Here is a 111,304-nt window from a genome sequence, read left to right as displayed (position 1 = left end):
CGGGCCTGCCGGTGCGCATTCCCGTGATCGAGATGGTCGAGATCGGCGCCGGCGGCGGCTCGATCGCGCGGGTCGACGCCCTGAAGCGCGTCACGGTCGGGCCCGAGAGCGCGTCATCCGAGCCGGGGCCGGCCTGCTACGGCCGCGGCGGTCAACGACCCGCTGTGACGGATGCGGATGTCGCGCTCGGCAAGATCGATCCTGACGCATTTGCAGGCGGGACGATCAAGCTTAGCCCCGAACTGTCTAAACGGGCCTTGTTGCGCGACATTGGTGAACCACTGGGACTGTCGGCGGAAACTTCGGCCTACGCCGTGCATGAGGTCGTGTGCGAGAATATGGCGAGTGCTGCCCGCGTGCATGCAGTCGAGCGCGGCGCCGTCGTCGGCCAGCACACCCTGATCGCTTTCGGCGGCGCCGCGCCGCTGCATGCGGCCCGTGTCGCCGAGAAGATCGGCGTCTCGCGCGTGATCGTACCGTCCAATGCCGGCGTTGGTTCGGCCGTCGGATTTCTTGCCGCGCCCATCGCCTACGAGTTGGTGCGCAGCCGTCATGCCAGGCTCGATGCGTTCGATGTCGCAGCTGTGTCCGACCTGCTGGATGAGATGGCGACCGAGGCGCGCGCTTTGGTCGAGCCCGGCGCTGCCGGTGCGCCGGTGCGCGAACGACGCGCCGCCTTCATGCGGTATGTCGGACAGGGACACGAGATCACGGTCGATCTGCCGAACCGGCGGTTGACGGCCGCGGATCTCGCAGGTCTGCGCCAGGTCTTCGAGACCGATTATGCGGCCTTGTTCGAGCGGCCGATCCCGGGCGCTGCGATCGAGGTACTGAGCTGGTCGGTGCTCGCGACCACCGAGCCGCGCAATCCGTCGCGCGTTGCCGAGGTGACGCGCGAGCCGGCCGGAAAAGCCGCGGGCAGCCGCAAGTTTTTCGATGGCCGGGCGGGGAAGATCGTCGAGATTCCGCTGTACCACCGTGACCAGATGGCGCCGGGGGCGACCATCGCGGGACCGGCTGTGATCGCGGAAGATGAGACATCGACATTCGTCTCGACGAGCTTCGACGCCCATATCGACGGTGCCGGCAGCATCGTCATGGAACGGAAGGCGGCATGACCATGAATGAGTCAAGCGGGGCGAGCCTGATCGATCTGCAGATCATGTGGCACCGGCTGATCGCCGTGGTCGAAGAGCAGGCGCAGGTGCTGCTGCGCACGGCATTCAGCCCCATCGTGCGCGAATGTGGCGACCTCTCGGCCGGCGTGTTCGACCTCAAGGGGCGTATGTTGGCGCAGGCGGTGACGGGTACGCCGGGCCACGTCAATTCCATGGCCGAGTCGGTCAAACATTTCATCGCGCATTTCCCGATCGAGACGATGAAGCCGGGCGACGCCTACATCACCAACGACCCCTGGATGGGGACCGGACATCTCAACGACTTCGTCGTCACCACGCCCTGCTTCAAGGACGGTAAGGCGGTCGCGCTGTTTTCCTGCACCAGCCATTTGATGGATATCGGCGGTATCGGTTTCGGGCCTGATGCCACCGACGTCTTCATGGAGGGGCTCTATATCCCGATGCTGAGGCTGATCGATCAGGGCGCCGTCAATGAAACGCTGATGGCGATGATCCGCAGCAACACGCGTCTGCCGATCGACACCGAGGGCGACACCTATTCGCTGGCCGGATGCAACGATGTCGGCTGCCAGCGCCTTGTCGAGATGATGCGCGAATTCGAGATCGAGTCGCTCGATACGCTCGGTGATTTCATCTGTGACCGCTCGCGGGAGGCAGTGCTCGCTGAGATCGCCAAGCTGCCGAAGGGCGTCTGGCGCAACAGCATGGTCGTCGATGGCTATGATGCGCCGGTTACGCTCGCGGCGACGCTGACTATCTCGGAAGAGGGCATTCACGTCGACTTCGACGGTACCTCGGGCGCCTCGAAGTTCGGCATCAATGTGCCGCTCTCCTACACCACGGCTTATACCGTGTTCGGCCTCGGCTGCGTGGTCGCCTCGCAGATCCCGAACAATGCGGGGTCGCTCTCGCTGCTGACTGTCGCAGCGCCCGCGGGCTCGATCCTTAATGCGCCGAAACCGGCGCCGGTGGCGTCGCGCCATGTCATCGGCCAGATGCTGCCCGACGTGGTGTTCGGCTGCCTGCGTCAGATCATTCCCGAGCGGGTTCCGGCCGAAGGCACGTCCTGCCTGTGGAATCTCAATGTGCGCGGACAGACGCGCAGCGGCGCCGGTGGCAATTACGGATTCTCGATGGCGGTGACGAGCAACGGCGGCACCGGCGCGCGTTTTGCCAAGGATGGATTGTCGGCCACGGCCTATCCCAGCGGCGTACGCGGCACGCCGGTCGAGATCGCGGAGACGCAGACGCCGTTGATCTTCTGGCGCAAGGAGCTGCGTCCGGATTCGGGCGGCGCCGGCCGCACCCGCGGTGGTCTCGGCCAGATCATCGAAGTCGGCAGCGGCGTCGATGCTCCGTTCGATATTCTGGCAGCCTTCGACCGCATAGATCATCCACCCCGCGGCCGTGATGGCGGCTGTGACGGCGAAGCCGGCTATGTCGGACTGAAGTCGGGACGGAAGCTGCGCGGCAAGGGCTTTCAGACCGTGCCGCCGGACGATCGGCTGGTGGTGATGACGCCCGGCGGCGCCGGGATCGGCGACCCGAGGCAGCGCGCACCGTCAAGCGTTCGCGACGACGTCGAAAGCGGCCTGGTGTCGAGCGCGAATGCGGTTGCGGTTTACGGTTTCGCGGGCTGACGCGTCTGGCGTCGCGCTTGCAGCCTGATCAAGTTCGGAAACGACACGTCACACATGCTTCAGCAAGAGGAGAGGGGTTCATGAAGACAACCAGGCGCACATTCATCGCAACCGGAGCCGCAGCAGCGGGTTTTCTGGCGGCTCCGCACATCGCGCGGGCGCAAAGCACGATCAAGTTGGACCTCTCGACGGTTTGGCCGGAGGGCAATTTCCATACAAAGAATGCAAAACTCTTCGCAGCCGAGGTCGGCAAGACAACCGGCGGCGCGATCGAGATCGTGGTCCACGCAGGGGGCTCGCTCGGCTACAAGGGCCCTGAGCATCTCAATGCCGTGCGCGACGGACTGGTGCCGATGGCCGACATCCTGAACATCCAGCAGGTCGGCGAAGCGCCGTTGCTCGGCATCGAGGGTGTGCCCTTTCTGGTCTCATCCCCGGATGAATTGAAGGTTCTGCAAAAGTATTCGCGACCTGAGTTCGACAAGATAGCGACCAAGTACAATCAGACGATCCTCTACACCGTGCCATGGCCAACGCAGTACCTCCACAGCAAGGTGAAGACCGACAACCTGGAGGGTCTCAAGGGCTTGAAGATTCGGGTGCCGGACCGCCAGGCCGGCGACATGGTGAATGCGCTCGGCATGGTGGGCGTGCAGATCCCCTGGGGCGAGACGGTACCGGCGCTCGCGTCGGGCGCGGTGGTGGGGGTGACCACCTCTTCCGTCTCGGGCGTGGACGGCAAGTTCTGGGAGTTCCTGAAGTACTTCTACCGAACCAACCATGTGTGGAGCTCGCAGATCGTCACCATCAACAACGACAGTTGGAAGAAGATCTCGCCAGCGCACCAGAAGGCTATCATGGACCTCGTCGCCAAGCTCGAGCCTGAGTTCTGGAGCGTGTCGATCGAGGCCGATAAGGCCAGCAGCAAGCGCCTGATCGAGGGCGGCATGGAACTGGTCGAAGTGCCTGCGACCCTGCTGAAGGAGATGCGCGAGAAGACGGCAAGTCTTGAGCAGGCCTTCATCGGTCGTGCGGGGGCCATCGCCGGCGATATCATCAGCAAATACAGGAAGGATATCGGCCGTGCATGATGTCGCTGCCGGCGCGGCCGCGGCTGATACGTCAGACGGCGAGACGGACGAGCAGGCGGGCCTTAGGCCAGCCTCGGATGCTGTAGCGCGCGTCCTGGACGGCGTCGATCGCCTGTCGGAATGGGGGGCGTGGGCGTCCGCCCTGTGCATCCTTGGCATTCTGATGCTGATTGTCGCGGAAGTCGTCGCCCGCAACATTTTCAACAAGAGCATCGATTTCGCCTGGGAGTTCAGTGCCTTCCTCATGGGCGCGGCGTTCATGCTGGGCGCCGCCTATTCACTGCGGACGGGCTCGCAGGTACGGGTGAAGGTGCTGCTCGACAACCTGTCGCCGCCCGGCCAGCGCGCTCTCGATCTGTTCGCGACGGCGCTGTGCGTGATCGTCGCCGCTTACCTGACCTTTGCGCTCGGGCATTTGACCTGGCTCTCCTGGATGCGCGAATCGCGCTCCGACAAGGCGAGTGAACTTCCGCTCTGGATCGCCCAGTTTCCGTTGGCCTTGGGCGCGTTGCTGTTCACGCTGCAATCGCTGACGCGCTTCGTGCGCGTGCTGCGCGGTGAGCCCGGCGAAGATGAGACGTTGCGCGTCGGTCAGGATGCGAAAGCGGAGGCGTCATGACCATCGTTCTCTTGACCCTGCTGGGACTGCTCTCGGCCACACTGCTTGTCGGCATCTGGATCGGACCGGCGTTGATCGGTATCGGCATCGTGATGCTCGACGTGTTCACTTCGCGCCCGACCATGCGCCAGATCGGACTGTGGTCGTTCAACGTGCTTACCTCGTCCGAGGTCGTTTCGCTTCCGCTGTTCATCCTGATGGGTGAATTGCTGTTCCGCACGCGCCTGTCGCAGTCGCTGTTCACCGGGATCGCCCCATGGGTCGGCTTTCTGCCAGGCCGGCTCCTGCACACCACTATTTTGGGCTGCTCGCTGTTCTCGGCGATCTCCGGATCGTCGGCCGCCACCACGCAGGTGGTGGGCCGCATCACGCTGACGGAGCTGCTGCGGCGCGGCTACAACAAGGACATCGCTGTGGGCAGTCTTGCCGGCGGAGGCATGCTCGGCTTTCTGATCCCGCCCTCGATCCCGATGATCATCTATGCGGTTTTGGCGGAGGAATCGCTGTTGCGGCTGCTGACCGCGAGCTTCCTGCCGGGCTTCATCGTCGCCGGCAGCTTCATGACCTATATCGCCATACGCGCTCTGATGCGGCCTGACATCGTACCTGAGCACGACCGGCGGATTTCGGAATGGAGCTGGTCAGATAAGCTGAAAAGCCTCGTCGAGTTGGGACCGGTCGCGTTCCTGATATTCACCGTGCTCGGCACGATGTATCTCGGTATCGCAAGCCCATCAGAAGCGGCGGCGATTGGCGTCGTGGGGGCGCTGCTGGTAGCGCTCCTGCAGCGGGCGCTCACATGGGAGTCGCTGAAGGAATCCTGCCTCGGCACCGTGCAGACCACCTGCATGATTGGCTTGATCGTCCTCGGAGCCTTCATCGTCGGCACCGTGCTGGCGAACCTGCGACTGCCGCAATTTATTTCCGGGGCGATCTCGTCCTGGAATCTGGCACCGTTCGTTCTGATCATGTTGCTGATGGTCTTCTACATCGTGCTTGGTACCGTGCTTGAAGGCTTCTCCATGATCGTGCTCACTCTGCCGATCGTACTGCCGGTGGTTCTGGCGGCCGGATTCGACAAAGTCTGGTTCGGCGTCTTCCTGATCCTGACGATCGAGATGGCGCAGGTGAGTCCGCCAGTCGCCTTCAATCTGTTTGTGATCCAGAATCTGACCGGCGATTCACAGACCTATGTGGCGTGGAAAGTGCTGCCGTTCTTCCTCATCATGTGCGGCTTCGGGATATTGATCACACTCGTCCCCGGCATCGTCACGTGGCCAGCCGATTTCCTGCTGGGTAAGTAGATGTGCGGGCAGGCCACTCCGCATCGCTCAGCATCAGTCCCCGGTTGATCTGCTCTGCGTGTGCCTTAATGCTCTTTTCTCTGGCTTAGTGAGGCTGAACGGCCATCTGTCGATCCGAACTCCGATCTTGGCTAAGGATTCGGCCCCTATAGCTGCGGCGATGATGAGGTGATGCGCTCGATCGTTGCTTCTGCCAATATATTCCCGGAATGAATACGTCGTGGTTTCCGTGTTCCCGCGAAGAGCCGAGCAGTTGAAGCGAATGTTCACGGATCTGGAGTAATAGAAGGGTATCCCGAGTATGCACGGCGCTTCGAAAATCAAACCGTCGCTTCGCGCATTCTGCATTGTCGCGCCCATGTTGAATTGGAACGAGAGTTTAATTCGTTCAATTAGTTAGAGGGCGGCTTACGTTCAGTGGGCTCGCGACGTCATCGCTGGATTGCGCGGCACGTCGCTGTGGCTGGAAAAGCAGTTTGATGAAGCGGCCGCACGTGCCGAAGCGTCCCTAGGGTAGGAACTATCGCCGTCGGGACAGCTTGGTATCCAACAGAAAGGATATCTTGTGTCCACAAAGATGCCGAACGCAGAAGCCGATGCGGGCCAGCACGACGCCGGTAGCGGCGCGAACGAAACTACCGATGGATTGGATGCAACCACCGAAGCGTTGCGCCATGCTGCGGAAGACACGCCATCGGGTGCCTTGCCAGAGGATGTTGAGATTGTCCCGGTATTTGACCGCGCCGACCTCGCACCGAAAATTTAATCATGGCGAAGAAAAAGCACGGCGTCATTATCGAAACGCCCATGGAGGCGCGTCAAGCCGAGCCCGGCCCCTCGATTCTATTGCTGCTTATCATCAGCGTAAGTGTCGCGGTGATCGCTATGGGCTTTGTCTGGTTGGTGTTCTTCCGTACCTAGTTTCGGGTTGCTTTTAGCTCGGATGAGTTTACGGCCCGTCATGTGGACAAATTGTCACGCCGGACCGCATTGATCGCGAGCCAGGGCAATCCCATGTCCATCCTACCGGAGGACATCATGAAGCAATCGCAGCATTTCTTAGAAAATGCCGAGAACTGCGCGCAACTTGCCGAGCGCGCTGCCGACGAGCCAACTTACAACCGATACAAGCGCATGGAAGCCGCATGGCGGGCTTTGGCCGTTGAGCAAGACTGGCTGAATGGTGAGATTGTTCAGAACGCCAAGCCAGTTAAAGCGAGCGAGTCTGTCGGCTAATTGCTGCCGCGACTATCGTCTATGGAACTTAGCTTTGGCTTCTTTTCCGCTTGATCACGCAACGTGGTCAAACCGTCGTAATTATTCGCAAGACGCAAAAGCCTTCTTTTGATAAGCGGGTCTGCTTCGTTCGCAAGCTCCCGAAGGACGCGCGCTCTATCCCTATAAAATCGTTCGTCCATGTACTTCCCTCTCAATAGGAGTACATGCCCGTTTTCTTCGACCGATGATAGTAATCTAGATCACACGTCCGACCTTCACGTAGCGAAGCTTACGTTCACATTTTCGCAATGGAAGTTTGTTCTTAGATCGCTATTGAGGCGGCCATGATAGAAGCCCGGATGTCCCAATACGATTCGGAAGAAGAATGGCAAAAGCTAAGAAAGTAGTTCGCCGCGCGTGGTCAAGAGACGATGTTCGAACAATGAAGACAATGGCCAAAGCAAAGTTAGGCGTCACTAAGATCGCAAAAGCGTTGAAGCGGACTCCCGGTGCCACCACTGTTATGGCTACGAAGCTGGGTGTTTCCCTATCAACGCGCGCCTAAATGAAACAGCGACAGGCCGTAGTACCGCCTGTCGCCATTTCCACACATTTTCAGCGAACGATTTCTCTAGGTCACGCTGCGCGCGGATTGACCACGGTGTATCCACGCAGTGAGCGCGCATGAATTCTCGTTGAGCGCCCGCCTGAGTTCGCATCATATGCCATCCAAATGTCGCCTTCGACGTGCTGTTCTAGAACGAAGACGTGCCCGCGGCGCGCGGCAACCATTCCCGGTGCCGGCGAAGTTCGTGGGAAGCGCAGCCAGTTGGCCGCCAGATTCAATCCCGGTACGATATGGCCGAACACGCGTATGGATGCGCCGCAACCACAGAAAGAACGCGGGCAACCGGCCGGGCGACCGCCGACGACCTGACCACGACCGCCACTCACTTCGGCCACTGCGTTGCGATGTGAAATCTCGCGCTGCTGAAAGCCACGCTGTTCTCGCGGATGTGACGCAGGTCCCCCGCGACGAAATTGGAAGACAGACAAGTCGCAGGGCATTGTGACGTTGCATTCGGACGCGGCGACGGAAGGTCGGGAAGGACGAGCATCCGATGCGCTCGATGAGAGAACAACAAAAAATGACGCAAGAAGTACCATACTGCTACGCATGCAGGACTCCGATCTGGCGAAGCCTGCCCCGACGCAGAAGCCAATAAATTTTGGGCAAAAATGCGATAGCCGGTGCTATGCAGGAACTTCATGGGCTGATTTGCATTAGCGTTTTGCTCGATTGTGTAACAAGCGCGGCTGCATCTAATGCCGACACCGGAGCCGCCGACTGGCCCTATCTATTGGCACAAAGCGCTTCGTTACCGAGGAGCTTTATCGTAGTTCGACGCCTCCCGCCGACGATCACGTCGCACTGGAGGTCAGTCATTGCTGCCCACCTCGTTTGACTTGTTGTTCTGCTTGCGGGTCGAGCGCTTTCGTGTCCGGCCAACCCGCAGGAGGTGCCCCAGGCGGCTTTTGAACTGCGCAATGAGATCGTCGTTGTATTGTTCCGAGCTTGTGTCGCTGTCTTGCTTCTCTGACTCGGGATCTCGGACCTCAGGTAGCTTTTGCATCGAGGCTGGCTCCTGCGTGGGAGGCCGATGCGTGTGAGTTCACGGTCGAGATTTGCGGTTCTCCAACCAATGGAAACTCCGACGGAGCCAGCGTGGAGAGCTCATGCGCAGGCAGCGTAGTCTCGGCTTTATCGTCAGAGGTTCGTATTCCGCACTCTACGGCAGACAATTCGATCTGCGCGAGCATGAGAACGGCGGTCTTAAAGGAAACATTGATAGCCCGGCTGAGCTGAAATGGCTTGATAGGTTCCGTGCCGCACGCGGTCAGGAAGAGAGCCTTCAGCCATTTATGAAATGGGACGTGACTGCACTCGAACATTGTGCCCGTTCGCACCGAGAACAGCTTGCGGCACCCATAACACTTGTGAGTGCCGGTCTTGGTACTCGATCCTCTCAGGAGACTAGTCCGGCGATTTTCGCCGCAATGGGGACACACGACCCCGTTCGGCCAGAGGCAGGCCTCGATGAGTTCGAGCGCCGCACATTCATCTTTGAAGCAGAGAGAGAGATCGGTACACATACGGGGCCTCGTTTGCTTCCAAAACGTCGCCGAGATGTTTCACTCCCCTTCGATTTCATTCTCTGAAATCTTTACGCGTGCTTATCCCATGCGAGAACCGTACCAGTTCTTGAATGGAACATAAGCGCGGATTGCAAAGGATTGCTGACAAGGCTCAGGTCAGTTCCTAGCCGACTTGGATCGGTTTCTCTGGAAATGAGAACTTCGATAGGACATGCGCGTGATCACCCTGCGCTCTTGACCAGTTCCCGAGCGTGAGTTCGAAAGCGGCGCGTGCACACCGAGCGATCAGCATGCACAACTATAGCGCATCAGGCACCACGCATCACGCGTTCGTGGGTTAGAATAATCAGGTTGCGGTGCACCAATAGTTACGCACTAATTAACGAGGATAGTTACGCATTAATTAACGACACGGCCTGACCGAGGGAGAGTTGTTCCCGAGCACTGCCGACTAAGCGACACATAGTGAGATCCAGTCGTGACCGCGGCGCGAGCTGCGGAATGGGGACGGCTTGCATAACGGTCCCTTATTGGAGCTTAAGCCAATGCAGTTGTTTCAGTTGCCGAAGAGTGCGACCACGGAAGTTGGACTGCTTATCGACAGGCGTATCAAGCAGAGATCGGCGAGGTATCCGATCGGGGGCGTACCGAAACGGCTGCTCGATATTCTCGTTTCTTCGTCAGCGCTACTGGCCTTTGCACCGCTCTTTCTCCTCGTTGCATTGCTTCTAAAGATCACGGATCGAGGTGCCATTCTTTATCGGCAACCACGCGTCGGCTTTCGCTCTTCCAGCTTCGGGTGTCTGAAGTTCAGGACAATGGTGATGGATGGCGACGCGGTCCTGGCGCGATACCTTCGCGATAATCCCGAGGCTGCGAGGGAGTGGGCCGAAACACGCAAGCTAAAGCGAGATCCACGTGTGACTGCGGTCGGCCAGGTGTTGCGTCAAACCAGCCTGGATGAATTGCCGCAGCTCTGGAATATTCTTCGTGGCGACATGAGCATCGTCGGTCCGCGGCCGGTAGTCGCCGAAGAGATCACAATGTACGGACCGAGCGCGGGGCACTATCTGCTGACGCGTCCCGGTCTGACCGGCGCGTGGCAGGTCAGCGGCCGCAACGATGTTTCCTACGAGCGCCGCGTTTCCCTCGATCGAGACTATGTCGAGAACTGGTCGTTCTGGAATGACATTAAGATCATCGCGAAGACAGTGCCGGTGCTGATTACGGCCAAGGGCACATACTGATGCGGGTCGCAATAGTCCACTATTGGCTTGTCGGCATGCGCGGCGGCGAGAAGGTTCTCGAAGCCATCTGCGAACTCTACCCATCGGCCGACATCTTCACGCATGTGGTGGCGCCGGAGTCCATCTCCCCGGCGATTGCCAACCATCGAATCATGACGTCGTTTATCGCCAGGCTGCCGCGCGCAAAGGTCTGGTACAAGAAGTATCTGCCGCTAATGCCACTTGCGCTCGAGCAGTTCGACCTTCGCGGCTACGACCTGATCATCAGCAGCGAATCCGGTCCCGCGAAGGGGATCATTCCTCCCGCGCATGCGGTCCATGTCTGCTATTGCCACTCCCCGATGCGGTACATCTGGAACATGTACCACGACTATAGGTTCGCGTCCGGCGTGCTGACGCGCGTCGCGATGACGCTGTTCTCCCACTACCTGCGCAACTGGGATCAGGGGTCATCCGCTCGGGTCGACTTGTTCGTCGCCAACTCCAACAATGTGTCATCACGTATCCGCAAATACTTTCGCCGCGAATCCGATGTTGTCTTTCCACCAGTCGATGTCGACGCCTTCGAACAGGTGGCGGCTTCTGATGTCGGCGACTACTATCTGATGGTGGGGGAACTTGTTGCCTATAAGCGGCCCGACCTGGTCGTTGACGCCTTCAACGCGTCTGGCAAGAGACTCATCGTCATAGGCGGCGGTGAGATGCTGGAGACTCTGAAACGGCGCGCGCGGCCCAACGTCATGATTATGGGGCCGCAGGCATTTGCAGTCCTTCGGCATCATTATGCGCGTTGTCTGGCTCTGATTTTCCCCGGTGAAGAAGACTTTGGTATCGTTCCGGTCGAAGCGATGGCGAGCGGCCGGCCCGTCATCGCGTTCGGCCGCGGCGGAGCCACCGAAACAGTCGTCGACGGTGTTACTGGTGTGCTGTTCGCGGAGCAGACCACGGAAGCGCTCGGGAATGCGATTGCGCGCTCCGAGACGATCAGCTTCTCTGTCACCGACATCGTTCGGCATGCAGCCGGCTTCAGTAAGGAGCGCTTTAAGCACCAGATGAGACGTTCGGTCGAGCGGGCATTGCGCGAAAACGCGACAGTTGCTGCCGGCTACCAGAATCAGAATCCGTCTAGCACCAGAGCGCGAGTCGTCCATGCGAGCAAGGTCTAGGGCGGATGAACTCTCAGTCTCTCACGGTGTCGAGTGGTAGTATCATGAAGGTTGTCACCTTCAACGTTAAGTACAGCCCGAACCTCGGTGATGGGGTGATTGCCGAATGCCTCGAAGCCGAGCTTGGGCGGCGGCTACCCGATGTCAGCATTGAAGCTCTAGATCTTGCCGGACGCACCGATCGCGACAGTCCGGCGAGGTCCGGCCGTCGTGTCCTTGCCTTGAAAGCATTGCAGATGACGCCCGCGATCCTGCGCGACGTGTTGGTCGAGGCAATCCTTCGCCTTCAGATGAGGAGGAAATGCCGACCGGTCTGGCGCGAAGCGCTCTGCGATGCCGATCTCGCGATTGTCGGTGGTGGCCAACTGATCCAGGACGGTGACCTTAACTTCCCGGTCAAGCTGTCGATTGTAGCGGCTGAGTGCAAGCGCAACAATGTTCCGATCGCCTTGTTTGGGCTAGGTGTCGCCGAAAGCCGGTCTAGACGAGGTGCAGGACTGATCTCGTCACTGCTACATGCTGACCAACTGGTGTTCGCAGGTGTGCGCGACGGGGACTCTGCGAAACGGCTACGCCAGCGTCGCGTGAAGGGCGTCGTCGTGACGCCGGATCCCGGCCTGATGGCATCTCAGGTGTGGCCATCAATTGTGCGGCGACAGCGCAAACGCCCTGTCATTGGCGTCGGGATAACCCATCCGGTTATTTTGCAGCATCACGGGGAGGGAAAGTCCGATGATACGATCATTATGGGGCTCTATCGAAGCCTGATAAGGCGACTGCTGGCTTCAGGATACGACGTAACCTGTTTCTCGAACGGAGCTCGGGAAGACGGGATTTGCCTGGACCGTGTCGTTGATTCATTCCGTGATGACGATGGGCTGACGCGCGCGCCGGACTGTAGGAGCCCCCGGGAACTCGCGGAACTGGTCGGAAGCTTCGATGCAGTTATCGCGCACCGGCTGCACGCGTGCATCCTTGCTTACTCCTACCGCGTGGCGCACGTCGGCTTGAGTTGGGACTCAAAGCTAGCAGCGTTCTTTGCAAATGTCGGGCGGAGCCGGTACCTGGTGGAGTTCAGCGCTGACGCTGTGCAGATAATGCCGGAGCTCTTGGCCGCTGCGAGGGCCGAGACGATCTGTGATGTCCAACATAAGCGTGTGCTCGCATTAACGGGGGCATCGATCGATAGTTTGGTGCGGCTGCTCAAGGGGGAGACGCGGCCAAAGCTGATCGAGCATTCCGAACGGGCCTTGAATGCAATGCCTCTCAGCAAGGTTCGCGCATGACCGTCGAATTGATCGGCATTGGGACTGTTTTGGTGGGCCTCTGGGTGTTGCGGCAGGGCCCGATCGCCGCATTCTGGGTGATGGCCCTGGCTACCCTGCTGGGGGCGGCGGCAGCCTTCAAGGTTCCGGCGCTGGGCGACGCAAGCGTCCCACCGGTTCTGGTAGTCGCCATCTTTCTTGCGATAACGGTCGCACTGCGACCACACCTGCGTACTGCAGCGCTCGAGAGCCTTGCGCCGCCGGGTCCCGGTTTCTGGATCCTGTTGTTCACGACCTACGCCGTTGCAACCGCATTCTTTATGCCCCGGCTGTTTCAGGGCCTGACCTACGCCTACTCGCTCGCGCGAAACGACGCCGACGTTGGGATCGTCAGTCTGCCCTTGAAACCTCGAGCCGCCAATGCGACGCAGGCCTTCTATCTCATCGCGGATCTCGGCTGCTTCATGAGCACCTGGGCGCTTATGGTCCGGGATCAGGCCAAGGACATCACAAACGCGTTGATCGTGTGTGCGGTGGTTTTGCTCGCGTCGGCCGTAGCCGACGTCGCCACACATTATACCGACACGGGATTCCTGCTCTCCTGGCTCCGCAATGCCAACTACCGGATGCTCGAGTCCGGTGAAATCGGCGGATTCAAACGCATCGTCGGCACATTCACCGAAGCCGGCGCCTTCGGCTACGCGGCGCTCGGCTTCCACGCATTTACCCTGAGCCTCTGGCTGTACGGGTTCCGCACTCGCATCACCGGATCGCTCGCGCTGCTTCTCGCGCTATCGCTGTTGTTATCGACTTCGACGACGGCCTATGGATCCTTGGCCATGTTCTCGTCGCTCATGGTGATCGGTGCGCTTGTGAAGCTCGCCAATGGACAGGCCACCGGCAGGGACTGCAGTTATCTTTTTATCGTCTCGATGATCCCGTTCTTGCTTTTAGTGGTCATCTTGTTCGTGCCTTCGGTCTGGTCGGCTGTTACGGGCCTGTACGAGTCCGCCGTTTCCAACAAGCTGGCAAGTCAGTCCGGGATTGAGCGCATGCGCTGGAATTACTTCGCGCTGCAGAATTTTTGGGACACTTCGGGTTTCGGCGCCGGGCTCGGGAGTGTCCGGGCGTCGAGCTTTGTGGTTGCGTTGCTCGCCAATACTGGCGTACTCGGCCTGCTCCTGTTCGTCGTGACCCTGGCGTCGGTGTTCGCGATGGGAAAGGTGATCTCTTTTGAGGATGTTGTCGCGCGTGCAGGCCTGAACGCATGCGTCGCTCTCATTGGCTCAGCCTGCATATCGGCCGGTAGCGTCGACCTTGGGTTTCTCTTTTTCATCTTCTTTGCGCTTGCCGCCGGCGGGCGACAATTGCGTGAGCGTGCGGCTGCGGCTTTGGGGAAAAGCAATCCGTTGGTGGGCGCGCGTCATCTCACGCTGCAGGGACGTAGTTCATGATACAGCCACACTATCCGGAATCGAATGACAAAGTGTTCGGCGTCTGGGACATTGCCGCCTTTCTCCTAGAGAACCGCAAGACGATTGCTTTTTTCATCGCAGGGACCGTCTCTGCCGCCGTGGTCTATCTTCTGCTGGCGACGCCGATTTTCGTGGCAACGACCAGCGTCCTCATCGACCCCAATCGGGGGGCGGAACTATTCAATGCAGCGCCGATGCCTGCGACGATGACGTCGGATCAGTCGCGCGTTGAGAGCCAGATGGAAGTAATCAAGTCCGACCGGGTCGCCAATTCGGTTATCTCACGGCTGAAACTTGACCAGCGGCAGGAGTTCGCGACCGGACCTTCGCTCGTTCAAACCCTCTTAGCGCGGATTACTCCGACTTCGACGGCGTCCGCAGCAGGGGAGGCGGGTCCCCCAGATACGACGGAGTTTCGTGAAGTTGCGTCGCGCTTTGCTGGCAAACTGTCAACGAAACGAATCGGGCAGTCTTTAGTCATAGAGATTGCCTTCTCGTCCGCCGATCCAAACTCGTCTGCAGAGATCGCCAATGAAATCGCTGAGTCTTTCATCAGAACGATAGTCGAGGCCAAGTCCAAGCTCGCGGAGGAGCAGGGCAAGTGGCTCTCGGGGCGATTGGAGACCCTGCAGCAGCAGGCGTTCGAGGCGGCGCGCAGGGTTAACCGCTTCCGCTCTGTCGGCGACTCCCTTTCCAGCCAGGACGCTCGAGCAAAGCTCGAGGAACTCGAGAGCATCGCGACCAGCTATCGCAGGATGTACGATGATTTCCAGCGCCAATACAACGAGACGCTGCAGCGCATCAGCTATCCGGACGCTGACGTGAGAATCATTTCCCGGGCGTCGGCCCCGCTGGGCAAGAGCAGCCCGCGCACCACGCTCGTTCTTGCATTCGCGGTTATTCTGGGAGGATTGAGCGGAACGGCGTTTGCGGCGGTACGCCTCACTAGCGATCGCACCGTTCGCTCCCTAACGCAGCTCAGCACGAATGTCGGAGTGACCCCCCTTGGCGCGATCAATGATCTTTCAGAGGCGAACGTCTGGCGGGAGGGGAAGCTGCGGTGGTTCAGCAGGAGCGCGACGGCCCGAAGCGCTGCGGGCACCCTAAGCAGGATTGCGGCCGGCCGCCTCAGCGCTTCGGTGAAGACCGATCTTCGAAGGATAAGAACAACTATCGCGTCGCTAACGGCGAATCCGAATGTCTTATGCATCGGTGTGATCGCGTGTTGCGAAGGAGAGGGGTCGACGACGGTTGCAACATGCCTGGCCAATGAATACGAGCGCAGCGGCGCACGAACCATTCTGGTCGATAGCTGCGCCGACAGCCGGACACTGAGTCAGGAACTGGGTGCCAGAAGGACGACAAAAGCGCAGCCGGATGGACAACAGGAGTCCGAACAAGCGGTTGAGCCTGGCGCTCTTACATTGGCATTGTTGCCGTCTGCCGAAAGTTACCTCCAGCCGGGCGAAACCAATCGGCTCCTGACAGAACGGACGACGGAAGTACTCTCGGAATCCCGGCTGGAGTTCGAACGGATCATCGTCGATCTGCCAGCGCTGCTGTCGTCGGATCATTGGAAGCTGCTCATTCCCTACGTCGACCAGGTGATTATCGTGGTCGACTTCGGGAAAACGACAGTTGACCAGACAAGAGACGGCCTGATCGAACTCAATCTTGCAGGCGGCAAGGTGCTTGGCGCCGTTCTCAACCGCGTGCCCGCAATTGCTCGGAAGACCTGGTCATGACGATTGCCGGGCAGAGAGAGGTAGTGATGACCATTAGCGCATTTGCCGAACCTTCAGCAACTCCTGTGTTGTCGGCCATTCGAAGTCGTCCCCGGCTCAAGGCGGTGATGAAAAGGTACCTCGAAGCGATTGGCTATGACACGACTGACTGGGTGCGTGTGGCAATGTATCGACATGCGTTCGAGTTTATCGCGCGGCTGGGGCCGGAGCGTCTTCGTGTTTTGGAGGTGTCGGCCGGCTCGCAATGGAAAAGCAGGTTTGCCTTCGAGTCGTTTACGGGCACGAGCTATCCGGCGTTCGATATCTGCAAGGATGCCCTACCGGATCAGTTTGATCTGGTGATCGCCGATCAGGTCTTTGAGCATTTGAAGTGGCCGGCGCGTGCTGCCCGCAATGTACATGCGATGGTGCGGCCAGGCGGCCACTTCCTCATCGCGACGCCGTTTCTGGTTCGCTATCACCCATCGCCGATCGATTGTAACCGGTGGACGTCCGAGGGGCTTTCCTGCCTCTTGCAGGAAGCAGGATTTCCCGAAGCTGGGATCCAGACCTTCGCCTGGGGCAATCGTTCGTGCCTTAAGGCGAACCTGTCCGCATGGCGCAAGCGCGGCTTCTTCGGCTCACTGCGCAACGAGCCGGATGTTCCCATCATGGTGTGGGCATACGCCAGGAAGCCGCTCGGACCTGCGGAGGTAGCCGGATGAATGGCACAGGCGCCAATTGGTCGGAAGAACGCGTGCAGCATTCGCCGCTCAGGATTGTCGTGGGTATTGCAACGTCGGGTCGCCCGCTCATTCTTTCGCGCCTGCTGGAACGCTTGCGCGTGCAGACGCGTAGCGCCGACGCGGTCATTGTTTGTGGCCCGTCTCCAGCCGACGTATCAGGGATCGATTCAGGACATCCGGGACTTCGCTGCATCACGAGTGATCGGGGACTGACGATACAGCGTAATGCGATCCTCAGGGCGGGCGCGGCCTTTGACGTCGTCGTCTTCCTCGACGACGATTTCGTGCCTTGTCCCGGCTATCTTCAGGCTGTCGAACGGATCTTTATGAGCAGGCCCGATGTCGTCGTCGGCACCGGACATGTTGTCGCCGACGGCATTCTTGGTCCCGGGCTTGCCTTCGAGGATGCGCTTAAGACGCTGCAGCAAGACGGTCAGGCGGAGCCGACGCAGGAGATTGAGGACGTTTACAACGCTTACGGCTGCAACATGGCGATACGCATCGACGTGGTGCGCGCGAGGGGGTTGGAGTTTGATGAGACCCTGCCACTCTACGGCTGGCTGGAGGATGTCGACTTCAGCCGTCGCATGGCGGCATATGGCCGGATTGTGAAGATCAGTGCTGCGCGCGGCGTCCATCTCGGCGTGAAGTCCAGCCGTCAATCGGGTCGCCGGCTTGGCTACTCGCAGGTTTCAAACCCGCTCTATCTGGTTCGCAAGGGCACCTGCTCGAGCAGCAAGGCGCTGAAGCTCATGAGCCGCAACGTCGTGGCCAACGTTGCCAAGACGTTTCGCCCGGAGCCCTACATCGATCGCGCTGGTCGACTGAAAGGAAACATTCGTGCGCTGCTCGACCTGATGGCCGGCCGGCTGTCGCCGAAACGCGTTTTGAGTTTGTGAGATTCACGCATGTTGCAGGTGATTGACCACTTTCGTCAGGCATCCGGGTCGCGAAATGCGCGGCCAGTGCCGGATCGTGTCGTCATCATCAACGATGTATCCCAAGTGCGTGGAGGCGCCACGAATGTGGCGTTGCATTCCGCGGAATTGCTGGATGGCAGCGGCATTCCGGTTACTTACTTCACTGGCGACGATGGCTTGCACTCCGAGCCCCGGCTGCGCAATGCAGAGGTCGTGGCTGTTGGCGGTGAGCATATCCTCCGAAAGGCATTGCCGCGTGCGGCACTGGACGGGCTGTACAACGTTTCGGCGGAACAAAAGTTGGCCGCCTGGATTGCCGCCAACGATACGCCGGGCACGATCTATCATCTGCATGGCTGGTCGAAGATACTATCACCTTCGGTCTTCCATGCGCTGCGTCCAGTCGCGAAGCGCCTGATCGTCAATGCTCATGACTTCTTTTTGGTTTGTCCGAACGGCGGCTATTTCAACTTCCGCAGCGAAAGTCCCTGCGCGCTGCGGCCGATGAGCGCGTTGTGCCTGCTCAGCTCGTGCGACCGGCGCAATTATGCCCACAAGCTCTGGCGATCGGTCCGTCAGGAAATTCGTCGCGCAGTCTTCGATTTAGCGTCGGGCGCCAAAGTTCTGGCGGTACATGAAGGCATGCTGCCGCATCTCGAACGCGGTGGAATTCCGCGGGCGAGGCTTGCGACGCTGCGCAACCCGGTTACGCCGTGGCACCCGCGACGCATCGAAGCCGAACGAAACAAGGTGTTCCTGTTCGTTGGCAGGCTCGAGGAGGACAAGGGTGTCGACCTTCTTCTTGCGGCAGCTCGCGACGCGAACGTGCCCGTCCGGGTGATAGGTAGCGGTCCGCTCGAGGGCAGGCTTGCCGGGATCTATCCCGACGTGGAGTTCACCGGATGGAAGGGCGCAAATGACATTCCCGCACTCGTCCGCGATGCCAGGGCCCTGGTCATGCCGAGCCGCTACCGTGAACCGTTCGGCCTGGTGGCATTCGAGGCGCTATCGAGTGGCCTGCCGGTCGTCGTTTCCAGTTTTGCGATGATCGCCGACGAGCTATCGCAGGTCGGAGCTGGCATATCCTGCGATCCTTACGATCGGGGTGCTTTCAGCAAAGTCTTGTCGATCCTGGCATCCAACGACGAACTGACTGCTTCGATGAGCGGTCTGGCGTACGCCAACGCCGCGCGCTTCTCGCTGAGCCCGAGCGAGTGGGCGCAACGACTTGTTTCGCACTATAGCGACGCCTTGCAGGAGGCCGTAGCGCGATGAACAAGCTTGCTGCGATCCAGATCCTGCGTGCCGTTGCGGCGGTCCTGGTCCTTGTTTCTCATGCGATCTTGCGGCAAGCCCAATGGGCCCCGACCGATCCGTTGACCAGTCAGATCGCGATTCACATCGGCATCCTTGGTGTCTGGATATTCTTCATCATCAGCGGCTTCATCATGTCGTACACGTACTACGACGACTTTGCTCGTCCCGGCGCCGCGGGGCAGTTCATCGCCAGCCGCATCATCCGGATTGTTCCGATCTATTGGCTGGCCACCGCGCTTGAAGTTGCGTTGCGCCTTCATCACGGCGCCGGGCTCGACGTCCACAAGCTGATCTGCTCGCTGTTCTTCATTCCGGTTGCGGTCGAGCCAGTTCCGATGACGGCGATGCGTCCGACGCTCGGCGTAGGCTGGACATTGAACTACGAGATGATGTTCTACGCGGCTTTTGCGTCGGTGCTGTTGCTGTCGCGCAGGAAGGGACTAACGGTGCTGATTGCTCTGATGGCAGGAGTTGTCTTGACCGGAACGTTCTTCAAGCCGATTGCCGATACGCGCGCCCCGACAAGCCTGATCACGTTCTATTCCGATCCTATCATCCTGCTGTTCGGTGTCGGCGTCTTGATCGGAGTAGCCGCTCGCTGGCTCAAGATCGCGCATACCGCTCGCAGTCACGCGGCCCTCTTGATCGTGCTGGCCGCGTTTCTCGCTGTTGATGTCACGTTGTTTGCAGCCTTCGTTGGCACTTATCCTGGTGACGTTGAGTGGATCGCTGCCTTCTGGGTCATCAGTGCGATTTGTGTCGTCCTTTGTGTCACGGTTCGGATAGACGGCACGCGATGGCTCACCCAAAGACTCGTGCAGTTGGGGGACGCATCCTACAGCCTCTATCTGTTCCATTTCTTTGCGATCATTGCCGCGGAGAAGCTTTGGTGGTGGTTCTTTGGGAAAAGCGAATCATGGATGTTCGTTCCCGCGTCTGCCGTCGCGGCCGTCCTGGCCGCCATCGCGATCCATATTTTCGTCGAGCTGCCGATCGGCAGGCGATTGCGACGCATCAGTGCATTGTTCAGTCCGCGTCGATTTGTTCGACCCGAAACCGTCCGAACTCCGATTAACGGAATGCCTGGTGAAGTAACTGTAGCCTGGAGCGGAGTTGCATTGCCTTTGGAGCCATCGCGTCCAGACGTGTCATCCGGCACGCCCTTCCGCGCCCACATGGTCCACAGAAGGAGACGCTAGTCATGCAGCACGCAACGTGGAACGCGATCGAATCCTCCTCTGTCGCGATGAGCGTCTACCGCTACTATCGGAGGCTGCTTCCGTCATCAGCCCGGGCCCTGCTTCGCTGGCTTGCGATGCCCCGCTGGAATGCGGCCGCGGCCCTGGTCCGTCGTCGCGCTGCCAACACAGTACTGTCCGGCCCGTTTACGGGAATGCACCTGAGCTTGACCCCGGTCTCCAGCCGGAATCTGCTCGGCTATCTTCTCGGCACGCAGGAGATCGAGCTGCATGATGTGGTGCTTCGGGTGATTGCGCGTGGCTATCCGCGCATCATCAATGTCGGTGCGGCTGATGGTTACTACGCAATCGGATTCTTGCGGCAGATGCCAGGGACGAAGGTTACAGCCTTCGAAGGTGCCCTGGAGCATCACGCAGGCCTGCTGCGGGCGGCCGTTCTGAACGACGTTGCCGCCCGGTTTACGCTCAAGGGCTTCTGCGGTCCGGATGACCTCGGGGCCGAACTCGCCGACCGCTCCGGTCCGACCCTGGTCCTTGCCGATATCGAAGGCGGAGAGCTTGATATGCTCGACCTTAGCAAGGTCCCACGCCTGTCCTGCGCCGACATCCTGGTAGAAACGCATGACGCCTTCGTGCCCAACTGTACCGAAGAGTTGAAGGCGCGATTTGCGGGAACGCACAATGTTGAGCAGATTGTAGCGCGGCCGCGTTCCCTTGCAGACTTCCCCGCGGCGATTATTCCCGAACTTTCGAAGTTGATGCCGCGCACCGCCGTCGAACTCATGAACGAGCGGCGGACTGGAACGCAGATGTGGCTCTATCTCACCGCAAAACGGCAGCCGGAAGTCGAGGCTGTGGGAGCTGTGGAGAATTCAGACTCGGACAGAGGCAGCTTGTGAGTATTCTACTCGCCAGTGGCACGTCATACCTTCCCCACGTCGTCGGTGGTCTGGAAGTCAATACGCATGAGCTCGCGCTCGAACTGAACCGCCGCGGAGTCAAGACCTCCGTGTTGTCGCGGTTGCCGCTACGGCGCGTGGATGGAGCATTGCGAGCTGCCGTCAACTTTCTTCGCGGGACTGACGTGTCCGTGGACCGGCAGCTTGGCTACGATGTCTACCGATCGCGCAAGCCGTGGGACAGTCTTGACGGGCTGCCTCTACCTCGTCTGGTCGTGGTTCAGAACGGGAAGATGGTTGAGATCGCGAGGGCGTTCGCCCGCCGGGGCGTGCCGGCGATTGCCTATCTGCACGGGCTGGAGTTTGAAATGGGCCGCAGACGATGGACCGGCTCCAGCGGAGGTCTTCCTTTTCGCGCCTATATTGCCAACTCGGAGTTTACTGCGGGACGGTTCCGCGAACGATTCGGAATTCATGCCTGCGTCATTCCGCCTGTGTTTCGGGCCGAGCGCTATCGCCTGGCTGGTGATCGCCGTTACGTCACTTTCATCAATCCCGTGGCCGAGAAGGGCGTCGATGTCGCCCTCGCGATTGCCGAGCAGTGTCCGGACATTCCATTCCGCTTCGTGAAGGGGTGGCCCCTGGGAATGCGCCAGGCCGCGCTGCTCAAGGGCCGGATCCACAGGCTGGCCAATGTCGAACTTGTTGAGCGCAGCGACGACATGTCGCCGATCTATGCCTCGACACGTGTATTGCTGGTGCCGAGCCAATGGGAGGCGGAGACCTGGGGCCGCGTCGCCTCAGAGGCACAGTTCAGCGGAATTCCCGTGCTGGCGAGTGATCGCGGCGCATTGCCGGAGACGGTCGGTGCAGGCGGAGCCATCATCAAGTATGACGCGCCTGCCTGCACCTGGGCCACCGAGTTGAGGCGGATGTGGTCCGACGATCTGTACTACCAGCAGCTACAGCAGGCAGCGCTGGCGCATTCGCGCCGCCCGGAACTCGACTTCAAGCAGCAGATTGATGCCTTTCTGGCAGTTGCCACGAGGATTGCGGCATGACTGCCTCAGCGCTTCTGCCACGCTCGGACATAGTCGACATACATGTAGGACGGGCTTGGTGCCTCGTCGATGGGCCATCCGGCGCCAAGCCCGAGATCGATCAGCATGTACATCGGCTGATGATGTTCGGCAGGCGTCGGCACGCTCCCCACCTCACGACGATCGAAATAGAAACGCGTCCACTCGCCGTCGATCTTTACACCATAGGTGTGGAAGTCTGCGTAAAGGGAATTCGGCGGCACCGCGACGAACTTGTGCGTCGTGCGGGAGTTTTTCGGCACCTTGCGATCCCACACGTGAACCGAAGCGGTGTAACGCGCGGGCATATGGCCGTAGTGCTCGACCACGTCGACCTCGGACGTATGAGTAGAGCGATCGAGGCCGATCAGCCAGAAGGCCGGCCAAAGGCCCTTGCCCGCTGGAAACCTGGCCCGCATTTCGAAGTATCCGAACTGCTGCGCAAAGCCTTTGCCCTCCCGATCGACAGACGCCAGAAGCCCGCCGCGCCACTTACCATCCACACCCTTGGCGGCTTCGATGCGGAGCTGGCCGTCCTGCGTAGTGAATGGAAAGCCCGGCTTCGGATCGGCGAAGGCCGCGCTCCCAAAGTCGCCGTTCCACGGCGTGTGGGCGATCCAGCGCGTTCCGGGTCCCCACGCGGACACGTCCAACGCGTCAAAATCCTCGCTGAAGGTTTGTATGAGATCCGAAAGATCGAGTTCGTCGCCGGTGTCAGCGCGCCCGGGCGTTGGAAGTCCAGCCAGTACAAGAAGCAGCAAAAGAACTCGCGTAACCATGTCAACGCCCCGTACCCTGAAGGGGAAGGCCTCCGACCCGAAAGAACCATAGCGATGCATGATGGCGATGTCATGCATGGCAAAAATCCGAGGCCCGACAGGTCTGGACCTATTATGCAGCGGGCCGTCGACATGCAGGCTGGAAATCGAAAAGGGCGCACGGCATGTCCAGGTTCGTGAAGAACTCGATGCTTGGCGCGCTGGCGGGAGGTGCGATTGCGCTTGCGAGCTTCTTCAGTAGCATTGCCGTGGCTCGTACGCTTGGCGTGAACGAGACAGGATCGGTTGCCTATGTCATCTGGCTTGTTTGGATGGTCGCGCCCTTCGTCGATCTGGGTCTATCGTCCGCTGTTGGACGGTTCCTGCCGTTCCTGCACGGGAGCGGACAGTCCAGCGTGGCGGCACATCTGGACAGAAACCTTTCGCGACGGCTCGCGATTGCGGCGCTTATCGCGGCCATCTGTGCCGGCATGATGGTGTGGCTGTATGGTCACCAATCCCTTGCAGAGTTTCTTGGCGGTGGTGCGGCGAAGGGCGCATCAATGCCGCTGGTCGTCCTCATGATCTTGCTTGTCGTTGGCCAGGCGCTGACCACTTACACCTATGCTCGTTTGAGGGGACGGCAGGAATTCTTTTTGGCCGCGCGCATCGCAGGCGTTTCACTATTGCTGCAGGTCTCCGCCGTGATCGGCGGTTCACTGTTGTTCGGGATCACGGGCGCATTGGCTGGTTACGCTGCGGGCATGGTGGTTCCTTCAGTCGTGTGTCTGTCAACGATGTTCGGGCCGGCGTCAATCGATCGCACGCTGAGGCGGCGCGTGACCTCGTTTGCCCTCTTCTGCTGGGGAGCCAACGTCACCAGCGCCATTGTCTGGTCGCGGATCGAGCTGTTCTTCCTCGAGCGCTACTGGGGAATGGATTCGGTGGCGATGTTCGCAGTTGCGCTGGCGCTGACCCAGCTCGCCATTCAGGGCCCCATGTTGCTGACAAGCGCAGTGCTGGCATCGCTTGCCGAGAAACGCGGGCGTGACGATCTGGATGGCATGAGAGAGCAGTTCGCTGCCGCGGTTCGGCTTCTGGCGGCACTCGCATTTCCGATATGTTTTGGCACCGCTGCCATTATTCCAGAGCTGTTGCCGGCTCTCTATGGTGACAAGTTCGTCGCCGCCGTGCCGGCGGCCATGGTCCTTGTTTCCGTTGCAGCGCTGAGCGTGTTGTCGACAGTCGCCACCAGCCTGGTGCAGGCGCTTGAGCGAAGTGACTTCGTATTTGCGAGCTCCCTCTGTGGTGCCGCATGTGCGCTGGCCGCTGGCTCCCTGCTGATCCCCGAATTCGGCGTGATGGGCGCCGCTTCCGCGCGGGTAGCAATTCAGGTGCTGATGATCGGCCTGGGTTGCTGGTTCGTAGTGCAGCGGCTCGGGTTCACCATTCCGGTGGTCGCGGTGCTGAAGCTCTGTGCCGCTGCGCTCGCCAGCGCTGCGGCGGCATCCGTTTGCATCAGGATTGTCGGCCATCCGTCAAGCATACCGTTGGCGATTGCCGCAGGGGCGGCGGTGTACGTAGTTGGGCTGCGCGTAGTGAACGCGGTTGAGCCTGGCGATGCAGCTTTCCTGACTAATCTTACGCGATCGCTGCCGCCGACTCTTGCGGAGATTGCTGCTCGTCTTGCAGCTTTCGTCAGCGCAACGAAGCGGAATGAAAGAATGCTGCCGCCATGAGATCAGAAGAGGACCACCACATGCCGCGTAACTCGATGGAGACTTGGAATACGGCTTCGATTTGGAGCCATCGCGTCGCGCCACTGAGGATCGGCGCATCGCTGGCGGCTCTTTGCCTGCTTCAACTTCTCGCCGCACCGGCTTTCAGCGCTGAATATCTTCTCGGTCCTCAGGACAAACTGCGCCTGAAGGTCGTCGAATGGCGTGCCGGCAAGGCCGAATACTACGAGTGGACGCCGTTCGGCGCGGAATACACCGTAAATCCCGCCGGTCGCGTGTCCTTGCCAATGATCGGCGAAATCGCCGCGGAAGGGCGGACCAGCGACCAACTTGCTCGTGCGATCACGGCAGAACTGTACAAGCGCACCGGCTTTATGGGTGCGCAGGAAGCGGCGGTCGAGATAGTTCAGTATCGCCCGTTCTACGTGCTCGGCGACGTGGAGCGCCCTGGAGAATTCAACTTTCGTCCCGGCTTAAGCGTCTTGCAGGCAGTGGGCGTAGCCGGCGGCTTGCATCGGCCAAGCGAAGCCGGGATGCGGGAGCAGATCAACGCGGCAGGAAACGTCGAGGCTGCACGTCTGGAGCTGTGGCGTACCTACATCAGACGCGCTCGGCTCGAAGCTGAACTTGCCGAGCAGAACACAATCACACTACCGCCTGAGCTCGCCAACAAGAAGGATATCGGAAGTCTCCTGGCAGAGGAGGCAACGATCTTGATAACCCGGCGCGACGTGCTGCAGTCGCAGCTCGCGGCCTTGTCGGAACTGCGATCGCTGTATGAGAAGGAGATTGCCTCGCTGCAGAGCAAGCTCGTGACACAGGAGAAGCAGGTCGCTCTGGCCCAGCGCGAGCTGAATACCGTCGGCGCTCTTGTCGATAAGGGGCTTGCAGTCACATCGCGGCAGTTCGCGCTGGAGCGCACGACCGCAGATCTGCAAAGCGGAATGCTCGATGTGCAAACGGCGTTAGTCCGGGCTCAGCAGGAAGTGCGGAAGACGGAGCGCGATGCGACCGACCTGGTCAAGGACGGCAAGGCGAAAGCCTCGTCCGAGCTGCGGGAGGCCAAGGCCAGCATCGAGCAGCTGATCAATCGGATGAATACGTCTGAAACGCTTGTCGCCGAAGCAACGACGTCTCCGCGGACGGCTCAAAATGAGAGCGGCGGGAAGTCGCTTTCCTACTGGATACAGCGGCGCAAGGATGGCGCGATGGCGACATTTCCGACTGATGACGGAACGCTCGTGGAACCTGGCGACGTTGTTCGCGTCGAGGTTATTCGTGCGCCGGGTGCTGCAGGTTCAGTCTCGCGCAAGGGTGTCGCGACAACGGCATTCAACGCGGGGAACTACGCCGCCACAATCGTCTCGCAATCGGGTGAGCAGTAGAGCGGAGCATGCAACCAACCGGGCTTCAGCTTGTGGAATGGTCGGTCTTGCTCGCGCGCGCGACGTGCAGACTCGCATGCAGCCGGGCAAATCCGGGCGAACGAGCCTTCAGCTTTATGAGAAATATTCGCGCGACGACGGCTCCTACGTATCCGACCTGCAGAAAAAGCAGCGCCAACAGCAACTCGATCGCCAGCACCTTCCAGGAGGTGCTGGCCAAGCCGAGCAACAGTGCGTATCCGGCAATGAGTGCCGCGACGCCGATTGCAAAAGCGCCGAGTCGAAAAATGACGCCGCAGGCAAAGCCTGCGGCCATGAACAACATGCCCGCGAGCATTCTGAGCTACCTTTGCGATCGAGCGCGTCGGCGATCCAATCGGAACGCGCTCCGATCTCTGTCGATAAGCTGCGTCCTGTCCGACAAATATTAGCGTCAAAATGCATGAACAAACCAATAAGTCGTGCCCAAAAAATTGGCAGGAAACCACCTTCGAGAGCTCGAGGAACAGAATGGGATCCAGCGGAGGAGCAGAACGATTGCCGGTTCCACCGGGAAACGAAGAGGTCGTAATGAAGATCGCAAGAGACTTTGCATGCGACACGTGCGGCTCTGCCTCTATCGCGCCTCCGCCAAGGCTGGGCGACAGCGACGTGGTCAGGTGCCAGCACTGCAAGAAAGTTCTGATGACCTGGAAAGTCTATAGGCTCCTTGGCGTCGACGATGCAGGCGAAATCGCCATCGGCCCTGCTTGTTGGGAAGATTGAAGACCAATTCTGCTCAGGAAGGGCAGAGCGGCGCGTGACCGCCTGTTTCATGGTCGCGGCCTAGGACTAGGACGGACAGAAGGTGAATTATGATGCAGGACTTCCGGGCAACGCGATTGACGAATGGCAGCAGCGTGTTAGTCACGGGCGGAGCCGGCTATATTGGAAGCCACGCGGTCCTGGCCCTGCTGGATGCTGGCGAGCGAGCCGTAGTAATCGACGATCTATCCACGGGTCTGCGGGCCGCCGTTCCGGAAGGCGTGCCCTTCTATCGTGCAAACTGCGGCGACGCGGCGATGGTCGGCAAGATCCTGCAGAACCACGCTATTGATACGATCATGCATTTTGCCGGCAGCATATCAGTCGCCGAGTCCGTTCGTGATCCCGCAAAATACTATTTGAACAATACCGTGAACACACATGCGCTGATCTCTCAAGCTGAGCGCGCTGGCGTTTCACACTTCATATTCTCGTCGACGGCCGCTGTTTACGGAGAGCCGCGAACGATCCCGATTGAGGAGGAAAACGCGACGCTCCCAATCAACCCATACGGCCGCTCGAAGCTCGCCATCGAATGGATGCTACGGGATGCAGCAGCATCAACCCCGCTCAGGTATTGCGCGCTGCGCTACTTCAATGTCGCAGTGGCCGATCCGACGGGTCGTTCGGGGCAGTCTACGCGAGAGGCAATTCATCTCATCCAGGTCGCAGTGCAGGCGGCGCTGGGTCGGCGGCGGGGCATGGAAGTGTTTGGCAGCGATTATCCAACAGCGGATGGATCCTGCATCCGCGACTACGTGCACGTCACCGATCTCGCGCAGGCGCACGTCGATGCGCTGACGCATCTGCGAAGCGGGGGAGAGTCGCTGACCTGCAATGTGGGATATGGCCATGGCTACTCGGTCCTGGATGTGATCGATGTCGTCAAGCGCGTGTGCCGCGTCGATTTCGACGTGAGGATGCGCGAACGCAGGCCCGGAGATCCGGCTATTCTTGTGGCATCCAACGCAAAAGCGAAGTCCGTCCTGCGTTGGAGATCATGTCACGACCATCTCGAGCAGATCGTGCAGCACGCACTGAGCTGGGAGCGGCAGCTGAAGCTCGGCGTTCCGGCATGATCAAGATTACTGACAGTGTTGGCGCCCGACTCGACATTGTCGTTTCAATTCTCAGGCGAGGGGAACCGAACCGGCAAGGCCATGCCCGGCATCCTGGGATAAGGCGCTGGGGGACATCTTAAGACACATCACGGAGGACCGCCGAGGTCCGGACGGAAAAAGGGGTTTACTTGATGCGCGCGTCCTATCTGTTCACCAGCGAGTCGGTTTCCGAGGGTCATCCGGACAAGGTTTGCGACCGTATCTCTGATGAGATCGTCGATCTGTTTTACCGCGAAGGCCCGAAGGCAGGCATCGATCCTTGGGCGATCCGTGCCGCCTGTGAAACGCTCGCCACCACCAACAAGGTGGTGATTGCAGGCGAAACCCGCGGTCCGACGTCCGTCACCAAAGAGCAGATAGAAGGCGTGGTGCGCGGCGCCATCAAGGACATTGGTTACGAGCAAGAAGGCTTCCACTGGGAAACCTGCGATATCGAGATCCTGCTGCATCCGCAGTCCGCCGATATTGCGCAGGGCGTCGACGCGCTGCAGCCCGGCAACCAGGAAGAAGGCGCGGGCGACCAGGGCATCATGTTCGGCTACGCCTGCAACGAGACGCCCGACCTGATGCCGGCGCCGATCTTCTACGCCCACAAAATTTTGCGGTTGATCTCAGAAGCCCGCCACTCGGGCCGCGAGAAGGTGCTGGGTCCGGACTCCAAGAGCCAGGTCACCGTGCAATATGAGAACGGCAAACCGGTCGGCGTGCGCGAGATCGTGGTCTCGCATCAGCATATCGTTGAGAACATGACCTCGGAACAGGTCCGCGAACGCGTCGAGCCCTACGTGCGCGAGGCGTTGCCCAAGGACTGGATCAACGGCAAGACCATCTGGCATATCAACCCGACCGGCAAATTCTACATCGGCGGACCCGACGGCGACTCCGGCCTCACCGGCCGCAAGATCATCGTCGACACTTATGGCGGCGCGGCCCCGCATGGCGGCGGCGCATTCTCCGGCAAGGATCCGACCAAGGTCGATCGTTCCGCCGCTTATGCCGCACGCTATGTCGCCAAAAACATCGTTGCCGCCGGTCTTGCCGATCGTTGCACGCTGCAGCTCGCTTATGCCATCGGCGTGGCGCGGCCGCTTTCGATCTACATAGACACGCACGGCACCGGAAAAGTGCCGGAGGACCAGCTCGAGAAGGCGGTGGCCCAGGCCATGGATCTGACGCCGCGCGGCATTCGCACCCACCTCGATCTCAACCGCCCGATCTACGCGCGCACCGCGGCCTATGGCCATTTCGGCCGTATGTCGGACAATGAAGGCGGCTTCTCCTGGGAGAAGACCGATCTGGTCGAGTCGCTGAAGCGCGCCGTCTGAACCGCCGGTTCTGTCGCGTAGAAGCATGACCCAAATGGACGAAGGCGGCTCCAGAACGCGGCAACGCAAGGACCTGCCTACCTCAGAAGGCGATGATCAGCGAATGTCGGGAGGCCCCACAACCATCCAGAGCGCAATGGGTCGGTTGGGCCCCCTTGACGCCCTGGACCAGCACGCGAGAAATGCTGACGAGAGTGATTCCCGACCCTTCTCCCGCCTGGTCCGCTGACCGCACTGTCTTCGGCAAGGTAGTTTGGGGGATGATGCTGAAGCATCATGAAGATCAATGAGGCACATTTTCCCTCAAACTTCTCAGTAACACGTTGAAAGCGTTGGATTCGCGGACTTCCCTAGGGAGCGCCCGCTTCGCAAATTGTCCGTCTGACATTGCGCTTTAGGCTACTGCCTCAAAAAGCAATTTGAGATGGTTGCGTGTCTGAAGCTGTGGCGCACAGCGGGCCTGCTCAACTGGACGAGCGGGCATCCTAGGTCCGTCGGAACATCACCCAATGTCCTCAAACCCGGGCGCAAGGCCACCAAATGTTGCGGTGCGATCGCGCAAATAGCTTCCGGAGAGGACCAGCATTTTGAATGACCGGCCGCGACGCCGATCGCGCCGTGGGACGGGGCGATCTCTCGAAAACGCCACTGGACAAGCCGCTCCTTGGCGGCCTTTCTGAAAGGTACTCTTAGACTTGCAATGTACCTTATGGTTTGACAAACCTTGGCAACTCATTGATATCGCAATAAATGCGACCGCCCTCCGAGCGCACCATGCGTCTACTTATTGAAATATATTTGCTTTTGAGGGTTACCTGAAAAGCTCTTTTGCGCTGGCGTTCATTTCGAACGATAGAACAGCGCGCGTCCGGTTGGAATGAGTTGGAGTAGAATATCGTAGTCGCCGACATTCGCAGTCAGGACAACGAGGCCAAGCTTTTGCGCATGAAGGAACAGCACGCAGTCCTGAAGCGCGCGCAGCTTGCCGTCCTTTTCGTAGCCTTGGAGGCGGCAGAGTATCCCCGACAGAAGCGCAGCACGTCCTAGAACGTCGGTGTCCGGCGCGAAGATACGATGTGGTGGCATCGCTCTGATTTGCCTGCCGATCACGTCGATGACCGTGGCGGTTCGCGCGTCAGACGGATTCAATACGCCTACCGTGTGCATCAGTTCCTGTATCGCGACAGTCGAATGATTGACCTGTCGCTCCGCGATCAGGTCGTCCAAGATCTGAGGCGAACGATCTTGCATCTGGTCAATGTAAACGGAGGTATCAAGCAGAAGTCCTTGTCCGCCGATTGAGCTCGGATTGACAAACGGCAGTTCATTGTCACTTCGTCGTGCCAGCGTTCTTTGCGGATCGAAGCGCGCCCACCGCCGGGCAGCGCCGAAATCGAACTCCGCCACCTCAAAAACCGAGCTTCAGCTTCGGGTCGACCTTGCCGCGAGACTCCTTGAACACGTCTGCGAAGTTATCCTCAAGCGCGACCGTCGCCAGGGCAAACTCGATCAAGTCCGTATCTGTCTCGATGCCTGTCTGCCGTTTGGCCTGCCTGACCAATGCCGGGCTCACCCTGCCGCCAATACGGCCGCCTTTTTCGTTCAGGAGACCCGACTGTTCCGCTGCCCGCATAACCGCTTCGAACCGCGCCTTGCTCACGACAAACTGGCCGGCCGCAGGCTCGCGGTGAGCGGCTTTTATCTGCCCCCAGCTACCTTTGGTCGTGCTTGCTGCCTGCTTGCCCCGGCGCGGTGGGGATTTGCTTGCTGGTGCCTTTGCCATGGCATTTGCCTACGTTAGACAGAATTGAATTTTGTCTAACGTAGCGTTTCAGCGCCAGAACTTCAAGGCGTGTGCCGAGGCGTAGAGGCGAGCGCGCCGGGAACCCACGGTTCGCATCGAAGCGGCTAAGCGCTGTTCGCCAATACTATCGAATATTTGGCTGCGAGAGTTTTCGCGACCAGTTTCCTCATGTGCGCTGGTGCTACCTTCCTGCGGTTCATTTGGATGTCGAACGGCACCTAAAGGTGCGATTGGCATGGGCACCTTTGGTTTGGTGTACTCACGTAGATTATTGAAATCGCTGCCAGTAACGCCGACCACCTCAAAAATCAGCTTTGTTTTTGTTGGGCTTTTGGCTCCGCGGCCTGCGTTTGGTCACAGGGGGCGGATTCTCCGAGAGGCAAATCCGTCACGGCTTGGCCGGGCTCGATCGAGCTGAGAGCGGGACTTGAAAGATCCTGAATCGCGGGAGTTCAGGAAAGCTATCGGCGGCGCTGGCAGAGACGAGCCCGACGATCGCGGCCGCAACTTCCTTGCCGACCAGCCGATTGATCGCAGTGGTTTGACCTTTGCTCAGTTGGACTTCGAGCGCGCCCGCCGCCGCCATCGCGGTCCTGACGCGGTTGATCGACTGCTCGGAATATCTATCGTCGATCGCAATTGTCTTACCAGCCAGGTCGGAGACCGACTTGACGTCGGGACCCGCCACGAGGACGGCCACGAGCGCGTCCAGCGACGTATCCAACGTCGGGACCGACATTCCCTCCGCGACCGCTGCGGCGGCCGCCACCTGCTCCTCCGTCGTTCGGGGCTGCGGAACGTCGGTCGTGGCCTGCGGATCGGCGGTGATTGTGCGTGTCGCTTGGGAAGCGCGAGTCGCTTCGGAAGCGCGAGCAGCTTGGGAAGCAACGGCATTGCCCGTCGTCTGCTGGTTCGCTTGCGGAGAAGGAATCGGTATGGGAACGGTAGCCGCGGCTTTTGCCGCGACCTTGATTGGCTTGGGTGCTCGATGAACGGCGTGTTTCGCGTGAGATCGGGGCGGGCTGTCGCCGCGCCAGGCGACGATGGATAATGGTTTCGCTGCGGCGGATTCGCTGTCGTGCGATTCAGGTTCAATCGGCACATGAACCGCGGTCAGGCAGGCCAATGGGTTCAGGCCAACGCATGATGGCTGTGTTGATTGTTGGCTGCTGCAACCGACCAGGGTAGTACCCAGCACGCAAATAAGAAGCGTCGTCCTCAATCGATCCTCCTGAAGAGGTTGAGTGCGGCCCGCAATTCTTGCGGCTTGAAAGATGTTGCGCTGGTCCTCCACGAGTGAAGCAAAATTGTTAAATGCGCATTAAGCCTAGGCCAACAGCGGCTTGATGCTCCGGCATGGTTAATGCCGGGCCCGTGCAGCTTCGCTCGAATGGAAGCGCCTCGGTGCCATCCCACGGCGCTTGTATTCACACGCTCGCCTTCTCGTTGCTTCCTTCGATGCAGGATTCCGCCACGAATCGGTCGCTATGTTCGCGCTGGGGGTTGTTCATCGAGTGATGGAGAATGGCCTATGGCGAGTATCGAACGACTTCACAGAACTCCGCCGCTGGATTTAGCCAAGCTTGAAGAAGACGTCGTCGGGAGCCTTCCCGTGGTCAGGGCGGCTCCATCGGGACTGATGCCAGACTACGTGGAGCATGAAGAGGGCGTTACGCGCGTCGGCGCGCTGACTGCCGAGGCCGTGGTACGCGACTATGAAGCCGCCGCCAGGGAAATCGAAGCCATGGGCGCAGAGCTGATCAGCGCGGCGAAGAAATGCGAGGCGATGACCGCCGAAGTGCACAATGCCATTGCCTTCATGCGCGATACCGCGGCCTCGTATCGCGAGGAAGCCAAAAAGATCTTCAAGCGCATCGAGGAATGCGCGATCTTTACCGAGCAGGTTCGGAAGACCTGCGAGACCGTCAAACTCAAGATGATCGAAGGCAAAGTATAGCCGCCGTGAGATATCCAGAATATCGATCAGGTCTGTTTTTCGAATAGCGTGTGTGAATTGCGGTACACGCTGGTGCCGCGAATCAGCTTAGTTTGTAGTCTTCTCCCTAGACTCGCCCCCGCCGCAAATGGCGGGGCCTCTTTGCGGTATCCGACGAGTCAGAATAGTCGTGCGGCTGATCAGGCAGGTCCGCACCCGTTGGTTGCAGCTTCAGATACTTGGTTGATCCGATACCCTCCGAGCGCACCACAACGTGGCAGTTTTGGCCTAGTACAATCGGTTCTGCGGGGTGTTCGCGTGTCCGCAATGCCACGGCGCGCGAATCGTTTGGCGTGGCGTGTGGGTTGTTGCCCCTACAGTCGCACCGTTCGCGTAAACTGAATGCGCCGGCCGGCCGTTGATTCCCGCCGGCTCTGCCGCCGTTCGGCGCTTCCAGGAAGTTCGACACCTGCCAAGACCACCCGGAGCATCTTCATGCTGTTTCTGAGCTACGCCTATCGTTTCCTCTCCAACTTCGTGTTCCTGGCGCTGGTCTATTTCGCTCTGAATTTCCTCGAAAAGTATCAGCACCGCGTGCTCGTCGCGGTTCTCGTGCTGGTCTATGCGGGCATGCACGCGGCGTCGGCGCTGCGGTCATTTCACTTCTTCCAGCGCATCGAACGGCTGGAGCTTGAGGCACGCCGCCTGGTGGCGGCGCTGGGCGAGGGACCGAATTCGACGTCGACGCGCAAGCAGGTCATCACCGAAGTCGGCACGCTGCGCCATGCCGGCGAGATCAAGGCCTATATCGACCTGCTGTTCCTCGCCATCGTTATCCTGCTCTGCATCGCCAAGATAGTGACGAATTGAGCCCCTGTCCTGATGGCGGGCTCAGGACAGTGCATCAAAACAAATGATTAGGGGAGCAGTCCTGATCCATTCGATCAGAACCGGCCGATCAGCGCTTCTTCAACCCGGCGACCCGAACCGACCGCCCATTCCGTTTGGCTTGTGCCGCCGGCTTGGGCGCGGTCGCACCGGCGCTTTGCGGCGACTGCTCGGCGTGTCCGGCGGGTGCCGGCGGCTGGGCCGCGGTTGTGTGGCCGTGGCGGCGGGATTTGCCGGTGAGCTTTGCGGAGGAGACTTCCTTTGAACGCGCTTGCGCAGTCGATGCCGCCCGGCTCGCGAACGAGGCCAGCAGGGTCATGCCCGCCGGTTCCGGAGTTTTGAAAATGCTCCGGGCCGGAACCGGCAGCGCGGCCAGCGTGCCGGCCGGCGGCAACATCGTTTGCCGCGACCACGGCGCGACCAGTGGCAGTGGAACGCTGCGCCCGCGCCGCGAGGCACGCGCGCCAAGATTGCTCGTGTGCCAATCGAGATCGGACAAAGCCGGGACGGGGAGTGCCGCAGGCCCGGCAGAAGCGAATTTCGGAACCTTCGGCCAGCGCGAAGTCGCCACCATCTCCGGTGCCGGATGCAACTGCCATTGCTTCGGCTCGGTCGGCGTTACCGGCCGATCGGGCGTCGCCGGCACCACATGGACGATGCGATAGCCGCGCGCCTTCATTTCGCGCAAAATCCTCGGCAGCGCGGTGACCGTGCGCGGCTGAATGTCGTGCAGCAACAGGATGCCTTTGCCCTTTCGCTCCAGCCGCTGCATCGCGAGCTCATAGACGCGATTGGCGGAGACGTCGCGCCAGTCGTCGGCCGGGAAATCGGCGCTCCAGAGCTGAAGCCCCTTGGACGCGGCGAACTCCTCGATCTCGTCGGTGCGTCGAAGACCGGGAATGCGCAGGAACGGCGCCGGCGCGGAGCCATCGCCGAGCGCTGCGGTCACCGACGCGATGCCCCGTTCGATCTCCTCTTTGGAGCGGTCGAACGGCAGGCGATCCATGCCGCCCGGATGATTTTGGGTGTGGGTGGCCACCGTGTGGCCGGCATCGCGCACCTTGCGCACGCCTTCCGGATTGGCGCGGGCCTGGCTTCCGACCAGGAAGAAGGTCGCCTTGGCGCAATGCGCGGCGAGAATGTCGAGGATCTCGTTGCTGTATTTCGGCAGCGGACCGTCGTCGAAGGTCAGCACCACCTCACGATCTGCAAGCGGCAGCGTCTTGCCATATTGCATGGTGCCGATGACAGGATGGGCGCGCGGGTCGACAACTATCGTGCGCGACGTTCCGATGGCGTCGGGATGACCTGGGCAATTGGCGGCCGACGCAGCCTGCGCGGCAACTGAGGTTAGTATGCCCACGCACAAGGCGGTCCAGGACCGCCGCCGAAGCCCCCCAAATACGCTAGCGATCATTGAACCCCGGCTTCATTCCAAGAGCACGCAACGGCTTACATCTGGCGTCATGAATGCCGCCTTAATCACCTGATTTCTACACCTAATTTTGGTTTCGGGGTGTGAACCAGGCCACAGAACCGCGTCAGCCAAAAAGATCGTGATCTAATGTGCTTTGCCGGACACGGTTTTGGCACCTGCCGGCACCAGATGGACCACGCGGTAATGGTTGTCGCGGAGGTAGCGCAGGAAGGCCGGGAGCATGGCAGCGGTCTGCGCCTTGGGATCGTGCAGCAGGATGATGCCCTTGCGGGCGATTTGCAGCCGCTCGGTAAGTAGCTTCAACTGCTGTGCCGGCGTCATCGGTATCCAGTCGCCGGCCCAGAGGTCGGCGCCGAACACGGCGATGCCGCGCTTTTGCAAGGCGTCCAGCGTCGCGGGCGTCATGTCAAAAAAAGGAAAGCGAAAGAACGGCGTGCTCGGGGTCGCGGTGGCTTTTCCGTGAAGCGCCGTTTCGACCGCTGCGATGCCCTTGTCGATCTCGCCGATGGCCGCTTCCGGCTTCATGTATTTCAGATTGTGGTGGGTCCAGCTGTGATGCGCGATGGTATGGCCCTGCGCCGCTATTCTCCTCACCAGTTCGGGATGTTCGGAGGCCAGCTTTCCGATCAGGAAGAAGGTGGCGCGTACGCATTCATGCGCCAGCGCCGCCAGTATCTTCTGGTCCGTCGCAGGCCCCGGTCCGTCGTCGAAGGTCAGCACCACTTCGTGGTCTTCCAGCGGAAGCGTCTGCGGAAAGCTCTTGAGGCCCACGCGCGGGTAGGTAGCGGCATCCACCGCGAGAACGCGTGAGGTGCCGAGCGCGTCGTTGCGGCTGCATTCGGCGGCCGGCGCCGCCGCAATGAAGGCCATCAATGCTGCGACCGCCGAGCACAGCGCCGCGCTTAAATTTCGGGTCATTTGCCGTTGGTGATATTTGGCGGTGATATTTGGCATTGCGCTTGGCGCAGCCGATTGGGTAATGCGTGCAGCTATAGCTCAGACAAGTTCTCTCATTCTGTCAAACCGGCGAGGCGCGGCATGGCCGAGAATATCGACGTTGCCAAGGCCGCAGACGCGCTGTCAGCGCAGGGCTCAGTACTCGACCATCTGCCGATGCGGGACGAAGAGAACCAGCTCCGCCGCGAGTTTGTCGAGGAGATCACGCGCGCCATCCACGCCGCCGACCGGCCGCTGTTGTGCGAGGTGGTGGCGGAACTTCACGAGGCCGATCTCGGTGATTTGATCGGGGCGCTTGAAGCCGAGGACCGCGTCACCCTCGTCGAGATCACCGGCGCCGATTTCGACTTCTCGGCGCTGAACGAGGTTGATGATGCCGTCCGCGAGGAAATCCTCGAGGAACTCGAACCGGAGACGGTCGCGGAGGGCGTTCGCGAACTGGAATCCGACGACGCCGTCCAACTGCTCGAAGGGCTCGACCAGGAGGACAAGGAGGAGATCCTCGAAAAGCTGCCGCCCTCCGAGCGCGTCGCGCTGGAGCGCAGCCTGCTTTATCCGGAAAATTCCGCAGGCCGGCGGATGCAATCCGAGTTCATCGCGGTGCCGCCGGACTGGACCGTCGGCCAGGCGATCGACTACATGCGCGACACTCCCGATCTGCCGGACCGGTTCTACGAGATCTACGCGGTGGATTCCGAAAAGCACTGGCAGGGCGCGGTTTCGCTCGACACGCTGTTGCGGGCGCGCCGGCCGGTGCCGATCGCCGATCTGATCGACGAAGACCGCCGCCGCGTCTCGGTGCTGGACGACCAGGAAGAGGTCGCGCGGATGTTCGGCAAGTATAATCTGGTCGCGGCTCCCGTGGTCGACACCACCAACCGGCTGGTCGGCGTCATCACCATCGACGACGTGGTCGACGTCATCGAGGAGGAGGCCGACGAGGATCTGAAGGCGCTCGGCGGCGTCACCAGCGACGAAGAATTGTCCGACAATGTCTGGACCATCGCGCGCGCCCGCTTCAACTGGCTCCTGGTCAATCTGGCGACGGCGTTTCTGGCGTCCTCCGTGCTCGGCCTGTTCGAGGGTCAGCTCGAGAAGATGGTGGCGCTCGCTGTGCTGGCGCCGATCGTGGCGAGCCAGGGCGGCAACGCCGCTACCCAGACCATGACGGTGGCGGTGCGGGCGCTGGCCACCCGCGAACTCGGCTCCAACAATGCCTTCCGTGTGGTGATGCGCGAGGCGATGGTCGGCCTCGTCAACGGGCTCGCCTTTGCCGTGATCACGGGCATCGCCGCGGTGGCCTGGTTCAAGATCCCGGGGCTCGGCATCGTGATCGGGCTGGCCATCATCTGCAACCTGGTGGCCGGCGCGCTCGGCGGCATCCTGATCCCGATGGTGCTGGACCGGGTGCGTGCCGACCCGGCGGTAGCGTCGGGGACCTTCGTCACCACAATCACCGACGTGGTCGGCTTCTTCTCGTTTCTCGGCATCGCCACGCTGTGGTTCGGGCTGAAGTAGCTGCGCCTTTGGCCTTTTTATCGTTAATCGGGCCTTAACGCGCTTGGCCGATGATGTTGGCTCACGAGGTCAACATGCAGCGCTTGCGGCTGAAAGCGGACGGACGGATCGTCGAACTGCGGGACGGGCAGGAGTTCCCGCTGGCGCCGACGATGCCCGGGCTCGCGCCAGCGATGCCCGGGCTCGCGCCTGCGATGCCTACCGCCTCACCCACAGCGCCGGACGTTACACCCGGCGAAACCCCGGCCTTGCCGGCAGTGCGCGACCTGCGCCGTCGTGCGCAGCTGACGCAACTCGAATTCGCGGCCAGGCTCGGCGTGCCCGTCGAAACCATCCGAAACTGGGAGCAGGGCAAGCGTGCACCGCGCGGACCGGCGCGGGCGCTGCTCGCCGTGATCGCCCATTCGCCGGAAACCGTCTTCGAAGCTCTCGCCACAGAACCGTCGTCCGCCTAGTTGTTTGGCGCGTTTTCTTCAAGCGGACCGGTGTCCACCCCGGATCAAGTCCGGGCATGCTTCGCTCGAAAACGCTATCTGTTGGCAGGACTGTTTCCGCAGCCCATAATGGGGCCGGTCCGTGGATACAACCTATGCTGTTTGTCGAAGCCAATGGCGCAAAAATCCCCGCGATCGGGTTGGGCACCTGGGAGCTACGCGGACGCATCTGTGCGCGGCTCGTCGAGCAGGCGATCCGGCTCGGCTATCGCCACATCGACACCGCGCAGATGTACGAGAACGAACGCGAGGTCGGCGAGGGCCTGCGTGCCTCGGGCGTGAAGCGCGATCAGGTCTTCCTCACCACCAAGATCTGGCCCTCGCATTTCGCTCCCCACGATCTGGAGCGTTCGGCCAAGGAAAGCCTGGTGCGACTGCGCCTGACCGAGGTCGACCTGTTGCTGCTGCACTGGCCGAATCCGCAGGTGCCGCTGGTGGAGACACTGGGCGCGCTGGCGCGGGTCAGGCAGCAGGGGCTCGCCCGCCATATCGGCGTGTCCAATTTCACGGTGGCCCTGATCGAGGAGGCGGTGGCGGCGTGCCCCGAACCTTTGGCGTGCGACCAGGTCGAATTCCATCCCTATCTCGACCAGACCAAGGTCAGGGAAGCCTGCGCGCGCCACGGCATGGCCCGGTCGCCAAGGGCCGCATCAAGAACGATCGCGCGCTGCTGCGGATCGGCGACCGCTATCGCAAGACGGCGGCGCAAATCTGCCTGCGCTGGCTGGTGCAGCAGGGCGTGGCGGCTATCCCGCGAACGTCGAAACTCGAGCGGCTCTCGGAGAACATCGAGATCTTCGATTTCGAGCTGTCGGAAGCGGATATGCAGCAGATTTCCGGCATGGGCAGCGCCAGCGGCCGGCTCACGGATTTCGGTTTCGCGCCGAAATGGGATTGAGGCGTTGCGCCGCCGGACGCTATGCTGGTGGGCAGGGAACGTACCGAACATCATCCTGATGCGATGGACCTGCGGCGGATCATACCCACTGACATCACGGCGTCGGCGATCGCACATGCGTCGCTGCTGACTCTGCTGCTGCTGTTTTCCGAGGTTCACCCGTTCGGTGCGGTGACGGCTGAGCAGATCCCGGTCGAAATCGTGACCCAGCAAGACCTTGCCGAAAAGCAAGCGGCTCCCGACGAGTCGCCTACCGAAAACCAGCCGGAACCGGCGCAAACGGCGGAGCCCGATTTCTCACTGCTGGACAAGCCGGCGGCCGCCGGTGCGCCTCCGCCAACGGTACAGCCAGCGCCTGCCGCGCAGCCGCAGAAGCAGGCGGCGCTCGCCACGCCGCGCGCGGCCCAGCCGCAGCCGGTGGCACAGCCGCCGTCGCAACCGGCGGCGCCGGCCTACAAGCCGCCCGAGCCGGATGTCTCGATCAAGTATCAGGTGCTGCTGGGCTTGCCGCCCGACCTCTCGCCCACGCTGCCGCTCGTTCCCTCGCAAGCCCGAAACAAGGGTGACGACAATTTCGACGCGCCGGCGATCGAGGCGGCCGATGTCGCGAGCACGCTGGTGGCGGAGTTCCGCCGCCACCTCAGAACCTGCTCGAAACTGCCGGGCTCGCTGTCGAGCACCGACGACGTCAAGGTCAAGCTGCGCGTGTTGATGACCCCGGACGGCAGGCTCGCAGGCGAGCCGATCCTGATCGAGGCCAGCGCCTCGATGAAGGGGCCGTTGCTGATGCAGGGCGCCATCCGCGCGCTGTCGGCCTGTCAGCCCTACGCCATGCTGCCGGCGGATCGCTACGGCGAATGGAAGGTGCTCGATCTCAACTTTACGCCGCAGGATTTCGGCGCTTCCTAGCGCGTGATCTCACGACCGCTCGATCATCCCGGCATCAAAAGAGGAGAGGCGAGGGTCGCTCTCTTACGGCCAGATGGAACTACGGTAGGCGAAACGGAAGCGTCGGCCGGACGTTGAAAGATAATCGACCAAGAGACGTCGAGCCCTCGGCCGGCGGCAAGCTCGCGGCCCATTCACTGGCGGGAGACGGAGCATGACACTCATCTGGCTTGGTGTGCTTCTTGTTTTCGGCGGGGTGTTGCAGATGGCCTTTCAGCCAATCTGGCGTGGCCGACTGAGCGGTAGAAGGCGGCTTCGCGCCGGACAACCCGGCGACACCCTGGAACCTGAAAGACCGGCGGGCGGTTTTGGGTTCAAATCGAACTGGCCTGGTCTTGTGCTGCTCGCGCTCGGCGCCGCTTTCTTGCTCGTCGGGGCCACCATCTGAATTTGAAGCCGTTTCTAGCTTCCCATCGCCCGCCACGCGTTCGATGCGAACTGACGCCGCCAGGTCACGATCACGACCAGCGCGGTCGTCAGCAGCAATACCCAGGGGCTGACGAACCAGCCGAGATAGCCGAGCGCGAAGAAGAACGCACGCTGGCCGCGGTTGAAATGCCGCCCCGCCGCCTCGAACAGACGCGTCGTGCGCATCACGTGGGCTTCGGCTTCCGCGGTGTCGCGCTGAGACGACGGTGGCATCGCGCCGAGCAGGATCGCGACATAGTTGAACAGGCGGTACGACCAGGCGAATTTGAAGAAGGCGTAGATGAAGATCAGGATCAGGCCGACGCACTTGATTTCCCACAATGCGGGCGAGGGGGTGAGATCGACCGGCAGCTCACGCAGCACGGCGAGTGCATCGTTGGTCGCCCGCAGCAGCGCCAGCCCGCCGCCGATCGCGATCAGGCTGGTGGAGGCGAAGAAGGCGGTGCCGTTCTGCAGCGAGGCCATGATCTGCATGTCGACCATGCGCGCTTCGCGGTCGAGCATGTTTCGCACCCAGACCTCGCGATAGCGGTTCATGCGCGCCGACAGGCTGTCGCGGCCATAGGCCGTGTGTTCGAGCGTAAGGCCGTAGACCAGCCATTCCACGACAAAGAACGCGACGGCGGCGATATCGACCCAATAGGCGCCCATATGGCGAGATCCCCGATGATGGCTTGGCAATCGTGATGTACAGGTTGAACGCGTGCGGTGCACTATGGCAAGATCACGCCTCCAACAGGATTTCCCCGCAAATGTTGAAACTGGTCATCGGCAACAAAAACTATTCGTCATGGTCGATGCGGCCATGGCTGGCGCTGCGCGCCAACGACATTCCGTTCGAGGAAGTGTTCGTCCCGCTCTACACCGACGACAAGGCGGACAAGGACCGGATCCTGAGCTTTTCGCGCGCAGGCAAGGTGCCGGCGCTGATCGATGGCGACGTCACGGTGTGGGATTCGCTTTCGATCATCGAATATCTTGCCGAGAAATACCCGCAAGCGAGGCTGTGGCCGGAGGACCGCGCGCGCCGGGCGCATGCGCGCTCGATTTCGGCGGAAATGCATTCGGGCTTCATGCCGCTGCGCAACGAATGCGGCATGAACCTGCACCGTCCGGTCGGCGCGGTCGACCTGTCGGATGACGCGCGTGCCAATGTGGCGCGCGTTCAGGAGATCTGGGCCGATTGCGCCAGCCGTTACGGCAAGGAAGGACCGTTCCTGTTCGGCGCGTTCGGCGGTGCGGACGCGATGTTTGCGCCGGTAGTGCATCGCTTTCGCACCTATGCGATCGAGGTGAGGGGCGAGGCGCGGCATTATTTCGATGCGATGATGTCCTTGCCGGCATTCCAGGAATGGACCCGCGCCGGCCTTGCTGAAACGCTCATCATCGAACGGTTCGAGACGGTCTGATTTCGGGCGCGGGGCCGGTGGCCGGGCGGGGGTACCAGGGCTCCCCGCAACCCGCGGCATTCTGTCCTATATTGGGAAAAACGGCCTCAATATTAGGCAGGCGGGTTCCCGGGAACCGCAGAAATTACCGCTTATCGCCCTGAAAAACATGCAGAATTTGCGCATTTGCCATGTCTCGATGCTGCTGGCTTTTGGGAGGTCGGCTGTGCTAGGTTGCCGCAGGGTTCTCAAGTCGGCCGAAAGCTAGCGGGACCGTGAGCGCGGCCGGCGTTCTTGCGTAATGGAGAGGGCGTTGAAGCATAAGTACTCCGTTGGAGAGACTGTCTATTTTACTGCCAGCAACGTCGCCCGTCCGGCCGCCACCGGCACCTATGAGGTGATCCGGCTGCTGCCAACAGATGGCGACGACTGTCAGTATCGCATCAAAAGCTCGACCGAAGCTTTCGAACGGGTCGCCAAGGAAAGCCAGCTCGCGATTTCCTGAATCAGTTGTGTGCAAGCAGCCGGCTGACGAGGTTCCACTTCGACTGCCGTCAAAAGGCCCCGTTCGCAGAACCAATCTGCCGAAAAGCGAATGCGACAAAGACGCATTCGTCTTTCGATCGCGTTTGATGCTGCGTTAAGGGACACCGCGCATGAACTGGGCTGCTTCGCTGGATCAGATCTGGAGCTCGCCGAACCTTTCGTTATACCTGACGCTGGCCATGGCCGGATTTGTCGGGATCATCGTTCTGATCACGCTGCTGCGCTCGGAGAGATCCATGGCCAACGGCGTGCTGGCGCTCATCACGCTGCTCGCGATCGGGGTCGCAGGGGCCGTGACCTTCCGCGGCTTCGGCACGGCAAACGTGGTTCAGTCCACGGAGGCGCCGCGTTCGGTTCAGACGGCTACCGCGCCGTTGCCGCAGCTTTCCTGTATTGACGAACTGGCCGGCGATGCAGTCCTCGCCGCGTGCGAGAAGGTGCTGTTCGGTTCGGCCGAGTCGGTGGCTGCGGCGGTGGCCTACGCCGCCTCGCAGATCACGCTCCTGACCTCGCTCGGAGATGTCGCCACCGCGAACAAGGGGGCCGGCTCCGACTTGCTGGCGCTGCGTCGCGCCGTCGAGCGCGACCGTTACGGGTTAATGGCCTATGTGCTGATGGCGCGAGACCGTTGCACGCCATCGGCCTGCCGCGCGTTCCGCTCGCTGACCGAGACGCGCCAGATTGCGGCCAACATGGAAGAGCGCGTCTATGAAAACCTGATCATGCGCTACGCGGCGTCCTGGAACGCGCCGGCGCAGGCCGCGACGGGCCTGATCGCGGCGCTGCCGCCGTCGCTCCCCACGGGCAAGCCCACCAACGCCGAATTCCCGACCTCGGCCTCCACCCCGCCGGTCAGCATCATGACGCCCGAGCCGCCGCCCGGGGCAGCGCCGAAGCCGTCGTCTGCAACTGCGGCTGCGCCGGCATCGCCCGCCGCGCCGCGTCCGGCCGCGGCGACACCGCCGGCATCGCCGCCGGCGCAGACCGCCGCCAAGAAGTCGCCGCCGGCGCCGAAGCGGCCGTCCAACGGCGCGCCGGTCCAACTCGCGCCGACGGCTGGGGCGCCCACAGCTGATAACAACGAGTGATCTTTTCAAAGCGCGCACGGACCGCTACATCGGCGGGATCATGCCGCTTCATCTCATCAAGCTTGCCGTCGGCTGCGAGTCAGTCAAGGAACTCAAGGGGTGGGTCGCCGAACGCATGGCAACCGCCAAGAAAAAGGGCCTGCCGCTTCGCCACGTCCACATCACGCGGATGACGCCGAAGCGCGACGCGGAAATCCTCGCCGGCGGTTCACTCTACTGGGTGATCAAGGGCGAAATCGCCGCGCGCGAAAAGATCATTGCGCTCGAGCCGTTCCGCGACAAGGACGGTATCGGGCGGTGCCGTCTGGTGATGCAGCCCAAGGTGTTCGCCGTCTCGCCGCGGCCGATGCGTCCGTTCCAGGGCTGGCGCTACCTCGCCGAGGACGCCGCGCCGGCTGACCTCACCAAATCCTCAGCCGCCAGCGTGGCCGCGATGCCGGAACCGATGCGGCGCGAATTGCGCGATCTGGGGCTGCTCTGACCGAGGTCCCACGGCTAGAGCATTTATCCGTTCCGATGGAATCGGAACGGGCTCCAGATTTTTGATCTGACGCGTTTTCTTGACGCGAACCGGTTTCCACTTCGCTGGAAAACGCTCTAAACCCCGATATTGTCGATCAAGCGCGTCGTGCCGAGCTTTGCGGCAACCAGGATCCGCACCGGCCCGTCCTTCATCGAGGTAACCGGCGCCAGCGTCTCGGCGTGCCGGGCCTCGAAATAGTCCAGCGCGAAGCCGGCGGCGCTGATCAGTTCGCGGCCGGCTTCGATCGCGGCCGCCAAATCCTCGCCGGCCTTCAGCCGCTTGGCGCTTTCCTTCATGGCGCGGTACAGCGTCGGCGCCGTCAGCCGTTCCTCCGGCGAGAGGTAGACATTGCGCGAGGACATCGCGAGCCCGTCGCGTTCCCGCACGGTGCGCGAGCCGATCACCTTGACGCCGAGGTCGAGATCGGCGGCCATCTGCGTCACCACCCGCAATTGCTGAAAATCCTTCTCGCCGAAGATTGCCACGTCCGCCCGGACTTGCGTGAACAGCTTGCCGACCACGGTGGCAACGCCGCCGAAGAAATGCGGCCGGAAACGATCCTCGAGGCCGGCGGTGGCCGGACCTTCCGGCACGATACGGGTGGCGAAGCCGTCCGGGTACATCGCCTTGACGTCGGGATTCCAGATCAGGTCGACTTTCTCGGCGGCGAGTTTGGCAACGTCGGCTTTCCAGGTGCGCGGGTACGAACCGAAATCCTCCGTCGGGGCGAACTGCGTCGGGTTGACGAAGATCGATACGACCACTTTCTGTGCGCGGCGCTTGGCGAGCCGCACCAGCGACACATGTCCGTCATGGAGCGCTCCCATGGTCGGCACCAGCGCGACGGCGGCCTTTCGGGCGCGCAAGGCCTCGACGGCGCGGCGCAAGGCGGGAACGGTACGGACGACCATGGGACTTCGCGACATCTGGCCTCGATCTCTTGCAGTTTCTGATGGGGTGAGGGGCCGACGGCCCCGCGCCTTTCGGCGGGCGCGCCGACCTTATAAGGCCAGAGCATTGCCGCCAAGTTTGCTTGGGAGTGGCAAGGCTGTGGCCAGCTAAACGCAAAAGCCAGATGCGCGTCCGGCTGGTTGAAAAGTCCGCGGGCTGATCGCGGCAACGGAACGAAATCTGCACCGTCGGGATTCATCATTAAAGACACGCTGCGAGCGAATTGAATGCGTCGTCGCGCATTTCACTTGACGTGCAGCCGCGCGTGATTTGAAGATATCGAGTGGGGGTTGAATCATGTTGGTTCAGGCGAGTCAGGGTCAGTTCGGTTCGGCGCACGTTGTCGTGCTCGGCAATGAGAAGGGCGGCTCGGGAAAATCCACCTCTGCCCTGCATATCGCCGTTGCCCTGCTGAAGGCCGGACAGCGTGTCGCCACCATCGATCTCGACTGCCGCCAGCAGAGTTTTACCCGCTACATCGCCAACCGGAGCGCGTGGGCGCGCCGCACCGGTCTCGACCTCGAAATTCCCGTGCACTACTGCGTCAAGCTCGGCGAGACGATGCAGATCGCCGACAATGAAAATTCCGAGTTCCAGCAGTTCATGGAGGCGGTGAGCGCAATCGAGCGCGCCTTCGATTTCATCGTGATCGATACGCCGGGTTCCGACTCCTACCTGATGCGTCTGGCGCATTCGATGGCCGACACGCTGGTGACCCCGATCAACGACAGTTTCCTCGATTTCGACGTGCTCGGCACCGTCGATCCCGCGACCTATTCCGTGACCGGCGAGAGCCATTATGCGGAGATGGTGCGCGACGTCAGGCGCAAGCGCCGCCAGATCGACGGCGCCACCACCGACTGGATCGTGGTGCGCAACCGCCTGTCGATGATCGGCTCGCGCAACAAGCAGCTCGTCGCCGACAGCCTGAAGGACCTTTCGCTGCGGCTCGGCTTCCGTTCGATCGACGGATTTGCCGAGCGGGTGGTCTACCGCGAGTTCTTCCCGCGCGGGCTGACGGCGCTGGACGACATCGACGAGGCCACCCTCGGCACGCGACCCAGCATGGGCCACGTCACGGCGCGCGAGGAAGTGACCAGCCTGTTGCGTCAGTTGAAACTGCCGCTCGACGAACGCGGCCGCCGCCGGGCCGCCAACCGTGCCGAATGGTTCACCCAGGTCGACAAGCCGCTCGAAGTCCACGACATTATCGGCGACATCATCAGCGCCTGACCTCCAACAAGCTGCCGGTCTGCCGGCATTGTCGCGGCTGGATCACCGTCATTCTGAAGGGACTGCTGTGGCCGGAGGCATGCGCCACGGCCTCATTGGCGCGGTCGAGATCGAAGGCCGTGATCTCGAAATGATCGAGGTTGGAGTATGCGAGCTTCCAGGCCAATGACGACCCGGCGCACTGAAGCTCGTCATTTACACGACAGTCTAAGTTTTCGAAGGCGCCGGTATTGTCGCACCGGGCCGGGTTGGGTTCCCGGGAACCAACGAGACATTACTCCGTTTTCATTAGACTTTTATCTAGCCCTCGAACCAAAGGTTGATTGGAGGCGTCGTAAGGAAAAGACGGGTCAAATTTGTGGGGATTGAGCGGCTGCACAATATACAAGTGCACCGCACAATGATCAGGCGGTCAATACACAACATTTGGCCTTTATGTCACGCCACCGTGACATATATCATCAAGAAGGGACCGAAAGAGTCTCAAACAGGGATAGCCCTTAACGGGGCGCGAGGACGAAGACGAACATGAAACGTGGAATTCTCGTTCTGCTTTCACTCTCCGTGCTGGTCGCTGTCGCGTATTTCACCGCGAGTAAGTGGGCGATCCGGCATGAGACGATCGCCTTCCACGATCCCGATCGCGACAATCGCCTAGTGGCGGTCAACGTTGCGGTTCGCCGTGACAAGGAAATGCAGGCCAATACCGGCTTGATCAAGCTGCCGGTTGCAATCCTCAATCACGGCAACACCGTCAAGCACACCGAGTACTCGTTTCTTGCAAACGTCTTCGCTTGGCGCGGTTATCTTGCGATCAGCCCACAGCACGATCTGCCGACCGACCCGCCGATGGTGACCAAGGTCGGCGAGCTCTATGTCGGCCGTCTGCCGCAGATTCAGCGCGGCGTCGCCAACATCCATTTCGCCATCCACGAGATGAAGAAGGTCCAGCCCAACGCCGACTATGAGAAAGTGACGATGGTCGGCCACTCGATGGGCGGCGACATCACGATGTATTTCGCCAAGGAGTTTCCCGACGAGATCAAGAAGGTCGTGACGCTGGACAATCTGCGCGTGCCGTTCCTGACCGACGGCAAGTTCAAGATCCTGTCGTTCCGTTCCAAGGATACGAACTTCAAGGCCGATCCTGGCGTGGTGCCCGACGACGAGCAGTGCGAGCAGTCCGGGATCACGGTCGTGAACACTGGCTTCCAGCATAACGACATGCGGGACACCGGGCCTGACGCTGCCAAATCCTCGATCCAGTCGATGCTCGACAGGTTCCTCGACGAGTCCGACAAGAGCGGCGTATTGAAGCCCGTGCCGACCAAGGTGCCTGATGTTCTGACCGCCAGCCCGGGACCGGTGCCGCTGTCCGTCCCGTTGGCCAGCAATCCGACGCCCAACAAGCCGGTTACGAACTAGGCGGCCGGCGGTCGTCCTGGGTTTGCGGCTGTGTCACCGTCCGGTGCATTGACCGGCGAAGGGCTTCGTCCCACATAGAGCTTGCTGCTTACAAGCGAGCGCTCATGACCGGCGAACCTACCAAACCGAAATCGGCAGGCGATGTTGCGTCGGCAAAGGCCGAGGCGCGTAAAGGCGGTCCGCTGCCGGAGACCAAGCCGTCGGCGTCGGACGACATCGCAGCCTTCGTCGCGAAAGCGCGCGCAATGTCGCCGCACCGAGCGGGCGCCAGGGGAAGGCTGGTCTTTGCGCTCGACGCCACCATGAGCCGGCAGCCGACATGGGATATGGCCTGCGCGCTGCAGGCCGACATGTTTCGCGAGGCGGCTTCGCTCGGCAGCCTCGATATACGGCTGGTCTATTACCGCGGCTTCAACGAATGCCGCGCCACGGGCTGGATCTCCGATTCCGCGCAACTGGCAAGATTGATGGGCAAGATCGATTGCCAGGGCGGCAACACCCAGATCGGCAAGGTGCTGTCGGAGGCGCGCCGCGAGGCGGTGGCGTCCGGCGTGCGCGCCATGGTGTTCGTCGGCGACGCCATGGAGGAGGCGGTCGACGATCTCTGCGCCAGGGCCGGGGAACTCGGCCTGCTCAAGGTGCCGGTGTTCATGTTTCAGGAAGGCCACGACGCCGCAGCCGAACAGGCCTTCCGCGAGATTGCGCGGCTCACCGGCGGCGCATGGTGCAGGTTCGATCCCGGCGCCGCTGCACAGTTGCGCGAGCTCCTGCGCGCCGCCGCAGCGTATGCCGCTGGCGGGCGCGAAGCGCTGCTGGCGCTGTCGAAAACCGCAAGCGGCGCGGCCGCGCTGATCGGCCAGATGAAGTGATTACGACTTTGGTTGCCAGCGAGACGAGCGCCATGCTTTTCGGCGCCGATGCCGCTATATTAGAGCCATGCCAACCCTGATTGCCGGCGTCGTCGCCGTTGTCCTTCTCTACTTGCTGCTGCAGATGTTTCGTGCTGCCAATCCGGTCGTGCTCGCGCGCGGCATCAAGATCGTGGGCGGCGTCGTCGCGCTGGCGGTCGCGGCCTTTACCGGCCTGCGCGGCGAACTTGCGGTGGCGATTCCGCTCGGTATCTTCGGCGCCGGGCTGCTCGGCTGGTCGCCGTTCGGGTCGGGCGGCTTCAGCAATATCGGGGGGCTCTTCGGCGGAGCGCAGCGCTCGACGGGACAGGCCTCGCGCGTGCGTTCGCAGTTTCTCGACATGCGCCTCGATCACGACAGTGGCGAACTGTCGGGCCAGATCGTGGACGGACCGAATGCCGGGCGCTCGCTCGACGCGTTCGACCTGCCGCAGTTGATCGCGATGATACCGGCTTTCGACGCCGAGAGTGTCGCCTTACTTGAAAGCTATCTTGACCGCCGGTTTCCCGCTTGGCGTCAGAACGCGCAAGGCGACCCGGCAGGGGGGCAGCGCCGCGCGGCGGCGAGTGGAAAAATGACGGACGAGGAGGCCTATCAGATCCTTGGCCTGCAGCCGGGCGCGGGGCGTGACGACATCAGCCGGGCGCACCGCGCCCTGATGAAGAAACTGCATCCCGATCAGGGGGGCTCGACGTACCTCGCTGCCCGTGTAAACGAGGCCAAGGATACCCTTCTTCGCACGCATCTTTAGCTAACTCCGGCTCACGCCACCGACGCTACAAACCGAGAGCTGCTTCCGTGCCATTCTCTGATTGACGCCCCACATCGCCCGCCGTTGTCCGGCGTGGTCGATCGTCCATTGCAGGGAAACTTAACCGTAAATTCTTGACGAGAAGTTTTCGCCGGCCGCATCGGACGTGATTGTGCGAGAGCCGCGCCGACTGTGTTTAGAAAACAACAAAGCCGGCGCTTGCGGCGCCGGCTTTGCCAATTTTAACGAGAAGTCCGGTCAGTTGCGAACGGTCATGCAGGAAATGTCGGCGCGCTTGAGCGCGCGGCACACCGCTTCGGCAGAATCGCGATCGAGACCGGCGAAGCGGGCGCGGTATAGCGTGCGGTTGTCCTTTGAGACGACCGGCTCGGTGAAGGGATCGGCCTTGCCGAGCAGGCCGCTGGCCTTGGTGCGGGCGAGATCGATCCGCTGCTTGGCTTCGCTTTCGCTTTCGAGGGCGCCGACCTGGACGATCCAGCCGGTGCGGACCACCGCCGGCGCGGCCGTCTTGACGGCGTCGTTCTGTTGCACGGTCTGCGGCTGGGCACGAGACGCCGGATCGGCATAGGCGAGCGTCTGCGCGTGTGGGGCTTGCGAGGGCGCATGTGCCAGGCTGGAAGCGGGCAGCACGCCGAGCACGCCGTTTCCGGTACCGTGACCAGCCGGCTGCTGCGGCATGGCCGCCCTGAGGGCTTCCCTGGCGGCTTCGGCCTTGGCCTCGGCGGTGTTTGCGACAACGGCGCTGGAGGTCTCGGCGACTTCCGAGCGGGCCGGGATGGCGTTGGTGACCGGCGGTGCTACCGGCTGCGAGCCGCCGGCGGACGCCAGTTTCATTGGGCCGGCCTTGACCTGAACCGTCTTGACCTTCACCGGCTTCATCGGCTCAGCCGAGCCCGGAATAGCTGAGATCGCCTGAGACTGGATGACGCCGCTGGTCAATGGTGCGGGTTCGGGCTTGGCTTGCGGCTCGAATTTGTTCTGCTCGACCTTGGCGGGCGGCGAGGGCAGGGCAGCGGCGGCCGCCGCCATCAGCGACGGCTTTGCCGGCGCGATCGAGCGGGTCGTTTGCATGGCCGCGAGCCCAGGTTCGGCGGCGGCGAGAGCGCTGCCGGACTGAGCCACCTCCGCCGGACGCGAAGCGGTCTCGGCTTCGGCCACATCGACGGTGCCGTCGGCGGGATTTCGCTCGGTGATCGCGGCCACTGTACGCTTGGTCGCGCCCTTCTCCAGGTTTTCGGCCAGCAGGTTGCGCATGGTGGCGTCGCGCGAACCGCCGCTGCGGCCACCCAGCACCACGCCGACGAGGTGGCGGTTGCCCCGGCGCATCGAGCTCACGAGGTTGAAGCCGGAGGCGCGGGTGTAGCCGGTCTTGATGCCATCGACGCCTTCGACATTGCCGAGCAGGCGATTGTGGTTGCGGATCGACTGGCCGCGATAGGCAAACACGGAGGTCGAGAAGTAACGATAGTAACGCGGGAAGCGGTCCTGGATCGCGCGGCCGAGCGTGGCCTGATCGCGCGCCGTGGTGAGCTGTTCGTCGTTGGGCAGGCCGGACGCGTTGCGATAGGTGGTCTTGCTCATGCCGAGCGCGCGCGCCTTGCGCGTCATCAGCCTGGCGAAATCGGCCTCGCTGCCGGCAATGGCCTCCGCGATCACGACGGAGGCGTCGTTGGCGGAGCGCGTCACCAGGCCCTTGATGGCGTCCTCGACCTTGATGGTCTGGCCGGGCCGCAGGCCGAGCTTGGTCGGCGCCTGTTCGGAAGCGAACTCCGACACGTCCATTTCGGTATCGAGCTTCATCTTGCCGGATTCGAGGCGCTCGAACAGCAGATAGAGTGTCATGATCTTGGTCAGCGAAGCCGGGCGCCGGACGCCGTCGGGATTGTTCGAGGAGAGCACCGCGCCGGTATTGCCGTCGACGATGATCGAGGAGAATTGCGGGCTGTAGCTTTCGCGGACGATGTGATGGCGACGATGCTTGGAGCGGCGCGCTTCGGCGCTCTCGCTGCTGATCAGTATCGCGGTCGTGAATGTAATGAGCCCGAGGGCGCACACGCGCAACGCGCGCGAGGAAGCCAAGGTTGTACGAAGCATTTACTTCCCCGTCCCAATTTCTGTCTTGATCACCGGCTCGTGAGGCAAAATTGTGCTCACCAACCACTGCCGTTTCCCTGTTCGGACTACCGATCCGGCCATTACGCGCGGCCCGGTTGGCCAATCAGATCGCTTTTCTAGATAAGCTACTGTTTACAAACAGCTTTTAGGCTGCGTGTCGGAAGGCGAACAAGTCCAGGAAGCAGGTTAGGCGGGGCGGGTTTCCAAAAGATTAATTAACCGTTGCGTAAGATCCCGGATTTTTGCGCTAATCGGCCACATTTGTGCGTCGCACAATATTTCTTGACTTTATTGTGCGGTGCACATATATGGGTGGTGGTCAGGGGGCCGGGACCTCCCGGCAATCGGTTTACACCTGCAGTCTGGGAAAGGACTCCATGATGGTCAAGGTTGAAGACATTCAGAACTACGGCAAAGAGCATCTCGAATCGGTTGCCGCTTCCGCGAGCAACCTGCAGAGCGGCGTTCAGGCGATCGCGACTGCCTATGGCGATTACGCCAAGAAGTCGTTCGAAGACACCAAGTCGTACGTTGAAAAGCTCTCCGGCGTGAAGTCGCTGGACAAGGCGATCGAAGCGCAGACCGAATTCGCACGCTCTTCCTACGAGACCTTCGTCGCGGAATCGCAGAAGATCGCGGGTCTCTACACCGATCTCGCCAAGCAGACCTTCAAGCCCTACGAAGGCCTGGTCTCCAAGTTCAACCCGGCTTCGCACTAATTCGTTCGCGATCTGATACTTCGACAATAAAAAAGCCCGGCCGTTGTGGCCGGGCTTTTTCTTGTTCGAATTCTTGGCGCCTCGACGAGGCAGTTATTTGTAGACGCGCAGCTTGGCCAGCGACTGGCCGATCGAATTGAACACCGATGCGGTCTGGTCGGGATCGGTGATGTGGTAGAACTTGTCTGGGCCGCTGGCGCATCCCTTGAGCACGACAGACTCCGGATCTCCGCCGGTGTTGACGTGGACGGTGTAGATATCGATGTTGTGCGGCGCCGCCTTCGCGTTTGCGCACAGGATCTTCTGGCGGGCATCGATCTGCGACGCGTTCGAATACCAGCGATTCTGCGTGTTCAGGCCGTCCGACAGCAGGACGATGGCATCCTTGTAGGTATAGTTCGCCGTGTCCTTGGGCGGGGCATTGAACGGCGGTACGCCTACGCCGAGCGTCAGCCAGGCCCATGCCATGCCGATGCCTTGGTTGGTATTACCGGTGGGCTGCAAGTTGCCGATCAACGTTTTGAGCGCCGTCCAGTCGTAGCTCAGCGGCATGATCGGTGGCATATAGGCACTGGCGCCTGTCTTGCAGTATCGTATGGTGTTCCCCCACCGATCCTTTCCAGTATATTCTTCGGCGACAACCATCGTCGGCGCGTTCGTCGAACTCGGCGCGTCGTTCTTGGTATCGTAAGCCTGCGTGCGGTCGGTGACGCAGCCGGTCCACTTGGTCTTGTCCGGCGTCCAGACCCTGCTGGCCTTGGTCAGGCAGTCACTCTTGGTCTTCTTTTTGGTGTTGCTGCACGTCCCCCATTCCGGGTTCTGATCGGTCCACACATCCCAGTCGATCCAGCTCTCATCCTTGAAGCTGGTGCCGAGGTTGACGTCCTTGGCGAAGGGAATAATCGAAATGTAGATGTCGCCGTCATTCTTCGCGAGCTTGCTCAACTGATCGACCAGGGCTTTGGCGGCCTTCTGCATCGCAGGCATCTTGCCGTCGTCCGCCATCGATCCCGTTACGTCGAGCGCCATCGCGACCCGCATGCGCACGTTACCCCAGGCCGAGGTGGATCTGGCCTTGAAATCCATGGTCGGGAAGCCGACGACCCGCATGAAACCGGTGTCGATGGCGCCGGAACCCTCGACCAGAATGGTCGACCCGTTGCCGGAGGTCTGCGTGTAGCTCGCGGTGACTGGGTCCGACTTGGCTTCCGGGTTGGTGTAGAGGGCCTTGAAATACTCGTCTGCCTTCTTGGAGATTTCCGAGGTACTGATGGTGCCCTCGGTCAGGTCCTTCGCCAGCATCAGGGCGGTGGAGTCGAGGGCGGCCTGCATCGAGGATCGGGCGTTGACGGCGCGGGTGTAGTCGACCGCCGCCCCGACGAAAGTGATGATCGGGATGATCGCGATCCCAAAGAGGATCGCGATATTGCCGTCGTTGGCGCCGGCGAACCGGCGGGCGGCCGCACGAAGGCGACGGAAAACGACTGTATCGAGCATGGCTCTCACCGCAAATGTGATTTCTGTGGCCATTTCCGCCCGGGCCGCTAAACAGGCGGTAAACCGGTTCCACCAAAAACGGGTCAAACCCTGTGCATCGCCAAACCGGCCGCCAAAAGCACCTGCTATCGTCAACGGCGGCTAAACGGGCGGCGCTGTCCTTTGTCAAATCCGGCAGAAACGATTAACCTTGGTCCGGATAGCCGAGCCGGGAATCGGGCCGGTCCGGGATCGTGTCAGCCAGCGTCAATGCGCTTGCGGCGGTCCGGCGGCAGACCCATATTCCAGGTGCCGACCCGGCCAACGGGTCGGACCGGGAGCGGCGATCTGGAAAAAAGCGTTGCTGGGTGCTTGCGGTGGCTCACGCCAGAGCCGATCGCGAGTGGGCCAGGATGCGCTCCGGTCACCCCTTTTTGGAATTTCAAACGCCTGAGCCATGTTGCAGCCAACCTTCAAAGCTTGTCCGTCCGTGCCGGTAACGTCATCTGCTTCTGCTCCCCGAATGAGCAATGACGAGAACCGCAATACCGGAACCAGTGGGCCGTCGACGTCGGTCATCACCAAGGTCAAGCCGAAGACCAAGCGCCCGAACCTGTATCGCGTCCTGATTCTGAACGACGACTACACGCCGATGGAGTTCGTCGTTCATGTGCTGGAAAAGTTCTTCCAGAAGGACGCCGAAGCGGCCACCAAGATCATGCTCCATGTGCATCATCACGGGATCGGCGAGTGCGGCGTGTTCACCTACGAGATTGCCGAGACCAAGGTCACGCAGGTGATGGATTTTGCGCGCAAGCACCAGCATCCCCTGCAATGCGTGATGGAAAAAAAATAGCCGCGTGCGGCTCTCGACCCGGCCGGACAGAAGGAACGGTCTTGCATCGATCGGTGTTGACTGAAGCCGATCGTATTCCCGGTAGTTTTTCGGGGGGAGGGTCGCGTGCCGTGAGCCGTGGCGCGTGAATTTAGAAGAAAACCACACTTGCGGAACCGGTCTTTCGCCACGATCGCAGGTAACTATATGACAGGGGATGACGAAGGTTGTTGTTGCCTGACCGGGTAATGGCGATCATGATGACCGGGGGCCATAGAGGACGCGAATGCCAACTTTTTCCCAAAGCCTTGAACAATCCCTGCATCGTGCGCTGGCGATTGCAAACGAGCGGCATCATCAATACGCGACGCTCGAACACCTTCTGCTTTCGCTGATCGATGACTCGGATGCGGCGGCGGTGATGCGCGCCTGCAGCGTCGATCTCGACAAGCTGCGCACGAGCCTCGTCAACTATCTCGAAACCGAATTCGAAAATCTGGTGACTGACGGCGCCGACGACGCCAAGCCGACCGCCGGATTCCAGCGCGTGATTCAGCGCGCGGTGATTCACGTCCAGTCTTCCGGTCGCGAAGAAGTGACCGGCGCCAACGTGCTGATCGCGATCTTCGCGGAGCGCGAAAGCCATGCCGCTTATTTCCTGCAGGAGCAGGACATGACGCGGTACGACGCGGTCAACTATATCAGCCACGGCATCGCCAAGCGGCCGGGCGTTTCCGAAGCGCGCCCCGTGCGCGGCGTCGACGAGGAGACCGAGGCCAAGGGCAACGAGGACGCCAAGAAGAAGGGCGAGGCGCTCGAGACCTATTGCGTCAACCTCAACAAGAAGGCGCGTGACGGCAAGATCGATCCGGTGATCGGGCGCAATTCCGAGATCAACCGCGCGATCCAGGTGCTGTGCCGCCGGCAGAAGAACAATCCGCTGTTCGTGGGCGAGGCCGGCGTCGGCAAGACCGCGATCGCGGAAGGGCTCGCCAAGCGCATCGTCGATTCCGAAGTTCCGGAAGTGCTGGCGGCGGCCACCGTGTTCTCGCTCGACATGGGCACGCTGCTCGCCGGCACGCGCTACCGCGGCGACTTCGAGGAGCGCTTGAAGCAGGTGCTGAAGGAACTGGAGGCACATCCGAACGCCATCCTGTTCATCGACGAAATCCACACCGTGATCGGCGCCGGCGCCACTTCCGGCGGCGCGATGGACGCGTCCAATTTGCTCAAGCCGGCGCTGGCGTCCGGCACGATCCGCTGCATGGGTTCGACGACGTACAAGGAATACCGCCAGCATTTCGAGAAGGACCGCGCGCTGGTGCGCCGGTTCCAGAAGATCGACGTCAACGAGCCGACGGTGGAAGACGCCATCGCGATTCTCAAGGGTCTGAAACCCTATTTCGAGGATTACCACCGGCTGAAATACACCAACGAGGCGATCGAGGCGGCGGTGCAACTGTCGTCGCGCTACATTCACGACCGCAAGCTGCCGGACAAAGCGATCGACGTGATCGATGAGTCGGGCGCGGCGCAGATGCTGGTCGCCGAGAACCGGCGCAAGAAGACCATCGGCATCAAGGAGATCGAGACCACGATCGCGACCATGGCGCGGATTCCGCCCAAGAGCGTATCGAAGGACGATGCCGAGGTGCTGAAGCATCTCGAGCAGACGCTCAAGCGCGTGGTGTTTGGCCAGGATAAGGCGATCGAGTCGCTGTCGGCGTCGATCAAGTTGGCACGCGCCGGCTTGCGCGAGCCGGAGAAGCCGATCGGCTCCTACCTGTTCTCCGGTCCGACCGGCGTCGGCAAGACCGAGGTCGCAAAACAGCTAGCGGCCTCGCTCGGCGTCGAGCTGCTTCGCTTCGACATGTCCGAATATATGGAGCGGCATACGGTGTCGCGCCTGATCGGCGCGCCTCCCGGCTATGTCGGCTTCGACCAGGGCGGCCTGCTGACCGACGGCGTGGACCAGCATCCGCATTGCGTGGTGCTGCTCGACGAAATCGAGAAGGCGCATCCGGATCTCTACAACGTGCTGCTGCAGATCATGGATCACGGCCGGCTCACCGACCACAACGGCAAGCAGGTCAATTTCCGCAACGTGATCCTGATCATGACCACGAACGCAGGCGCGGCAGACCTCGCGCGCCAGGCCTTCGGCTTCACGCGCAACAGGCGGGAAGGCGACGACCACGAAGCGATCAACCGGCAGTTCGCGCCGGAATTCCGCAACCGGCTGGATGCGATCGTCTCGTTCGCCCATCTTAATGCCGACGTCATCGGCATGGTGGTGGAGAAGTTCGTCCTCCAGCTCGAGGCGCAGCTCGCCGACCGCGACGTCACCATCGAGCTGTCGGACCTCGCCAAGGCCTGGCTGATCGAACATGGTTACGACGAGCAGATGGGCGCGCGTCCGATGGCGCGCGTGATCCAGGAGCACATCAAGAAGCCCTTGGCCGACGAGGTGCTGTTCGGTCACCTGAAGGGTGGCGGCCACGTCCGCGTCGTGCTGGTCAAGGACGAGGCGAGCGCGGAAGGCAAGGACAAGATCGGCTTCGAGTTCGTCGAAGGACCGGTCACGCCGAAGCCGGAGAAGCTGCCTGGCGCCCGCAAGCGCAAGCCGAAACCGGGCGGCCCCAACGGGGGCGGCGGGTCCAAGGGGCCGGCCTCAAAGGGCCCGCTGGTCAAGGTGTAAGTGGCCTCAATCCAAAACGAAAAGCCGGCGTGTCGCGAGACCGCCGGCTTTTTGATGCCTGACTGCTTGATGTCTAACTGCCCGCCAAACCAACGCTTGGGCGGTGGTTGATATCCGTTGCGGCACCGCGGGATGTCTGTTGCGTTACCTATGGTGCCCCGCGAGCGCTCAGCGCTCGCCGAGCAGTTCGTCGATCTGTCGCTGGAGCTGGCGCTTCTTGATCTCGCTTCTGCGCAGCCGCTCCGCGAGATCGGACACCGGCTCGGCCGGGCTTTCCGCCCTGAATGCGACGCCGACGAAATTGTCGCGCCACCAGACCACTTTGGCCATAAAGGAGCGGCCCTTGCGCGCGATGCGCAGCGAGAGCTGCTCTTTCGGCAACTGGACGTCATTGCTGAATTCGATGGTCGCGCCGTGATCGGAAATATTGCGGACGATGCATTCGCGCGTCGCGCCGCGTTCGCCGATCTCGGCGACGCCGCCATACATTACCTTGTCGCGCACGCTCTCGCGCCGGTCCCGCATTGAATGTCTCCCAACAAAGAGGGAGACTTTTACCCCGCTTTGTGCCCCGTAAAAGACCGGCTGACGCAAAATGCGGCATTAACGTAAATTAACGCGGTTCCGATGGCGCGGATTTCGGAACAATTGCAGCGCAAAAAAGGTGTTGTGGTGCGGTGGAACCGCGGATCCACTGGCTGGCCGTGATCGTTTGACTAGCGATCTTACCGCTATACGCTCTCTCGGATTGCAATTTACCATGCAAAGAGGCCGGCTTCTTCGCGCCCTGTGGTGCACGGTGTCGCTTTTGTCTTCGGTTGCGCCTGCCTGCGCCGAGGACGCGGGTGAGGCTACCCGATTGAGCGTCGAGCCACGCGCGATACCGGAGCAGAAGCCGGCTGACGGGACGCGGGAGAGCGACACGCGCGAGGCGATGTGCCTGATGATCGAGTCGGCCGCGAAAGCCTCCAACCTGCCGCTCGAATTCTTCGCCCGCGTGATCTGGCAGGAGAGCCGCTTCCGCTCCGACGCGATCGGGCCGGTGACGCGCAGCGGCCAGCGCGCGCAGGGGATTGCGCAGTTCATGCCGGGCACCGCGAGCGAGCGCGGTCTGCTCGATCCCTTCAGTCCCGTGCAGGCGCTGCCGAAATCGGCGGAGTTCCTGGACGAGCTGCGCAACCAGTTCGGCAATCTGGGACTGGCGGCTGCAGCCTATAATGCTGGCCCGCGGCGGGTGCAGGAATGGCTTGCAGGTACCGGGCCGATGCCGCAGGAGACGCGCAACTACGTCGTAGCCATCACGGGCTCCACGGTCGAGGATTGGGCCAGTGCGCAGAAGGGCGGCAGGACGCCGGAGCGGATACCGACGTCGAGCTGTCGCGACTTGATGGCGCTATTGAAGCAGGCGCCCAGTCCCTTCATCACCGAACTTGAGAACCGCATCACGCTCGGTGCCGCGAAAGTGTGGGGCGTGCAGCTTGCCGCCGGCTTCAGCCGCGGCAAGGCGCTCGCAATGTACGCCCGTGCGATGAAGCGGCTGGGCGCCGTGATCGGCGACCAGGACCCGAGCCTGCTCTCTTCGGTCATGCGCAGCCGCGGCACGCGCGCCTTCTACCAGGTGCGGATTGGCGCCGACACGCGGCCTGCCGCCGACGACCTCTGCAACCGCATTCGCAAAGCGGGCGGGGCGTGCTTTGTGTTGCGCAACAGGGGCGTGCCGGGATGATGCACAAGTCGTAGCCCGGATGGAGCGAAGCGCAATCCGGGGAGGCTTGTCCACTTGTGAGATTCCCGGATTGCGCTGCGCTCCATCCGGGCTACGGGACTACTGCATAGCCGCCCTGAGCGGCGCTTGCTTGACGCGGGTTGCTTTCACCAGCCCTATGCCCGCGACGATTCAAATCTCCATCCGGTCACCCGTGGCGCTGCCTCCGCTCTCTTCTCCCCAATGGAAAAGCCCCATCCGCGCCTTCGCATGGGGCATGAGTTCGGTCGCGTCCACTGTGCTGACGCTGGTGCTGTTTGCGACCTATCTCGGCATCGGTGCGCTGGCCCATGACAGCCATTTCAGCCTGGGCTGGGTGCTCGGCAGCACGCTGCTGGTCTGGGCGGGTCCGGCGCAGATCATCCTGATCTCGACGCTGGGGTCGGGCGCGACCGCGGTACAGGCGGCGATTGCGGTGACCGTGAGTGCGATCCGGCTGTTTCCGATGGTGGTGTCGGTGCTGCCGCTGATGAAGACGCCGCAGACAAAACGCCGTCATCTGGTGCTGGTGACGCATTTCATCGCCGTCACCCTGTGGGTCGAATGCTACCGGCTGCTGCCAAAGGTGCCGCGCGAGCGGCGAATTGCGTTCACGCATGGGCTTGGCTGCGGGCTTCTCAGCGTTTGCATGGTCGCCACCACGCTCGGCTATGGCCTTGCCGCCAACCTGCCGCCGCTGTTTGCAGCGGCGATACTGCTGCTGACGCCGCTGGCGTTTTTGCTTTCGACCGCGCGCAACTGCCGGCAGATATCGGACGTGCTGGCGCTGGTGCTTGGGATCGCGCTGTTTCCGCTGGTGTCGATGCTGCATACCGGCGTCGATATTTTGATCAGCGGCGTCACCGCCGGCACCATCGCCTACGGCGTGCACTGGTGGCGGGAGAGGGGGCGCGCATGAGCGAGTTTTTCGGAAGCCCGCACGCGCTGTTGATCCTGGTGCTCGCAGGCTTCCTGCCCAACGAAGTCTGGCGCATGGCCGGGCTGTGGTTCGGGGCCGGCGTCGACGAGGGTTCGGAAGTTCTGGTGTGGGTGAGGGCGGTGGCGACCGCGATCCTCGCCGGCGTCATCGCGCAGATCCTGGTGCAGCCGCCGGGCGCGCTGGCAGGCGTGCCGGACTGGCTGCGCTACGGCGCGGTTGCGGCGGGTTTTGCGGTGTTCATGCTGACGCGACGCTCGATCTTTGCCGGCGTGGTCTGTGGCGAGATCGTCCTGCTGGCCGGGAAATGGTGGCTCGGTTGATTGCAGGCGGCGGATAATCCGGTACTGTCCGGCGCATAAGAAACGTCGGGGAAACGAAATGAACTGGCTGAAATTATCGGCGCTGGTGGGCGCTCTCGTCTGGGCCGCGCCGCTGGCCCATGCGGCGGAATATCCGGTGCGCCCGATCAAGCTGATCGTGCCCTATGCTGCGGGCGGCCCGACCGATGTGCTGGGACGCATGGTCGGCGAATATCTTGCCCGCGACCTGAAGCAAGCCGTCGTCGTCGAGAAAAAGGGCGGCGCGCAGGGCGCAATCGGCGCCGAAGCCGCGGCGCGCGCCGAACCCGATGGCTACACGCTGTTTTTCACGGCGGCGTCGATCTTCGTGCTCAACCCGCTGCTCTACAAAAAGCTGCCTTACGATCCCGCCAAGGATTTCCGGATGCTGGCGTTGATCACAGACCTGCCTGTCGTCATGGAAGTTCATCCGTCCGTGCCTGCCAAGACGATCCAGGAGTTCGTGGCCTATGCCAAGCAAAATCCCGGCAAATTGAACTTCGGGTCGGCCGGCACCGGCGGCACCATTCACCTTGCCGGTGAGATGTTCAAACAGATGGCCGGTATCGACATGGTTCATGTGGCTTACAAAGGCGCAGGACCTGCGCTGACTGACCTGCTGTCGGGTAATATCCAGGTGATGTTCGACACGCTCGGCACCGCGCTGCCGCCGGTCAAGGGTGGACTGCTGCGGCCGCTCGCGGTCAGCTCGGCGCAACGCATTCCCGACCTGCCCGATGTACCGACCGTGGCGGAGAGCGGCTATCCCGATTACGTCGTCGGCGTCTGGTTCGGCATCGCAGCGCCGTCGAAACTGCCTGACGATATCGCGCAAAAGCTCACGGCCAGTCTGCACAAGGCTTTGGGCGATGATACATTCCGCACATCGCTCGAGAAGGTCGGGTATTTGCCGCTGCGGCCCAAAACCCAGGCCGAGATCGATAAATTCGTTGCGACCGATCGCGCGCGTTGGGCGGGCGTGATAAAGGCTCTCAACATTTCACTCGATTAGCGTTTTCGAGCGAAGTGGGTACCGGTTCGCGTGAAGAAAACGCGTCAAAGCGTAAGAGCATTAGAGAATGGTTCGAGAAAGTGAAGTCCGCGACGGCGAAATCACCGTCGACATGCCGCCGGCTCGCGATGCCGGGCTGGTGTTTATCGGCCGCATCCGCACGCCCTGGAAATCGCGCCTGGAAACCCCGCGGCAGGGCCGCCTGGACGGCCCGGTCTGTCGTCTCGAGATTTTCGATCCCTGGGTGCCCGCGATCAAGGGCGTGGATTTTTACGAGAGTCTCGAAGTGATCTACTGGCTGCACCAGTCGCGTCGCGATCTGGTGCTGCAAAGCCCGAAGAACAACCAGAAAACCCGCGGCACGTTCTCGCTGCGCTCGCCGGTGCGGCCGAATCCGATCGGCACCTCGATCGTGAAGTTCGTCAAGATCGAAGGCAACGTTATCCTCGTGCGCGGCCTCGATTGCCTCGACGAAACGCCGCTGCTCGACGTGAAGCCAGACCGCTGCGAATTCACGCCGCTGGCGCCGCCGCAGCCCGGGGATTTCGAGACGGAGTAGATCCGAGTAGCCCGGATGGAGCGAAGCGAAATCCTGGGCAGGTGTTACAAACGTCGGATACTTTCCCGGATTGCGCTTCGCTCCATCCGGGCTACGACAGTAGGCTTGCAATCTACCCGAGCGCCGCGACCAGTTTGGTCGCGTTGTCCTCCAGCACCTTAATGTCTTCCTTGCGGCTCGCGGGCGGCAGCAGGGCTACGCCATCGTGGCGCGGCATCACGTGCATGTGCAGGTGGAAAACGACTTGCCCGCCAGCGGGCTCGTTGAACTGTTGGACGGTGATGCCGTCGGCCTTGAAGGCCTTCATGGCGGCGGCGGCGATCTTGTGGGCGGCGCGCGCGACGTGGGCATAATCGTCAGGCGTGATGTCGAGAATGTTGCGGGCAGGGGTCTTCGGGATCACCAGCGTGTGGCCCGGCGAACGCGGCATGATGTCGAGGAAGGCCAGCACGTGGTCGTCCTCATAGACCTTGTGGCAGGGAAACTCGCCGCGCAGGATTTTCGCGAAGGGGTTGTTGGTGTCATAGGCGGGCATGGCTTTTTCCCTCAGGGTTTTGCTTCAATCTCACGTCGGCCGCTCAACAGGTCAAGCCTCGTCGGCCGCCTTGCGGAACGGGCCCGCCTCGGTCAGCTCGCGTCCGGCCGCCGCCACGTAGGCGCGCTCGCGCTTCAGATAGTCGGCAATCGCCCTGCGCAGATCGGGATCGGCGATGAAGTGCGCGGAATAGGTGGTTTGCGGCAGGTAGCCGCGCGCCAGCTTGTGCTCGCCCTGCGCGCCGGCTTCCACGATCCTGAGGCCGCGCTGGATCGCGAAGTCGATCGCCTGATAATAGCAGACCTCGAAATGCAGGAAGGGGTGATGCTCGACCGCGCCCCAGTTGCGGCCGAACAGCGTATCCGAGCCGATGAAGTTGATGGCGCCCGCGATCCAGCGGCCGTTGCGTTTGGCCATCACCAGGACCACGTCGCGGCTCATGCTCTCGCCGATCAGCGAGAAGAACTTTCGGGTGAGGTAGGGCCGGCCCCATTTGCGTGAGCCGGTCTCCATGTAGAACGCAAAGAACGCGTCCCACGCGTCCTCGGTGATGTCAGTACCGGTCAGATGGTGGATGGTGATGCCGGCGGCGGTGGCCTCGCGCCGCTCGCGCTTGATCGCCTTACGGTGGCGCGAGTTCAGCGAGGTCAGGAAATCGTCAAAAGTCCCGTAGCCTTCATTGTGCCAGTGAAACTGCTGGTCGTTGCGCTGCAGGAAGCCGTGCTCCCCCAAAAACTTCGCTTCGGCCTCGCGGGCAAAGGTTACATGCACGGAGGAAGCGTTGGTCGCGTTGCAGAGCGCCATCAGTCCGCTCGCCAGCGCGGTTCCGATCCGCTCGCGATCGACGCCGTCGCGGACCAACAGCCGTGGGCCGGTGGCGGGTGTAAACGGCACCGAGGCTTGCAGCTTCGGATAATAGCGCCCGCCGGCACGCTCATAGGCGTCAGCCCAGCCGCGGTCGAAGACGTATTCGCCTTGCGAATGCGATTTCAGATAGCAGGGCACGATGCCGGCGATCTCGCCATCGAGCTTTGCCAGGAGATGTCGCGGCCCCCAACCGGTGCGGGCGCAGGCCGAGCCGGAGGTTTCGGCGGCTGCGAAAAATGCGTGGGAGACGAATGGGTTATAGGGGGGCTTGCAGGAATCGCTTTGAGATCCGCTTGCAGCCAGCGTGTCGAAATTATCGAGGCTGTTCGGATCCAGCTTCGGGTTGGCGCAGGCGTCCCAGTCCGCAGCTTTGATGTCGCTGACGGAGGGGACGGCTTCGAGGGTGATTTCGGGTGACGCCATCTAGAAATTCGGACCGGTCCCATCGTGCGATCAGCCATCGCGCATGGTGGCCAACGCTTCAAAGATCGTGCATCGGGCGGGCGAGTTCAAGGTGGGCGGCTGCGCATCAGGTTCCCGGCAGGAACTCCTCGAAGATCATCTGATCGGCGTAACGGGCGGCCTGCTGGCGTTGCTCGGGCGTGCGCACAGTCCAGCTCAGGAGCGGCAGGCCGAAAATATTGCGGGCGATCCAGGGGGCGGCTGCCGGCAGTTCATCCACCCAATAGGCGACGAAATGCGGCCGGGTGCGGAAGGCGTGGCGCAGATGCGTCATGCCGCGGCGCTGTTCGGCTGACGCTTCCGGCCACTCGTCGGCGGTATATTCGCGCTCCGCCACGATGCCGCGGGCGCGGCCGGGGATCAGTTCGCGCAACGCCACCACCTGGTCCGGATCGAAGGACATGCCGACGGCAGGGCCGTCATACGAGGCCAGCACCTCCGCCATCCGCTTCACCAGCCGGCGGTCGCCGTCGAAGTGGCTTTTGACCTCGATCACCAGCGGCACGCGGCCGGCGACAAGCGAACAGAGATCGCCGAGCGTCATCATGCGCTCCGGCGTATGCTTGAACTTGACAGCCTTCAGTTCCGCCGCGGTCTTGCCGAGCAAAGCGCCGGAACTCTCGGTGAGGCGGCCGAGCGCGTTGTCATGATGCACCATCGCCTCGCCATCCCTGGAAAGCTGGATGTCGCATTCGATGGTGAAGTTGCCGTCGATGGCGGCCTGCGCGGCCGCCGGCATGTTTTCGACGATGCCACGCGCAATATCATGCAGGCCGCGGTGGGCGACCGGCCGTGCCGTCAGCCAGTCCGGCGCGCGCATGAGGAGGCTCCGCTCAGGACACCTCGAAGATGGCGTCGACCTCGACGGCGGCATCGGAGGGCAAGGAGGCGACGCCGACGGTGGTGCGGGCATGCCGGCCCTTGTCGCCGAAGGCGGTGACCATCAGGTCGGAGGTGCCGTTGAGCACCTTGGGTCCGTCGAGGAAATCAGGCGCGGAATTGATGAAGCCGCCGAGCCTGACCACGCGGACCACCTTGTCGAGATCGCCCAGCGCCGCCTTGACTTGGGCCAGCAGGTTGACGCCACAGCCCTGTGCCGCGGCGTAGCCCTGTTCGATGGTGACGCCGGCGCCTAACTTGCCCTTGGCGATCAGCTTGCCTTCCGCATTGGCGCACACCTGGCCGGAGACGAACAGCAAATTGCCTGATCGTACGAAGCCGACGTAATTCGCCATCGGGGTGCGCGGCTCGTTCAGGACGATGCCTTGCGCCGCCAGCTTCTGTTCGACCGTACCCGCCATGTTTTTCTTCCCCGATTGATGTGACTTTCCTGACCCGAGATCAGGCCGCACTGTTTCGCGCATCGCGCCGCCGGTTGCAAGCGACGGCAGATCAGCGGCGCGACGCTGCGGCCAGTGTAAATCGCTCCGTAAAATTGCCGAAAAGCAAGGCTTCCCGGCGTCAAATTCCTGCGTTCCCCAGGCGCCGCCCTAGTTGCGACGCAATGGAGCCATCACTAATGTAGCCGAATCTCCCTCGAGGAAAAAACTGGACATGGCTAGCTCGTTCCCGATTCCGGTCCGTGCTCTGGCGTTCACGGTTGCCGCGACCCTGATATCCGGCTTCGCAAGCGGACCGGCGCTGGCAGCCGCCGGCGGGCCGTTTCTTTCCCATCAGGCGCTGTATGAATTGAAGCTGGTCAAGTCGCGCGGCACCAACGCGATATCGGGTGCGCGCGGGCGCATCCTCTACAATTTCTCGGGCAGCGCCTGCGAGGGCTACACGTCCGAATTTCGCCAGGTGTCGGAACTCGACAGCGGCGAGGGCAAGGTGACGCTGAGCGATCTGCGCTCGCATTCCTGGGAGGACGCCGCCGGCAAAAGCTACCGCTTCAAGATCGACACCCGGATGAACGATGCCGCTTCCGCCCCGATCGACGGCATGGCGGAGCGGGTCGGCGACCGCATCACGGTCAAGCTGAAACAGCCGGTTGCGAAGACGTTCGAACTCGACGGCAAGGTCGTGTTCCCGACCGAGCAGATCCAGCACATCATCGCCGCCGCGCGCGAGGGCAAATCGGTGCTGGAACTGATGGTCTATGACGGCTCCGACAATGGCGAGAAGGTCTACAATACGCTGTCGGTGATCGGGCAGCCGATTCCGGGCACCCGCAGCATTGCCTCGCCCGATCCCTCGACCGCCAACGACCAGATGAAGACGCTGACCCGCTGGCCCGTGACCGTGAGCTATTACGACCGCGACGCCAAGGCAAAAGACGGCGAGCAGACGCCGGTTTACGCGATGTCTTTCGAGCTGTTCGAGAACGGCGTCTCCCGCGCGCTGGTGCTCGACTACAACGACTTCGTGATTGCGGGCGCGATGGGCCGCTTCGACGTCAGGGATTCCAAGCCGTGCAAGTGACGGGCGAAAGCCCGTCATCCCCCGATGCGCAATTGCGCATCTGAGAGCGCGCATTAGCGCGAATCCGGGATCTCGAGCTTCCGGGCTGGTTGTTCGAGCCATCCCTCAGAGCATCTTGCGATTACAATTCAAACCCACGACGCGCCTCGCATCCTGCGAGAACCCATCTGGTCGAGAGCGCCGGACCCGGATACGCTTCGGCCCAACCATGCACCTCAGGGAGGCAAAACATGAGCAAGCTCGAACAACTTCGGCCAAGCGGCCTTCACCACAATCCGGCTTACTCCCACGTCGTCGTAGCGTCAGGGGCGCGCACGATCTATATCGCGGGACAGGTATCCACCGACGACGAGGGACGGGTGGTCGGCGAGGGTGATCTGGCCGCGCAAACGACACAGGTGATGCACAATATCGGCCTGGCGCTGAAAGCCGCCGGTGCGGGGTATGCTGATATCGTGAAGATCACCACCTTCGTCGTTGGCTACAAGCCGGAGCTTCGTCCCATCATCGGCAAGGCGCGCTCGGCGTTCTTTGAAGGCATGGAGCCGCCGGCGAGCACGCTCGTCGGTGTAACGGCGCTTGCGGCCCCTGAATGGCTGATCGAGATTGAGGCCGTGGCCGTCGTCGATTGACGTTTTCGGCGCCCCCAGCGTCATTGCGAGGAGCGCAGCGACGAAGCAATCCATCTCTCCGCTTGTGGCGCGATGGATTGCTTCGCTTCGCTCGCAATGACGAGGAGATAGCGGTTTACTCTTCCTCCTCATCATCCTCTTTGGCCGGCCCCTTATACGCGATGCCCCTGATGACAGCGGCATTGCCGAATTTCTTTCGCAAATCGTCCATCGCGCGCTCGGCATGGGCCGAGCGGCGATCGAGCATGTCGGTATCGTCGGCCTGCGATCCCTCGCGCAGTGCGCTGACGCCAGTGCCTATCAGGCGAAAAGCCGTGCCGTCGATTTCCTTCGCCAGCATTTCGCGCGACACCGCAAAAATCTTGGCGGCGAGCTGCGTCGGTGCCTGGATCGATTGCGAGCGGGTGCGCTGCCTGAAATCCGCGGTCTTCAGCTTCAAGGTGATGGTGAGGCCTGACAGATCGCTGCTTTTCAGCCGCGACGACACTTTCTCCGACAGCCGCCACAGCACCTTTTCCAGCGTTGCAAAATCCTTGATGTCGTTCTCGAACGTGGTCTCGTTGGAGATGGTCTTGGCGCCGCGGTCCGCCACCACGCTGCGGTCGTCGATGCCGCGCGCCAGCCGCCACAGCCTGCGGCCTTCGCCGCCGAACTGCTTCATCAGCTCGACCTCGTCGGCGCGCTGCAGGTCCGCGATGGTGCGAAAACCCCGCTGCACCAGCTTCTCCTGGGTCGCGGGGCCGACGCCATAGATGAAGCCGACCGGCTTGTCCGCGAGCATGTCGCGTGCCTCGATCTGGTCAAGGGCGGCAAAGCCGCGGGGCTTGTCGAGATCGGAGGCGATCTTGGCCAGGAACTTGTTGCAGGACAGGCCGACGGACACCGTGATCCCGATGTCGCGCTCGACGTCGCGGGCAAAGCGCGCCAGCACTTTTGCCGGGATCATGCCATGAACGCGTTGCGTGCCGGCCAGATCCAGGAACGCCTCGTCGATCGACAGCGGTTCCACCAGCGGCGTCAGCGTCTGCATGGCGTGCCGCACCTCGCGGCCGACGCGGACATATTTCGCCATGTCGGGCGGAATCACGGCAGCCTGCGGGCAGAGCGCCAGCGCTTTAAACATCGGCATCGCCGAGCGCACGCCATAGGTGCGCGAAACGTAGCAGGCAGCCGACACCACGCCGCGCTTGCCGCCGCCGATGATCACGGGCTTGTCGGCAAGCTCCGGGTTGTCGCGCTTCTCGACGGTGGCGTAGAACGCGTCGCAATCGATATGCGCCAGCGTCAGCGAGGGCAGCGCTTGATGGCGGACGAGGCGCGGGGAACCGCATCCGCCGCACCGTCTCGCCGTGATATCGAGGTTGCCGAGGCAATCCCGGCAGAAAGCGCGCGGACCGTCCAAGGACACCGCGGGCGCACTCACGGCACGTCGCGCTCCCAGTGCGGGTCGCCCAGCACCTGGCGGGCGGCGGCGATGTTGGTCGGATGCAGTTGCGAGGCGCTCGCAAACGCCTTCACGGTTGCATCGTCCCGCATCACAAAATCCAGCACCGAAGCCAGAAATTGCGGGTCGGCAGCAGCCGTGCGCAGCGTCTCCGGACCGATGCCGCTTTCGGCCAGGAACAGGCCCAGCCTTTCGGGATCGCCGGCAATAAAACTCAGCGCCTGAACTGCAACGATTTCAGCCACTTCGCGGGGGTTGTGAACAGGCTTTTTCAACAGATGGGTTTGCCTTTCCGTTAACTTATGGTGTCTAGTTTGGAACCATCATGCCCGAGTCTGCGGAGTCTGTTCAAGCAAGTGGAAACCACTTCGCAAAAGTTGGCGCATCGGTTTAACGGCTTAGAGCGAAATCTGACGCTAGTTTGAATTCACTTTTCGGCAGCCCGGCGGCGGTACAAGATCGTACTGAAAGGCCGGACCTGTTTCCTGAAGATGAGGGGAGGGACGGGATGGCAAAAACCGTCCTGATCGTGGAGGACAACGAGCTCAACATGAAGCTCTTTCGCGACCTGTTGGAAGCGCACGGCTATCAGACCTCGGGCACCAGCAATGGTTTCGAGGCGCTCGATCTCGTCCGCAAGCTGCGGCCTGACCTGATCCTGATGGATATCCAGCTTCCGCAAGTGTCTGGCCTCGAGGTGACGCGCTGGATCAAGGACGATCCGGAGTTGCGCGCCATTCCGGTAGTTGCCGTCACGGCATTCGCGATGAAAGGCGACGAAGAGCGCATCCGCGAGGGCGGCTGCGAGGCGTATTTGTCCAAACCAATTTCCGTCGGCAAGTTTATCGAAACCGTGCGGCGTTTTATCGGGTAGGAGTGAGTTTCGATGTCTGCGCGTATCCTTGTCGTCGATGACGTTCCAGCGAACGTGAAGCTGCTGGAAGCCCGTCTGTCGGCCGAATATTTCGACGTGTTGACGGCTTCCAACGGTGCTGAGGCGCTCGATCTCTGTTCGCGCTCCGAATGCGACATTATCCTGCTCGACGTCATGATGCCCGACATGGACGGCTTTGAGGTCTGCCGCCGGCTGAAGTCCAATCCGGCCACCCATTTCATTCCCGTCGTGATCGTCACCGCGCTGGACAGCCCGTCCGATCGCGTTCGCGGGCTGGAAGCCGGAGCCGACGATTTTCTCACCAAGCCGGTGTCCGACATCGTTCTGATCGCCCGCGTTCGGTCCCTGACGCGGCTGAAGATGATGACCGATGAGCTGCGGATGCGCGCCATCACCTCGCTCGAGATCGGCATGGAGGCGCCCGAACGCAGCGCGATCGCCGACAAGGGCGTCGGCGGCAGGATCCTTTTGGTGGACGACCGGCCATCGTCCTACGAGCGGCTGGCACCGATCCTTTCTGCCGAGCACACCGTCGACGTCGAAATCAATCCGGCGGAAGCGCTGTTTCACGCCGCCGAGGGCAATTACGATTTGCTGATCGTTTCGCTCGGCCTGGAAAATTACGACGGCCTGCGGCTGTGCAGCCAGGCGCGCTCGCTGGAGCGCACCCGCCAGTTGCCGATCCTCGCCATCTCCGACGCCGACAACAATGCGCGGCTGCTGCGCGGGCTCGAAATCGGCGTCAACGATTATCTCTTGCGTCCCGTCGACAAGAACGAATTGTTGGCGCGCGCGCGCACCCAGATCCGCAAGCGGCGCTATACTGACCATCTGCGCGACAACGTGCAGAACTCGATCGAAATGGCGATCACCGACGCGCTGACGGGCCTGCATAACCGCCGCTACATGGAAAGCCATCTCTCGACGCTGGCCGAGCAGGCCTCGAGCCGCGGCAAGCCGCTCGCGCTGATGATCCTCGACATCGACTTCTTCAAATCCATCAACGACACCTATGGCCACGACGCCGGCGACGACGTGCTGCGCGAATTCGCCGTGCGTATCCGCAAGTCGATCCGCGGCATCGATCTCGCCTGCCGCTACGGCGGCGAAGAGTTTGTGATCGTGATGCCGGAAACCGACCTGACGGTCGCCGGCATGGTCGCCGAGCGCCTGCGCCGCTCGATCGCCGGCGAAACCTTTGCGGTCAACAAGGGCACCAAGCGCATCGACGTCACGATCTCGATCGGGCTGGCGACGCTGGACCACAAGGGCGAGCCGGTCGCCGACGTGCTCAAGCGCGCCGACACGGCGCTCTATCGCGCCAAGCACGACGGACGCAACAGGGTGGTTTCGACGGCGGCGTAAGCTGCTGCTGTCGTCCCTGCGAACGCAGGGACCCATACCGCGTGATCTATCTTTCGGGCTGGGTGGTTGACGCCTTTCGCAACATGGCCGCCGGTGGCTATGGGTCCCTGCGTTCGCAGGGACGACGATGGATCGGTGGTTGCCTCAGTCGACAACCTCGGCGTCTTGCTTCACCGCGTCATGCGCCAGCCGCTTGAACTCGAACGAGAACGGATGAACGAACGCCATCTGGCGCTGCGCCATCATCACGCCGGCCATGTTCTTTTTCGGCGAGATCCACCACTGCGTGCCCGCGACGCCGCCCCAGTAGAGTTCGCCTGAAGCGTCAGGGTGATCGAACGGCGAGGGCTTGAGGATCAATCCGCCGGCGAGGCTGTACGCCTTGCCGGGTTGTTCGCCCATCAACGCAAAGCGGATCCACTGGCCATCCGGCAACTGGTTGGTCATCATCTGCGCAATCGTCTCCGGCTTGAGCAGGGTTTTGCCGCCCGGCAGCAGACTTCGGATCAATGCGACCATATCGGGTAGCGTTGAAACCAGTCCGCCGCCGCCACTGAGCCTTGCGATCGGGCGCAGATAAGCGCCGGGGAAGGGCGAGTTGTCGGTACGGGTGAGGCCTGGCTTCATCGGCTCCATCAGGTCGGCGCCGGCGTAGTACGCAACGAGCCGTCCCTGATCCTTTTCCGGCACGACGAAGCCGGTATCGACCATTCCGAGCGGGCCGAGGATCCGCGACTGAATGAACTTGTCGAAGCTCTGGCCGCTGATGACCTCGACCAGCCGCGACACCACGTCGGTGGCGAGCGAATATTCCCACGATGTGCCGGGATGATAGATCAGCGGCAAGCCGGCCAGCACGTCCACCATGTCAGCCAGCGTCGTCCTCGGATCGTGCACGCCGCGCTCGTTGAGGGCCTTATAGATGGCGGTGCCCGGATCGAAAAAGCCGTAGCTCAGACCGGAGCTGTGGCTCAGGAGCTGACGGATGGTGATCGAGCTCTTCGCCGGCTCCGTGTCATCAAGGGACGTTGCGCCCGGGCGCAGGACTTTTCGATTTCCAAGCTGCGGAATAAACTTTTCGATCGGGTCGTCGAGCCTCAGTTTGCCTTCCTCGAACAGCAGCAGCACCGCGCAGGAGGTGATTAGCTTGGTGTTGGAAAAGACGCGGAAGATGTGGTCGGTCCGGAGCGGCGTCTGTGCTTCTTTGTCGGCCCATCCGACGCAATTCACGTCGACGAGGTCGCGCCCGACCATGACTGCCCAGGAAATGCCCGATAGCAGGTTGTTGTCGATGTAGCGCTGCATCGCCGCCTGTGCCGGTTTGAAGTCGTAACCGTTGGCGGTGACTTTCAGGTCTTCCATGGTCGCTCCCTTTGCCGTCATGTTCTTGCGCGGCTTTGCGGTCGTCCCTGCGAACGCAGGGACCCATAGCCACCAGCGCTAGTTGTGAAGAAGGTAACTACCACATCGCCTAACTGAAAAGCCACGGCGTATGGGTCCCTGCGTTCGCAGGGACGACGGCGGAGAGGGCCTCAAGAGGCCGGCCTTGAATGCCGTTTCTTTGTCGCGCGTTTGTTCGTGGCTATATTTCCACCCACCTTCACCCCCGCATTCCTCAGCAGCACCGTCGCCGCTTCCTTTGCCGCCCGTGCCATCGCGGGATCGTTGCGGACGAGGTCCTGCGCGATCGAGCCGTCGACCAGCAAGGCAAGCTGTGTCGCCAGTGCATCCGCATCGGCGACGCCGAGCTGCACCAGCAGGTCGCGAAACCAGAGGCGGCGGCTTTCCTTGAAGGCGACGGCAACCTTTCGGACCGAGCGGTCTTCGCCGAGTTCGGCGACCGCATTGACGAACGGGCAGCCGCGAAAATCCTTCGCCGAGAAGCGCCGTTCGAGCGAATCGAAGGTGCCGAGAATCTGCTCGACCGGCGACTTGTCGGAAGTCCGCGGCGCCACGAAGCGCCGCGCCAGATAGGCCGTGATCAATGCGTCCTTGGACGGAAAATGATTGTAGAGCGTGCGCTTGCTGATGCCGATTTCGGCGGCGATGGTGTCGACGCCGATCGCGCGAATTCCCTGCAGATAGAACAGCCTATCTGCGGTTTCGAGAATCCGGTCCTTCATGTCAGGTTTGGCGGGCAGGGTAGCCATGCGAATGCGCGGGTCACCTTAGCTTGACAGCAGCAGCCCTATATAGCCTAGTTACACAGGTCTGTGTACCTATTTCAGATATCAATTGCAGAACGCGGCTTTCGAACCGCGGCCGATCGGGAGAATAAAAACAATGGCCCTGCTGCAAATCCTGCGGCCCACGCTTCCCATCCTGATCGGCGCTTCCATCATGCTCACGCTCAGCATGGGATTGCGGCAATCGCTCGGCCTTTTCATGCAGCCGCTGACGCAGGACATCCGGATTTCGGTGTCAGATTTCACGCTGGCGCTCGCGGTGCAAAATCTGGCTTGGGGATTTTTGCAGCCGTTCGCCGGCGCGCTGACGGTGCGCTACGGTTTTCGTGCCATCATGGTGGCGGGTTCGCTGCTCTATGTCGCCGGCCTTGTTCTGATGGCGGGCGCGAACGGTTTTCTCAGCGTCATGATCGGTGGCGGCGTGTTGATTGGCATGTCGCTGGCCTGTACCGCGGCAGCCATCGCAATGTCGGTGGCGGCGCGCGCGGTGCCGGCGTCAGTGCGATCGACCGTGCTAGGCTTGGTGTCGGGCGCGGGATCGCTCGGCGCGCTGCTGTCGGCGCCGATCGGGCAGATGCTCAATGAAGGCTACGGTTGGCGAATGGGGCTCGCAGGCTTTGTGGTGCTGTCGCTCCTGATGATTCCCGCCGCCTGGTATGCGGGCAGGGTGGACAAGATTCCGTTGCCCAAGGCTGCTGACGACGAAATCGGCAACTCTTCGGCCACCGTCGCGACCAAGATCGCGTTCTCCAACGCCTCCTTCGTGGTGATGACCGGCGCCTATTTCGTCTGCGGCATGCAACTCGTGTTTCTCACCACGCATCTGCCGTCGTATCTGGCGATCTGCGGCATGGACCCGATGTTGAGCGCGCAGACGCTCGGCATGATCGGCGGCTTCAACGTGCTCGGCAGCATCTTCTTCGGCTGGGCCGGCGAGCGCTGGAACAAGCTGGCGCTGCTCGGCGGCATCTACATCTTCCGCTCGATTGCGCTCGCCTGGTATTTCACGCTGCCGCCGACGCCGGCGACCACGCTGCTGTTCGGCGCCATCATGGGCTTTCTGTGGATGGGCGTCGGCCCGCTGGTCGCGGGCGCGGTCGCCGAAATGTTCGGCCTGAAATGGCAGGCGATGATCCAGGGACTTGCCTTCATGAGCCACCAGGTCGGCAGCTTCCTTGGCGCCTTCGGCGGCGGGGTGCTGTATGACGCACTCGGCTCCTACACCATGGCGTGGCGGATCGGCGTCGCGCTGGGCCTGGCAGGCGGCATCATCCAGGTCGCATTCGCGCTGATCCGGCCGAGCGGGCCGCCGCAGATGCAGACGGCGTAGTCTGTCCGCCTTTCCCCGGATGCTGCGCAGCACGCCGCTCTTGCGGCGTGGTGCGCTGCTGATCCGGGGTCCATCCTCCTGCACTGGTGGTAGGTCCCGGCTCTGCGGTGCACCGCTGAAGAAGCGCTGCACCGCGTCCGGGACACGAGAGTCCGGAATCAAAACGGGGCCCGAAAGGACCCCGTTCAAATCCGTCAGCGATGCGCTTACGAATTACTTGATCTTCGATTCCTTGAACTCGACGTGCTTGCGCGCGACCGGGTCGTACTTCTTCTTGACCAGCTTGTCGGTCATGGTGCGCGAGTTCTTCTTGGCGACGTAATAGAAGCCGGTATCCGCCGTGGAAACGAGCTTGACCTTGATGGTGACCGCTTTGGCCATGTTCAGAACCTCAAATAGGGGATATCGGGCGCCGGCCAAATCGGCCTGCATTTGCGCGCAACCTAACTTCTGATCGCCCAAAGTCAAGGTTTTCGGGTCAAAAACCGACTTGAATCGGGGTGATTAACCCTCAAAGAACCGGTTTTTCGGCCTCGGCAGCCCCAAATTCTCCCGCAACGTCCGGCCTTCATACTCGGTGCGGAAAATCCCGCGCCTTTGCAGTTCCGGAACGACCTTGTCAACGAAATCGTCCAGCCCCGCGGGCAGGAACGGGAACATGATGTTGAAGCCATCGCTGCCGCGGCTCATCAGCCATTCCTCCATCTGGTCGGCGATGGTTTGCGGTGTGCCGACAAAGGACAGCCCGCCATAGCCGCCGACGCGCTGGGCGAGCTGGCGCACGGTGAGCTTGTCGCGCGCGGCGGCATCGACGAGCCGCTGGCGGCCGCTCTTAGAGGCATTGGTTTCGGGGATCGGCGGCAACTGGCCGTCGGGATCGAAGCCGGAGGCGTCGGTGCCGAGCTGCACCGAGAGCGAGGCGATGGCGCTGTCGTAATGCACCATGCTGTCGAGCTTTGCCCGTTTCTCTTTGGCTTCCTCGACGCTGTCGCCGACCACGACGAAGGCACCGGGCAGGATTTTTAGATGCTCGGGGTTACGGCCGATCTTCTCCATCCGGCCCTTGATGTCGGCATAAAGCTTCTGCCCGTCGGCGAGAGGGCCGCCGCCGGTGAATACGGCTTCCGCCGTTTCCGCGGCAAGCTGCTTGCCGTCATCGGACGCGCCGGCCTGCACGATCAGCGGCCAGCCCTGGACGGGGCGGGCGATGTTGAGCGGCCCGCGAACGGACAGATATTTGCCCTTGTGATTGAGCACGTGCATTTTTGCAGGGTCGAAATAAAGCCCCGCCTCGACATCGCGCACGAAGGCGTCGTCGGCAAAAGAGTCCCAGAGACCGGTGACCACGTCATAGAATTCGCGCGCCCGCTTGTAGCGCTCGGCGTGCTCCATGTGGTCGTCGAGCCCGAAATTGAGCGCGGCATCCGGATTGGAGGTGGTGACGATATTCCAACCCGCACGCCCGCCCGAGATGTGATCGAGCGAAGCAAAACGCCGGGCGACGTGATAGGGCTCGTCGAACGTCGTCGATCCCGTCGCGATCAGGCCGATATGTTCGGTGGCGCCGGCCAGCGCCGACAGCAGCGTGAACGGCTCGAACGAGGTGACGGTGTGGCTGCGCTTGAGCGCATTGACCGGCATGTTCAGCACGGCCAGATGATCGGCCATGAAGAAGGCGTCGAACTTGCCGGCCTCCAGCTTCTGGATCAGCTGCTTGATGCGCGCGAAATTGAAATTGGCATCGGGCCATGCGCCCGGATAGCGCCACGCGCCGGTGTGAATGGAGACCGGCCGCATGAACGCGCCGAGCTTGAGTTGCCGCTGTGCCATTGGCCGATCCGTGCTCGTTATTGTTGGGAAACAGATAGGGAGCCGATCAAGGCAACGCCATCAGGCGGCATCGAGAAGAATTTTGCAATTTAGGGGACTGGGAGAGGATATTTGCCGTGACGTCAATACCGTCATTGCGAGCCAACAGGTCGCGCGAATGCGCGCCCGATGACAGGCTCCGCGAAGCAATCCATTTCTCCGCGGAAGAAAGAATGGATTGCTTCGCTTGGCTCGCAATGACGGGGAGAAAGTGCGGAGGCTACGCCCCCAGCACGTCCTTCTGCATCTTGCCGCCGTAGAAGTGGAAGAACGGCACCGGAGCGTCGTGGCGCAGCGGACCGGTGGCGAGGCGGCGGTCGAGTTCGGCGAGCACGTTCTTGGTCATGGCGTGCGCGTCGGCGAGCGGCTGCGAGCCGATCTCGACCCACACCAGCTCGACGAGTTCGGCGTCGGCGTGGATCACGCCTTCGACGCGATGGGCGATGCTGGAGGCATCAGCAGTGAAGAAGCGCGTGTCGAAGCGACGGACGCGGCCGGGCGGGGTGATCGCGCGCGCGATCAGGAACAGGCTGGACGGATCGGGCAGCAGGCCTGCTTCCGCGAACGGCTTCCAGGCACCGTCGAGCTTCACTGGGTTGTCGACCTTGCGGCCAAGGCAGAGACCGGTTTCCTCGCAAGCCTCGCGGATCGCAGCCACGGCCAGAGCACGGGCGCGCGACGACACGATTTTCGGGCTGCCCTTGAGCAGATTGGCCTCGAGCTCGGCGGAAATCGGAGCGGCGACAGGAATGCGGTTGTCCGACTTGTCGACGCGGCCGCCGGGGAAAACATACTTGCCCGGCATGAACACCACCTTGTCGTGGCGCTTGCCGACCAGCACCTTCGGCTTGTCGCCGGAGCGGTCGATCAGGATCAGCGTGGCTGCATCCTTGGGCCGGAAATAGGGATGGTGATCGGCTTCTTTTTCTTCTTTTACAGCAGTCGCGACGTCGTTCATTCCATCCCCGTTTTTTGGTGCTCTTGTTGCTTCCGGTTTAGCTAGACCGGAGGAATGTCGCCAGGAGCATTCTCGTCAAAGCCGTGCATGCGCAATGCCCATTGGAAGCCGACCACGGCGCCCTTGACCGGCTGCAACAGCAGCAACGACGAAATGAAGGTGAGCGGCAAATAGATCGCCAGTTGCAGCCACACCGCGGGCGAGTAGTTGGTTTCGATCCACAGCGCCGCCGGTACCACGATGTGGCCGACGATGACGATCACGAGATAGGCCGGCAGATCGTCGGCGCGGTGCGGCGAGAAATCGAGCCCGCATACCGAGCAATTGTTGGCGGTCTTCAGGAAAGCACGAAACATCTTGCCTTCGCCGCAGCGCGGACAACGGCAACGAAAGCCGCGCTTCATCGCGGTCCAGAGGTCGCGCTTCTCGGCGTGTCCGATATCCCGGGTCCATGTCGTGGGACTTACCGTTTCCATGACTTGCCTTTCTTCGATTTGCCCGGCTTGGCTTTGCCGGACTTGCTCTTGTGAGGCTTGCGAACCTTGTCGCGCGGGCTGCGGCCCGGATGCGATTTCGACGGCTTTGCCTGTGCTTTCGAGCCGTCGCGTTTTCTGCCGCGCGGAATGATCTGGCCTTCCGACAACAGCTCGAAACGTAACGCACCGGCCACTGGCGCTGCTTCTACCAGACGCACGTCGACAACGTCACCCAGCCGGTGCATGGCACCGCTGCGTGAGCCGACGAGCGCGTGACGCGCCTCGTCGTAATTGTAGTACTCCGTGCCGAGCGTGCGGATCGGGATCAGCCCGTCGGCGCCGGTATCCGAAAGCTTCACAAACAGGCCGGCGCGGGTAACGCCGGAAATACGGCCCTGAAACGTCGCGCCGATGCGGTCGGCGAGGAAATGCGCGATCAACCGATCGGCAGTCTCGCGTTCCGCCTTCATGGCGCGGCGCTCGGTCACCGAAATCTGCGCCGCGACTTCGCTCAGCGTCTCCAGCGTCTCGGTCTCCGGCAAGGCGCCTTCGCCGAGGCCGAGCGCGCGGATCAGCGCGCGATGCACGATCAGGTCCGCGTATCGCCTGATCGGCGACGTGAAATGCGCGTAGCGGCGCAGGTTGAGGCCGAAATGGCCGTAATTTTCCGCCGAATATTCCGCCTGCGCCTGCGAGCGCAGCACCACCTCGTTGACCAGCGGTTCGTAATCCTCGCCGCGAACTTGACCCAGCACGCGGTTGAACAGGGCAGGGCGCAACGCGCCGGTCTTCGCGAACGGCAGGTCGAGTGTCTTCAGGAATTCCTGGAGGTTATGAACCTTCTCCTGCGTCGGCTCGTCGTGCACCCGATAGATAAGCGGCAACGCCTTCTTTTCAAGCATTTCGGCCGCGGCGACGTTGGCGAGGATCATGAATTCCTCGATCAAGCGGTGCGCGTCGAGCCGCTCCGGCACGACGACGCGATCGACGGACCCGTCAGCCTTGAGCAGAATTTTTCGTTCAGGCAAATCGAGATCCAGCGGATCGCGTTCGTCGCGGGCGAGTTTTACCAGCGCATAGGCTGTGTAGAGCGGTTTCAGGATCGGCTCCAGCAGCGGGCCGGTGGTATCGTCGGGCCGCCCGTCGATGGCTGCCTGCGCCTGCGCGTAATGCAGCTTGGCGGCCGAGCGCATCAGCACGCGATGGAAGCTGTGCGAGCGCTTGCGGCCGTCAGGGCCGATCACCATCCGCACCGCGAGCGCGCCGCGCGGTTCACCCGGCACCAGCGAACAGAGATCGTTGGAGATGCGCTCGGGCAGCATCGGCACGACGCGGTCAGGGAAATAGACCGAGTTGCCGCGCGTCAGCGCGTCGCGGTCGAGCGCCGAGCTCGGCCGCACATAGAAGGCGACATCGGCGATGGCGACATGGACGATGTAGCCGCCCCTGTTGTTTGGGTCGGGATCGGGGGCGGCATGCACCGCGTCGTCATGATCCTTGGCGTCGGGCGGATCGATGGTGACGAGCGGCAGGTCGCGCCAGTCCTCGCGGCCTTTCAAATTCGCAGGCTGCGCTTCCTCAGCCTCGCGCACGGCGGACGGCGAGAACGCTTGCGGGATTTCGTGGGCGTGGATCGCGATCAGGCTGATCGCTTTCTCGCTCGACAGCGAGCCCAGCCGCTCCCTCACCTTGCCGGAGGCGAGGCCATAGCCGCGCGCGCGCACGAGATCGACGCTGACGAGATCACCGTCCTCGGCGCCGCCGGTATCCGACGGCGCGATGTTCAATTCGCGCCCGGCCTGCTTCTTGTCGACGGGAACGAGCCTGCCGCCGCCACCCGGCGCTTTCCGGAAGATGCCGAGCAGGCGCGTGCGCGCGTGATCGAGCACCTTGATGACGCGGCCGCGATAAAGCGCGCCGTCGCCCTCATCCAGCTTCTCGATGCGCATCAGCGCGCGGTCGCCGACACCGGCTGCGGTTCCCGGCTGCGGCCGGCGCGGAACGTGAATGCGGATTTTTGGCGCGGGACCGTTTTCCTCGGTGTCCCACTCGGTGGGAGTGGCGAGCAATTCGCCGTCGGTGTCGCGGCCGGTGATGTCGGCGACCACGGTCGGGGGCAGTGTGGCGGGCTCGTGGATCTTCCGTCCGCGCTTGGCGACGGTGCCTTCGTCGGCGAGTTCGCGCAGAATGCGCTTCAGCTCGACGCGGTCGGCATTCTTCAGGCCGAACTCGCGGGCGATTTCCCGCGTGCCGATCTTGCCTGGATTCGCACGGACAAAGGCGACGATGGCGTCCCGGCTTGGAAAACCATTGTCGTGTTTTCTCTTCACTTATCCCCGGGCCTTGCCCGCGCTCTTCTTCGCAGGCGTTTTGGGTGCAGTGGCGGGCTTCGCCGCCGATGTCTTGGCGGCGGATGCGACCGGCGCGCGCGCCTTGCTGATGGCTTCCGATTTCGGCTTCGCCGCGGCTTTCTTCGCCGCCGCCTTCTTGGCGGGCTTAGGCGCGTCGGGATCGGCAGCTTTTGCTGCAGCCTTCTTCGGCGCGGCTTTCTTCGCTGCAGCCTTCTTGGCGCCGCGCTTCGGCTTGCCGCCGCCCTTGGCGGCGCGCTCGTCGATCAGCGCAATGGCCTCGGCGAGCGTGATGGTGTCGGGCGTCTTGTCGCTCGGGATCGTGGCGTTGACGCCGCCGGCCGTGACGTACGCGCCATAGCGGCCGTTCTTGACAGCGACGCCGCCAAGGCTGGGATGCTCGCCCAGCGGCTTACCGGGATCGGCGCCGAAGCGGCGGCCGCTCGGGCCTTTTGCGATCTTCTCCGCGATCAGCGTCACCGCGCGATTGAGGCCGATGTCGAACACCTCATCGCCAGCCTCCAGGCTCGCATAGGTCTTTTCGTGGCGCACGAACGGGCCGAAGCGGCCGAGGCCGGCGGTGATTGGTTCGCCGGTTTCGGGATGCTTGCCGATCTCCCGCGGCAACGACAGCAGCTTCAATGCCAGTTCGAGTTCCATGTCGCCGGGCGACATGTTCTTCGGGATGCCGGCGCGCTTGGGCTTCTCGCCTTCGGCATAATCCTTCTGCTCGCCGAGCTGGATGTAGGGGCCGAAACGTCCGGCCTTCACCGTCACATCGAGATCGGTTTCCGGGTCCTTGCCGAGGACGCGGTCGGCGCTGGCCTCGCTGTCGGCGGCGAGTGGGCGGGTGTAGCGGCATTCCGGATAGTTCGAGCAGCCAACGAAGGCGCCGAATTTGCCTGCCTTCAAATTGAGCTTGCCGGTGCCACAGGTCGGACACTGCCTGACGTCGCCGCCATCGCCGCGCGGCGGATAGATGTGCGGCCCCAGCATGTCGTCGAGCGCATCCAGCACTTCGGAGACACGCAGATCCTTGATGTCGCTGACCGCGCCGGCGAAGCCGACCCAAAAATCCTTCAGCACCTGCTGCCAGGAAATCTCGTTGTTGGAGATGCGGTCAAGTTGCTCTTCCAATGCGGCGGTGAAGTCGTACTCCACATAGCGCGCGAAGAAATTCTCCAGGAACGCGACCACGACGCGGCCCTTGTCCTCGCCATGCAACCGCTTCTTTTCCAGCTTGACGTAGCCGCGGTCTTTGAGGACCTGCAGGATCGAGGCATAAGTCGAGGGACGGCCGATGCCGAGTTCTTCCATCCGCTTGACCAGCGACGCTTCCGAGAAGCGCGGCGGCGGTTCGGTGAAGTGTTGCGTCACGGCGAGATCCTGCCGCTTCAGCGCTTCGCCTGCGCTCATGGCGGGGAGGCGGCGCGAATCCTCGTCGTCGCCGTCGTCGTCCTTGCCTTCCTGATAGAGCGCGAGGAAGCCGTCGAACTTGATGACCTGGCCCGAGGCGCGCAGATCCAGCACGCGGGAGCCGGCTTTCGCCGCTATATCCACGGTGGTGCGTTCGAGTTCGGCCGATTCCATCTGGCTCGCGATGGTGCGGATCCAGATCAGTTCATAGAGCTTGGCCTGATCGGTATCGAGGCGGCGGCGCATCTCGGTGGGACGGCGCGACAGATCGGTCGGGCGGATCGCTTCATGCGCTTCCTGCGCGTTCTTGGCCTTGGTCTGGTACTGGCGCGGCGCATCCGGCACATAGGCGTTGCCGTAATCCTCGCCGATCACCTTGCGGGCCTGCGTGATCGCGGAGCCGTCGATCTGCACGCCGTCGGTTCGCATATAGGTGATGAGGCCGGTGGTCTCGCCGCCGATGTCGATACCTTCATAGAGCCGCTGCGCGATCCGCATGGTGTGCGCCGGCGCAAAGCCGAGCTTGCGGCTGGCTTCCTGCTGCAGCGTCGAGGTGGTGAAGGGCGCCTGCGGATTGCGGCGCGCGGGCTTTGCTTCCACGGTCGTAACCGTGAAGTTCGCCGCTTCAATGGCCTTCTTGAGGTCTTCGGCCTCGGCGCCGGAGCCGATGTCGAGACGCTGGATCTTCTTGCCGTCGGCGCCGACGAGGCGGGCCTCGAACGTGTCACCGCGCGGTGTCGTTAGCGTCGCGACCAGCGACCAGTATTCGCGGGGAACGAATTTTTCGATCTCGAGTTCGCGGTCGCAGACCAGCCGCAGCGCGACCGACTGCACGCGGCCGGCCGAGCGCGCGCCCGGCAGCTTGCGCCACAGCACCGGCGAGAGCGTGAAGCCGACCAGATAGTCCAGCGCGCGGCGCGCCATATAGGCGTCGACCAGCGCGCCGTCGATCTGCCGCGGCGCCTTCATCGCATCGGTCACCGCCTGCTTGGTGATGGCGTTGAACACTACGCGCTCGATCTTCTGATCTTTCAGCGCGCGCTTCTCCTTCATCACCTCCAGCACGTGCCAGGAGATCGCTTCGCCCTCGCGATCAGGGTCGGTTGCGAGAATCAGGCGGTCGGCGCCCTTCAGCGCCTTGGCGATATCGTTGAGTCGGCCGGCCGCTTTGGGATCGACTTCCCAGATCATCTGAAAATTCGCGTCCGGATCGACGGAACCATTCTTGGCGGGGAGGTCGCGAACATGGCCGAACGAGGCCAGAACCTCGTAGGAGGCGCCCAAATACTTGTTGATAGTCTTGGCTTTCGCCGGCGACTCCACGATGACGATATTCATGTCATTCCAATGGCTTACGGGAAAAGATAAAGGTGGGTTCCGCGAGACTCGCGGCCTACCGATTGGACCCGAACATGGGTGGTGAGGCGGCCCCTGTCAAATCCGCAGTAAGGGAGCGGGGGACCTTTGGCTTCGACTTTATATCCACAAAGGTACGAAATGCTGCCTAGAGTTGCGCCACCAAAGGGGTTATTTCTGGGCAATACTTTGTGTTGTTAGGATGCAAGTTTTTTGAGCAAGGCTGGAGGCGGCCGGAAGCGGAAAGCTTCAGGCAAGCGTCGGGGTTCGCCACCCGAGGAACGTACCGCTGAACGAGGTGAGGAGGGCGGCCCGGACGAGGCCGTGGCCTTCATTGCAGAGACCGTTGCCGAACTGGTCAAGCTGGCGGAGCGCCACCGGCTCGAGGTGCTCAGCCATTTGCTCGGCATGGCGCAGCTCGAGGCCGAAGAGCGCCTGCGCACCCGGAGCAAACACAAGCTGTCGTGAGTCGCGCGGCTTCGTTACGCCGTAGCGCGCTTGCCCTGCTTTCCCGCCGGTCGCCGCTTTAGCGCGGTATCGCCCGCACTCAGCGGCCGTCCATCCTGCGAATAGAGTTCGAGTTTGCGGACCGGCTTACCCTTTTCCTTGTCGACGAGAATGGTGGCGATCTCTTCCGGGCGCTCGTCGAATTCCTCGCTCCATTGCCGCAAGGCGACCAGAATCGGAAAGACGCCGCGCCCCTTCGGCGTCAGCAGATATTCCTGGTATGCGCTGCCGTCGGAGGCGGGCGCGGTCTTCAGGATGCCCTGATCGACCAGCGCGCGCAGCCGAACCGTCAGGATGTTCTTGGCGAGCCCCAATCTCTTCTGGAATTCACTGAAGCGGCTGGTTCCGATCAGGGCTTCGCGAATGAGCAGCATCGACCACCAGTCGCCGATCGCATCCAGCGAGCGCGCGATCGGGCAACCGTCGCGTTCGAAGCTCGTTCGCTTCACCATGGCAAGCTCCCATCGTTCGACAGCAATCACGGCCTTGTGTGGTTGCACTATTAAACCAGATGCCCTAGGTAGGCAATCTAGTTTAATGATGCAACCATTAGAGGTGGCCATGAGGCTCGCGAACAAGACGGCATTGATCACGGGGGGCAACAGCGGCATCGGGCTCGCAACCGCAAGGGTGTTCGTGGCCGAGGGTGCCAGGGTCGTCATAACAGGGCGAAATCAGGCAACGCTCGATGCAGCCGCCAAGGAGCTGGGTCCAAGCGCATTCGCGGTGGTCGCCGACGCCACGGACATCGCCGCCACCGAAGCCGCGATCGGAAAGGGGGCCGACAAGTTCGGCAAATACGACATCCTGTTCGCCAATGCTGGTATCGCGGGCGGTACGCCGCTTGGCGCCACCGCGCGCGAGGCGTTTGAAAAGGTCATCAGCACCAATCTCACCGGCGTGTTCTTCACCGTGCAATCGGCACTGCCGCATCTCAATGACAATGCCTCGATCATTCTCAACGGCTCTGTCATCTCCGTGCTCGGCATTCCCGGCTATTCGGCCTATGGCGCGGCGAAGGCCGGCGTACGGGCGATGGCGCGGATCATGGCGTCGGAACTGTCGCCGCGCGGCATCCGCGTCAATGTCGTGGCGCCCGGCGCGACCCGCACGCCGATCTGGGGCCCGGCGGTCGCTACGCCAGAGGCCGAAAAGGCCTTTGAAAAGCGCATCGCGCTCTCGACGCCGCTCGGCCGCATCGGCGAACCCGATCATATCTCGAAGACGGTGCTGTTCCTCGCCTCGGACGATTCGGCACATGTGCAGGGCCAGGAATTGTTCGTCGATGGCGGTGCCACGGCCTCTCCGAGCGGCGCACCGATCTATCGGGGCTAGGGCTCGGCCGGCCGGCGGAATGATAACGTCGATCTCGGGCGCCGGCCGACGCCGGCGCCCTGCGGCGGATTGGCGCTGAGCCAGAACGCGCATTGAACCCCAGGCGTGGTTGCCAGACATTTCGAGGCAGGAGTCTCGTAGCAACCATGAACTGGTGAGCGCAGCCGTGCCGAAGACCACTGGCATCTCCTCGACCCCGGCGGAAAATTCGGACACCACGCAATTTGTTTCAATTGCGCTGTTCTCCGGCGTCGGTCTTCTGATTTCCCTCGTCATCGTTATCTGCCGCATAAACGGCATTTTCTGATCTGGCCTTTCGCGATCGTGTGCGAGCGGCTGCGGTCGGCGCGACGACGGCAGCCGCTCACGCCTCAACTCAGGCGGCGTTCAGATCGCCTGCGGCTTTCAGCGCGCCGGCCACGGCTTTTTCACGATGTTCGGGACCGACCTGGATGCCATCGGCGGAAATGAATTCCGGATTCTTGATCCCGATGAAGCCGAACACCCAGCGCAAATAGGTTTCCAGGTGCTCGCCGACCGCGGCCGGCGTGCCCGGACCATAAAAGCCGCCGCGCGAGATCGCGACGATGACGCGCTTGTTGCCGGCCAGACCTTCAACGCCTTGCGCTGAGTATTTGAACGTCTTGCCCGCGACCAGGATGCGGTCGATCCAGGCCTTGAGCTGGCTTGGAATTGTGAAGTTGTACATGGGGGCGCCGAGCACGATGACGTCGGCGGCGAGAAACTCTGCCAGCACGGCCTGACCGGCGGCGATATCCTCCTGCAGCGAAGCTTCGGGGGCCGCCCCCTGGCCAGCGGCGAGGTGCGAACCGGTAAGATGCGCCAGCGGCGTCAGCGTGAGATCGCGGTAGCTGACCTCAAGGCCCGGATTGGCCTTGCGGAGCCGTTCGACGATGGCGGCGGAAACCTGGCGGCTGACGGAGTGGGGGCCGAGAACGCTGGAGTCGATGTGCAGAAGTTTCATGGAGGGGTCACCCTTCGGTATAGGTTTGTAACTGGCGCTATATGAGTGACCGTGGCAAAACCCCGCAAGAACGCACATTTTTTAAACCCGAGCACATCCATGAGACCCGAGCACAAGATTGTGCCTGCCTTGCCGCCGAGCCCGCATGCTGGCGATAGTTGCCGCGCCGTGGCCTCGGTGCTGGCGCGGGTCGGCGACAAATGGAGCGTGTTCGTGATCATGACGCTGATCGACGGGCCGCAGCGCTTCAACGAACTCAAGCGCAGAATCGGCGGCATCTCGCAGCGGATGCTGACCTTGACGCTGCGCGGGCTGGAGCGCGACGGGCTGGTCACGCGCACCATGTTTCCGACCATCCCGCCGCGGGTCGACTATGAACTCACCGATCTCGGCCGTGGGCTGGCGCAGCCGGTGCAGGCGCTCGGCCGATGGGCGTTCGCGCATCTGCCGGAGATCGAGGGGGCGCGGACGAGTTTCGACGCGCGCAGCGAGAAGAATTAGAGCAGCGATACCAGCCCACCGCCATGGCGCTCCAACCGGCCGGCCAGTTCGAGTTCGAGCAGCACCGTGCGAACGATGGTGGGCGAGAGGCCTGACATCCGGATCAGATCGTCAAGGCTGACCGGGCTAGGCCCGAGCAGGGCGACAACGCGTTCGCGTTCGCCTGGATCGGTGTCGAAATCGAGCGGCTCGTCATCGCCTTCGCGCGCCTCGAGCACGACCGGCCGTTCCATGATCGGCTGAATGGCGTTGATGACGTCGGCGGCTTCCGTAACAAGGGTTGCGCCCTGCTTGATCAGGTCATTGGTGCCGGCGGCGCGCGGGTCGAGCGGCGAGCCGGGCACTGCGAATACCTCGCGGCCCTGTTCGGCCGCCATCCGCGCCGTGATCAGCGATCCCGAGCGGTGCGCGGCTTCGATCACGACGACGCCGAGCGACGCGCCGGAGATCAGGCGATTGCGCCGGGGAAAATCGTGGGCGCGCGGCACATGGCCGAGCGGCATTTCGGAAATCGCGCCGCCGCGTTCGAGCAGCGCCGCCAGCAGGTCCTGATGCTCCGGCGGATAGATCCGGTCGTGGCCGCCGGCCAGCACCGCGACCGTGCCGCTTTCGATCGCCGTGCGATGCGCGGCCTGATCGATGCCGCGCGCCAGCCCCGAGATGACGACGAAGCCGGCGTCGCCGAGATCGCGCGCCAGTTGACCTGCAAATTTCAGCCCTGCGCCGGAGGCGTTGCGCGAGCCGACGATCGCGATCATCGGCCGCATCATCACATCGGGCTTGCCGCGCACGCCGAGCAGGGGCGGCGCATCGTCGAGCGTCGCCAGCCGCGGCGGATAGGCGGCTTCGCCCGGCGCGACCAGCGCGACGCCAATCTTTTTCGCCGCGGCGATCTCAGCCCGCGCTTCCTCCTCGCTGCAGATCCGCCCCGAACGCGCGGCACCGCCACGGCGCGCCAGATCGGGCAGCCGCTCCAGCGCGGCGCGCGCATCGCCGAAATGGTTGAGGAGCGAATAGAAGGTTCGCGGTCCGACATTGTCGCTGCGGATCAGCCGCAGCCGGTCGATCCGGTCGGTATCGGTGATTTGGGGCGTGAGTTGCGTCCGGTCATGCATGCGATGCAACTTTGCCCAACCGAAGATTGTAATCAACCTTTTTGATTGTGAAGGGTGTTGCGCTTGCTCCGTGCCAAGGCCCTCCGTAACCTGCGTCCTCATCAGGGGAATGCTTTCATGATCTCGCTCGCCGAACTTCAGCGTCGCATCGATGCCGGTGAACTCTCGCCCGGCGCCGCGGTCGCCCAATCGCTGGAAGCGATAGGCGTGCAGGACAAGACCATCGGCGCGTTCGTCTGTCGTGCCGATCATTTGAATGCGGCGAGCGCCGGGCCGCTGCGCGGCATTGCCGTCGGAATCAAGGACATCATGGATACGGCGGAGTTTCCAACCGAGATGGGCTCTCCGATCTATCGGGGATATCAGCCGCGCCGCGATGCAGCCGTGGTGATGATGCTGAAGCAGGCAGGCGCGACCATCGTCGGCAAGACCACGACCACGGCATTCGCCTCCGTGGATCCGACGCCGACGCTCAACCCGCACAACCACGGCCACACGCCGGGCGGATCGTCGTCCGGCTCGGCTGCGGCGGTGGCGGCCGGCATGATCCCGCTCGCATTGGGCACGCAGACCGGCGGTTCGGTGATCCGACCGGCCTCGTTCTGCGGCGTCGCCGCGATCAAGCCGTCCTACCGCTTGCTGCCGACCGTCGGCGTCAAATGCTATTCGTGGACGCTCGATACCGTCGGCCTGTTCGCGGCCGGCGTGGACGACGTGGCGCGCGGGCTTTCCGCGATGGCGGGCCGGCCCGAATTGCTGCTGCCACCCAGCATTCCGACCCCGCGCATCGGCGTCGTGACGCAGGATTTTGCCGGCGCGCCGGATGCGTCAGGCGGGGAGGCGCTACGGATCGCGACCAAGGCTGCCGAACGCGCCGGAGCCTTGGTGTGGGTGCTTGATTTGCCTGAGATCATAGCTGAGGCGTGGCAAGTCCATTCGGTGATCCAGGAATTCGAGGCACATCAGGCGCTCGCCTGGGAGTACCGTGAGAATTACGACGCGATGGCGCCGCTGTTGCGCGCAAAGCTGGATGAGAGCAGGGGCCTGACACCGGCCGACCATGACGCGGCGATCGGCGTAGCGAGCCGCGCGCGGCATGCGTTGGCAAAAGTGTTCGAAGGTGTCGACGTGTTGCTGACCTTGTCGGCGCCGGGTGCTGCGCCAGAGGGTTTGGGCTCGACCGGCGACGCCCGCTACAACCGGCTATGGACGCTGATGGGCGTCCCTTGCGTCAATGTTCCCGCGCTCACCGCGAAAGGCGGTTTGCCGGTCGGTGTGCAGGTGATTGCACGATATGGCGCTGATGCCGCGGCACTGGCGGCGGCGCGGTTTGTGGAACAGGCGCTCGAGCGGAAGTAAGGCTACTTCGCCCCGATCCGTCCCTCGGTCCCGGCCTGCAACCGCCTGATGTTTTCGCTGTGCTTCCAGAACAGCAGCAATGTCAGCACGACGAACAGCGACGCCAGCGCGGGGTGGCCGAACCACCACAGGAACAGCGGCGTGACGAAGGCTGCGACCAGCGCCGAGAGCGATGAATAGCGCGTGGTGAAGGCGGTCGCGAGCCAGATCAGGCAGAACATCAGGGCTGCCGGCCAGAACAGTCCGATCAGCACGCCGATATAGGTGGCGACGCCCTTGCCACCGTTGAATTTGAGCCAGACCGGGAAGAGATGGCCGAGGAAGGCGCCGAGCGCGGCCAGCATCGCCGCATTGGCGCCGCCGTAATAGCCCGCGATGATGACGGCGATCGTGCCCTTGAGCATGTCGCCGATCAGAGTGGCCGCGGCGAGGCCCTTGCGGCCGGTGCGTAGCACGTTGGTGGCGCCGATATTGCCGCTTCCGATCGAGCGCAGGTCCTGCGTGCCGCCAAGCTTGGTAAGCACCATCCCGAACGGGATCGAGCCCAGCAAATAGCCGAGCAGGAAGGCGACGACGAGGAATGCGTCAGACATGGCGGTAGCTCCCACCGCGGCCCGTTTTGGACGAATCAGACATGTTCATAGACCGTTCGTCCACCCACGATAGTACGCACGACGCGGCCCGAGAAGCGGGCTTCATCGAACGGCGTGTTCTTGCACTGCGACTTGAGATCGGCGGGATCGAGCACCCAGGGCGTATCGGGATCGATCACGACGACGTCGGCCGGGGAACCCGCGCGCAGCGAACCGCCGGGGAGGCCGAGCAGTTCGGCGGGCCGCGTCGACATCGCCCGGATCAGCGTCTTGAAATCCATCTCGCCATTATGGATCAGGCGCAGCGCCGCCGGCAGCATGGTCTGCAGCCCGACCGCGCCGGCCGCCGCTTCCGCGAACGGCAGCCGCTTGACCTCGACGTCCTGCGGATTGTGGTCGGACATCACGACGTCGACCAGGCCGGAGGCGAGGGCGGCGACCAGGGCGAGCCGGTCGTCCTCGGTGCGCAGCGGCGGCGACAGCTTCAGGAAGGTACGGTAGGGGCCGATATCGTTTTCGTTCAGCGTGACATGGTTGATCGACACCGACGCGCTGACGTCGAGGCCGGCGTCGCGCGCGCGCTTGAGGATTTCCAGCGACTCGATCGAGGACAGCGAGGCTGCGTGATAGCGTCCGCCGGTCAGCGCCACCAGGCGCATATCGCGCTCCAGCATGACAGCTTCGGCGGCGTTGGGAATGCCGACCAGGCCGAGCCGGGCGGCGAATTCGCCCTCGTTCATTACGCCTTCGCCGACCAGATCGGGGTCTTCGGTGTGGTGCACGATCAGCGCGTCGAAATCGCGGGCATAGGTCAGCGCCCGGCGCATCACTTGCGCATTGGTCACGCTCTTGTCGCCATCGGTGAAGGCCACCGCGCCGGCGGCCTTCAACAGCCCGATCTCGGTCATTTCCTCGCCGCGCATGCCTTTTGTCAGTGCGGCCATCGGGTGAATGTTGACGATCGCGGTGTCGCGGGCGCGGCGCAGCACGAAATCGACCGTCGCCGAATTGTCGATGACGGGCGAGGTGTCCGGCTGGCAGATGATGGTGGTGATGCCGCCGGCGGCGGCCGCCTGGCTGGCGGAGGCAAAGGTTTCGCGGTGGCTGGCGCCGGGCTCGCCGACAAAGGCGCGCATGTCGATCAGGCCGGGGGCGACGATCTTGCCGGCGCAATTGATGATGTCGGTGCCTTCGGGCACGCCGGCGGCGCCGATGCCGCGCTTGGAGTCGCGGATGGTGCCGTCGGCAATCAGGACGTCGCCGGGGCCGTCGAAATCCCTGGAGGGATCGACGACGCGGGCATTGGCGAGCAGGATCGGGCGTCGATCAGTCAGCATGGTCTCACGCGTTCGGCAGGTTGCGGGCGAGCGCTTCGAGCACCGCCATCCGCACCGCCACTCCCATTTCCACCTGTTCGCGGATCAGCGATTGCGCTCCATCAGCCACGATCGAGTCAATCTCCACGCCGCGGTTCATCGGGCCCGGGTGCATCACCAGCGCATCCGGTTTGGCATAAGCGAGCTTCTTCTGGTCGAGACCGAAATAGTGAAAATACTCGCCCGACGAAGGCACGAAGGAACCGTTCATGCGCTCGCGCTGCAGCCGCAGCATCATCACGATGTCGGCGCCATTGAGGCCCTCGCGCATGTCGCGCGCGACCTCGACGCCCATTCGCTCGATGCCCCGCGGCAGCAGCGTGGAGGGGGCCACCACGCGGACGCGGGCGCCCATGGTGTTGAGCAGGAGGATGTTGGAACGCGCCACGCGGGAATGCATCACGTCGCCACATATCGCGATCACGAGCCCTTCCAGTCGGCCCTTGTTGCGGCGGATGGTCAGCGCGTCCAGCAGCGCCTGGGTCGGATGCTCATGGGCGCCGTCGCCGGCGTTGATCACGGAACCGTCAACCTTGCGCGCCAAAAGTTCCACCGCGCCGGAGGCGTGGTGCCTCACCACCAGGATATCCGGGTGCATGGCGTTGAGCGTCACCGCCGTGTCCATCAGTGTCTCGCCCTTGCGGATCGAGGACGAGGACACCGACATGTTCATGACGTCGGCGCCAAGCCGTTTTCCCGCCAGTTCGAACGAGGATTGAGTGCGGGTGGAAGCCTCGAAAAACAGGTTCACCTGGGTGCGACCGCGCAGGGAAGTGCGCTTTTTGTCCACCTGGCGGTTGAGCTCGACATATTCCTCGGAAAGGTCGAGCAGGCCGGTAATATCGGCAGCGGAAAGCCCCTCGATTCCCAGCAGATGCCGGTGCCCGAGGACGAAGGTCGATTTCGATGCAGGGGTCATTAAAGCCTTGCTATAGGGAGAGATGCCACGCGGGGCAAGCGTCAAATCCCGGGTCCGGACTTATCCACTAGCGCTTCGGCGACAGGGTAAACGGCCGGGCGGTAGGCCCTGACGGGCGATTCAGCTAGGATGGCGCACGTGCATCAGGCTGGGCAAAACGTGCGGCATTTCATTCAATCCGTCCGGATCGCGTCATGGGCGCTGCTGGCGGCCATTGCATGCCTCGCGGCCACGCCGGCCATCGCCGAGAAGCGCATCGCGCTTGCGATCGGCAACGACCTCTATCCCAATCTGCCCGCCGACCGGCAGCTCAAGATGAAATTCATCATCGACGATGTCTGGGCCGGAAACAAATACACGGATACTGCGCTCACGAAGCTGGTGGTCAGTTCGGAGCGGGTGCAATGATCCGCACGCGTAGGGAAGTGAGAGCACGAATAGTGCTCGCGGCCATATTGGTGGCAAGCTGTCTCACCGGTGCCGCCGCACAGGCGCAGAAGTTGCCGGCCGGTTTCGTCTATTTGCGCGATATCGATCCGACCATCATCCAGGATATGCGCTACGCTGGTTCGAACAATTTTGTTGGCCGTCCGCTGAGAGGATATGAAGCCGCCGAATGCGTGGTGAAGCGCGAGGTCGGCGCGCTGCTGAAGAGCGTTCAGCATGAGCTCGCGTTCCAAAACCTGTCGCTGAAGATGTTTGACTGCTACCGGCCGACGCGCGCGGTTGCCGACATGGTGGCCTGGTCGCGCGACGGCAAGGAAACGGTGGCCGGAAAACGCTACAACCCGTCGTTCAGCAAGGCCGACCTGTTTCGGCTGGGTTACATCGCCGAACGCTCCGGTCATTCCACCGGCGCCGCGCTCGATCTCACCCTGGTCGATTTGAAAGCCGACAACTCGGCCGTGTTCGATCCCAGCAAAGACTACGGCAACTGTATCGCCAATGTGAACGTTCGCGCGCCGGACGGCAGCGTCGACATGGGCACCGGCTATGATTGTTCCGACGTCAAATCGCACACGGCGGCGAAATCCATCACCGCAGCCCAGCGCCGCTGGCGGGCGAAGCTGGTTATGCTGATGGCACGGCGAGGATTTGTAAACTATTCGAAGGAGTGGTGGCACTTTTCGCTGCCGGGAGCGGGCAGGCAGGCCTATGATTTCCCGATTACACCGCGGAAGTGATTCACGGTTCCAGGATCAGCCATGAGCCAGGCAACATTTGCGACCCACGAGGTCTTCAACCAGTCTCCGCCGTTTTGCGATGTCGATCTCTATGCGGTCGACCGGCCGCTGGTCGAGGCGGTCGCCGCCAATGGCGGGGCTTCGGGCGAAGGTGAGTTGACGGAGTTCGGCAGGCATTGGGGCTCGGCGGCAATGGCAGAACGCGGCCGCGATGCCAATGAGAATACGCCGAAGCTGCGCACCTTCGATTCCAGAGGCAATCGCCGCGACGAGGTCGAGTTTCATCCCGCCTATCACGAGTTGATGGCGCACAGTGCGCATGCCGGCGTGCACAACTCGACGTGGACTGCCGATGGCAAGCCCGCCGGTGGAGCGTCGGAGGTGATACGCGCGGCAAAGTTCTACATGGCCGCGCAGGTCGAGACCGGGCATCTCTGCCCGATCACCATGACGCGGGCCGCCGTCGCCGCGCTGGCGGAACAGCCCGACCTGCTGGCCAAGGTGATGCCGGTGCTGGGAACGCGATCCTATGATCCGGCCTTCGCGCCGTGGTGGACCAAGCGCGGCATGACGCTCGGCATGGGCATGACCGAGAAGCAGGGCGGCACCGACGTGCGCTCCAACATGACGCGGGCGGAGCGTGAAGGGGACGCCTACCGTATCACCGGGCATAAGTGGTTCATGTCGGCGCCGATGTGCGACGGCTTCCTGGTGCTGGCGCAGGCCGACGAAGGCCTGAGCTGCTTCTTGATGCCGCGCTTTGCGCCTGATGGCTCGATCAACGCGATCAGGTTCCAGCGGCTGAAGGACAAGCTCGGCAACCGCTCCAATGCTTCCTCCGAGGTAGAATTTCACGGCGCCTATGCCGAGCGCGTCGGGGTCGAGGGCAAGGGCATCCGGACCATCATCCAGATGGTGCAGTTGACGCGGCAGGATTGCGCGATTGCTTCCGCCGGCCTGATGCGATCGGGCCTTGCGCATGCGCTGCATCATGCGCGGCATCGCAGCGTGTTCCAAAAACATCTCGCCAATCAGCCGCTGATGCAGGCGGTGCTGTCGGATATGGCGCTGCATGTCGAGGCTACGGTCGCGCTGGTGATGCGGCTGTGCCGCTCATTCGATCGCGCGCCAGTCGACGCCAAGGAAGCCGCCTACATGCGGCTCCTGACGCCGGCCATCAAATACTGGGTGTGCAAGAGCGCGCCGGGCTTTCTCTATGAGGCCATGGAGTGCCTCGGCGGCAACGGCTACGTCGAGGAGGGCATTCTGGCGCGGCACTACCGGGAGTCGCCGGTTAATGCGATCTGGGAAGGCTCCGGCAATGTGATGTGCCTCGACGTCCTCCGTGCGCTGTCGCGGGAGCCGGAAGTGGCGTCCAGCATCGTGCATGAACTGACCGGCGAGACGCTCGGATTGCCGGGCGCGGGTGAGGCAATCGCCTTCCTCGGCAAGGCGTTCCGCCGGCCGGACAGCGAGCGCGTGGCGCGGCTGGCGGTTGAGAAGCTGGCGCTGCTGGCAGCTGCTGCCGCGCTCAATGCCGTGTCGCCGCGACATGCACAGTTGTTCGCCGCCACGCGTCTTGTCGGGAATCACGCCGGCATGTATGGCGCGGTCGATCTGGCTCCTGAAGACATAAGAGACCTGCTGGAGCGGGCGCTGCCGTGAATTCGTATTATCCGTCATGGCCGGGCTTGGCCCGGCCATCCACGTCTTTGTCTCCGCGCGAAGACGTGGATGCCCGGCACAAGGCCGGGCATGACGACACCGAGAAAGTTGATTGATGGACTCCGTCACGCCCGCCAGCCCGATCACAGTTCCGCCCGCGATTCCGGACCAACCGCCACGCGTCTGGAAATTCTGGGGCACGGCGCTGTGGGGTCTGTTCATCTTTGCCGCGATGTTCGTCGGGCAGCTCACGGTCGTCGCCTATTTCGTGTTGCGGCACGGGTCGTTCGATGTCGCCGAGGCGATAAGAGTGGTCGGCGGCGGATTGACGATCTCGCTGTCGGTCATCATGGGATTGCCCGCGGTGGTGTTGGCGGTGTGGATCGCGATCCGGCCGACGCGCATTTCTTTCGCCGATTATCTCGCGCTGCGCTGGACCTCGTGGCGCAATTTCCTGATCGGTGTCGTCGCGCTCGCCGTGCTTGTCGGCTGTTGGGACCTGCTGTCGCGCGCACTCGGACGGGAGATACAACCGGGCTTCATGGGCGAGGTGCTGAAATCGGCGCAGACCGACGGCGCGCTGTGGCTGCTGGTGGTCGCGTTCTGCGTCGCCGCCCCTGTTTCGGAAGAGATTCTCGCGCGCGGCTTCCTCTATCGCGGCTGGTCTGAATCACGCCTCGGCGTCGCCGGCGCCATCTTCCTGTCGTCGCTGGCCTGGACCTCGTTGCATCTGCAGTATGACTGGTTCTTCTTCTGCGAGGTGTTTTCGATCGGCTTGTTGCTGGGATATCTGCGTTATCGCACCAACTCGACCTGGCTGACGATCGTCCTGCACGGCATCAACAATCTGGCCGCAACGATCCAAACTTTTTGGCTGGCCGGCTGATTTCCGGTGGGGTAGAAGTTCACTCCATTCGCGCCGTGAGGTTGTCACAAGAGTGATGCTGGACTTGCATGATAGAAATCGGCCGGTCTCGGTTGCGGCACGAGTGCCCAGAACGTGGGACTTCATGGAAACCACGTTTGTCGCCCTGGTCGCTTACGCTGTCTTCAGCCTGACAAGTTGGCTCACTCTTGTTGTGCTGGCGGTCACGCACGATAGTGCGGTCCCTTCTCCTGCCCAGCTTCAAGTAACGAGGGGGTGGGATAATGCTGCATCGATATTGGGCTGTGCATCGGCGATCGTCGTGCTCTGGATCGCCGTCGGAATGGCGCGACGCGAGTTCTCTGAATACCTTGCCTTGAACTGGCCCACTCGCGACGAGGTTATGGCGGCATTGATGATCACGACCATTCTCTGGTTGGGTGAGATCGTCTTCAGGTCTCCCACGGCGCCTTCGGCGAGCCCCCATCTTCCGTTCAGCGGTATCGGCGAGTTGCTAATCTTGTTTTTTGCAGCCTGTGTCGCAGCGCCAATCATGGAAGAGTTCACTTTCCGTGGCTTCATGTTTCGAGGTTGGTCTGAGTCTTTTCTCGGTCCGATCGCAACCATTGTGGTGACCGCAGCAATTTGGGGGGCAATCCACACCCAATATGATTGGTGGGGGCGCTGTTGGATCTTTGTGTCGGGTGTCGCCCTCGGCCATTTCCGCTGGCGCAGCAATTCAACTTGGCTCGCGGTAATCGTTCACTCGGGCATGAATTTCTTTCTCTTTCTAACAATGCGATTCGCCTAGGGGGGCGCCGTCACCAGCGCAATCGCGACCGGCATCGTCACCGCCGCCAGAATCGTCTGCAGCGTGATGATCTGCGCCAATAGCGGCGCGTCACCGCCCATTTGCCGTGCCAGCACATAGGCGGAGGACGAGGTGGGCACGGCCGAGCAGACAGCCACGATCACCAGGCTTGAGCCCGATATGCCGAACCACAGCGCCAGCGCGACGCCAAGAACCGGCATCAGGATCAGCTTGAGTAACACCGCGATCGAAGCGGCCAGACTCGGGCGGAACATACCTGCAAGCTGTAGGCCCGCGCCGGTGACGAGCAGGCCGATGCCGAGGGAGGAGCGGCCGAGCGCCTCGGCGACGTCGTGCCAGACCTGTGGCAGCGGAAGATGAGTGACGTTCACCGCAAGCCCGATCACGCACGCCCAGATCAGAGGATTCGTCAGCACGGTCATCACGATCGCGCGGAGCGACTGCTTTTCCGGCGCAGCGTAGTGAGCCAGTACCGACACGCTGAACACATTCACAAGTGGGATGATCGCGACCATGGCCACGGAGGCCAGCGCAAGCCCGGTGTGGCCAAAGAGATTGCTGGAGACGGCGAGCGCGACATAAGTCTGCCAGCGCGTTGCGCCCTGGAAGATCGAGGTGAAGGCCGGGCCATCGATGTTCCAGCGGGAGAAGACGGGCCGCAGCGCCAGGCACAAGAGCGACATCGCCAGCGCCGAGAGCATCAGCGCGCCGCCGACCCCGGCCACCGGAACGCTGGATAGATCGGCCTTCACCAGCGTCTGGATCAGCAGCGTCGGGAACAGGACGTAGTAGGTCAGCCGCTCCAGCCCGTGCCATTGCGTGTCCAGCCGCATCAGGCTGCGCTTGAGGATGAAGCCGAGCACGATCAGCAGAAACACCGGCAGCAGCGCCGAGATCACCACCGCCATCAGCGATCCCCGCGAAGGGTCTTCAGCCGGTCCAGCGCGCCCTGCAGGATGAAGATCGCGGCATGCTCGTCGATCACCTCGGCGCGGCGGGCGCGGGAAACGTCCATGCCGATCAGCTCGCGCTCGACAGCGGCCGTCGACAGCCGCTCGTCCCATAAAGCGATGGCGAGGCCGGTGAGGTTGGAGAAATTGCGGGCAAAGGCGCGGGTCGATTGCGCGCGCGGCCCCTCGCTGCCGTCCATGTTGATGGGCAGGCCGAGCACGAAGCCGACCGCATTGCGTTCGCCCGATATCGCCAGCAGCCGCGCCGCGTCGGCCTTGAAGGCCTTGCGGTGGAGTGTTTCGACGCCGGTCGCCAGGCGGCGGTCGGGGTCGGACACGGCGACGCCGATGGTCTTGGTGCCGAGATCTAGGCCGATCAGGGCGCCACGCTCGGGCCAGTGCGTCACGGCTTCGATCAAGGGCAGGATGGGGGCAGGCATCGCCCCGCTTAACACGTGGCGCGCCGTGCAGGCAAAGCCGATCAGGGCGTGGCGTCCATGCGAGAACGCCACGCCCGTTGTCGTGATGGTCTTATCTTATTGCGACCGGGTTGATCATGCTCTGCACACCGCCCTTGAAGCGCGGCTGGCCGAGCACGAACAGGAACTCGTAGGCCTTGTCCTTGGCGAGTTCGGCCGTGTCCATGTTTTCGAGGATGTAGATGCCGTTCATCGGCAACAGGATCTGGTGCACCTCGAAGACGTTCTTGGTCTCGAATGGGACTGCTTCGAGGCCCCAGGTATCGGCGCCAACGGCGACGACGCCCTTGCCGGCGAGATATTTGGCGCCTTCGACGCCGAGACCGGGTTCGCCGGCCCCGAAACGCTTGTCGTCCTTGCCGATCAGGCTGAGCCAGCCGGTGTGGAAGATCACGACGTCGCCCTGGCGGATTTCGACGCCCTGCTTCTTCGCGACTTCCTCGATCTCCTTGGTGTTGAAGGCGGTGCCTTCCTTGACCACGTCGGTACCGTAATGCGCGGCCATGTCGAGCAGCACGCCGCGCGTCACCATCGGCGGGATCTTTTCGACGCCGAGCTTCTTCAGCCCGGTGGGATCAGCGAAGTCGGCGAGCTTGTTGCCGTTGTAATAGACGTGCTCGACGCCGATATGGCCGAGACCGTCGAGCTGGCTGCCGACGCCGACCCAGCCCTCGATGATGTCGTCATTATAGGTGGTCTTGCTCGGTCCGAGGCCAGGAATGCCGGCCTGACCGGGTTGCACGACGGTGATCTTGAAAGCCCGCGGCGGATAGGCGGGGGTCTTGGTGTCGACGGGAATGCCGAGCGCGTAGGTCTTGCCGGTCTTGACGAGCCCCGCTGCCTTCACGACGAGTTCAGGGGTCATGTAATTGGCGGCGCCGATCTCGTCGTTCGGCCCCCATTTAGATTTCGTCCAGTCCTGAGCGCTTGCCGTTCCGACCGTACCCAACAAGGCAACAGAACAGCTCAATACGAACGCAATGCGCATCGCAGTCCCTCCCAGATTGACGTTATGGTTTTTGGTAACTAGCGGCTCATACTAACGTAGTAGTGTGGAGCAGCTAGAAGTTTTTTTAATTCCGGCGTCCGCGTTGCGATCGAACGCTGCAAGGCCGCGAAAGTGTGCAGCGCAAATTGATTTGTTGCAGAAAGATGGCAGACAAGTTTCGTGCGGCGGAATGAATGCGCGATAAGGCCGATTAGATGGATTTACTTAGTTTGTTCGGCCTGTTCGCGGTAACCGCGATGCTTGTGGCTTACGCGCTGGAAGATCGCAGCCACTGGTTCATCCTGGCCTTCGCTGGCGCTTGCGCGCTCGGCTCAGCTTACGGATTTCTGCAGGGCGCCTGGCCGTTCGGGCTGGTCGAGGCGATCTGGGCCGGCGTCGCGTTGCGGCGCTGGCATGTCAGGCGGCGATAACCTCGCCATTGCTGCTCAGGCAGGACGCAAAGCCCTGCAGGGCGCTGTATTGATGGGCCGTGCGGCAGGTAATGAAGAGCGTCTCGACCTTGGACTGCGCCGGGCTCAGCGTGTGAATGCTGACCGTGTCGTTCCGCCCGACGACGGCGCGCGGCAGCAGCGTCACGCCCATGTCGGCGGCGACGCAGCCGACCATGCCGTCGAGCGTGCCGAGTTCGAAACGGGCGGATGACGGCCAGCCGAATTCCGTGAAGACCTGTTCGAGTCGCTGCCGGTAGGTACAGCCGGTACGGAAAACCAGCGCGGTCGGTCCGGACTCAGGCGTGCCCGCGCGCAAAGCGGCAAGGCTTGGCCATCGCCGCGCCGTGACCAGCACCAGTTCTTCCCGAAACGCGACCGTCGCGTCGAGTTCGGCGTGTTCGATTGGACCCGCGACGAATGCGCCGTCAAACGTACCGTTGAGCACACCCGCCACCAGCTCGGCCGTCGTGGACGTCCGCAAGCTCAATCTCACCGCCGGGAAGCGGCGATGGAATTCGGCGAGCAGCGAGGGCAAGCGAACGGCGGCCGTGGTTTCCATCGATCCGATCGCGAGCGGTCCCTTCGGTTCGCCATCGTCGCGCGCAGCGAGCAGCGCCTCACGCGACAGCGCGGCCATCCGCTGCGCATAGGGCAGCAGCCGGCGGCCGGCACCGGTCAGCGTCATGCCGCGGCTGTGCCGCTCGAACAGCGCGGTGCCGATCTCGGCTTCGAGCGCCTTCACCCGCTGCGTGACGTTGGATTGCACGGTGTTGAGTTCGTCAGCGGCGCGCGTGATGCCGCCCAGCCGTGCAACCGTCGAAAAGGTCAGGAGATCGCTCAACTCCATGGTGCCATCGTTTCGTTTTAGAGATGTCTGCATTCTCTAGTATTCATTTTTAGAGAATGATAGTTCGGCCTAATGTCTGTGTCCAGATCTCAGAGAAATAGACATGTCGATTTCCACGCCACTGACCACCCGTTTGGGCATCCAGTATCCGATCCTGTCGGCACCGATGGATGTCATTGCCGGCGCGCGCCTCACCAGGGCAGTCAGCGCCGCCGGCGGGTTCGGCATTCTCGGCGGCGGTTACGGTGACAAGGCGTGGCTAGAGCAGGAAACAGCCAAGCTTGCTGATGTGTCCGATCCCTTTGGCATCGGCTTCATTACCTGGAGCCTTGCGAAACAGCCGGCGCTGCTGGACATCGCGCTTGAAGCCGGCGCGCGCGCGATCATGCTTTCGTTCGGCGATCCAAAGCCCTTTGCGCCGCGGATCAAATCGTCCGGCGCGCTCCTGATCTGCCAGGTGCAGGACGAGGCGATGGCGCGGCAGGCGCTCGATGCAGGCGCCGACATCCTGATCGCGCAGGGAGCCGAGGCCGGCGGCCATGGCGCCTCACGCACCACGATCGACATCGTGCCGGCGATCGTCGATGTCGCAGCCGGCCGGGTGCCGGTCGCGGCGGCCGGCGGCATCGGCGACGGCCGCGGGCTGGCGGCGATGATGATGCTGGGCGCTTCCGGCGTGCTGCTCGGCACGCGCTTTTATGCCAGCCAGGAATGCGACGGTGCCGAGGAAGCGAAACGGCGCATCTGCGCCGCATCGAGCGGCAACAGCGTCCGCGGCATCATCTTCGATCTCTCGCGCAACAATGTCTGGCCGGCGCCGTTTACCGGCCGCTGCCTGATCAACGATCATGCCCGCCGCTGGATCGGACGCGAGGTCGAATTGCTGCAGAACGTCAAAGCGGTCGCCGCCGAATATGCGGCAGCAAAAGCGGCCGGCAATTTCGACATCGCCGCCGTCATTGCCGGCGAGTCCGTCGGACTGATCCATGATATTCCGCCGGCCGGCGAGATCGTTGACAGGATCGTCACCGAGGCAGAGCAGATATTGGGCGGACGGCGTAACTCCGTCGCCGCCTGAGCGCATCCATCCTCAAAAGCAAGCGAGCAGAACCATGTGGCCAGATCGCCGGATCATCGACCTCTTCAAGACCGAATTTCCGATCGTGCAGGCGCCGATGGCCGGCTTCATGGACGCCGAGTTCGTGATCGCGGCGGCGCAGGGCGGGGCGCTCGGCTCGCTGCCATGTGCGATGATCACGGCCGAGAAAGCGCGCGAGCAGGTCAACATCATCCGCCAGCGCGTCTCGGCGCCGGTCAACATGAACTTCTTCTGCCACACGCCGGTCGATGCCGATCCCGCGCGCGAGGCCGGATGGAAGGTGCGGCTCGGCTCTTATTACAAGGAATTGGGTCTCGATCCCGCAGCGCCCGTCAACGCTGCGAACCGTGCGCCTTTCGACGAGGCGATGTGCGCGGTGGTGGAAGAACTGAAGCCCGAAGTGGTCAGCTTCCATTTCGGCCTGCCGCATCCGGCGCTGGTCAAGCGCGTCAAGGCGGCGGGCTGCATCGTGATGTCGTCAGCGACCATCGTGAAGGAAGCGATCTGGCTGGAGGAGAACGGCGCCGATGTTATCATCGCGCAAGGCGCCGAGGCGGGCGGCCACCGCGGCATGTTCCTGACCGACAATATCGCCCAGCAGCCCGGCACGTTTGCGCTGGTGCCGCAGGTGGTTGATGCGGTGAAGGTGCCGGTGATCGCAGCCGGCGGTATCGCCGACGGGCGCGGCATCGCGGCAGCGTTTGCGCTAGGCGCGTCCGGTGTGCAGATCGGCAGCGCCTATCTGCGCTGCCCGGAATCCAAGGTGATCGCGGCGGCGCGCACCGCGCTGGCCCAGGCGCATGACGATTCCACCGTCATCACCAATGTCATGACCGGACGTCCCGCGCGCGGCGTTGCCAACCGCGTCATGCGCGAGGTCGGCCCGATTTCGCCTGATGCCCCGGCTTTCCCCCACGCCGCCACCGCGCTCGGGCCGCTGAAGGCGGCGGCCGAAAAGCTCGGCAAGGTCGATTTCACCAATCTCTGGGCCGGGCAGGCGGTGCGGATGGGCCGCGAGATGCCGGCGGCTGAGCTGACCCGTTCGCTGGCGGGCGCTGCGTTGGCGCGGCTCGGTGCGTTGAGCGGCTAGCTGGCGGCCTGGAGCGGGTTTTGTGCGGTCCTAGTGTGCCGGTTCGTCGCGGTGCACCTCAAGATGCTCAACCGCCAGCGACCGGTAATGCGCCGCCATCTCCTTGTAATGCTGCTTTGAGATCGGATCGGCCGCGCTTTCCGCGCGGCGCTCGAACATTTCCGCCTTTTCCTGCAGGATTTTAGCCTGGGACATAATGGCTCTCTCTCCCGTTGGTCAGGTTAAGCAGCCGAGGTAGATGATCGCGACGCCGAGCACGGTCCCGATGGACCAGAGGGCAGGATCCCAGCTTTCCGATCCGGCGCTGTCATTTTCGATGGTGGACATGACACGGCCTCCGATGTCCTGGCCGCGACTACATCCCTCGACTGGTTCAGGGCGACTACGTAAGGCGGCAAAATGGTTTCGTTAGGCTCGTTTGCGCAGGAAATGGGCGCTTGGCGCTCAAAATCTTGTGCGTTGGGGGGAGGTCGACTTTTGATCTCCAAAAGACGGGTATTCGGCGTCCGAAGGCCCGGTTCGGCCTGTTCCCGCGGTTGCGGCGCAAAAGCGGCCTCTGCTATACGGCGGATGCGAATTCTCCATTCGAGGCCTATATATATGTCTGTTGATGCCGCCACCGTCCGCCGCATCGCGCAGCTCGCGCGAATTGCGGTTACCGAGGCCGAGGTTCCCCACCTTCAGGGCGAGCTGAACGCCATGCTCGCTTTCGTGGAGCAGCTTTCGGAGGTGAACGTCGACGGCGTCGAACCGATGACCTCGGTGACCCCGATGGAAATGAAGAAGCGTGCCGACCTGGTCAATGACGGCGAGATCCCCGACGACATCGTCAGGAACGCGCCCGAGACGCAAAACCATTTCTTCCTGGTGCCGAAGGTTGTTGAATAGGTTCCGTAGCGTTTTCAAGCGAAGTGGGTGCCGGTTCGCGTGAAGAAAAACGCGTCAAACTAAAGATTCTGATGAGATCGGAAGTCCGATGTGTCTGCTCTGCGACGATGAAAAGGCCTATCAGGCCTACATGAACTACCTCGACGCGATGGAGCGGCAGGGCAAGGCCGCCGATCCCGACAAGGCGATGGACGCTGTCCTCGACGAGCTCGAGGCCAATGAAAGGACGCGGCCCAAACCGAACGACCCCGCCAACGACAAGACGCTTTCTCCGTTCTTCTGCAGCCCGATCAATAAATGACTGACCTGACATCGATGACGATCGCGGAGGCCAAGGCCGGCCTCGCGAACAAGTCTTTCACCTCGCTTGAACTGACGGATGCGCATCTCGCCGCAATCGAAGCGGCGCGTTCGCTCAACGCCTTCATCCTGGAGACGCCGGACCAGGCTCGCGCCATGGCGCGTGCGATCGACGCGAAGATTATCAAAGGCGAGGGCGGTCCGCTGGCCGGCATTCCGCTGGGGATCAAGGATCTGTTCGCGACCAAGGACGTGCGCACCACCGCGTGCTCAAAAATCCTCGGCAATTTCGTGCCGCCCTACGAATCCACCGTGACCTCGCAGCTCTGGCGCGATGGCGCCGTGATGCTCGGCAAGCTCAACAACGACGAGTTCGCGATGGGCTCGTCGAACGAGACCTCGTGCTTCGGCCCGGTGGTCAATCCGTGGCGGCGCGAAGGTTCCAACACCACGCTGGTGCCGGGCGGCTCGTCCGGCGGATCGGCATCCGCCGTGGCGGCGCTGCTCTGCATGGGCGCGACAGCAACCGATACCGGCGGTTCGATCCGCCAGCCGGCGGCCTTCACCGCGACGGTCGGCGTCAAGCCAACTTATGGCCGCTGCTCGCGCTGGGGCATCGTGGCGTTTGCGTCCTCGCTCGACCAGGCAGGGCCGATCGCGCGCACAGTGCGTGATTCCGCGATCCTGATGCGCTCGATGGCCGGCCACGATCCCAAGGACACCACCTCGGTCGATCGCACGGTGCCGGACTACGAGGCCGCGATCGGAAAATCCGTCAAGGGCATGAAGATCGGCATTCCCAAGGAGTATCGCCTCGACGGCATGCCGGCGGAAATCGAGAAGCTCTGGACCGAGGGCGCGGCGTGGTTGAAGGCAGCCGGAGCCGAACTGGTCGAGGTGTCGCTGCCGCACACCAAATACGCGCTGCCGGCCTATTACATCGTAGCGCCTGCCGAAGCCTCGTCCAATCTCGCGCGTTACGACGGCGTGCGGTACGGCCTGCGCGTGCCCGGCCGCTCGATCGGCGAATTGTATCAGAACACCCGCGCCGAAGGCTTTGGCGACGAAGTGCGCCGGCGCGTCATGATCGGCACCTATGTGCTCTCCGCCGGCTATTACGACGCCTATTATTTGCGCGCGCAAAAAGTCCGCACCCTGATCAAGAAGGATTTTGAGGATTGCTTCGCCAAGGGCGTCAGCGCGATCCTGACCCCGGCGACGCCGTCGGCGGCGTTCGGCGTCGGCGAGAAGGGCGGCGCCGATCCGGTCGAGATGTATCTCAACGACATCTTTACGGTGACGGTGAACATGGCGGGACTGCCGGGCATCGCCGTGCCGGCCGGCAAGGATGCGCAGGGCTTGCCGCTTGGGCTGCAACTGATCGGCCGTCCGTTCGACGAAGAGACGCTATTCTCGCTCGGCGAAGTCGTGGAGCAGGCGGCCGGCCGCTTCACGCCACAGAGGTGGTGGTAACGATGGCGGATTTCCGCGCCACTCTCGCGGACGCTGCGCCAGCACCTAGCCTGGAACTACCGTTGACTGCATTGTGGTGGGCCGCCAAGGGCGACTGGGATCGTGCGCACAAGATCGTGCAGGACGAGAGTGACGCTGATGCGGCCTGGGTGCATGCGTATCTGCACCGGGTGGAAGGCGATCTCGGCAATGCCGGCTACTGGTACCGCCAGGCTGGCCAGCCGGTGGCGAAGGATTCTCTGGAAGCCGAATGGGAGCGGATCGTGTCTGCGCTGCTCGGGAGTGGAAAAGCATGAACGTGTCAGTCAAACCGGGAAAACTGATCAAGGGCCAGACCGGCGACTGGGAAGTCGTGATCGGTATGGAGATCCACGCCCAGGTCACCTCGAACTCAAAGCTGTTCTCCGGCGCCTCGACCGAATTCGGCGGCGAGCCGAACAGCCATGTCTCGCTGGTCGATGCCGCGATGCCGGGCATGCTGCCGGTCATCAACGAGGAATGCGTCCGCCAGGCTGTCACGACCGGTTTAGGCCTCAATGCGCAGATCAATCTGCGCTCGGTGTTCGACCGCAAGAACTATTTCTATCCGGACTCGCCGCAGGGCTACCAGATCAGCCAGTACAAGTCCCCGATCGTGGGTGAGGGCGAGGTCGAGGTCGAACTGGACGGCGGCAAGACCGCGACGATTGGGATCGAGCGGCTGCATCTGGAACAGGACGCCGGCAAATTGCTGCACGACCAGAGCCCGACCATGTCCTATGTCGACCTCAACCGGTGCGGCGTGGCGCTGATGGAAATCGTGTCAAAACCGGACATCCGCGATGCCGAGCAGGCCAAGGCCTACGTGACAAAGCTGCGGTCGATCCTGCGCTATCTCGGCACTTGCGACGGCGACATGGAGAAGGGCTCGTTGCGCGCCGACGTTAACGTTTCCGTGCGCAAGCCCGGCGGACCGCTCGGCACGCGTTGCGAAATCAAGAACATGAACTCGATAACCTTCATCGGCCAGGCGATCGAGTACGAGGCGCGGCGCCAGATCGAGATCATCGAGGATGGCGGCACGATCGACCAGGAAACGCGGCTGTTTGACCCGAACAAGGGCGAGACGCGCTCGATGCGCTCCAAGGAAGAAGCGCATGACTATCGCTATTTCCCGGATCCGGACCTGCTGCCGCTCGAGTTCACGCAAGGCTACGTCGATGAACTCAGGTCGAAGCTGCCGGAACTGCCGGACCAGAAGAAGGCGCGCTTCATCGAGAGCCTCGGTCTGTCGCCCTACGATGCCGGCGTTCTGGTGGCCGAGCGCGAGAGCGCGGTGTTCTACGAAACCGTGCTCGCCGGCCTTGCCGACAAGGCGCGCGACGGCAAGCTCGCGGCCAATTGGGTGATCAACGAGCTGTTCGGGCGTCTCAACAAGGAAGGCCGCGATATCACGGGCTCGCCGGTGTCGGCGGCGCAGCTCGCTGCGATCGTCGACCTGATCGGCGAGGGCACGATCTCCGGCAAGATCGCAAAAGACCTGTTCGAGATCGTCTGGACGGAAGGCGGCGATCCGCGCGAGCTGGTCGAAGCGCGCGGCATGAAGCAGGTCACGGATTTGGGCGCGATCGAGAAGGTCGTCGACGACATCATCGCCGCCAATCCGGACAAGGTCGCGCAGGCGAAAGCCAAGCCGCAACTCGCCGGCTGGTTCGTCGGCCAGGTGATGAAGCAGTCCGGCGGCAAGGCCAATCCGCAGGCGGTCAACGACCTCTTGAAGACGAAACTCGGCATCTGAAGCGTCCCGTAATGGGACGTTCGCAACGTCCGCGACGTCGCGATCGATGCGCGCGTGCACGCATCGATCATCCATCGCGATCGAAAATTCGCCATGGCGACCGCGAGCGCGCGTCCGAATCGGTGGTCGCGATTCGTCCGGAAAATTCGGTTTTGGCGAGCGTCGGCGACAGTCCAACGCTGTGACCGTGAAAATTTTTTTATTGCCAAACCTCGCGACTCAGAGTCCGTGCGCACGGCTTTTTCACGGAATCATTGAGTCGCTACGACACTGATGTTCATCGATCATTATGATCGTGAATTCAAAAAAACGCTGCAGTAAAAGCGATTCCTGCAATATTGACGAACGTCGACGGTCGTCATCGCGGCACTTTTTGCATTGAGGCGCGAGCATGTTGCGACGTCGTCGACATCGGCGCTTCGCGCGCTCTCACATTGCTGCGTCAACACTTCCTTAAGCGGGACGCTGTTTTTTTGAATGCGTTGGTGTATTCGGGATGTAGTGCATCTCGATTCCCGAGTGCACGCAGCGATTAAGCCATCTCACTTACATTAGGAGGGCAACATGGCCAAGAAAGCTAAGAAGGCAAAGAAGGCGAAGAGCGCAGTGAAGAAGACTGCGAAGAAGACCCGCAAGGTCGCCAAGAAGAAGAAGTAACTTCGCTTCTCCAAGATTGCCGGCGGCTTGATGCCGGCACGTCACACGAGCCCCGGATAAAAATCTAAAGGCTCTGGTCGACGAAAGAGGGTGTCGGCGAGACATCAGGTCAACGGCTGGATCGTATTTCGGAAGAGCGTTCTTTCAAAAGAAGCCCGCTCTTTCAAAACCGGTCCGGCAGAAGAAACAAGTTTTTCTTCGTTCGGTGTGGGTATCCTTAACAACCCGCAATTTCACCGGGGCCAAAGCCCGGCATGAAATCTGGTCCTGACGTGTTCGCCGACGCCCTCGTTCCCCGGAACGTCTCCGTTCCCTGGAACACTCCCGTTCCCCGGAACGCCCGCTTTCGCTGGAGCGCTCCGATAGCCCACGCATCCGGCGTCCGGCGCTGAAGTCTTCCCCAATTCATATTGATCGTTCGCAGGCACCGGTTGTTTGGCGTCCGCCGGTTGCTCCAGGCGCGTCATCGCTCGCGAATTCGGTATCCGGTACGCTGTGAGCGCCCGAATGGTCGCTAAGCTGCTCGACGCCCGATCATCTGCTGGAACCCGTCCATTGCGCGGCGTGTTGCGGCCTGTCCGGTGACGAATGATGATGACACCGACCTTGCAGCAATGGTTATCGTTCCGCCAAACCGCAGGGTAAACCGAACTTCACGATTGGTAACTTCTCGCTGTGCCGCAGGCATTTCTGCGATTTCGTGTTCGACAGCACGATGCGCGCGTTTACATCCCGTTCATCGCGAACCTTAAACTGCCCTTCAAATTTGATCGGTCATGATCATCCCAACAACAGACCGGAAAACGGCGTTGGGATAACGGGAAGTTTGACAAGTGGACAGGGGCCGCGCTCGGGGGAGGGCGGCAACGATAAAAAGGGGAGTTACGGATGTTTCAGGGGCAGATTGATCTCGACGCGGCCATTGCGGTGGAGGCGACGGCGATCCCGGACGTGCTGTTCGAGCGCGGCCTGTACTGGGCGAGTGGCCGTTCCGGCGTGGTGAATCTCGTCGCGGCCCACAAATGGTTCAATCTTGCAGCCCTGAAGGGACGCGCGGATGCCATCTCCATGCGCCGCGAGGTCGCCGCGATGATGTCGGATGCGGAAATCGCCACCGCACAGCGCGAAGCCCGCGCCTGGATGACCGCGCATTGAGACTTCGGGCGGCCGGCGTCACGCCGGCGGCTCGCCATTGGCAAGGCAGCATTTCTTCGCTTTCTTGCCGCTCCCGCACGGGCACGGATCGTTACGCCCGACGTGGCGCCAGGGATTCCTGACCGGCTCGTTTGGGACAAAATCGGTCCACGGGGCTTCTTCGCCGTCCTCGTCGAAGACGTCTTCGGTGTCGCGTGTCCAACTCAGCGACACGAGCACGTCCTCGATGTAACCGAGGTTACCTTGCGTGAACCGATCGATGTCGTCGGGCGCGTATTCGGCTATGGCAAGGTCCTCCTCGAACTGAGGACGATCAATCCATTCCACGGGTATGCGGTCTTCACGAAAGGCATTGTCGACAAGCGGCACCAGGTCGCGCAGACCGAGCAGGGCGATCGCTTGCAGCCAGCCCGCCCAGGCCTGATCGCCATCCTCGGCCGGCCGCTCTTCATAGAACCGAACAAGAAATCCCCGGTACCGATCGCGCTCGATGCGGCCCTCCCATGCCAGGAAAGTCGCCGCGCCGAACAATGCTTCACGGATGAATCCGTCGATCGAGCTATCGGCGATCAAGGCGAACAGGGCGTCGCTATCGTCATCGAACACGCCGGTGACAATGTTGGCCAGGCTTTCAATGACGGTATCGCCGAGCAGAGCGTTGACCTCATCGAACGGCCGGCGCAGCAGGCGCAGGAGCGGCTGGCAGGCTTCTCGGTCGCGCGCACCGCCGAGGATATGAAGCCCGCGGAACAGCAGCAGGCTTTCATCGTCCGACAATTCCTTGCCATCCGCAGCCCGCAGCAGAACGGCGCGCAATTTCGGCGCGGCTTCCTCGATTCTCAGTGTGCAAATTCCGACGGCGAGGTCCGGCAGCTTCGGCTCCGTCGCGACGGCATGAAGGTGGTCTTCGATCGGACCGAGATCAGGCGTGTTCTCGCCATCGCCAAGGATCGCTTCGAGTTCTTGCTTCTTCATGCTGCGCTCCACTGCATGTTGCGGAAGCGATGCCGATCGGATGCTCTCCCAGCCGCAAGAGACGATCCAGCATCGCCGCAAATGGCGCAATGGTATGGCAAAGAAGCAAGGGGCCGCCCCGAAGATTCAACCCTCGCTCGAACTATCTCGCGTTCGAGGCAAGTCCTGCTTTTCGTCCAGGACCACCCCGCTTGACGCATTCAACGACCTCGGTGTCGTAGTAGGGGATGTCGTTATGGGTCGGCATGTTGCAGGGACCGTACCAGGGGTTGGGAACAATCCACATCTCGCAATCGGGGCCCTTTAATTCGGCACGGGTGGCGGCGCGGCATTGAACTTGTCTGCGGGATGGACAGAAGAGGGATGGCGGAGGGAGGGAGAAAGTTCGAACTAGCCCGCTGTCGTGCTGCTTGCCGGGCTGGCGGCCGTTGCTGTGTTCTATTTTTCTCCACGCGCCTGGCGAGAGCAAATGTTCGGGCCCCGACGCAGATTTATGTGGGCTGCGCCGGGACCGCCCGCTCCGCCGATAATCTGAAGGGGGCTGGGAACCGGCAGGCGAGCATATTTATATAAACACAACCGTAGCGATTGGCTAGTGCAGTTTGTGCCAAAATAGAATCCCTGTGTTGCAAGGTCTTCTTTCACGTCTGGCGACGTGGGATCACGTTGAGGTACAAGATCGTTTGAGGGGGATGGCGGAGCCGGAGGGATTCGAACCCTCGATAGGGCTTTACAACCCTATAACGGTTTAGCAAACCGCCGCCTTCAGCCACTCGGCCACAGCTCCATCAGCGCGGATATGCCTGACGCGAGGGCCCGCCGCAAGCGGCAGATTCAGATTACGCCGAGGCCATTTAGAGGCGCTGTACGCTTCGCGCGCATTCTTCACGAGTGGCCGATATCCCGTGTCGCGCGTTTAGGCGCATCTTTCCGGGCTCTGTGGTCTCGATGACACGCAGACGACTCAGCAATCGGCACGGCGTGCGCGACACTAGACCTGATCCCTTCGGGAGTTTTCGCCGTGTGTTGCCGCACGCACCGCGTCGAAATCGCGGGAAATTGATTCGATGCCGCGGCGGACCGATTCAGTTCCACGCAAATCACGGTTCTAGGTCGCTGCCCGCGAGCAGCGGGATGTGTCGTACCCCATAGATGCATTTCAAGCCCGAGAAATGCCCGGCTTCCATCATCTTTCGCCGGTTTTGGCCCTGGTTGGGCGCCCGTCGACGGTCCGGGCACCCTTTGCTGCCTGCGCCCGCATGCGATGAGCCTCATCCGTTGTCTCTATAATAGGCGCGGAATCGCCCGCTGCGGATTCGGCGGACCCGCCTTCGATTCGATGCGAGAGGGGCGTGCTGGCGGGCAGCGAGCCGCTTGTTGCGGTGCCCACAACAGTCATCGGGTGTCAACTGGGCCTATTCAAAATTATTCAGTAGAAGCAATAGCTTGCAGGGAAACTTCGATCACAAACGCGTGTTATTTGTGCAACACCCTTGGGAAAAGGGGTGGGGCCACGCCGTTCGAAGCGGTTCCTTTGTTGCGTGTGCAGGAGTCCTCGGTAATTGTGATCGAGCGACGGAGGGGGGGCATCCCGAGGTCGTCCCGTTTTAGGTGGTTCGCTTAAGTCCCTCGCGTTCATGCGGGAGTGTCCGAAGGCGCGAAGCGACTAAGCGGGTTTCAGGGGATTAAGGGAACCAACCTTAGGGTGTCATGCACCCAGCGGATCCGGAACCTTCCCTACAGAGCAACTTGGAGGTTTAACATGAAGATGGTTAAGGGCTTTATGCTCTGCTCAGCGGCGGGTCTTCTCGCTATGAGTGGAGCGCAGGCGGCTGACCTTCCCGTAAAGGCCAAAGCGGTCGAGTACGTGAGGATTTGCTCCCTGTATGGTGCGGGTTTCTTCTATATCCCGGGCACCGACACCTGCATCAAGCTGGGTGGTTACGTTCGTATCGACACCACGTTCAACGGCGGCATCTACGGTGGGCCGTTCTGGTCGGGGACCAATGGCCAGGGAAATCGCTTCCGCGATAATTTCAACTCTCGTTCTCGTATGGCGATCACGGTTGATACCCGCACCGCCACTGAATACGGCGTTGTCCGCACCTTCGGTCAGGGCGACTTCCAGTTCAACAACTTCGGAAGCAGCAACCCGAGTGACTTGGCCGCGTTCCCGGCCGGCGCTTCTAACGCGCTCAACGTCGCGGGCGGCGGCTATGTCGCAGTTGAAATGGTGTTCATCCAGTTCGCAGGTTTCACCTTCGGTAAGTCGGCTTCGGCCTACGCGACGCCCTGGAACGGTTATCCGGGCAACAACAACTCGTTCTTGATGGGTGGCCCGGACTACGTCACCGGCGTCAATAACATCCAGTACACTGCGCAGTTCGGTAACGGCGTGTCGGCCACCATCGGCCTCGATGATCCGACCGTGTTCAACCGCACCTCCGTGCTGAACCTGGGC

At 62.2% G+C, this 111,304-nt stretch carries 110 protein-coding genes, 1 tRNA gene and 3 pseudogenes (1 of these 114 cut by a window edge); 71 read left to right on the top strand and 43 right to left on the bottom strand.

The window, feature by feature from the left end; genetic code table 11:
* From IVB22_RS18130 to IVB22_RS18095, 8 genes are all read left to right on the top strand, one after another.
* Positions 1-1,118, top strand: partial view of a hydantoinase/oxoprolinase family protein gene (locus IVB22_RS18130; RefSeq protein WP_247518671.1) — the 3' portion only. It extends 967 nt beyond the left edge of the window; 1,118 of the gene's 2,085 nt are visible here — the last part of the coding sequence; its start codon lies off the left edge, out of view; the stop codon is at positions 1,116-1,118.
* Between the two features lie 2 nt (positions 1,119-1,120).
* Positions 1,121-2,779: a hydantoinase B/oxoprolinase family protein gene (locus tag IVB22_RS18125; RefSeq protein WP_247518713.1), complete on the top strand. Its 1,659-nt coding sequence runs from the start codon at positions 1,121-1,123 to the stop codon at positions 2,777-2,779.
* 80 nt (positions 2,780-2,859) lie between these two features.
* The gene (locus tag IVB22_RS18120; RefSeq protein ID WP_247518670.1) at positions 2,860-3,870 is read left to right on the top strand and encodes a TRAP transporter substrate-binding protein; all 1,011 of its coding nucleotides are present in this window, start codon (positions 2,860-2,862) and stop codon (positions 3,868-3,870) included.
* On the top strand, positions 3,863-4,489 hold the full coding sequence (locus tag IVB22_RS18115) for a TRAP transporter small permease subunit (RefSeq protein WP_247518669.1): 627 nt from the start codon (positions 3,863-3,865) through the stop codon (positions 4,487-4,489). Before IVB22_RS18120 ends, IVB22_RS18115 begins: the two co-directional genes overlap by 8 nt.
* The gene (locus tag IVB22_RS18110; protein ID WP_247518668.1) at positions 4,486-5,793 is read left to right on the top strand and encodes a TRAP transporter large permease; all 1,308 of its coding nucleotides are present in this window, start codon (positions 4,486-4,488) and stop codon (positions 5,791-5,793) included. Before IVB22_RS18115 ends, IVB22_RS18110 begins: the two co-directional genes overlap by 4 nt.
* A 565-nt stretch (positions 5,794-6,358) precedes the next feature.
* The gene (locus IVB22_RS18105) at positions 6,359-6,559 is read left to right on the top strand and encodes a hypothetical protein (RefSeq protein WP_247518667.1); all 201 of its coding nucleotides are present in this window, start codon (positions 6,359-6,361) and stop codon (positions 6,557-6,559) included.
* A gap of 2 nt (positions 6,560-6,561) precedes the next feature.
* On the top strand, positions 6,562-6,714 hold the full coding sequence (locus IVB22_RS18100) for a hypothetical protein (protein WP_247518666.1): 153 nt from the start codon (positions 6,562-6,564) through the stop codon (positions 6,712-6,714).
* Between the two features lie 117 nt (positions 6,715-6,831).
* Positions 6,832-7,029, top strand: a complete 198-nt coding sequence (locus IVB22_RS18095; protein WP_247518665.1) for a hypothetical protein — start codon at positions 6,832-6,834, stop codon at positions 7,027-7,029.
* Between the two features lie 1,421 nt (positions 7,030-8,450).
* Here IVB22_RS18095 and IVB22_RS18080 read toward each other — a convergent pair.
* Positions 8,451-8,645 carry a hypothetical protein gene (locus IVB22_RS18080; RefSeq protein WP_247518663.1) on the bottom strand — a complete coding sequence of 65 codons (195 nt, stop codon included), beginning with the start codon at positions 8,643-8,645 and terminating at the stop codon, positions 8,451-8,453.
* Positions 8,629-9,165 (bottom strand): transposase, encoded by a 537-nt coding sequence (locus IVB22_RS41945; RefSeq protein WP_374207554.1) that lies wholly within the window; start codon positions 9,163-9,165, stop codon positions 8,629-8,631. The genes IVB22_RS18080 and IVB22_RS41945 overlap by 17 nt, the downstream gene beginning before the upstream one ends.
* A gap of 548 nt (positions 9,166-9,713) precedes the next feature.
* On the opposite strand from IVB22_RS41945, the gene IVB22_RS18070 reads away from it, so the two are divergent.
* The 11 genes from IVB22_RS18070 to IVB22_RS18020 are packed head-to-tail and all read left to right on the top strand — an operon-like array spanning position 9,714 to position 22,187.
* Positions 9,714-10,415, top strand: a complete 702-nt coding sequence (locus IVB22_RS18070) for a sugar transferase (protein ID WP_247518661.1) — start codon at positions 9,714-9,716, stop codon at positions 10,413-10,415.
* Positions 10,415-11,581 carry a glycosyltransferase gene (locus IVB22_RS18065; protein ID WP_247518660.1) on the top strand — a complete coding sequence of 389 codons (1,167 nt, stop codon included), beginning with the start codon at positions 10,415-10,417 and terminating at the stop codon, positions 11,579-11,581. The genes IVB22_RS18070 and IVB22_RS18065 overlap by 1 nt, the downstream gene beginning before the upstream one ends.
* 44 nt (positions 11,582-11,625) lie before the next feature.
* Positions 11,626-12,867, top strand: a complete 1,242-nt coding sequence (locus IVB22_RS18060) for a polysaccharide pyruvyl transferase family protein (RefSeq protein WP_247518659.1) — start codon at positions 11,626-11,628, stop codon at positions 12,865-12,867.
* The gene (locus IVB22_RS18055) at positions 12,864-14,300 is read left to right on the top strand and encodes a hypothetical protein (RefSeq protein WP_247518658.1); all 1,437 of its coding nucleotides are present in this window, start codon (positions 12,864-12,866) and stop codon (positions 14,298-14,300) included. Before IVB22_RS18060 ends, IVB22_RS18055 begins: the two co-directional genes overlap by 4 nt.
* Positions 14,297-16,066 carry a Wzz/FepE/Etk N-terminal domain-containing protein gene (locus IVB22_RS18050; RefSeq protein WP_247518657.1) on the top strand — a complete coding sequence of 590 codons (1,770 nt, stop codon included), beginning with the start codon at positions 14,297-14,299 and terminating at the stop codon, positions 16,064-16,066. Before IVB22_RS18055 ends, IVB22_RS18050 begins: the two co-directional genes overlap by 4 nt.
* A complete protein-coding gene (locus IVB22_RS18045; RefSeq protein WP_247518656.1) occupies positions 16,063-16,770 on the top strand; it encodes a methyltransferase domain-containing protein in 708 nt (235 codons plus the stop codon). Before IVB22_RS18050 ends, IVB22_RS18045 begins: the two co-directional genes overlap by 4 nt.
* Positions 16,771-16,802: 32 nt before the next feature.
* Entirely contained in the window at positions 16,803-17,690 is an 888-nt protein-coding gene (locus IVB22_RS18040) for a glycosyltransferase family 2 protein (RefSeq protein WP_247518655.1), read from the top strand.
* A gap of 9 nt (positions 17,691-17,699) precedes the next feature.
* Positions 17,700-18,986 carry a glycosyltransferase family 4 protein gene (locus IVB22_RS18035; protein WP_247518654.1) on the top strand — a complete coding sequence of 429 codons (1,287 nt, stop codon included), beginning with the start codon at positions 17,700-17,702 and terminating at the stop codon, positions 18,984-18,986.
* Positions 18,983-20,227 (top strand): acyltransferase, encoded by a 1,245-nt coding sequence (locus IVB22_RS18030; protein WP_247518653.1) that lies wholly within the window; start codon positions 18,983-18,985, stop codon positions 20,225-20,227. The genes IVB22_RS18035 and IVB22_RS18030 overlap by 4 nt, the downstream gene beginning before the upstream one ends.
* A 47-nt stretch (positions 20,228-20,274) precedes the next feature.
* Positions 20,275-21,126 (top strand): hypothetical protein, encoded by an 852-nt coding sequence (locus IVB22_RS18025; protein WP_247518652.1) that lies wholly within the window; start codon positions 20,275-20,277, stop codon positions 21,124-21,126.
* A complete protein-coding gene (locus tag IVB22_RS18020) occupies positions 21,039-22,187 on the top strand; it encodes a glycosyltransferase (RefSeq protein ID WP_308200420.1) in 1,149 nt (382 codons plus the stop codon). The genes IVB22_RS18025 and IVB22_RS18020 overlap by 88 nt, the downstream gene beginning before the upstream one ends.
* Before the next feature lie 5 nt (positions 22,188-22,192).
* Here IVB22_RS18020 and IVB22_RS18015 read toward each other — a convergent pair whose 3' ends face one another.
* Positions 22,193-22,984 carry a glycoside hydrolase family 16 protein gene (locus IVB22_RS18015; RefSeq protein WP_247518650.1) on the bottom strand — a complete coding sequence of 264 codons (792 nt, stop codon included), beginning with the start codon at positions 22,982-22,984 and terminating at the stop codon, positions 22,193-22,195.
* 164 nt (positions 22,985-23,148) lie between these two features.
* Between IVB22_RS18015 and IVB22_RS18010 the strand changes: the two genes are divergently transcribed.
* Together IVB22_RS18010 and IVB22_RS18005 are read left to right on the top strand one after the other, a co-directional pair.
* The gene (locus IVB22_RS18010; protein WP_247518649.1) at positions 23,149-24,702 is read left to right on the top strand and encodes a lipopolysaccharide biosynthesis protein; all 1,554 of its coding nucleotides are present in this window, start codon (positions 23,149-23,151) and stop codon (positions 24,700-24,702) included.
* Entirely contained in the window at positions 24,699-26,087 is a 1,389-nt protein-coding gene (locus IVB22_RS18005) for a polysaccharide biosynthesis/export family protein (RefSeq protein ID WP_308200419.1), read from the top strand. The genes IVB22_RS18010 and IVB22_RS18005 overlap by 4 nt, the downstream gene beginning before the upstream one ends.
* Before the next feature lie 25 nt (positions 26,088-26,112).
* Here IVB22_RS18005 and IVB22_RS18000 read toward each other — a convergent pair whose 3' ends face one another.
* The gene (locus tag IVB22_RS18000) at positions 26,113-26,424 is read right to left on the bottom strand and encodes a hypothetical protein (protein WP_247518648.1); all 312 of its coding nucleotides are present in this window, start codon (positions 26,422-26,424) and stop codon (positions 26,113-26,115) included.
* A gap of 517 nt (positions 26,425-26,941) precedes the next feature.
* Between IVB22_RS18000 and galE the strand changes: the two genes are divergently transcribed.
* Positions 26,942-27,970 (top strand): UDP-glucose 4-epimerase GalE, encoded by a 1,029-nt coding sequence (galE, locus tag IVB22_RS17995; RefSeq protein ID WP_247518647.1) that lies wholly within the window; start codon positions 26,942-26,944, stop codon positions 27,968-27,970.
* A 173-nt stretch (positions 27,971-28,143) separates the two neighbouring features.
* Complete coding sequence (gene metK / locus IVB22_RS17990; RefSeq protein ID WP_247518646.1) at positions 28,144-29,337, top strand: methionine adenosyltransferase; 1,194 nt, start codon at positions 28,144-28,146, stop codon at positions 29,335-29,337.
* Positions 29,338-30,177: 840 nt separating this feature from the next.
* Here metK and IVB22_RS17985 read toward each other — a convergent pair.
* The 3 genes from IVB22_RS17985 to IVB22_RS17975 form a co-directional block, all read right to left on the bottom strand.
* A complete protein-coding gene (locus tag IVB22_RS17985) occupies positions 30,178-30,744 on the bottom strand; it encodes a type II toxin-antitoxin system VapC family toxin (RefSeq protein WP_247518645.1) in 567 nt (188 codons plus the stop codon).
* Position 30,745: 1 nt separating this feature from the next.
* Positions 30,746-31,120 carry a hypothetical protein gene (locus IVB22_RS17980; protein ID WP_247518644.1) on the bottom strand — a complete coding sequence of 125 codons (375 nt, stop codon included), beginning with the start codon at positions 31,118-31,120 and terminating at the stop codon, positions 30,746-30,748.
* Between the two features lie 409 nt (positions 31,121-31,529).
* Positions 31,530-32,363, bottom strand: a complete 834-nt coding sequence (locus IVB22_RS17975) for a hypothetical protein (protein ID WP_247518643.1) — start codon at positions 32,361-32,363, stop codon at positions 31,530-31,532.
* A 309-nt stretch (positions 32,364-32,672) separates the two neighbouring features.
* Here IVB22_RS17975 and IVB22_RS17970 point away from each other — a divergent pair, with 309 nt between their 5' ends.
* Both IVB22_RS17970 and IVB22_RS17965 read left to right on the top strand, forming a co-directional pair.
* Positions 32,673-33,098 (top strand): hypothetical protein, encoded by a 426-nt coding sequence (locus IVB22_RS17970; protein ID WP_247518642.1) that lies wholly within the window; start codon positions 32,673-32,675, stop codon positions 33,096-33,098.
* Between the two features lie 474 nt (positions 33,099-33,572).
* Positions 33,573-33,947, top strand: a complete 375-nt coding sequence (locus tag IVB22_RS17965) for a hypothetical protein (protein ID WP_247518641.1) — start codon at positions 33,573-33,575, stop codon at positions 33,945-33,947.
* Positions 33,948-34,035: 88 nt separating this feature from the next.
* Here the strand turns inward: IVB22_RS17965 and IVB22_RS17960 are convergent, their stop codons facing one another.
* Positions 34,036-35,328: a polysaccharide deacetylase family protein gene (locus IVB22_RS17960; protein WP_308200418.1), complete on the bottom strand. Its 1,293-nt coding sequence runs from the start codon at positions 35,326-35,328 to the stop codon at positions 34,036-34,038.
* 198 nt (positions 35,329-35,526) lie between these two features.
* Positions 35,527-36,321 (bottom strand): polysaccharide deacetylase family protein, encoded by a 795-nt coding sequence (locus tag IVB22_RS17955; RefSeq protein WP_247518639.1) that lies wholly within the window; start codon positions 36,319-36,321, stop codon positions 35,527-35,529.
* Positions 36,322-36,441: 120 nt separating this feature from the next.
* Between IVB22_RS17955 and mgtE the strand changes: the two genes are divergently transcribed.
* The 5 genes and pseudogenes from mgtE (at position 36,442) to IVB22_RS17930 (ending at position 40,606) form a co-directional block, all read left to right on the top strand.
* A complete protein-coding gene (gene mgtE, locus IVB22_RS17950; RefSeq protein WP_247518638.1) occupies positions 36,442-37,878 on the top strand; it encodes a magnesium transporter in 1,437 nt (478 codons plus the stop codon).
* A gap of 74 nt (positions 37,879-37,952) precedes the next feature.
* Entirely contained in the window at positions 37,953-38,333 is a 381-nt protein-coding gene (locus IVB22_RS17945; RefSeq protein ID WP_247518637.1) for a DNA-binding transcriptional regulator, read from the top strand.
* A gap of 134 nt (positions 38,334-38,467) precedes the next feature.
* Positions 38,468-39,270 (top strand): annotated as a pseudogene (locus tag IVB22_RS17940) (aldo/keto reductase).
* A 27-nt stretch (positions 39,271-39,297) separates the two neighbouring features.
* Positions 39,298-40,179 carry a hypothetical protein gene (locus tag IVB22_RS17935; RefSeq protein ID WP_308200417.1) on the top strand — a complete coding sequence of 294 codons (882 nt, stop codon included), beginning with the start codon at positions 39,298-39,300 and terminating at the stop codon, positions 40,177-40,179.
* A 193-nt stretch (positions 40,180-40,372) separates the two neighbouring features.
* A complete protein-coding gene (locus IVB22_RS17930) occupies positions 40,373-40,606 on the top strand; it encodes a hypothetical protein (RefSeq protein ID WP_247518636.1) in 234 nt (77 codons plus the stop codon).
* Positions 40,607-40,620: 14 nt separating this feature from the next.
* Here the strand turns inward: IVB22_RS17930 and IVB22_RS17925 are convergent, their stop codons facing one another.
* Positions 40,621-41,298: a DUF599 domain-containing protein gene (locus IVB22_RS17925; RefSeq protein ID WP_247518635.1), complete on the bottom strand. Its 678-nt coding sequence runs from the start codon at positions 41,296-41,298 to the stop codon at positions 40,621-40,623.
* A 101-nt stretch (positions 41,299-41,399) separates the two neighbouring features.
* Here IVB22_RS17925 and IVB22_RS17920 point away from each other — a divergent pair, with 101 nt between their 5' ends.
* The 4 genes from IVB22_RS17920 to IVB22_RS17905 all read left to right on the top strand — a co-directional run bounded on the left by IVB22_RS17920 (position 41,400) and on the right by IVB22_RS17905 (position 44,150).
* Positions 41,400-42,056, top strand: coding sequence for a glutathione S-transferase family protein (locus IVB22_RS17920; protein ID WP_247518634.1), 657 nt, complete (start codon positions 41,400-41,402; stop codon positions 42,054-42,056).
* Between the two features lie 280 nt (positions 42,057-42,336).
* Positions 42,337-42,540: a hypothetical protein gene (locus tag IVB22_RS17915; RefSeq protein WP_138839284.1), complete on the top strand. Its 204-nt coding sequence runs from the start codon at positions 42,337-42,339 to the stop codon at positions 42,538-42,540.
* A gap of 151 nt (positions 42,541-42,691) precedes the next feature.
* The gene (locus IVB22_RS17910) at positions 42,692-43,669 is read left to right on the top strand and encodes a hypothetical protein (RefSeq protein WP_247518633.1); all 978 of its coding nucleotides are present in this window, start codon (positions 42,692-42,694) and stop codon (positions 43,667-43,669) included.
* Positions 43,670-43,709: 40 nt separating this feature from the next.
* The gene (locus IVB22_RS17905; RefSeq protein ID WP_247518632.1) at positions 43,710-44,150 is read left to right on the top strand and encodes a DUF1489 family protein; all 441 of its coding nucleotides are present in this window, start codon (positions 43,710-43,712) and stop codon (positions 44,148-44,150) included.
* Positions 44,151-44,266: 116 nt separating this feature from the next.
* On the opposite strand, the gene panC is transcribed toward IVB22_RS17905, so the two are convergent.
* Positions 44,267-45,118, bottom strand: a complete 852-nt coding sequence (gene panC / locus IVB22_RS17900) for a pantoate--beta-alanine ligase (RefSeq protein ID WP_247518631.1) — start codon at positions 45,116-45,118, stop codon at positions 44,267-44,269.
* A 322-nt stretch (positions 45,119-45,440) separates the two neighbouring features.
* On the opposite strand from panC, the gene IVB22_RS17895 reads away from it, so the two are divergent.
* On the top strand, positions 45,441-46,376 hold the full coding sequence (locus IVB22_RS17895) for a division plane positioning ATPase MipZ (protein ID WP_247518630.1): 936 nt from the start codon (positions 45,441-45,443) through the stop codon (positions 46,374-46,376).
* Here IVB22_RS17895 and IVB22_RS17890 read toward each other — a convergent pair.
* Positions 46,366-46,542, bottom strand: coding sequence for a hypothetical protein (locus IVB22_RS17890; protein ID WP_247518629.1), 177 nt, complete (start codon positions 46,540-46,542; stop codon positions 46,366-46,368). The two genes, IVB22_RS17895 and IVB22_RS17890, sit on opposite strands and share 11 nt — an antisense overlap.
* Before the next feature lie 362 nt (positions 46,543-46,904).
* Here IVB22_RS17890 and IVB22_RS17885 point away from each other — a divergent pair, with 362 nt between their 5' ends.
* The 3 genes from IVB22_RS17885 (at position 46,905) to IVB22_RS17875 (ending at position 49,460) form a co-directional block, all read left to right on the top strand.
* Positions 46,905-47,801 carry an alpha/beta fold hydrolase gene (locus IVB22_RS17885; protein WP_247518628.1) on the top strand — a complete coding sequence of 299 codons (897 nt, stop codon included), beginning with the start codon at positions 46,905-46,907 and terminating at the stop codon, positions 47,799-47,801.
* A gap of 104 nt (positions 47,802-47,905) precedes the next feature.
* Positions 47,906-48,670: a VWA domain-containing protein gene (locus IVB22_RS17880; protein WP_247518627.1), complete on the top strand. Its 765-nt coding sequence runs from the start codon at positions 47,906-47,908 to the stop codon at positions 48,668-48,670.
* A 67-nt stretch (positions 48,671-48,737) separates the two neighbouring features.
* Positions 48,738-49,460, top strand: coding sequence for a DnaJ domain-containing protein (locus IVB22_RS17875; protein ID WP_247518626.1), 723 nt, complete (start codon positions 48,738-48,740; stop codon positions 49,458-49,460).
* Between the two features lie 258 nt (positions 49,461-49,718).
* Here IVB22_RS17875 and IVB22_RS17870 read toward each other — a convergent pair whose 3' ends face one another.
* The gene (locus tag IVB22_RS17870) at positions 49,719-51,575 is read right to left on the bottom strand and encodes a D-alanyl-D-alanine carboxypeptidase (RefSeq protein ID WP_247518625.1); all 1,857 of its coding nucleotides are present in this window, start codon (positions 51,573-51,575) and stop codon (positions 49,719-49,721) included.
* Positions 51,576-51,976: 401 nt separating this feature from the next.
* Between IVB22_RS17870 and IVB22_RS17865 the strand changes: the two genes are divergently transcribed.
* Positions 51,977-52,315: a phasin family protein gene (locus IVB22_RS17865; RefSeq protein WP_247518710.1), complete on the top strand. Its 339-nt coding sequence runs from the start codon at positions 51,977-51,979 to the stop codon at positions 52,313-52,315.
* A gap of 93 nt (positions 52,316-52,408) precedes the next feature.
* Here the strand turns inward: IVB22_RS17865 and IVB22_RS17860 are convergent, their stop codons facing one another.
* Complete coding sequence (locus tag IVB22_RS17860) at positions 52,409-53,812, bottom strand: pilus assembly protein (protein WP_247518624.1); 1,404 nt, start codon at positions 53,810-53,812, stop codon at positions 52,409-52,411.
* Between the two features lie 502 nt (positions 53,813-54,314).
* Here IVB22_RS17860 and clpS point away from each other — a divergent pair.
* Complete coding sequence (clpS, locus tag IVB22_RS17855; protein WP_247518623.1) at positions 54,315-54,647, top strand: ATP-dependent Clp protease adapter ClpS; 333 nt, start codon at positions 54,315-54,317, stop codon at positions 54,645-54,647.
* A 265-nt stretch (positions 54,648-54,912) separates the two neighbouring features.
* Complete coding sequence (gene clpA, locus IVB22_RS17850) at positions 54,913-57,324, top strand: ATP-dependent Clp protease ATP-binding subunit ClpA (RefSeq protein WP_247518622.1); 2,412 nt, start codon at positions 54,913-54,915, stop codon at positions 57,322-57,324.
* 168 nt (positions 57,325-57,492) lie between these two features.
* Here clpA and IVB22_RS17845 read toward each other — a convergent pair whose 3' ends face one another.
* Entirely contained in the window at positions 57,493-57,849 is a 357-nt protein-coding gene (locus IVB22_RS17845; protein ID WP_247518621.1) for a PilZ domain-containing protein, read from the bottom strand.
* A 235-nt stretch (positions 57,850-58,084) separates the two neighbouring features.
* On the opposite strand from IVB22_RS17845, the gene IVB22_RS17840 reads away from it, so the two are divergent.
* The 5 genes from IVB22_RS17840 (at position 58,085) to tsaA (ending at position 61,917) form a co-directional block, all read left to right on the top strand.
* Positions 58,085-59,050: a lytic transglycosylase domain-containing protein gene (locus tag IVB22_RS17840; protein WP_247518620.1), complete on the top strand. Its 966-nt coding sequence runs from the start codon at positions 58,085-58,087 to the stop codon at positions 59,048-59,050.
* A 193-nt stretch (positions 59,051-59,243) separates the two neighbouring features.
* Positions 59,244-59,987 (top strand): AzlC family ABC transporter permease, encoded by a 744-nt coding sequence (locus IVB22_RS17835; RefSeq protein WP_247518619.1) that lies wholly within the window; start codon positions 59,244-59,246, stop codon positions 59,985-59,987.
* On the top strand, positions 59,984-60,328 hold the full coding sequence (locus tag IVB22_RS17830; RefSeq protein WP_247518618.1) for an AzlD domain-containing protein: 345 nt from the start codon (positions 59,984-59,986) through the stop codon (positions 60,326-60,328). The genes IVB22_RS17835 and IVB22_RS17830 overlap by 4 nt, the downstream gene beginning before the upstream one ends.
* Before the next feature lie 58 nt (positions 60,329-60,386).
* Positions 60,387-61,358 (top strand): tripartite tricarboxylate transporter substrate binding protein, encoded by a 972-nt coding sequence (locus IVB22_RS17825; protein ID WP_247518617.1) that lies wholly within the window; start codon positions 60,387-60,389, stop codon positions 61,356-61,358.
* A 67-nt stretch (positions 61,359-61,425) separates the two neighbouring features.
* Complete coding sequence (tsaA, locus tag IVB22_RS17820) at positions 61,426-61,917, top strand: tRNA (N6-threonylcarbamoyladenosine(37)-N6)-methyltransferase TrmO (RefSeq protein ID WP_247518616.1); 492 nt, start codon at positions 61,426-61,428, stop codon at positions 61,915-61,917.
* Positions 61,918-62,029: 112 nt separating this feature from the next.
* On the opposite strand, the gene IVB22_RS17815 is transcribed toward tsaA, so the two are convergent.
* The 4 genes from IVB22_RS17815 to IVB22_RS17800 all read right to left on the bottom strand — a co-directional run bounded on the left by IVB22_RS17815 (position 62,030) and on the right by IVB22_RS17800 (position 65,082).
* A complete protein-coding gene (locus tag IVB22_RS17815) occupies positions 62,030-62,452 on the bottom strand; it encodes an HIT domain-containing protein (protein ID WP_247518615.1) in 423 nt (140 codons plus the stop codon).
* Between the two features lie 51 nt (positions 62,453-62,503).
* On the bottom strand, positions 62,504-63,742 hold the full coding sequence (locus tag IVB22_RS17810; RefSeq protein WP_247518614.1) for a GNAT family N-acetyltransferase: 1,239 nt from the start codon (positions 63,740-63,742) through the stop codon (positions 62,504-62,506).
* A 106-nt stretch (positions 63,743-63,848) separates the two neighbouring features.
* Positions 63,849-64,601: a glycerophosphodiester phosphodiesterase family protein gene (locus IVB22_RS17805; RefSeq protein ID WP_247518613.1), complete on the bottom strand. Its 753-nt coding sequence runs from the start codon at positions 64,599-64,601 to the stop codon at positions 63,849-63,851.
* Positions 64,602-64,614: 13 nt separating this feature from the next.
* The gene (locus IVB22_RS17800) at positions 64,615-65,082 is read right to left on the bottom strand and encodes a RidA family protein (RefSeq protein WP_171582077.1); all 468 of its coding nucleotides are present in this window, start codon (positions 65,080-65,082) and stop codon (positions 64,615-64,617) included.
* A 253-nt stretch (positions 65,083-65,335) separates the two neighbouring features.
* Between IVB22_RS17800 and IVB22_RS17795 the strand changes: the two genes are divergently transcribed.
* Together IVB22_RS17795 and IVB22_RS17790 are read left to right on the top strand one after the other, a co-directional pair.
* Positions 65,336-66,202, top strand: coding sequence for a cell envelope integrity EipB family protein (locus IVB22_RS17795; RefSeq protein WP_247518612.1), 867 nt, complete (start codon positions 65,336-65,338; stop codon positions 66,200-66,202).
* Between the two features lie 230 nt (positions 66,203-66,432).
* On the top strand, positions 66,433-66,834 hold the full coding sequence (locus IVB22_RS17790; RefSeq protein ID WP_247518611.1) for a RidA family protein: 402 nt from the start codon (positions 66,433-66,435) through the stop codon (positions 66,832-66,834).
* A 115-nt stretch (positions 66,835-66,949) separates the two neighbouring features.
* Here IVB22_RS17790 and IVB22_RS17785 read toward each other — a convergent pair whose 3' ends face one another.
* A complete protein-coding gene (locus IVB22_RS17785) occupies positions 66,950-68,275 on the bottom strand; it encodes a DNA polymerase IV (protein WP_249805256.1) in 1,326 nt (441 codons plus the stop codon).
* Positions 68,254-68,553 carry a DUF3572 domain-containing protein gene (locus IVB22_RS17780; protein ID WP_108517834.1) on the bottom strand — a complete coding sequence of 100 codons (300 nt, stop codon included), beginning with the start codon at positions 68,551-68,553 and terminating at the stop codon, positions 68,254-68,256. The genes IVB22_RS17785 and IVB22_RS17780 overlap by 22 nt, the downstream gene beginning before the upstream one ends.
* Before the next feature lie 233 nt (positions 68,554-68,786).
* On the opposite strand from IVB22_RS17780, the gene IVB22_RS17775 reads away from it, so the two are divergent.
* Together IVB22_RS17775 and IVB22_RS17770 are read left to right on the top strand one after the other, a co-directional pair.
* Positions 68,787-69,152, top strand: a complete 366-nt coding sequence (locus IVB22_RS17775; RefSeq protein ID WP_027538546.1) for a response regulator — start codon at positions 68,787-68,789, stop codon at positions 69,150-69,152.
* Between the two features lie 12 nt (positions 69,153-69,164).
* Positions 69,165-70,538 carry a PleD family two-component system response regulator gene (locus IVB22_RS17770; RefSeq protein ID WP_247518609.1) on the top strand — a complete coding sequence of 458 codons (1,374 nt, stop codon included), beginning with the start codon at positions 69,165-69,167 and terminating at the stop codon, positions 70,536-70,538.
* 144 nt (positions 70,539-70,682) lie between these two features.
* On the opposite strand, the gene IVB22_RS17765 is transcribed toward IVB22_RS17770, so the two are convergent.
* Together IVB22_RS17765 and IVB22_RS17760 are read right to left on the bottom strand one after the other, a co-directional pair.
* Positions 70,683-71,900, bottom strand: a complete 1,218-nt coding sequence (locus IVB22_RS17765) for a serine hydrolase (RefSeq protein WP_247518608.1) — start codon at positions 71,898-71,900, stop codon at positions 70,683-70,685.
* Between the two features lie 170 nt (positions 71,901-72,070).
* Positions 72,071-72,688, bottom strand: coding sequence for a TetR/AcrR family transcriptional regulator (locus IVB22_RS17760; RefSeq protein WP_374207553.1), 618 nt, complete (start codon positions 72,686-72,688; stop codon positions 72,071-72,073).
* Positions 72,689-72,821: 133 nt separating this feature from the next.
* On the opposite strand from IVB22_RS17760, the gene IVB22_RS17755 reads away from it, so the two are divergent.
* On the top strand, positions 72,822-74,054 hold the full coding sequence (locus IVB22_RS17755) for an MFS transporter (protein WP_247518607.1): 1,233 nt from the start codon (positions 72,822-72,824) through the stop codon (positions 74,052-74,054).
* A gap of 213 nt (positions 74,055-74,267) precedes the next feature.
* On the opposite strand, the gene rpmG is transcribed toward IVB22_RS17755, so the two are convergent.
* The 6 genes from rpmG to topA all read right to left on the bottom strand — a co-directional run bounded on the left by rpmG (position 74,268) and on the right by topA (position 82,459).
* Positions 74,268-74,435 carry a 50S ribosomal protein L33 gene (gene rpmG, locus IVB22_RS17750; protein ID WP_027537094.1) on the bottom strand — a complete coding sequence of 56 codons (168 nt, stop codon included), beginning with the start codon at positions 74,433-74,435 and terminating at the stop codon, positions 74,268-74,270.
* A 123-nt stretch (positions 74,436-74,558) separates the two neighbouring features.
* Complete coding sequence (locus IVB22_RS17745; RefSeq protein WP_247518606.1) at positions 74,559-75,884, bottom strand: LLM class flavin-dependent oxidoreductase; 1,326 nt, start codon at positions 75,882-75,884, stop codon at positions 74,559-74,561.
* Between the two features lie 259 nt (positions 75,885-76,143).
* Positions 76,144-76,881 (bottom strand): NUDIX domain-containing protein, encoded by a 738-nt coding sequence (locus IVB22_RS17740; protein ID WP_247518605.1) that lies wholly within the window; start codon positions 76,879-76,881, stop codon positions 76,144-76,146.
* Positions 76,882-76,922: 41 nt separating this feature from the next.
* Positions 76,923-77,357 (bottom strand): DUF983 domain-containing protein, encoded by a 435-nt coding sequence (locus IVB22_RS17735; RefSeq protein WP_247518604.1) that lies wholly within the window; start codon positions 77,355-77,357, stop codon positions 76,923-76,925.
* Entirely contained in the window at positions 77,345-79,687 is a 2,343-nt protein-coding gene (rnr, locus tag IVB22_RS17730) for a ribonuclease R (protein ID WP_247518603.1), read from the bottom strand. Before rnr ends, IVB22_RS17735 begins: the two co-directional genes overlap by 13 nt.
* A complete protein-coding gene (gene topA, locus IVB22_RS17725) occupies positions 79,688-82,459 on the bottom strand; it encodes a type I DNA topoisomerase (protein ID WP_247518602.1) in 2,772 nt (923 codons plus the stop codon).
* A gap of 342 nt (positions 82,460-82,801) precedes the next feature.
* Here topA and IVB22_RS17720 point away from each other — a divergent pair, with 342 nt between their 5' ends.
* Positions 82,802-82,945, top strand: coding sequence for a hypothetical protein (locus IVB22_RS17720; RefSeq protein WP_225674022.1), 144 nt, complete (start codon positions 82,802-82,804; stop codon positions 82,943-82,945).
* A gap of 14 nt (positions 82,946-82,959) precedes the next feature.
* Here IVB22_RS17720 and IVB22_RS17715 read toward each other — a convergent pair whose 3' ends face one another.
* Positions 82,960-83,436 (bottom strand): helix-turn-helix domain-containing protein, encoded by a 477-nt coding sequence (locus tag IVB22_RS17715; RefSeq protein WP_247518601.1) that lies wholly within the window; start codon positions 83,434-83,436, stop codon positions 82,960-82,962.
* 109 nt (positions 83,437-83,545) lie between these two features.
* On the opposite strand from IVB22_RS17715, the gene IVB22_RS17710 reads away from it, so the two are divergent.
* The gene (locus IVB22_RS17710) at positions 83,546-84,319 is read left to right on the top strand and encodes an SDR family oxidoreductase (protein ID WP_247518600.1); all 774 of its coding nucleotides are present in this window, start codon (positions 83,546-83,548) and stop codon (positions 84,317-84,319) included.
* Positions 84,320-84,485: 166 nt separating this feature from the next.
* On the top strand, positions 84,486-84,626 hold the full coding sequence (locus IVB22_RS17705; RefSeq protein WP_247518599.1) for a hypothetical protein: 141 nt from the start codon (positions 84,486-84,488) through the stop codon (positions 84,624-84,626).
* A 69-nt stretch (positions 84,627-84,695) separates the two neighbouring features.
* Here IVB22_RS17705 and IVB22_RS17700 read toward each other — a convergent pair whose 3' ends face one another.
* Complete coding sequence (locus IVB22_RS17700) at positions 84,696-85,304, bottom strand: FMN-dependent NADH-azoreductase (protein WP_247518598.1); 609 nt, start codon at positions 85,302-85,304, stop codon at positions 84,696-84,698.
* A gap of 99 nt (positions 85,305-85,403) precedes the next feature.
* Here IVB22_RS17700 and IVB22_RS17695 point away from each other — a divergent pair, with 99 nt between their 5' ends.
* On the top strand, positions 85,404-85,805 hold the full coding sequence (locus tag IVB22_RS17695) for a helix-turn-helix domain-containing protein (protein ID WP_247518597.1): 402 nt from the start codon (positions 85,404-85,406) through the stop codon (positions 85,803-85,805).
* On the opposite strand, the gene dprA is transcribed toward IVB22_RS17695, so the two are convergent.
* Positions 85,802-86,920: a DNA-processing protein DprA gene (gene dprA, locus IVB22_RS17690; protein WP_247518596.1), complete on the bottom strand. Its 1,119-nt coding sequence runs from the start codon at positions 86,918-86,920 to the stop codon at positions 85,802-85,804. The genes IVB22_RS17695 and dprA overlap by 4 nt on opposite strands.
* A gap of 117 nt (positions 86,921-87,037) precedes the next feature.
* On the opposite strand from dprA, the gene IVB22_RS17685 reads away from it, so the two are divergent.
* The gene (locus tag IVB22_RS17685; RefSeq protein ID WP_247518595.1) at positions 87,038-88,279 is read left to right on the top strand and encodes an amidase; all 1,242 of its coding nucleotides are present in this window, start codon (positions 87,038-87,040) and stop codon (positions 88,277-88,279) included.
* 2 nt (positions 88,280-88,281) lie between these two features.
* On the opposite strand, the gene plsY is transcribed toward IVB22_RS17685, so the two are convergent.
* From plsY to IVB22_RS17670, 3 genes are read right to left on the bottom strand one after another with little or no spacing between them, the layout of a single operon-like run.
* Positions 88,282-88,872, bottom strand: a complete 591-nt coding sequence (gene plsY / locus IVB22_RS17680; protein ID WP_247518594.1) for a glycerol-3-phosphate 1-O-acyltransferase PlsY — start codon at positions 88,870-88,872, stop codon at positions 88,282-88,284.
* A 35-nt stretch (positions 88,873-88,907) separates the two neighbouring features.
* On the bottom strand, positions 88,908-90,209 hold the full coding sequence (locus IVB22_RS17675; protein WP_247518593.1) for a dihydroorotase: 1,302 nt from the start codon (positions 90,207-90,209) through the stop codon (positions 88,908-88,910).
* 4 nt (positions 90,210-90,213) lie between these two features.
* The gene (locus IVB22_RS17670; RefSeq protein ID WP_028345624.1) at positions 90,214-91,167 is read right to left on the bottom strand and encodes an aspartate carbamoyltransferase catalytic subunit; all 954 of its coding nucleotides are present in this window, start codon (positions 91,165-91,167) and stop codon (positions 90,214-90,216) included.
* A 138-nt stretch (positions 91,168-91,305) separates the two neighbouring features.
* Here IVB22_RS17670 and IVB22_RS17665 point away from each other — a divergent pair, with 138 nt between their 5' ends.
* The 5 genes from IVB22_RS17665 to IVB22_RS17645 all read left to right on the top strand — a co-directional run bounded on the left by IVB22_RS17665 (position 91,306) and on the right by IVB22_RS17645 (position 95,692).
* Positions 91,306-91,575 (top strand): hypothetical protein, encoded by a 270-nt coding sequence (locus IVB22_RS17665; protein WP_247518592.1) that lies wholly within the window; start codon positions 91,306-91,308, stop codon positions 91,573-91,575.
* On the top strand, positions 91,572-92,351 hold the full coding sequence (locus IVB22_RS17660; protein WP_247518591.1) for a M15 family metallopeptidase: 780 nt from the start codon (positions 91,572-91,574) through the stop codon (positions 92,349-92,351). Before IVB22_RS17665 ends, IVB22_RS17660 begins: the two co-directional genes overlap by 4 nt.
* A 21-nt stretch (positions 92,352-92,372) precedes the next feature.
* Complete coding sequence (locus IVB22_RS17655; protein ID WP_247518590.1) at positions 92,373-94,016, top strand: acyl-CoA dehydrogenase family protein; 1,644 nt, start codon at positions 92,373-92,375, stop codon at positions 94,014-94,016.
* A 115-nt stretch (positions 94,017-94,131) separates the two neighbouring features.
* Positions 94,132-94,902 (top strand): CPBP family intramembrane glutamic endopeptidase, encoded by a 771-nt coding sequence (locus tag IVB22_RS17650; RefSeq protein ID WP_247518589.1) that lies wholly within the window; start codon positions 94,132-94,134, stop codon positions 94,900-94,902.
* 124 nt (positions 94,903-95,026) lie between these two features.
* Positions 95,027-95,692: a CPBP family intramembrane glutamic endopeptidase gene (locus IVB22_RS17645; protein WP_247518588.1), complete on the top strand. Its 666-nt coding sequence runs from the start codon at positions 95,027-95,029 to the stop codon at positions 95,690-95,692.
* On the opposite strand, the gene IVB22_RS17640 is transcribed toward IVB22_RS17645, so the two are convergent.
* The 3 genes from IVB22_RS17640 to IVB22_RS17630 all read right to left on the bottom strand — a co-directional run bounded on the left by IVB22_RS17640 (position 95,689) and on the right by IVB22_RS17630 (position 98,130).
* Positions 95,689-96,621 (bottom strand): AEC family transporter, encoded by a 933-nt coding sequence (locus IVB22_RS17640; protein WP_247518587.1) that lies wholly within the window; start codon positions 96,619-96,621, stop codon positions 95,689-95,691. The genes IVB22_RS17645 and IVB22_RS17640 overlap by 4 nt on opposite strands.
* A complete protein-coding gene (ruvX, locus tag IVB22_RS17635; RefSeq protein WP_214493140.1) occupies positions 96,621-97,103 on the bottom strand; it encodes a Holliday junction resolvase RuvX in 483 nt (160 codons plus the stop codon). The genes IVB22_RS17640 and ruvX overlap by 1 nt, the downstream gene beginning before the upstream one ends.
* 91 nt (positions 97,104-97,194) lie before the next feature.
* Positions 97,195-98,130 (bottom strand): cyclase family protein, encoded by a 936-nt coding sequence (locus IVB22_RS17630; RefSeq protein WP_247518586.1) that lies wholly within the window; start codon positions 98,128-98,130, stop codon positions 97,195-97,197.
* Positions 98,131-98,345: 215 nt separating this feature from the next.
* Between IVB22_RS17630 and IVB22_RS17625 the strand changes: the two genes are divergently transcribed.
* Entirely contained in the window at positions 98,346-98,561 is a 216-nt protein-coding gene (locus IVB22_RS17625) for a hypothetical protein (RefSeq protein WP_247518585.1), read from the top strand.
* On the opposite strand, the gene IVB22_RS17620 is transcribed toward IVB22_RS17625, so the two are convergent.
* Complete coding sequence (locus IVB22_RS17620) at positions 98,548-99,429, bottom strand: LysR family transcriptional regulator (protein ID WP_247518584.1); 882 nt, start codon at positions 99,427-99,429, stop codon at positions 98,548-98,550. The genes IVB22_RS17625 and IVB22_RS17620 overlap by 14 nt on opposite strands.
* A 103-nt stretch (positions 99,430-99,532) precedes the next feature.
* Here IVB22_RS17620 and IVB22_RS17615 point away from each other — a divergent pair, with 103 nt between their 5' ends.
* Both IVB22_RS17615 and IVB22_RS17610 read left to right on the top strand, forming a co-directional pair.
* Positions 99,533-100,507: a nitronate monooxygenase family protein gene (locus IVB22_RS17615; RefSeq protein WP_247518583.1), complete on the top strand. Its 975-nt coding sequence runs from the start codon at positions 99,533-99,535 to the stop codon at positions 100,505-100,507.
* Positions 100,508-100,541: 34 nt separating this feature from the next.
* A complete protein-coding gene (locus IVB22_RS17610) occupies positions 100,542-101,618 on the top strand; it encodes a nitronate monooxygenase family protein (protein ID WP_247518582.1) in 1,077 nt (358 codons plus the stop codon).
* A 30-nt stretch (positions 101,619-101,648) separates the two neighbouring features.
* On the opposite strand, the gene IVB22_RS17605 is transcribed toward IVB22_RS17610, so the two are convergent.
* Positions 101,649-101,813, bottom strand: a complete 165-nt coding sequence (locus IVB22_RS17605) for a hypothetical protein (RefSeq protein ID WP_247518581.1) — start codon at positions 101,811-101,813, stop codon at positions 101,649-101,651.
* A 405-nt stretch (positions 101,814-102,218) separates the two neighbouring features.
* Between IVB22_RS17605 and gatC the strand changes: the two genes are divergently transcribed.
* The 6 genes from gatC (at position 102,219) to IVB22_RS17575 (ending at position 107,868) form a co-directional block, all read left to right on the top strand.
* The gene (gene gatC / locus IVB22_RS17600; protein ID WP_247518580.1) at positions 102,219-102,506 is read left to right on the top strand and encodes an Asp-tRNA(Asn)/Glu-tRNA(Gln) amidotransferase subunit GatC; all 288 of its coding nucleotides are present in this window, start codon (positions 102,219-102,221) and stop codon (positions 102,504-102,506) included.
* Between the two features lie 88 nt (positions 102,507-102,594).
* Complete coding sequence (locus IVB22_RS17595; RefSeq protein ID WP_247518579.1) at positions 102,595-102,807, top strand: hypothetical protein; 213 nt, start codon at positions 102,595-102,597, stop codon at positions 102,805-102,807.
* The gene (gene gatA, locus IVB22_RS17590; protein WP_247518578.1) at positions 102,804-104,279 is read left to right on the top strand and encodes an Asp-tRNA(Asn)/Glu-tRNA(Gln) amidotransferase subunit GatA; all 1,476 of its coding nucleotides are present in this window, start codon (positions 102,804-102,806) and stop codon (positions 104,277-104,279) included. Before IVB22_RS17595 ends, gatA begins: the two co-directional genes overlap by 4 nt.
* A gap of 2 nt (positions 104,280-104,281) precedes the next feature.
* Positions 104,282-104,575 carry a hypothetical protein gene (locus IVB22_RS17585; RefSeq protein ID WP_249805254.1) on the top strand — a complete coding sequence of 98 codons (294 nt, stop codon included), beginning with the start codon at positions 104,282-104,284 and terminating at the stop codon, positions 104,573-104,575.
* Positions 104,572-106,056, top strand: a complete 1,485-nt coding sequence (gene gatB / locus IVB22_RS17580) for an Asp-tRNA(Asn)/Glu-tRNA(Gln) amidotransferase subunit GatB (RefSeq protein ID WP_247518576.1) — start codon at positions 104,572-104,574, stop codon at positions 106,054-106,056. Before IVB22_RS17585 ends, gatB begins: the two co-directional genes overlap by 4 nt.
* Before the next feature lie 1,545 nt (positions 106,057-107,601).
* Positions 107,602-107,868, top strand: coding sequence for a hypothetical protein (locus IVB22_RS17575; RefSeq protein WP_247518575.1), 267 nt, complete (start codon positions 107,602-107,604; stop codon positions 107,866-107,868).
* An 18-nt stretch (positions 107,869-107,886) separates the two neighbouring features.
* Here the strand turns inward: IVB22_RS17575 and IVB22_RS41940 are convergent.
* The 3 genes and pseudogenes from IVB22_RS41940 to IVB22_RS17565 all read right to left on the bottom strand — a co-directional run.
* A pseudogene (locus tag IVB22_RS41940) lies at positions 107,887-108,003 on the bottom strand (SEC-C metal-binding domain-containing protein); the annotation flags it as partial.
* Positions 108,004-108,081: 78 nt separating this feature from the next.
* Positions 108,082-108,843: pseudogene (locus tag IVB22_RS17570) on the bottom strand (DUF1186 domain-containing protein); the annotation flags it as partial.
* Positions 108,844-109,536: 693 nt separating this feature from the next.
* Positions 109,537-109,630, bottom strand: a tRNA-Ser gene (locus tag IVB22_RS17565).
* Between the two features lie 975 nt (positions 109,631-110,605).
* Here IVB22_RS17565 and IVB22_RS17560 point away from each other — a divergent pair.
* Positions 110,606-111,304: porin (locus IVB22_RS17560; RefSeq protein ID WP_247518573.1), on the top strand; the 699-nt coding region annotated here is incomplete at its 3' end.

The sequence above is a fragment of the Bradyrhizobium sp. 190 genome, assembly GCF_023073415.1.
Classification (GTDB): Bacteria; Pseudomonadota; Alphaproteobacteria; order Rhizobiales; family Xanthobacteraceae; genus Bradyrhizobium.
The sequence above is the reverse complement of the archived record's forward strand: the minus strand, read 5'-3'. Positions and strand labels throughout refer to the sequence as shown.

What these genes read in the sequence shown, in the direction of transcription:
- IVB22_RS18125 (WP_247518713.1), top strand. Translation starts at nt 1,121, where the DNA reads ATGAATGAGTCAAGCGGGGCGAGCCTGATCGATCTGCAGATCATGTGG.
- IVB22_RS18120 (WP_247518670.1), top strand. Translation starts at nt 2,860, where the DNA reads ATGAAGACAACCAGGCGCACATTCATCGCAACCGGAGCCGCAGCAGCG.
- IVB22_RS18110 (WP_247518668.1), top strand. Translation starts at nt 4,486, where the DNA reads ATGACCATCGTTCTCTTGACCCTGCTGGGACTGCTCTCGGCCACACTG.
- IVB22_RS18100 (WP_247518666.1), top strand. Translation starts at nt 6,562, where the DNA reads ATGGCGAAGAAAAAGCACGGCGTCATTATCGAAACGCCCATGGAGGCG.
- IVB22_RS18095 (WP_247518665.1), top strand. Translation starts at nt 6,832, where the DNA reads ATGAAGCAATCGCAGCATTTCTTAGAAAATGCCGAGAACTGCGCGCAA.
- IVB22_RS18080 (WP_247518663.1), bottom strand. Translation starts at nt 8,645, where the DNA reads ATGCAAAAGCTACCTGAGGTCCGAGATCCCGAGTCAGAGAAGCAAGAC.
- IVB22_RS41945 (WP_374207554.1), bottom strand. Translation starts at nt 9,165, where the DNA reads ATGTGTACCGATCTCTCTCTCTGCTTCAAAGATGAATGTGCGGCGCTC.
- IVB22_RS18070 (WP_247518661.1), top strand. Translation starts at nt 9,714, where the DNA reads ATGCAGTTGTTTCAGTTGCCGAAGAGTGCGACCACGGAAGTTGGACTG.
- IVB22_RS18065 (WP_247518660.1), top strand. Translation starts at nt 10,415, where the DNA reads ATGCGGGTCGCAATAGTCCACTATTGGCTTGTCGGCATGCGCGGCGGC.
- IVB22_RS18060 (WP_247518659.1), top strand. Translation starts at nt 11,626, where the DNA reads ATGAAGGTTGTCACCTTCAACGTTAAGTACAGCCCGAACCTCGGTGAT.
- IVB22_RS18055 (WP_247518658.1), top strand. Translation starts at nt 12,864, where the DNA reads ATGACCGTCGAATTGATCGGCATTGGGACTGTTTTGGTGGGCCTCTGG.
- IVB22_RS18050 (WP_247518657.1), top strand. Translation starts at nt 14,297, where the DNA reads ATGATACAGCCACACTATCCGGAATCGAATGACAAAGTGTTCGGCGTC.
- IVB22_RS18045 (WP_247518656.1), top strand. Translation starts at nt 16,063, where the DNA reads ATGACGATTGCCGGGCAGAGAGAGGTAGTGATGACCATTAGCGCATTT.
- IVB22_RS18035 (WP_247518654.1), top strand. Translation starts at nt 17,700, where the DNA reads ATGTTGCAGGTGATTGACCACTTTCGTCAGGCATCCGGGTCGCGAAAT.
- IVB22_RS18030 (WP_247518653.1), top strand. Translation starts at nt 18,983, where the DNA reads ATGAACAAGCTTGCTGCGATCCAGATCCTGCGTGCCGTTGCGGCGGTC.
- IVB22_RS18025 (WP_247518652.1), top strand. Translation starts at nt 20,275, where the DNA reads ATGAGCGTCTACCGCTACTATCGGAGGCTGCTTCCGTCATCAGCCCGG.
- IVB22_RS18015 (WP_247518650.1), bottom strand. Translation starts at nt 22,984, where the DNA reads ATGGTTACGCGAGTTCTTTTGCTGCTTCTTGTACTGGCTGGACTTCCA.
- IVB22_RS18010 (WP_247518649.1), top strand. Translation starts at nt 23,149, where the DNA reads ATGTCCAGGTTCGTGAAGAACTCGATGCTTGGCGCGCTGGCGGGAGGT.
- IVB22_RS18005 (WP_308200419.1), top strand. Translation starts at nt 24,699, where the DNA reads ATGAGATCAGAAGAGGACCACCACATGCCGCGTAACTCGATGGAGACT.
- IVB22_RS18000 (WP_247518648.1), bottom strand. Translation starts at nt 26,424, where the DNA reads ATGCTCGCGGGCATGTTGTTCATGGCCGCAGGCTTTGCCTGCGGCGTC.
- galE (WP_247518647.1), top strand. Translation starts at nt 26,942, where the DNA reads ATGATGCAGGACTTCCGGGCAACGCGATTGACGAATGGCAGCAGCGTG.
- metK (WP_247518646.1), top strand. Translation starts at nt 28,144, where the DNA reads ATGCGCGCGTCCTATCTGTTCACCAGCGAGTCGGTTTCCGAGGGTCAT.
- IVB22_RS17980 (WP_247518644.1), bottom strand. Translation starts at nt 31,120, where the DNA reads ATGGCAAAGGCACCAGCAAGCAAATCCCCACCGCGCCGGGGCAAGCAG.
- IVB22_RS17970 (WP_247518642.1), top strand. Translation starts at nt 32,673, where the DNA reads ATGGCGAGTATCGAACGACTTCACAGAACTCCGCCGCTGGATTTAGCC.
- IVB22_RS17965 (WP_247518641.1), top strand. Translation starts at nt 33,573, where the DNA reads ATGCTGTTTCTGAGCTACGCCTATCGTTTCCTCTCCAACTTCGTGTTC.
- IVB22_RS17955 (WP_247518639.1), bottom strand. Translation starts at nt 36,321, where the DNA reads ATGACCCGAAATTTAAGCGCGGCGCTGTGCTCGGCGGTCGCAGCATTG.
- mgtE (WP_247518638.1), top strand. Translation starts at nt 36,442, where the DNA reads ATGGCCGAGAATATCGACGTTGCCAAGGCCGCAGACGCGCTGTCAGCG.
- IVB22_RS17945 (WP_247518637.1), top strand. Translation starts at nt 37,953, where the DNA reads ATGCAGCGCTTGCGGCTGAAAGCGGACGGACGGATCGTCGAACTGCGG.
- IVB22_RS17930 (WP_247518636.1), top strand. Translation starts at nt 40,373, where the DNA reads ATGACACTCATCTGGCTTGGTGTGCTTCTTGTTTTCGGCGGGGTGTTG.
- IVB22_RS17925 (WP_247518635.1), bottom strand. Translation starts at nt 41,298, where the DNA reads ATGGGCGCCTATTGGGTCGATATCGCCGCCGTCGCGTTCTTTGTCGTG.
- IVB22_RS17920 (WP_247518634.1), top strand. Translation starts at nt 41,400, where the DNA reads ATGTTGAAACTGGTCATCGGCAACAAAAACTATTCGTCATGGTCGATG.
- IVB22_RS17915 (WP_138839284.1), top strand. Translation starts at nt 42,337, where the DNA reads ATGGAGAGGGCGTTGAAGCATAAGTACTCCGTTGGAGAGACTGTCTAT.
- IVB22_RS17910 (WP_247518633.1), top strand. Translation starts at nt 42,692, where the DNA reads ATGAACTGGGCTGCTTCGCTGGATCAGATCTGGAGCTCGCCGAACCTT.
- IVB22_RS17905 (WP_247518632.1), top strand. Translation starts at nt 43,710, where the DNA reads ATGCCGCTTCATCTCATCAAGCTTGCCGTCGGCTGCGAGTCAGTCAAG.
- panC (WP_247518631.1), bottom strand. Translation starts at nt 45,118, where the DNA reads ATGTCGCGAAGTCCCATGGTCGTCCGTACCGTTCCCGCCTTGCGCCGC.
- IVB22_RS17895 (WP_247518630.1), top strand. Translation starts at nt 45,441, where the DNA reads ATGTTGGTTCAGGCGAGTCAGGGTCAGTTCGGTTCGGCGCACGTTGTC.
- IVB22_RS17885 (WP_247518628.1), top strand. Translation starts at nt 46,905, where the DNA reads ATGAAACGTGGAATTCTCGTTCTGCTTTCACTCTCCGTGCTGGTCGCT.
- IVB22_RS17880 (WP_247518627.1), top strand. Translation starts at nt 47,906, where the DNA reads ATGACCGGCGAACCTACCAAACCGAAATCGGCAGGCGATGTTGCGTCG.
- IVB22_RS17875 (WP_247518626.1), top strand. Translation starts at nt 48,738, where the DNA reads ATGCCAACCCTGATTGCCGGCGTCGTCGCCGTTGTCCTTCTCTACTTG.
- IVB22_RS17870 (WP_247518625.1), bottom strand. Translation starts at nt 51,575, where the DNA reads ATGCTTCGTACAACCTTGGCTTCCTCGCGCGCGTTGCGCGTGTGCGCC.
- IVB22_RS17865 (WP_247518710.1), top strand. Translation starts at nt 51,977, where the DNA reads ATGGTCAAGGTTGAAGACATTCAGAACTACGGCAAAGAGCATCTCGAA.
- IVB22_RS17860 (WP_247518624.1), bottom strand. Translation starts at nt 53,812, where the DNA reads ATGCTCGATACAGTCGTTTTCCGTCGCCTTCGTGCGGCCGCCCGCCGG.
- clpS (WP_247518623.1), top strand. Translation starts at nt 54,315, where the DNA reads ATGAGCAATGACGAGAACCGCAATACCGGAACCAGTGGGCCGTCGACG.
- clpA (WP_247518622.1), top strand. Translation starts at nt 54,913, where the DNA reads ATGCCAACTTTTTCCCAAAGCCTTGAACAATCCCTGCATCGTGCGCTG.
- IVB22_RS17845 (WP_247518621.1), bottom strand. Translation starts at nt 57,849, where the DNA reads ATGCGGGACCGGCGCGAGAGCGTGCGCGACAAGGTAATGTATGGCGGC.
- IVB22_RS17840 (WP_247518620.1), top strand. Translation starts at nt 58,085, where the DNA reads ATGCAAAGAGGCCGGCTTCTTCGCGCCCTGTGGTGCACGGTGTCGCTT.
- IVB22_RS17830 (WP_247518618.1), top strand. Translation starts at nt 59,984, where the DNA reads ATGAGCGAGTTTTTCGGAAGCCCGCACGCGCTGTTGATCCTGGTGCTC.
- IVB22_RS17825 (WP_247518617.1), top strand. Translation starts at nt 60,387, where the DNA reads ATGAACTGGCTGAAATTATCGGCGCTGGTGGGCGCTCTCGTCTGGGCC.
- tsaA (WP_247518616.1), top strand. Translation starts at nt 61,426, where the DNA reads ATGGTTCGAGAAAGTGAAGTCCGCGACGGCGAAATCACCGTCGACATG.
- IVB22_RS17815 (WP_247518615.1), bottom strand. Translation starts at nt 62,452, where the DNA reads ATGCCCGCCTATGACACCAACAACCCCTTCGCGAAAATCCTGCGCGGC.
- IVB22_RS17810 (WP_247518614.1), bottom strand. Translation starts at nt 63,742, where the DNA reads ATGGCGTCACCCGAAATCACCCTCGAAGCCGTCCCCTCCGTCAGCGAC.
- IVB22_RS17805 (WP_247518613.1), bottom strand. Translation starts at nt 64,601, where the DNA reads ATGCGCGCGCCGGACTGGCTGACGGCACGGCCGGTCGCCCACCGCGGC.
- IVB22_RS17800 (WP_171582077.1), bottom strand. Translation starts at nt 65,082, where the DNA reads ATGGCGGGTACGGTCGAACAGAAGCTGGCGGCGCAAGGCATCGTCCTG.
- IVB22_RS17795 (WP_247518612.1), top strand. Translation starts at nt 65,336, where the DNA reads ATGGCTAGCTCGTTCCCGATTCCGGTCCGTGCTCTGGCGTTCACGGTT.
- IVB22_RS17790 (WP_247518611.1), top strand. Translation starts at nt 66,433, where the DNA reads ATGAGCAAGCTCGAACAACTTCGGCCAAGCGGCCTTCACCACAATCCG.
- IVB22_RS17775 (WP_027538546.1), top strand. Translation starts at nt 68,787, where the DNA reads ATGGCAAAAACCGTCCTGATCGTGGAGGACAACGAGCTCAACATGAAG.
- IVB22_RS17770 (WP_247518609.1), top strand. Translation starts at nt 69,165, where the DNA reads ATGTCTGCGCGTATCCTTGTCGTCGATGACGTTCCAGCGAACGTGAAG.
- IVB22_RS17765 (WP_247518608.1), bottom strand. Translation starts at nt 71,900, where the DNA reads ATGGAAGACCTGAAAGTCACCGCCAACGGTTACGACTTCAAACCGGCA.
- IVB22_RS17760 (WP_374207553.1), bottom strand. Translation starts at nt 72,688, where the DNA reads ATGGCTACCCTGCCCGCCAAACCTGACATGAAGGACCGGATTCTCGAA.
- IVB22_RS17755 (WP_247518607.1), top strand. Translation starts at nt 72,822, where the DNA reads ATGGCCCTGCTGCAAATCCTGCGGCCCACGCTTCCCATCCTGATCGGC.
- rpmG (WP_027537094.1), bottom strand. Translation starts at nt 74,435, where the DNA reads ATGGCCAAAGCGGTCACCATCAAGGTCAAGCTCGTTTCCACGGCGGAT.
- IVB22_RS17745 (WP_247518606.1), bottom strand. Translation starts at nt 75,884, where the DNA reads ATGGCACAGCGGCAACTCAAGCTCGGCGCGTTCATGCGGCCGGTCTCC.
- IVB22_RS17740 (WP_247518605.1), bottom strand. Translation starts at nt 76,881, where the DNA reads ATGAACGACGTCGCGACTGCTGTAAAAGAAGAAAAAGAAGCCGATCAC.
- IVB22_RS17735 (WP_247518604.1), bottom strand. Translation starts at nt 77,357, where the DNA reads ATGGAAACGGTAAGTCCCACGACATGGACCCGGGATATCGGACACGCC.
- topA (WP_247518602.1), bottom strand. Translation starts at nt 82,459, where the DNA reads ATGAATATCGTCATCGTGGAGTCGCCGGCGAAAGCCAAGACTATCAAC.
- IVB22_RS17715 (WP_247518601.1), bottom strand. Translation starts at nt 83,436, where the DNA reads ATGGTGAAGCGAACGAGCTTCGAACGCGACGGTTGCCCGATCGCGCGC.
- IVB22_RS17710 (WP_247518600.1), top strand. Translation starts at nt 83,546, where the DNA reads ATGAGGCTCGCGAACAAGACGGCATTGATCACGGGGGGCAACAGCGGC.
- IVB22_RS17700 (WP_247518598.1), bottom strand. Translation starts at nt 85,304, where the DNA reads ATGAAACTTCTGCACATCGACTCCAGCGTTCTCGGCCCCCACTCCGTC.
- IVB22_RS17695 (WP_247518597.1), top strand. Translation starts at nt 85,404, where the DNA reads ATGAGACCCGAGCACAAGATTGTGCCTGCCTTGCCGCCGAGCCCGCAT.
- dprA (WP_247518596.1), bottom strand. Translation starts at nt 86,920, where the DNA reads ATGCATGACCGGACGCAACTCACGCCCCAAATCACCGATACCGACCGG.
- IVB22_RS17685 (WP_247518595.1), top strand. Translation starts at nt 87,038, where the DNA reads ATGATCTCGCTCGCCGAACTTCAGCGTCGCATCGATGCCGGTGAACTC.
- plsY (WP_247518594.1), bottom strand. Translation starts at nt 88,872, where the DNA reads ATGTCTGACGCATTCCTCGTCGTCGCCTTCCTGCTCGGCTATTTGCTG.
- IVB22_RS17675 (WP_247518593.1), bottom strand. Translation starts at nt 90,209, where the DNA reads ATGCTGACTGATCGACGCCCGATCCTGCTCGCCAATGCCCGCGTCGTC.
- IVB22_RS17670 (WP_028345624.1), bottom strand. Translation starts at nt 91,167, where the DNA reads ATGACCCCTGCATCGAAATCGACCTTCGTCCTCGGGCACCGGCATCTG.
- IVB22_RS17660 (WP_247518591.1), top strand. Translation starts at nt 91,572, where the DNA reads ATGATCCGCACGCGTAGGGAAGTGAGAGCACGAATAGTGCTCGCGGCC.
- IVB22_RS17655 (WP_247518590.1), top strand. Translation starts at nt 92,373, where the DNA reads ATGAGCCAGGCAACATTTGCGACCCACGAGGTCTTCAACCAGTCTCCG.
- IVB22_RS17650 (WP_247518589.1), top strand. Translation starts at nt 94,132, where the DNA reads ATGGACTCCGTCACGCCCGCCAGCCCGATCACAGTTCCGCCCGCGATT.
- IVB22_RS17645 (WP_247518588.1), top strand. Translation starts at nt 95,027, where the DNA reads ATGGAAACCACGTTTGTCGCCCTGGTCGCTTACGCTGTCTTCAGCCTG.
- IVB22_RS17640 (WP_247518587.1), bottom strand. Translation starts at nt 96,621, where the DNA reads ATGGCGGTGGTGATCTCGGCGCTGCTGCCGGTGTTTCTGCTGATCGTG.
- ruvX (WP_214493140.1), bottom strand. Translation starts at nt 97,103, where the DNA reads ATGCCTGCCCCCATCCTGCCCTTGATCGAAGCCGTGACGCACTGGCCC.
- IVB22_RS17630 (WP_247518586.1), bottom strand. Translation starts at nt 98,130, where the DNA reads ATGCGCATTGCGTTCGTATTGAGCTGTTCTGTTGCCTTGTTGGGTACG.
- IVB22_RS17625 (WP_247518585.1), top strand. Translation starts at nt 98,346, where the DNA reads ATGGATTTACTTAGTTTGTTCGGCCTGTTCGCGGTAACCGCGATGCTT.
- IVB22_RS17620 (WP_247518584.1), bottom strand. Translation starts at nt 99,429, where the DNA reads ATGGAGTTGAGCGATCTCCTGACCTTTTCGACGGTTGCACGGCTGGGC.
- IVB22_RS17615 (WP_247518583.1), top strand. Translation starts at nt 99,533, where the DNA reads ATGTCGATTTCCACGCCACTGACCACCCGTTTGGGCATCCAGTATCCG.
- IVB22_RS17610 (WP_247518582.1), top strand. Translation starts at nt 100,542, where the DNA reads ATGTGGCCAGATCGCCGGATCATCGACCTCTTCAAGACCGAATTTCCG.
- IVB22_RS17605 (WP_247518581.1), bottom strand. Translation starts at nt 101,813, where the DNA reads ATGTCCCAGGCTAAAATCCTGCAGGAAAAGGCGGAAATGTTCGAGCGC.
- gatC (WP_247518580.1), top strand. Translation starts at nt 102,219, where the DNA reads ATGTCTGTTGATGCCGCCACCGTCCGCCGCATCGCGCAGCTCGCGCGA.
- IVB22_RS17595 (WP_247518579.1), top strand. Translation starts at nt 102,595, where the DNA reads ATGTGTCTGCTCTGCGACGATGAAAAGGCCTATCAGGCCTACATGAAC.
- gatA (WP_247518578.1), top strand. Translation starts at nt 102,804, where the DNA reads ATGACTGACCTGACATCGATGACGATCGCGGAGGCCAAGGCCGGCCTC.
- IVB22_RS17585 (WP_249805254.1), top strand. Translation starts at nt 104,282, where the DNA reads ATGGCGGATTTCCGCGCCACTCTCGCGGACGCTGCGCCAGCACCTAGC.
- gatB (WP_247518576.1), top strand. Translation starts at nt 104,572, where the DNA reads ATGAACGTGTCAGTCAAACCGGGAAAACTGATCAAGGGCCAGACCGGC.
- IVB22_RS17575 (WP_247518575.1), top strand. Translation starts at nt 107,602, where the DNA reads ATGTTTCAGGGGCAGATTGATCTCGACGCGGCCATTGCGGTGGAGGCG.